Consider the following 115,343-nt stretch of genomic DNA (forward strand, 5'->3'; position numbering starts at 1 on the left):
CTTCCTTGCCCAAAACAGTACCGGGGCGAATATACTCAAGCGCCAACCGTAGCATCCAGCACCCCCGTCATTGCGTCCGGGGCCGACCCCCGTGAAACGCCCAGCATTACGGCCTACAGGGTGATCTTGTCCTTGATCTGGTTGAACTTGCTCTCGCCGATGCCGTTTACCTTCTTGATCTCCGCAATATCGCGGAAGGGGCCGTTAGCCTTGCGGTACTCCACGATGCGGTCGGCCAGCACCGCGCCGATGCCCGGCAGCTTCTCCAGCGCCGGCTTGTCGGCGGCGTTGATGCTCACCCGGCCGGAATCGGTCGCGGCCGCCGCCGACGATCCCGGCACCCCGCTGATCGGCACATGGACCTGCATGCCGTCCTTCACCGCCTGGGCCAGGTTGACCTTGTTCGCGTCCGCGCCGTGCGCCAGGCCGCCGGCGGCGTTGATTACATCGATTACCCGGCTTTCCGGCCCGACCTTATAAACGCCCGGCTTGCTCACCGCGCCCGTTACATACACAACCGGCCGGTTATCGCGGGCCACGGGGGACTGGCCCGCCGGCACAACGCTCGCCGTCTTCTCCGGCACGACGAATTTCCGCCACTGGTCATAGAAACTGCCGGCCACGATCACCGCCGCCAGCGCCAGAATAATCAGCCAGTGCCGCCTCAAAGCGCCCAAATTCGTCCCTCCCCCGGTTTTCTCGCTATATACTTCGCCAAATTATCCAATCTTCCTACAAGCCTCCCCAAAAACAAAACCGGCCCAGGGGGCCGGCTCTATACATTGCTAATCCTTAACCACGATATTCACAAGCTTCTGCGGCACGCAGATAACCTTAACCACCTGCTTGCCGGCCAGCAGCGCCTTGACCCTCTCTTGCTCGAAAGCCTTGGCCTCAAGCTCCTTCGCGTTCAGCCCCACCGGCACCACGATCTTGTCGCGGACCTTGCCGTTGATCTGCAGCACGACCTCGCTCTCCTCCACCTCGATCGCCGCGGCGTCGAACGTCGGCCAGACCTGCTGGTGAACGCTGCCTGTCCCGATCGTCTCGCTCCACAGTTCCTCGGTGATATGCGGCGCGAACGGGGCCAGCAGCTTCAAGAGTGCGGACACCGTCTCGCGAATCAGGCCGGGGTTGGGCTGAGCCACCTGCTCGCGGAACAGGTACAGCGCGTTGACAAGCTCCATAATCGCGCTGATAGCGGTGTTGAAATTGAACCGGCCGCCCACATCGTCGGTAACCTTCTTGATCGTCGCGTGCAGCGCCCGCCGCAGCTCGCGCTCCGCCTTGGTGAGAGTGGCGGGGTCGTAAGCCTTCTTGGCGCCCGCCTTCACCGTCGGCACATAATGGGCGACGATGCGCCATAGCCTCGCGAGGAAGCGGGACGCCCCCTCCACCCCCTGGTCGCTCCACTCCAGATCGCGCTCGGGCGGGGCGGCAAACAGGATGAACAGGCGGGCGGTATCGGCGCCGTACTTGGCGATGATCTCCTCCGGCGACACCACGTTGCCCTTCGACTTCGACATCTTGGCGCCATCCTTGATGACCATGCCCTGAGTGACCAGATTCTTGAACGGCTCGCTCACATTGAGCAAACCGGCGTCCTTCAGCACCTTGGTGAAAAACCGCGAATACAAGAGATGCAGGATGGCGTGCTCGATGCCGCCGATATAATGGTCGACAGGCGCCCAGTAATTCACCTTCGCCGTATCGAACGGCTCGTTGGCGTTCTTGGCGTCGGTGTAGCGGTAGTAATACCACGACGAGCAGATGAACGTATCCATCGTGTCCGTCTCCCGCCGGGCCTTGCCGCCGCACTTCGGGCACGTGCAATTGATGAACTCCTCCACCTCGGCCAGCGGCGAAACCGCGCCGCCGTCGAAGCGCACATTCTCGGGCAGCAGCACCGGCAGATCCTTCTTCGGCACCGGCACCGTACCGCACGTATCGCAATAAATTATCGGGATGGGCGCGCCCCAGTACCGCTGGCGGGAAATCAGCCAGTCGCGCAGCCGGTACGTCACGCGGCGCTTGCCCACCTTGTGCTTCTCCAGCCAGTCGGCCACCTTCTCCTTGCCTGCCTCGGCGTCCAGGCCGTTGAAATCGCCCGAATTCACCATCTTGCCGGGGCCGCTGTAGGCCGCCGTCCACTTCGCAATATCCTTCTCGCCGTCATACGGCTCAATAACCTGTATGATGGGCAGCTCGTACTTCTTGGCGAACTCCCAGTCGCGCTGGTCGTGGGATGGCACACCCATAACCGCGCCTGTGCCGTACTCCAGCAGCACATAGTTCGCCACCCAGATCGGCACCTGCTCGCCTGTGATGGGATGCACCGCGTACGCCCCGGTGAAAATACCCTCTTTCTCCGTATCCGTCGACGTGCGGTTGATCTCGCTCAGATTGCGCACCCGCTCCACAAAAGCGCTCACCGCCGCCTCCTGCGGTTTGCCGGCGATCAGCTTGGCCACGAAAGGATGCTCGGGAGCAAGCACCACGTAAGACACGCCGAAAATCGTATCATGGCGGGTCGTATACACCGCGATCTTCTCGCCGATCTCCGGCGCGTCGAAGCTGAACTCCGCACCCTCGCTGCGGCCGATCCAGTTCTCCTGCATCACCTTCACGCGCTCCGGCCAGCCCTTCAGCTCGCTCAGATCGGCCAGCAGCCTGTCCGCGTACTGGGTGATCTTCAGGAACCACTGCTCCAGCTCCTTCTTCACCACCGGCGAATCGCACCGCCAGCAGCGCCCGTCCTCCACCTGTTCGTTGGCGAGCACCGTATTGCACTCGGTGCACCAGTTAACGGCCGCCTTCTTTTTATAAGCCAGCCCCATATCGTAAAACAGCAGGAACAGCCACTCGGTCCACTTATAATAAGCGGGGCTGCAAGTCGTCACCTCGCGCTCCCAGTCGTAAGAAAGGCCCATCTCCTGCTGCTGACGCCGCATATTGGCGATATTCTCGGCCGTCCACTTCGCCGGGTGGATACCGTTCTTGATCGCCGCGTTCTCGGCCGGCATGCCGAAAGCGTCCCAGCCCATCGGGTGGAGAACATTGTAACCCTGCATCTTCTTGAACCTGGCGAACACATCGCCGATGGAATAATTACGGACATGGCCCATATGGAGTTTGCCGGACGGGTAAGGGAACATCTCCAACACATAGTATTCCGGCTTCTGGCGGTTGATCTCCGTGCCGAACGCGTTCTCCTCGGCCCAGACCTTCTGCCACTTGGCTTCGATTTCGCTTGCGATGTACCTTTCGTTCAATGCCAGTCCTCCCATATCGCCTAATAACCAAAAAGCCCCGGCCAGCAGCCAGGGACGAGCAACACCCGCGGTACCACCCTGATTGACGGCCCTGAGCCGTCCTCTCGCGACCCTTAACGCCGGTCAGGCGTCGGCTGCTACTCGGTTCGCAGCCGCTCCTCCGCAGCGAGTTCGGCCTGCCGGGATTGGCTCGCATCGTCCGCCAACTTTCTGGGGCCGCGGCAACGGCGTACTAGTCTGCTTCGCGGGATTTACAAATACCATTATATAGTACCCCCGCGCCAAAAGTCAACTTGGCCGCGCCCGCTTACCGCCCGGCCCCGCCGCCTTCCGGCGGGGAGGTTGTTCTACTTTTCGCCGCCGCGACATAAGATTCCCTGTAAGGAGGTGCAGCGATGTATAAACTTATCATCGGCAACGTCAGAGTCACGGTCGAAGACGACGCCATCGACCGGCTGGAGGCCGCCGCCCTCGCCCGCGAGGCCGTAGCCGCCGCCGCCCGGCGCGGCAAACTCGTCAGCCACATCGAAATCGCCGTCGGCGACGAAGGCCCCCGGGTCGAAGTAACCGAGCGGACGGTATCCGCCACCGTCCGCAAAACAGTAAAACAGAGCATGCTCGACGGCGTATGCGCCGCCGCCCACGAAAAACTCTTCCCCACCCACGCCTACGCCGCCAAAGACACCTGGATCGACGCCGACACCGGCCAGGAGTGGCACGGCAGCAGCGTCGAAGAAACCCGCGCGGAAATCATGGCCAAACTGGAGGAATGGGCAAAAACGGTATGATAGCTACCGTAAGGCCGGCCAGGAGCTGAGCGGCCCCATCAAACATGCAAACGAAGCCTCTTCCAAAACTAAATAACCCTGAGCGTCATCAGTACCCCTAAAACCAGAACCCCGACTAGTATAATCTTTTTAAACAGGTCATACGAGACCTTCGGCAGTATTCTGCTACCCGCGACAGTGCCCAAAATCGCCGCTGCGACGACAGTGGCCATAAGCACGATATTCTCTTGCAGGTACTGAAAGTTGGCATATGCGTAAACCGGTATGCGTGTCGAGTCAATGATTACGGCAATCAGCGCCGCTGAGACAATAAGCTCCTGCTTTTGCAGCCCGTAGCCTAATAAGTACAAAGACCGGATAGCCCCCTGATTGCCAATCAAGCCGCCGACGAGACCGGACAGAAAACCGCCGACGAAATCAATACTGCGGGGCAGCTTTATTGTAATTTTGCCGGGAATCAGCGTTAAAAGAGCATAGCTTGTCAAAAATACGCCGACTCCTGTTTTGAGCCAAGCGCCATCAAGGTAAATTTGCCCGAATGACCCGACAAAAGCGCCGATGATGCTGACGACGCCGAATCTCTTTATCACTCCCCAATTGACTTCCGACCTGTATAGGATCAACCGGGACACGTTGTTGAAAAAATGAACAATCGCCGCTAAGAAGATCGCCACTTTAACATCAAAAAACAGCGTCATGACCGGCATCATGATTGTGCCTACCCCAAACCCGGTGAAAAGAGTAATAACCGAGGTCGCCAAAGTAACAGGAATCAGGACTAAATACTTAGCAGACAGCAAATCCATTTATTGCACCTCATTTTTCATTATACCGCAAGGCGAACTACAATTAGTCTTCTTCGCCATGTTTTGCCAAAACTTCCTTCTCCATGACTATCCGGCGCAGATACAAAACCGGAAAAATGGGCAAAGACGCTATAGTCCACGCGAAAAAGGGATGCCCAGGGGCATCCCTTAAGTTTGTATTGTGATTGCCGGGAAGTCCCCGCGCTCCCTGGAGAACTCAGCTCCTTAAAACCTCCATAGCCCTTTCGCAATCTTCCTGCTGCAAATAAAGGACAACGCCGTAACCTCCCTTTATATTGGCTATCCCGCAAGATTCATAAACATTGATATCCGCCTGCGAAAGCTTCCCGTATATATCCGCCAATGCTCCCGACTCGTCATCATACCCTTTGAGCAACAAAGCGCAATAAGGACCCTCCATATCCAGTCCCGCCTTGTTCGCTCCATCCCTCATCTTCGAACCGTCGTCAGGAAAAAGCGAGAACCGGGTGCGCACACGTTCCGCGGGGACTGCCCTGAAGGCCAGCAAATTAACGCCAAAGCCGGCAACCGCCGCAAGCAGCTTAGAACCTTCCCCGGCATGGCCATCGACCGTTATATCGTAGTATTCGGCTTTTTTTAAATCCAACGCCATTTTACACGCCCCCCTCTTCTATCGGCAAATACACCGGTGAAACACCGTCTGGAAAATGCTTGCATATTTGCTGATTTCATTCTATCATGGTAACAAAACTTTTGTTAAGCCGATTATTCAGATCATAACAATCGGCATAACCGATGGATGTGGCAACATGTACATGAAGCACCTGCAAACCTTTCTCTCCGTAGCCCGCCTGCTAAATTTCAGCGGCGCCGCCCAGGCGCTCAACTATTCCCAGTCGACGGTATCCGAGCATATTCATATCCTTGAAGAAGATCTCGGCGCGATATTATTCGAGCGCCTCGGCAAAAAGGTCTTTCTCACCGAGAAGGGGAAAAAGCTCCTGCCACTCGCCGAACGCATGGTAAGAGACGCCGAGGAACTAAAAGGACTATTCAAAGAAGACGGCGTCGTTTCCGGCTGCCTGAATATCGGCGCCTCCGAATCGCTCTGCGTCTTCTGGCTCCCGCCGTTGCTGAAGGAATACCGGCAAAGCTACCCGCAAGTACAGCTCAATATCAAAGTAGGCAACTGCACGGACTTTCCGCTGTGGCTGCAGCAAAACACCATTGACGTGGCGTTTAGCCTCAATAATAATTCCGTGCAGCAGCAACTGCGGCAAATCGAACTGTTCCGCGGTGAAACCGCCTTTATTGCCTCGCCTGATCACGAACTGGCGGCAAACCCGCTACTGACCCCGCAAAATCTTGCCGGCCACCCCCTATTCCTGCCGGAAGGGCACAGCGGCTACCCGATGGACCTGAAAAACCTGCTGGAAAGAGAAGGCGTCACGGCCAACACCATCATGGAATTCGGCAGCCTAGAGGCAATAAAGCACTGCGTAAAAAGCGGTCTGGGTATATCGCTCCTGCCGAAAATCGTCGTTGAAGAAGACATCAAGCGCGGCGAACTGATAAAGCTCAATTGGACAAATACTCCCATCGGCATTCAGGCCCTAATGCTTATTCATCGCGAAAAATGGCTGTCGCCCGCATTGTCGGCATTGGAAAAAACCATCCTGGCATCATTAGCCCGCCAGCGATAGTCCTCCCGCCCTGACCGAGTACAATTGACGCAGAAGAGGGATACCGGTCACGGTATCCCTCTTAGCTTGTCGATAAAAACCTCTCTGCCGCGTCGCCGCGACCGGCGAAATCGTTGCGCCCGAAGCGCAGGAAAAACGTCGTCCCGGCCGACGAGGTGGTGACCTCTAGCTTCGCGCCGTGCCTGTCGGCTATCCGGCGGCAGACCGCCAGCCCCAGCCCCGTGCCGTGCTCCTTCGTCGTCATGAATGGCGTCCCCAGCTTGTCCAGCACCTCCTGCGGAATACCGCCGCCCGAGTCGCCTACGGCGAGCACCGCCCCGCCCCTGTCGCAAAAAGTGCTTATCGTCAGCCGCCCGCCCGGCTCCATAGCCTCCAGGCCGTTGCGGGCCAGGTTCAGCACAAGCTGCCTTATCTCGCGCTCGTCGAACCTGACGGCGGGGATATCGCCCGTCGACAGCTCCAGCGAATGCCCGGCGCGGGCGGCGTCCGCCTCAAGCAGCGGATAAAGCGCCTTCAGCACGCCGTTTAGGTCGCCCTGTCCCGGCTCCGCGGCCTTCGTCCGCGCCAGCGACAGGTACTCCGAGATAATCGCGTTGGCCCGATCCAGCTCCTCGATCATCGTCGCGAACTGCTCGCGGTGCTCGGCGTATTTCTCTTTATTCGCGAACAACTGCAGGTAGCCCCGCACCGTCGTCAACGGGTTCCTGATCTCATGGCCAATGCCGGCCGCCAGCTCGCCCACCGTGTTCAGCCTGTCCAGCCTCGCCAGCTCGGCCTCGAATATTCGCCGCTCGCCGATATCCCTGATATATACGGACAAGCCCTCGGGCGCCGGATACGCGTGCACCTCTACCCATCGGCCCGTATCGGGAGAAACGGCCTCGAAATATACGGCGGCGTTTTCCCGCTTGGCCTTGTGATACTGATCGTAAAACGGCTGCGCGTCGGGATAGATATCCCAGAGGCTTCTGCCCAGCTCTCCTTCAAACCCTTTGAAACCGTACCTCTCTATGGCCGCGGGGTTGGCGTACACCACCCGCCAGTCGTTGTCGAGAATAAAAAGGCCGTCCGATATGCTCGCCAGCGTCTCCGTCAGCCGCCGGTTGGCCGCGGCCAGCTCGCGCGCCTTCTCGTTCATCCTCTCGTACGGCTCCCGCAGGCTGGTCGCCACCACCGCCCGATAGAGGAAAAAGAACGCCGTCACCTTCAGCAGGTGGCCGATCACGTTCACCAGATCGCCGCCGAACTTGTACATGGTCAGCGACAGCTCGGTGGCCACGGAAACGGCGAAAAAAGCCAGCAGCGGCCGGTACACCCGCGGCCCGAAATGCTCCCGCTGCCCTATCAGCACGAGCACGCTGGCAGTCAGAACGGCGCTGACGACATACTCGCTGTATATCTTAAACAGTGTCAGCCCCTGCCCGTCCACGAACGCGACCGGGAAAACGCCCTTGTACAAGGCGAGCGCCGCCGCCGCCGCCGCCGCGGCATAACCGGCCAGCACGTATGAATGCCGCCAGCCCCGGCCGATGGCGATCCCCGCCAGCAGCATGCCCGTGCTGTCGAGGTACCTGGCGATAACCCACAGCTGGGCCGGCAAATCGTTGCCCGCCTCGGGAAACACCGCCATCCCCGTATATGTCAGCATATGGGCAACATCGAAACAGCCGGCGAACGCGTACGCGATGCCAATGAGCGGAATAAAATCGTCTTTCAAATTGTCGTATGTGTTGAGAACGATGAACACGATGGAAAAAGCGATGATAATAGTAATCCCTTCAGCGACGACATGAAACGCCAGGAAATTCGTCATCCCCGCATAGCCGGCCGTCGCCAGCGCCCCAACCGCTGCTAAGGCAAACACCCAAAACTGTCCCCCTTTCCCGCTCCGCGGGGCAAGAATCCCATGTGGCCCTCCTAAAACCGAAATTAAATATTGAATTATTATAAATATCCAAAAAATCCTTCTAAATAATGCAATTTTTCATTTAAAAAGGAGACGCTAACGCGTCTCCTTTTCCTTCCTCGCCCGGCCGGCAATAACCAGCTTAACGAACGCCTCGGCCACCTCCGGGTCGAACTGCCCGCCCTTCCCGGCCTCGATAACCGCCAGCGCGGCCGCCACCTCCCGCCGCCCTTGCGCCGACCGGCCCGACGTCATCGCGTCGAAAGCGTCGGCCACCGCGATTATCCTCGCCCCCAGCGGGATCTCCTTGCCCCGCAGGCCGCCCGGGTAGCCGCCGCCGTCGTAGCGCTCGTGATGGCGGCGGACGATATCCGCCTCCTCCCGGAAGACATCGAAGTTCGCGAGAATATCCGCTCCCACCGCGGCGTGGGCCTGCACCGGCCGGCGCTCGTCCGGCGTCAGCGGGCCGTCCTTGCTCAAAATCGCCGCCGGGATGACGATCTTGCCGATATCGTGCAGCAGTGCCGCCCGCGTCACCGTCTCCACCGCCGGCGGGGGCAGGCCCAGCGCCCTCGCCAAATCCTGGCCCAGGTTGCTCACCGCGTCCGAGTGGCCGTTGCTGTAAGGATCCTTCATCTCGAACATATTCACGAGGATTTTCAGCATCCTGACGTACTGGCCCTCCCGCGAAGCCGCCCGCCGCGCACAGTCGGTGATCTCGTACAAAAACTCGGCCGTATGGCAGTCGTCGCCACAGCCCGCCAGCGGCACCCGCCGGCGCTCGACCACCCTCGCCGCCCCGCCCCGTCCGGCATACTCCTCCGTCCGCACCGTTTCCCCCGCGGGGCGGTGCACCGCCCCGACAGCCAGCCCGGCAAGTCCAAGTAATTCCTTACTGCCGCACAGCTCCTCAATCACTCCCCCCCGGGCGATAACCAGCGCGCACGGCATCCCTCCGAAGGCGCGGCTGCACAGTTCCAGGCGGTGAGTCGCGGCTGCCAGCTTCTGCTGCAGGTATGCGACACAGGCGACAATGGCCGCAAATGCCGCAAGATGGGCGGCATACCCGGCCGGCCCGTATTCTCCCCCCCGCACGAGCGCGACGAACAAATCGTTCACCCCCACGGCGAGAAGCATGATGACGCCGAGAGCCAGCGGCTTTTTCCAGGCACTGTTGTTCATGGCCACATCCCCTTATAACCATACTTGCTTTATATATTATGTTTACTAGAAGCAGCAGGTGCGTGACCTTTTACAACTGACTATTGACAACGGTGCGGCCGCTGGCCTAGACTAGAAAAGAACAGCACGCACGCAGACTAACACGGGGTGAAATTATGCTCGATATTTTCGACAGCACCTGCGTCCTTCTGGCCAAAGCCGAACAAAAGCATTACCTTTTCACCAAAAAGCTACTCAATGAGAACAGCCTCGGCATAACGCCCGGCCAGATGATGCTCCTCTATACCCTCTTCAAAGGCGACGGCATCGCCATCACCGAACTCGGCAAAAAAATCTTCCTCGACAACTCCACCCTCACCGGCCTCATCGACCGCCTCGAAAAACTCGAGCTCGTCTACCGCGCCGCCACGCCGGAAGACCGCCGCTGCTACTGCATCTTCCTCACCGACAAAGCCCGCGGCCTGGAAAAAGACATCTGCAAAACCATGGCCCAGGTCGAAGAAACGATGACCGGCGGCTGCAGCCCCGAGGAAATCGCCGCCTTCCGCCTCGTCCTCAAGCGCATCTTCGCCACCCTGTAAATACTGCAAAGCAAAACCCCCGGAATTTTCCGGGGGTTTTCCATTGCCTGATACTATTACCGCAGGATATTGCCGGCGATGACCATCCGCTGCGCCTGATTGGTGCCCTCGTAGATCTGCGTGATCTTGGCGTCGCGCATCATCCGCTCCACCGGATACTCGCGGCTGAAGCCGTAGCCGCCGAACACCTGCACCGCGTCCGTCGTCACCGCCATCGCCGCATCCGACGCGAACATCTTCGCCATCGCCGCCTCCTTGGCGTACGGCATGCCGTTCGACCGCTTGAACGCCGCCTGATAGGTCAGCAGCCTCGCCGCCTCGACCTTGGTCGCCATATCGGCCAGCATGAAGTTGACCGCCTGGAAGGTCGAGATCGGCTTGCCGAACTGCACACGCTGCTTCGAGTACTTGATCGCCTCGTCCAGCGCCCCCTGGGCGATGCCCGTCGCCTGGGCGGCCACGCCGATGCGGCCGCTGTCCAGAGCCCCCATCGCGATCTTGAAGCCGTCGCCCTCCTTGCCCAGCAGATTGGCGGCCGGCACACGGCAGTTCTCGAAGATTAGCTCGCGCTGCACCGACGAGCGGATACCCATCTTAACCTCCTTCTTGCCGAAGGAAAAGCCGGGGGTGCCCTTCTCGACGATAAAGCAGCTCATCCCCTTAGGCCCGAGCGCCTTGTCGGTCGCGGCGAAGAACAGGTAAATCTCGGCCTCGCCGCCGTTCGTGTTGAACACCTTGGTGCCGTTCAGCACATAACTGTCGCCGTCCTTGACCGCCGTGCTCGAGCCGTTGGCCGCGTCCGTGCCGGCGTTGGGCTCGGTCAGGCCGAACGCCCCCAGCTTGCTGCCTTCGGCCAGCGGGCGCAGGAACTTCTGCTTCTGCTCCTCGGTCCCGTAGAGCATGATCGGCCCGGAGCACAGCGACACATGCACCGACAGGCCGATGCCTGTCGAGGCGCACACCCGCGAAATCTCCTCGACCGCGATCGCGTAGCTCACATAGTCGCTGCCCGCGCCGCCGTATTCTTCGGGGTACGGCAGACCGAGCAGGCCGAGCTGGCCCATCTGATCGAAAATATCCCGCGGGAAAAGCTCCTTCTCGTCGCGTTCGGCCGCCGTCGGCGCCACCGACTTGGCGGCGAACTCGCGCACCATCTTACGGATGTCTTCTTGTTCCGGGGTCAGGATGAAATTCATCGATTGTTCCTCCCGTGTGCTTGTTTTTTATATTAACCGGCTATTTTTTCGCCGGAGCGGGATCGGCCAACTCGGCGGTGATGCCGGCGATGCGTTTGGCGTCCTTGGCGAATTTCTCCCATGGCTCCATCGCGCGGACCACCATGCGGGCCCCGTCGGGCGAGCCGCCGCCGTGCATGCAGCCGGGGATGCCGCCGCCGACCGTCAGCCACTCCACCAGCCTCGCCGCCCTGGCCCGCGTCTCGCCGTCCGCCCCCGCCGTCAGCGCCTTCAGGATCTCCGCGCCATAAATAGGCGACTGGCAATCCTTATAGGAGGGGAAACAGCCGGTCTCGGCGACGCCGCCGCTGATATCCTGAGCGATTACCTTTGTTTCGTAGGGCAGTTTGGCGACCTGGGTCTTGTTGACATGGGCCAGCAGCATATCGGGAATCCATACGCCGGTGGCGTGGGCCTTGCCGGCGAGCATCGCCCCCAGGCCGACCGAGTAGGTAATCTCGTTGTTGATCGCCATCTGGTTGAGCTTATCCTGGAAAGGCTTCTGCGACAGGCCGTTGGCGCGGGCCATGTTGATCGCCGCTCCGCACATGATGTCGCCCTGGCCGGCCACGCAAGCGCCGATCGCCGCGCGGTAAATGGCGGTGAAGAAGCCGATGATCTTGCCGCTGTACTTGAACTCGCCGTTCATGAAAACGCGGTCGTTCGGCACAAAGACATCGTCGAAGAACAGGAACGCCTGGGTTATATTGCCCGACTTCGGCGCATCCCAGCCCTCCTCCTCGTCGCGGGCGTCGCTCGGCCGGCGCGTCTCGACGATCGTCAGCCCGGCCACATCGCGGGGCACCGCCACCGCCAGGCAGAAGTCTTTCTCGCTTTCGCCGTAGCCGCTGCCGGGAACGACGATGATTTCGTGGCAGGCAGCCACGCCGCAAATCTGGGCTTTGTAACCGCGGATGACGATCCCGTCTGGCCGGACTTCCTTGACGTGGAGGTTGGAATCCTTGTTCGGCTGCTCGGAAGGCTTGAGGGCCCGGTTGCCCTTGGCGTCGGTGATCGCGCCCGCCAGCGCCAGGCAGTTGTCCTCGACATGCTTGAAGTATTTCTTGATCCGCTCGTGGTAGTTCGTCCCGTACTCCTTATCCATGTCGTACGTGACAGCCCACAGCACGTTGATCCCCGTCCAACCGGCGCAGGTCGCCCCCTGGCAGGTCCCCGTCCAATGGTACTGGGCCCGCTTCATCTTCGAATTGCCCATCACCGCTTCCATGCTGTTCATCAGCGTATTCCAGCGGTGGGCGGTCTCGCCGGTCAGATGGGATTTGGCGGTAAACACAGGGGCCCTCTCCGGATCGAACGCCGCGTCGTACGAATCCGCCACCGACTGGACATGCAGCCGGGTCGCGGGATGGGTCGTCACGTCCGCGATGAGTTCCCCCCACTTATACATGTTCGGGCGCAGCTTCTGCAGAGACTCCCTGTACTGTTGACCGTTCATCAGTGCCATACCGTTCACTCTCCCTAATCGTATTATCCGTCAAGCGGGATACCCGCCGAAGAATCGCTGGTCAGCCGCCGTTCTTCGCCATGATCTCCGGCTTGAGATTCATGGGCTCGTCGATGAATATACGGGCGTCCATAAGCTTCAGATTGGGCGAAATATGAGGCTTAAAATCCATCTGGGCGAGGACATCGCGCTCCAGATCCACCCCCGGCGCTATCTCGGTCAGCATCACCCCGGTCGCCGTCAGCTCGAACACCGCCCGCTCGGTCACGTACAGCACCTTCTGGCCGGCCTTCTTGGCGTACTGGCCGCTGAAAGTGATGTGGCCGACCTTGGGAACGAACTTCTTGCTCTTGCCCTCCCGGATGATCTTCAGCTTGCCGCCCTCCACCGCCACCTCCAGCCCGCCCGCCGTCAGCGTGCCGGCGAAGATGACGTGCATCGTGTTCTGGGTGATGTTCACAAAACCGCCCGAACCGGCGATGCGCGGCCCGAACTTACTCACATTCACATTGCCGAACTGATCGCATTCCGCCAGCCCCAGCACCGCCAGGTCGAGGCCACCGCCGTCGTAGAAATCGAACTGGTTGGGATGATCGAGCAGCGCCTCCGGGTTAAGGGAGCAGCCGAACCGCAGCCCCGACATCGGCACCCCGCCCACCGGGCCGGGCTCGACCGTCATCGTCAGCTGGTCGATGAACCCTTCCTCGGCCGCAACCGCCGACACCCCTTCCGGCATGCCGATACCCAGATTAATAACCGCGTCGGGGCTAAGCTCCATCGCCGCCCGGCGGCAGATAATCTTGCGGTCGTCGAGCGGAATGGGCTTCCAGCCCGACAGCGGCGCCCTCACCTCGCCCGACAGCGCCGGGTTGTACTGCTCGCCCATCGACTGCTTGTGGTTCTCCGGCGAAGCCTGGACGATATAATCCACCATTATCCCCGGCACCTTCACCATCATCGGGTGGAGCGTGCCAGCCTCGACGATCCGCTCCACCTGGGCGATGACAATGCCGCCCGAATTGCGGGCCGCCATCGCCAGCGGCAGAAACTCCAGCGCGATGCCCTCTTTCTCGATGCTGATGTTGCCGCGCGTATCGGCGCTAGTGCCGCGGATGAGCGCGACATTGATCGGAAAAGACTTATATAGCAGGTACTCCTCGCCGTCGATCTCGAGCAGCTTGACGACCTCGCGCTTGGAAATCTCGTTCAGACGCCCCCCCGTCTCCCGCGGATCGGCGAACGTCCTCAGACCCACGTGGGTCAGGACGCCCGGCTTATGCCCGGCGATCGCCCGGAAAAGATGCATCATAACCCCTTGGGGGATATTATAAGCCTCGATCTTGTTCTCGACGATCAGCTTGTTCAGGTCGGGCTGCAGCCCGAAATGCCCGGCGATGACCTTTTTCACGAACCCCTCGCGGGCGAACCGGTTCAGGCCCCACCACGACTTGCCGTCATTCTGGCTGGCCCCGAACGTCAGCGTCAGATTCTTCGGCTCGCCTGTATCCACGAACCGCTTCTCCAGCGCCTCGGTCAGCTCGGCCGGGTGGCCCATGCCGATGAACCCCGATATGCCCACAGTGTCGCCCGATTTGATGTGCTTGACAGCTTCGGCGGCACTGACGATTTTGACTTTCATGCCCATGGCCTCCTCTCTTTTGGGAGAGAGGGCCCGCGCCTGCGGTCAGCGAGGGCGGACCCTCCTGACCGACTAAGCTTTATTACTGACAGCCTGGGAAACGGGAACCTCCTTCTTCACAAATGTCTCCACCGTGAAGCATAGCGACAGTGTACCTATCACCATGCCGCCGAAGCACAGCCAGAAGGTCGAAGTATACGCTTCCACCGGGAACTTGCCGGCCACCTTGCCGAAGCCGTCGAGAATGACGCCCATATACTGCTGGAAGAAGGCGCCGCCCACGAAATAGAAGAGGTTGAAAACACCGATTGCCGTGCCCACGACCTTGCGCGGCAGACGCTCGGTCAGATGGGCGTAGTTGGTGATATACGCGCCGCCGAAGCCGCCCATCAGGAAGCAGAACGCCGACATCGTCGCCGTACTCCAGCCCGTCGGGCTAAGGGCGATGTACAGCCAGCCCAGCGTATACACCACCGCGCCGGTGATAACCACCTTCTTGCGGCTGTGGACGACCCGGTCGGAAACCCAGCCATGGATCGGGCAGCCGCAGATCATGCCGATCGCCCACCACGACAGCACGTTCGAAGCAGCCTGCTTAGTCCAGCCGAACGTATCCATCATATACGGCACCGCCCACAGTCCCTGGAAGCCCATCATCGGCCCGTAGACCGCGAAAGCGTACACGGCCAGCCACGGGAAATTGCGGTTGGTCACGGCGATCTTGATCGCCTCACCCAGCTTGATGCTCTCGTCGCGGGCCACCTCGGCCGCGTCGACCTTGATGCCGTCCACCTCGTTCAGCGACGGCAGACCCATATCCTGCGGCCGGTTGCGGACCATCAGATACGTGGCCGCCGCCAGGATGACGGTGATCGCCCCGAGATAATAGAAAGCCTCCCGCCAGCCGGTCATCGACACGAACTTCGCCAGCGGAGCGGCGGCGCCCAGCGCGCCGATATTGCCCACCGTCAGCAGGATGCCGGTCAGCGTCGAAAACTCGTGCGCCCTAAACCACTGCGCCTGAATCTTCATTATCGGGATGTAGACCACGGCCACGCCGATACCCATCATCACCCGGCCGACGATCGCCCAGTCGTAGCTCTGCGCGATCCCGAACATTGCCGTGCCGATGCCGGCGATGATAAAGAAGATCGTCACCGCCAAACGTGGCCCGAGGAAGTCCGAGAAAATACCGGAGGGTATTTGCATGGCGGCGTACGGATAGAAATAGGCCGCAGACAGAAGTCCCAGGCTGGCGGCGCTGATGTTGAACGCCTTCATCAGCTCCGGCGCCACCACCGCCGGCGCCACCCGGTCGAAGTACACGAAGAAATACACGAACCACAGCGTTACCAGACAGACCCATCGATAACTGAGGACCTTAGCTCTTTGCTGCTCGGTTACCATTGACATCCCCCTTCGCATATTGATTGGCGCCATTGTTGTGAATAATCTGCAAATTCGGTGCCAACCAGGGGGCTGCCCGCGGATGTGCGAAAAATCACAAACCCGCCGCCGGGCTTCGTTGTGTTACCGCAACAAATTAGTTTGCATGCTAATTTTTCCCGTTGAAAATATACGGCGGCTGTTGCGAATATTCAACGCCCGCCCTGATCTTGTGCTTTTCCGCCTTGCGCAGCAGCGTCGAAGGATCGATCCCCAACGCCCTGGCGGCTTGCCGGAGACTCCTTGACATCCGCAGCGACTGCTCGATTACGTCTTTCTCCACCATATCCAAAACATCCTTCAGCGGCAAAACAACCGCCCCGCGGGCGAGCGCCGCCGACGACGCGGCCTGCCGCTGGAAATTGCCGGGCAGGTCCTCGAAAGAAATGATCTCCTGCCGGGAAGTAATGACAATGCGCTCAAGCACATTGATCAGCTCGCGGACATTTCCCGGCCACGCATAATTCGTGAACGCCTCGATAACCTCGGGCGAAAGCTTCTTATCGGTATGATACTTCTCATTCATCTTGGCCAGAAACTCCGCCGTCAGCACGGCGATATCCTGCGGCCGTTCGCGCAGCGGCGGAACATACAGGGGAACGATGTTTATCCGGTAGAACAGATCCTCGCGAAAATGGCCCGCTTTGACCGCCGCCTCCAGGTCGCGGTTGGTGGCGAACAGCAGCCGGGCGTCGAACTTCACCGGCCTGCTGCCGCCGACCTTGAAAAACTCCTGATCCTGCAGGGCGCGGAGCAGCTTGGCCTGGATGCTGCCCGGCAGCTCGCCGATCTCGTCCATAAAGAGCGTGCCGCTGCTGGCGATCTCGAAAACCCCCGGCTTGCCGCCGCGCCGCGCGCCGGTGAACGCACCGTCGCTGTAGCCGAACAGCTCCGACTCCAGCAGCGTCTCCGGGATCGCCGCGCAGTTGATCTTGATGAACGGCCCATTCCGGCGGGTGCTGTTCTCGTGGATAAAATTGGCCAGCACTTCCTTACCCACGCCCGACTCGCCCTGCACAAGCACCGGCGTATCGACCGCCGCCACCCGCAGCGCCAGGTCGTACACCCGCTGCATCGCCGCGCTGCGGAACGTACCGCTCGTCGTCGCCACCTCGGCCTTGAGGCGGGCCAGTTCGGAGAAATACATCTCCTTCAGGCGGTTGACCTCCTCAAGCTCCTGCTTGAGAGCCGACAGTTCGGACAGATCGCGGACATTGGTCACGATCCGCACCACCGAACCGTTCTCGTCGAACACGGGCGTGCCGGTCAGCGCCACCTGCTTGCCGTTCACCCGGCAGGAAATCGAGCACGGCTTGCGGTCATGGCGCACCTTCGTCGCCACCTTCGCGCCCAGATGGTGCTCCTGCCCCACCTCGCCCTTGCCGTTCGCCGCCGCCTGGGGCGGGTTGAGCCCCAGCAGCTTGACGGTCGCGGCGTTCACCTTGCGGATGACGCCGTCGGCGTCGGTGACCAGGATGCCGTCGTACGAGCAGCTGATGACCGCGTCCAGCTCCTTGTAAAGCTGTTTGACCACCCCCAGCTCGTCGGCCAGGCTCTCGATCTCGCTGAACGGCTGGAAAGACGCCACCGCGCCGATGATATCGCTGCCGTCCATGATCGGCGCGGCGTGGGCGATATAAGAGTTGCCGTTGATCGTATTCTTGAAATTGCGGATCACGCGGCCGGTCGCCAGCACCTCGGAAACGGCGCAGTTCGGGATAAAATCCGACACATCGCCGCCGATCACCTGCCTGGCCTTCAGGCGGAGGACATTCTCCGCCGCCGGATTAATGAACGTTATATAGCCGTGGGGATTGACAGCCACGATCCCGTGGGGCGTCGCCTCCAGCACCGCCTTCAGTTCCTGGCGGGCATGCACAAACGTCGTCTTGAAACCGCGGATAATATCGCTCTTCGTAAGCATGCCGACCAGGTTGCCGTCGCCGTCCACCACCGGCAGCCGCTTCTGGGGAAAGCCGCACGTCTCCTCCAGCAGCGTATCGTCCTTGATAACCGTCACCTCGCGCTGCATCAGCTCCCTGACCGGCAGCGCCAGCTTGCCCTCGTCCGCCACCACCTGAAAAAGATGCTTCACGGTGAACAAGCCGCACACCCGGCCGACGGCGTCCACCACCGGAATGCCCTTAACCTTATGTTTCCTCAGCAACTGGACGGCCTCGGTGACCGGCACCCACTCCGTCACAGTCAGCACCTCGCGGGTCATCACATCTTTCACGAACATTCGCATCACGTCCCTAAAAATTGCTAGACGTTCCACTATATTCTGTTAATTATCAGAATATTCCTGCGAATGGTGCGAGTTAGCGAAAATTAATCTTTCAACTTGGCGATAATCGCCGGAATTACCTCGTACAGATCGCCGACGATACCGTAATGGGCCACCTTGAAAATCGGCGCGTCCGGGTCCTTGTTGATCGCCACGATCATATCCGACGTCTGCATGCCCGCCAGATGCTGGATAGCGCCCGAAATGCCGCACGCGAAATAAATCTTCGGCCCCACCGTCTTGCCTGTCTGCCCCACCTGATGGGGATACGGCTTCCAGCCTGCGTCCACCGCCGCGCGCGACGCGCCCACCGTGCCGCCCAGCGCGTCGGCCAGGTCCTGGATGAGCTTGAACCCTTCCGGGTTGCCCAGGCCGCGGCCGCCGGACACGATGATCTCGGCATCCTCCAGATTGCAGTTCGTCGTGCACACCTGGATAACATCCTCCAGCTTCGTGCGCACATCGGCCGCCGCCAGCGTTATGCTCTCGCGCACCAGCGCGCCGCTCTTGCCGTAATCGGGCTGCGGCTTCTTGAACACCTTCGGCCTCACCGTGCCCATCTGCGGCCGGCGGTCAGGGCAGAAGATCGTCGCCATGATATTGCCGCCGAAGGCCGGACGCGTCCAGGCCACCAGCTTCGTCTCCGGGTCGATGCTCAGGCCGGTGCAGTCGGCCGTCAGGCCGGTCTTCACCCTGGCCGCCACGCGCGGGCCCAGGTCGCGGCCGTCGTTCGTCGCCCCCAGCAATATCACCGACGGATTGTACTTCCCGATCAGCGCCGTGAACGCCGCCGCGTAGCCGTCGGTATTGTAATCCTTCAGCAGCGCGTGCTCCACCAGATAAACCTTGTCGGCGCCGCTGGCGAAAACCTCCTTGGCCAGCCCGGCCACATCGTCGCCGATCACCACCCCGGCCAGCTCCTCGCCCAGCTCGTCGGCCAGCTTGCGGCCCTCGCCGATAAGCTCCAGCGACACATTGCGGATATGGCCGCCGCGCTGCTCGATGAACACCCACACGCCGCTCGCGGCGCTGTCGGCCTCCTTCTTCGTCTCGCCCGCCGGCGCATCCGATACAATCGCCCCTACCGGGCAGCTATCCACACACGCGCCGCACGAAGTGCAGGCGTCGGTAATCCGAGCCTTGCCGTTCTCCAGCACGATCGCCCCGAAGGGGCAGGTGCCGACGCACGCGCCGCAGCCGATACATTCTTCAGTCTTAATCATAATCGCCATTTGTCCCGCTCCTCCCTAAACGATCTTCAATTCCCGCAGTTTTTCCACCAGGGCGGCGGCCGCCTCGCGCGGTTCGCCTTCGATAATCTCCCCGTGCACCTGGCGCTGCGGGGTAAAGATGCGCTTCACCTTGGTCGGCGAGCCATTCAGGCCGAGGCAGTCGGGGTCGACATCCAGATCGGCGGCCGTCCACACCGGGATCTCCGTCCGGTTGGCCTTCATCGTGCCCTTCACCGTCGGATAGCGCGGCTCGATCGCCGTCTTGATAATCGTCACCACCGCCGGCAGCTGGGTCGAAATCACATCATAGCCCTCGTCGTGCTCGCGCTGGGCCTTCACCTTCGTGCCGTCGATCTCCACGCTCGCCGCGTAAGTCACCTGCGTCCAGCCAAGGTGCTCGGCCATCTCCGGGCCCACCTGGGCGGTATCGCCGTCGATCGCCTGCTTGCCGCACAGAATCAGGTCGGCGTTCCCCAGCTTGCGGACCGCCGCCGCCAGCGTATACGAAGTCGCCAGCGTATCCGCGCCGCCGAACGCCCGGTCGCTCACCAGCACCGCCGCGTCCGCGCCCATCGCCAGGCACTCCTTCAGCGCGTCCTTCGCCTGGGGCGGGCCCATGCTGATCACCGTCACCCGGCCGCCGTGCTTCTCCTTCAGCTGCAGGCCGATCTCCAGCGCGAACTTATCGAAGGGGTTGACGATGCTCGGCACCCCCTGCCTGATCAGCGTGTTCGTAACCGGGTCGATCTTGACCTCGGTCGTATCGGGAACCTGTTTCACGCAAACGACTATTTCCATGCTATATCCTCCTTCGGTTCGATGATTTCTTTAGTCGGTCAAGCCGTATTCTCTTAGCAACCCCTCCGCTCCCCACGGGCGTTTCGCCCACATTTCTAAAAAATATATTTTGCACGCAAAACATATTACGCAAAATTATTTCGCCCAATGCAAAAAAATTCCTCCTTTTCGAGGAAAATATATAGCAAATATCGTACCACTCGCAGCAAAAGCCGGTGTGTCAAGCTTTTACCAGCCCGCCAGGCGTTGCGCGCCGGCAACGGGCCGGAAAAAGGTATCCTTCCGTTGCGTCAGCGCAACACGCGTTGCGTCCGAGCAACAACCGGGTATATTACGCCCCGTTATGGCGATAATGAAAACAGGAGGGCGGAGCATGGCTTCTATCGGCAAATTCATCGGTCGGCTGCTGGGCGGGGGCGACAGGGCGCTGCACGACTGGGTGCTCGCCCTGCTGGAAATCCGGCCGGGCGACACCGTGCTCGAAATCGGCTGCGGCCCCGGCGCGGCGATGAAGAGAATCGTCACAACCCGCAAGGATGTTTTCGTCGTGGGCGTCGACGCTTCCGAGGAGGCGATCGGGGAGGCATGGCGGAAAAACGCGCGGGCTATCAAAGCGGGGCGGGCGATGCTGGTGCAGACCGATATCGCCCGCGGCCTGCCCGCCTTCGCCGCGCCGTTCGCCAGAGCTGTGGCCGTAAACGCGGCCCTCCCGGACGACAAGGCGGCTGATATCCTCAAAGTCGTCGGGAAAGCGCTTGCGCCTGGCGGCAGGCTAGCGGTGGCGGTGCGGCCGCCGGAAAAAGAGGCGAGCGAAGCCTACGTCCGCCTGCTCGGCAAAGAACTCCGCCGCCAGCTCGAAGCCGCCGGCTTCGCCACCGTCCGGCTGCACGAAAAAGTTTTGGGGCATTCCGCCGCCGTCTGCGTCACGGGGGTTAATCCGGCCCCGCCGGGGAATAAAAAATAGCCCCTTTACGGGGCGACTACTATCAACAAAGCCTTCGGGCGGAGGACACAGGCTACTGCGCCCAAGCTCCGGCTGAACGCGCCGTAAGGCTTGGGCCGACACCGCCGTACCGCCCGCAAAAGTCGCATCACGCTCCTTGCGACCTCGCCCGACCGTCCATGGTCGGGCGTACGTTGTGTTACCGGCCTGCTTCGCCAACGGCGCGTATCAGCCTCCGCAACGGCGCATACGCCTGCACCCTCCGCCGCCTCCGGCGTAACTTTTTGTCTTCATTTGCAGAGCAAATTTAATAGTAACTTGACCTTTCCAAACAATTCATCAAAAGTTATTACTTCAACATCCTTAAGTTCTCTCCTAAATATCTCAAACGAGCTTCTTTTAGCCTTGTCAGACATTTCGTTTTCTAATGAGCCTGCAATAACGACACATTTAGGATTTAACACACTTAGACTGCTTCCAGCCTTATAGCATAAACTATAATAATTCTTTTGAAATTCATCTTTATAGAATAAGACCTGATTTATTGTTCCCGAAAGAGATTGGCTAATTGAGTAAACATCGTCACGGTATTCAGAGCCTATAAGTTTTGTTTGCGGCGTCTTTATTTCAATGAGAACTATATTTTCAGTCACTTTATTTTGGTAAACAAAATCTACTGCTTTTCCACCTTCGTTGTCTATCCCTTTGCCGCCAACGTATACTTTCTCCTTCATTATGACAACAGGACAAGCAAACACTTGGGATATCACCCAAGAGTGATTCTTGAAAGTTTTTTGCCAAAAATCTTCATTACTGTTCGACTTATTTTGTTCCCATATATCTTCTACTCTTTTAAGGGTTGTTATCCCAATCACCGAATTAAGCTGTTCCAGGTTGGCTATTTCAAGGTCCTTCAATTTTTCTATGATTGCTGGAAGATTACCAATTTCAGCCAACTTCTTGACGCATTCAAATACAACTCTGTGGTTATTTTTTTGTAAGAGTTCCGTTATGAAGCTATCATTATCCATTATAGCTTCAATGATTTGAGCTGAATTTTTGTCTGTTAAGATAAATTTCTTCTGTCCATATGGTATTCCGTGAGTACCGTAAATCTTATATAACTGCTCTACTTGTTGAAATAATTCTAGTAGCTCCCTCGATTTAAGTTCTAACTTAAACCCCTCACCTGATTTAAGTTGGTTAAGATCGAACTCCTTAAGATCTTCCCAACTACTATTTTTATCTTTTCGTTGATATATAAAGACTCCTTTAATAGATGCGCTAGGGTTTTCTTGATTATTTACCATTTGTGGTCTAAAAACAAGCCTTGCCCTCTCCAATTCTCTTAATACAATATCATTAACGGTTGCTGTATTCTTTGAAGTAGATTTAATGGTTAAAATATTAGAGTGGTTATCCGTATTCATCTCATCGACCACCTTTAACTCATATGAGAAAGACCTTCGTCATCATATTATTTTCCCCTCCAGAATCTACAAATGTTTTACATTTGCTGCCATGATTTATAGAAATTTGTTCAAATGTGACATATTGTTATTAGTTATTGTCTATTCAAAAGAAACGGAGCACCCCTCACGGGGTGCTCCGCTTCTCCCTCACATACTCCACAACCTTCGCCAACGTCTCCCCTATCGGCCCCGCGATGCGCAATTCCGCCCGGTCGTCGAGGGCCGTTTCATCGCGGTTGACGATCGCGAACCGGCCGACGGTCAGCGGTATCTCCGCCGCCGGCCAGACGGTCAGGCTGGTGCCGACGACGAGCGCGAAGTCGCTGCGGAAAGCCTCCTGCTGGGCGGCGGCAAAATCGGCCGCCATGCGGTCACCGAACAGCACGACCGACGGCCTGAGCACCGCCTTGCAGCAGGGCGACAGCGGCGCCTCCGCCCCCGCGGCCAGCTGCTCTCGCAGCGCGGCCGCCGGGTGTTCGCTTTTGCAGGCCAGGCAGCGGCACCCTTCCAGGTTGCCGTGCACCTCGAACACCCGCTTCGAACCCGCCTGCTGGTGGAGCCCGTCGATGTTCTGGGTCACGACCGCCCGCAGCGTCCCCAGGCGGCTAAGCTCCGCCAGCGCCGCGTGCCCCTTGTTGGGCAGCTTGCCGGCCGTCAAGCTCTCCAGTTCCCGCCAGCAGCGGTAAAACAGCGCCGGGTCGGTGCGCAGCGTGCGGGCCGACAGCAGCTCGGGGTCGATCTTTTCCCACAGCCCCGCCCCGGGGCTGCGGAAATCCGGTATGCCGCTCTCGGTCGAAATGCCCGCACCTGTAAAAGCGATGGCATAATTCGCCCCCATCAGCAGCTCGCCTAACGCGGCGATTTTTTCATCCATGCCAAAATCCCGTCCTTAACTCATCCCTTATGCCAAAAAACAAACCTCGCCGCTGGCGACCGCCGGCAAACACTGTGCGCCGTTGGCGTTTTGGGCGAACCGCCGGTAGCGAGGACGGCGGCCGCTACTTAGCGAGAGAGCCGCTAACGACACCGTACGAGCGTCCATGGACGGACGCGAGAGCGACAAATGAACATGGATGTGAATTTGTCGATACTACGGTGGAGTCGGCGACGAGGTTAGTAAGACCGCCGCCCGCAGCGTGGTGGTTCACCCAAAACGCCAAAAGGCGCTCGGCAATACGCCCTTACGCCCGGCAGGAAAAATAACCCTTGCGTCAAAAGAGTAACCTTCAAGAACCATATCAAGCATCCGGGGAGGTTGCCTCAATGAGCGAAATCAAGACCATCTGCAGCGTCGGCACCGGGACGATGGGCCCTTATATGGCCGCCCTTTTTGCCCTGGCCGGCTACGACGTGCGCATGTACGGCCGCAGCGAGCCGAGCGTGGAGCGCGGCTTTCGCGGCGTCCGCGCCTGCCTCGATTCCTGCCGCGAGCACGGCCTCGTTTCCCCCGCGGATATTCCCGCCGCCGTCGCCCGGATTACGGGCACGGCCGACCTCGCCGCGGCGGCCGCCGGCGCCGATTTCGTCATGGAGTCGGTGTCCGAGGACCTGGCCGTCAAGCGCGAAGTTTTCGCCGCCCTCGAAAAACACTGCCCCGCCCACGCCATTTTCGCCTCAAACACCTCGGGGCTCAGCCCCACAGCCATCGCCGCCGGCCTCAGGCGCCCGGAGAGCTTCGTCGCCGCCCACTTCCTCAACCCGCCCCACCTGATGGCCATCGTCGAAGTCGTTCCCGGCGAAGCCACCGCTTCGGAAACGGTCGACGCCGCCTGCGATTTGCTGAAAAAGATCGGCAAAATCCCCGTCACCCTAAAGCGGGAAGCCCTCGGCTTCATCGCCAACCGCCTCCAGTTCGCCCTGCTCCGCGAAGCGCTCTACCTCGTCGAGCAAGGCATCGCCACAGCGGAAACTGTCGATACGACGATGAAACACCTCAGCCGCCGGATCTCGGCCACCGGCCCGCTGGAAACCGCCGACCTTGGTGGCGTGGACATCTTCCACAGCATCGCCGCCTACCTCCTGCCCGATCTTTGCGCCAGCCCCGCCCCGCCTGCGGCCCTCGCAGCCGCCAAGGAACGCGGCGACCTGGGAGCGAAAACCGGCCGCGGCATCTACGACTGGTCTGACGCCGCCAAACTCGCCGCCGTCAGAAAACACCGCGAAACCGTCCTCGCCGACTGGCTCCGCCGGGACAAAGCGTCCCTTTCATAAGCGGAATTGCAACCCCTAAGTCGTTCCCTAAAATATCTGCGAAAGGCTGGCTAGAAAGCCCCAGCTGCAAGGCGCCCCGGAGTCTGCGCCGCGACGCGTACTCGGAACGTACGCTAGCAAGCAGACGAGGAGCAACGCCGCAGATGGGGCTTTATCGCCAGCCTCTAAATTTTAAGGCACAAATTTAACCACAGGGAGCATATCCGGGGCGTGCGTCAGCACCGTCACCTTCGCCCCCGGCCCCTTCGCCGCCAGCGCCGCATCCAGCGCCTGCTGCACGGTGGCAAACGGCGTGAAGCCCAGCTTCACCGCCTCGGCGTCAGCTATGCCGCCCGACACGATATACACCGTCTCCCGCTCCTTCACCTGCGCCCAGGCGATCGCCAGCGCCGCCGCCACCTCGTCGCCGAGCTGCTTGCACGACACCAGGTCGCGGATAGCGCACGACCCCTTGGCCGTGTAATCCAGCATCTCGCTGTGGGTCACCGCCACCCCCTCGTAGCACGGCGTCACGAGGATGATAATCCCCCCGGCCTTCACGGCCAGGTCGGACGGGTAGAGCGTCTTGTGAGCCTGCCAGAACTCCAGGTCGCACGGGTGGGAGCTCGACACCACGATATCGGCCTCTTCGGGCACCTCCACCGCGTACACCGCCCGCGACAGCTCCACGCCCGCGTCGAACGCCGCCACCACGTCGCCGAAGAACGCCCCGACAACCTCGCCGTGGCGATTAAGCACCGTGTTGAAAATCGTGTTCAGGCCGATGGAGCGGGCGATCTCGTTCAGCTCGCGGCGCACCGGGTTGTCGGTCACGCCGAGGTACGAGCGCGGCGCCCGCACGCTCAGGAGGTGGGTCTCGGCCGTCGTCCGTTCGCCGGAGATGCCGGGCTGGACGATCTTCGCCCCGCCGGCGAAGCCCGGTATATGGTGGGGCACGATGCTGCCCACGCCAAGCTTGAAATCGGCCTCGTATGCTTCGCGGTTCACCGCCACGTACGTGCCGTTGGCCGTCGTCCCCAGCTCGACCAGCTCGGCCGGGTTCTTGTAATCGTGGTTGACCACCCTTACCCTGCGGACCACCTCGGGTCCGAACTTGGCAAGGATCTCCGCGTCGGTCATGAAGCGGTGCGTGCCGAGCGCGATCACGACCGCAATCTGCCCGTCCGCCACCCCGGCGGCGTTAAGCTCGTCGAGGAGAATGGGGATTATCTTATCGGTCGGCGTCAGGCGCGTATTGTCGTCGGCGACGATGACAACACTCTTCGCCCCCTTCGCCAGCTCGCGCAACGGCTTCGCGCCGATCGGCGCGTTCACCGCCCGCATCGCCTCGGCCTTCACATCGGCCACCGGCGGCACGTCCTTGGGAGAAAAAACGCCGAGCAGATTGGCGGCGGGGACGCTCACCGCCACCGTCTCCCTGCCATAAGGCAGCTTCACGCTGATCGCAGCCACTTCTGGCCCCCCTCTCCTATTTGCCCTGGCCGGCCATCTTGGCGGCCAGATAAATCGACTCGCTCATACTGCGGGAATCGGCCGTGCCTTTGCCCGCCTTGCCGAAAACGGTGCCATGGTCCACCGACGTGCGGATGAACGGCAGGCCGACGGTCACATTGACCCCCTCCTCGAACCCCAGCACCTTCAGCGGGATATGCCCCTGGTCGTGGTACATCACCACGACGATATCGAAATGGTTTTTGAGCGCCGCGCGGTAAAACACCGTATCGGGCGGCACCGGGCCGGTCACGTCGTAGCCCCGCCCCTTCGCCTCCTCGATCGCCGGGATGATCTCCTTGATCTCCTCGTCGCCGAACAGGCCGCCCTCGCCCGAGTGGGGGTTGAGTCCGGCCACCGCGATCCGCGGCTTGGCAAAGCCCAGCTGTTTCGCGGCCATATCCGCCAGCTCGATGACCCGCAGCACCCGCTCCTTCTTCACCAGGTCGCAGGCCTGGCGGAGCGACACGTGGGTTGTCACGTGGATGACCCTGAGCGGCCCGCCGGTCAGCATCATCGCGTACCCCTTCGTATTGGAAAGATCGCCGAGAATCTCGGTATGGCCGGGGTAATGGTACCCGCCGGCGTTCAGCGCCTCCTTGTGGAGCGGTGCGGTCGCGATGGCGGCTATATCGCCCTGCATCGCCAGTTCCACCCCTTTGGCCACATACTCGAACGCCGCCTTGCCGGCGCGGCCGTCCACCTTGGCGAACGGCAGATCGGCGGGCAGATTCTTCAGGTCGATGACATCGACCGTCCCGTAGGCGAAAGCGGCCTCAGCCACCTTCTCCACCGGGCGGAACTTCAGCGGGATATTCACGATCCCCGCCGCCCGCGCCATGATGCCCAGGTCGCCGATAACCAGCGGCCGGCAGACATCATACACTCCTTTGTCCTCCAGCGCCTTGACGATGATCTCCGGGCCGGCGCCGGTCGCGTCGCCCATGGTGATGCCGATGATCGGTTTCATAATTGCAGCAACTCCTCTTCGTATGCTCTTTTGTCGCCGGGCGGCCGTTTTTGCCATTGCCCGTCCTTATTTGCTATAATCAAAATAGGAAATAACGCCGAAGGGACCAACCATGAAGATATTCGCCATCGCCGACACCCACCTGTCCGGCAACCCGCCGAGCAAACCAATGTCGATCTTCGGCGACCGCTGGCTCGGCCACTGGGACAAAATCAAGGCCGACTGGCTGGAACGCGTCGCCCCCGAGGACACCGTCCTCATCGCCGGCGACATCTCCTGGGCCATGAAGCTGCCCGAGGCGCTGCCCGACCTCGAGGAGATCGCCGCCCTGCCGGGGCGCAAAATCCTCGTCCGCGGCAACCACGACTACTGGTGGCAGACGCTCGCCAAGATGAACGCCGCCACCGGCGGTCGCTTCACCTTCCTCCAAAACACCTTCGCCGCCGCCGGCGAATGGGCCGTGTGCGGCAGCCGCGGCTGGCTGCTGCCCGGCGACTCGGCCTTCGGCGAAGAAGACGAGGTCATCTACCGCCGCGAGCTCCTCCGCGTGCGGGCTTCCCTCGCCGCCGCCCGCGATGCCGGCTATACACGCCTCATCCTTATGCTCCACTACCCGCCCCGCACGAACGCCGACGCCACCGGCTTCACCGACCTCATGGCCGAGTTCGGCGTCGCCGTCTGCGTCTACGGCCACCTCCACAACGAAGCGGTCAACACCGCCCCCGTCGGCGACTTCGCCGGCACGGTGCACTATCTGGTGTCCTGCGACGCCCTCGACTTTAAGCTTCTCCAGATTATCTAGGGAGCCACCCTCTCACACTCCAATCTAGGCAGGCGAGGCAACGATGAAACCCATCGAACTGAGCAAAGAAACAAAACAGGATCTTATCAGCAGCATCAAAGAATACTTCGCCCGCGAGCGGGACGAGGAAATCAGCGACTTCCAGGCCGCCGCCGTGCTCGCCTTCATCCTCGAAACCGTCGGACCCCACATCTATAACCAAGCCGTTGCCGACGCCCACGCCCTAATGAGCGACAGGCTCGAAGACCTGTACGGCCTCGAAAAGCGGCCCCGGTAACGCTAGAATGTCATCACATCCGGGTTCTCCCAGCGGCGGGCGTTGGCGAGGATGATATCGACCAGCCCCCTGGCGCCCTCCTTGACAACATTGTAAACCGGCACCTTCACACTGTTCCGCACCGCCACCTGCAGGCGGACGAAATCGACGAACGCCGGCTTATACGCCTTGGTCTCCACCCGGTACTCCGGATAAAAGGGATTTATCGTCACCGCCAGCAGCGGCACCCTCTTCACCACCCCGGCCACCGCCCCGCCCCGCTCGGCCGCCATCAGCAGCTCGTGGTAGGTCACCGGGTTGCCGGTCACCAGCAGCTTCACCGGGTCGGCGAACGCCAGCAGAAATGGCCGCGGCTTCTCGGCCAGCCGGTCGCCGAGGGCTTTCAGGGCCCGTTCGCCGATGACCCCCGGCACATACAGATAAGCATACTTCGGAATATGCTCTTCAAGCACCTGGTCGACGTCCTTCTCCGTCAGCAGCGAGGACAGCGGCCAGGTTTTTATTTCGTCCAGGTCGGCGTCGAGCAGCGTCACCTGCGTCAGCTGCTTCTCGGCCAGCGCCTGGGCCCGCGGCACCGCCGGCAGCGTGGAGAGCCGCCAGATCACGCCCGTCTCCTGGGCGAGGCGGGGGATGTCGGGCGTCCTTGATGCGCCGGTCGCAAGGATGAACCCATCCGTCTCCACCATCGGCGCGATGCGGTTTAAAGCGCCGTCAAAAATCGTCGCCCCCGGCCCCAGGCGGCTCAATATCCCGGCCAGCTCCCGCACCTCGGTGCTCTTGTTCGGGCCGGCCGTCACCACCAGGCCGCTGGCCGTCACCCTGGCCACATGGATGCGGCCGAGAGGAGTCTGAATGGCGGTCGCCAGCAGCGGGCTCAGTCCCGCCGTGCTCACCTCCAGGCACTTCTCCGCCGTCGCCACCACGTCGCCCGGCTCCACCCGCAGCTTGGGCTTGGGCAGGCCGGTGACATTATCGATATTCTCGCCGTCATAGCCGATGCTCGTCAGGCAGAACCCGACCCCGCGCGCCCTCAGTTCCTGCATGATAGCGGCGGTGGCTGTCGTCTTGCCCGTATTCTTGGCGGTGCCGGCGATACCCAGCCTGATTTCCAGCAATACCATCACCTACAGATAATAATAGCATTAATTAATTCAGCAGCCGGCCCGTCAAGCCCTGCCGGCCGGTCAATTTTTATACGCAAAAGGGAGCATAATGCGTTGCTTATGCTCCCCGCAGATGGACTTCCTGCCCTATGCCCCGGTATCGCTACCCTAATTTCTTAGAGAAAAAGCCCGTCATCCCGGCATCCGCCACCCGCTTCTGAATAGCGGCCACGTCGGTCGTATACAGGTTCTTCTCCTTCATATGCTCGAAATACACCGAGCCGGAGAAAGTGTACTTCTTCGTCAGTCCCTCCTTGGTCTGCATGCTCGTCCGCACAAAAGCGATCGCGTCGCCGCAGGCCAGGCTCTCGGGAATTGTCGCCGGCTCCTGTCCGAACGCCGCCCGGGCCGCGTTATGGCCCGCCAGCGTACCGGTGATGATCGCCTCGGTGTGGCCCACCAGCAGCCCGGCCTTTTCGCCGCCGCAGAAAACGTTGTCCAGCCCCTCCACCTTGAGGGCGTTATCGCGCGGCAGCATCCCCAGATAGCGCATAGAATTGCCGATGCCGCCCGAATACGGGTCCTCGAAGCGGGCGTTCTCGAAACCGGGGATCTGGCGGAGGATATCGAGCGGATAATAGGCCGACATCAGCTTGGCGTGGCCGGTGTCGAGCAGAATGACATTCTCGGCGAACTCCTTCAGCGCATATTGCTGGCAGGCCTTCTGCCCCAGCGATTCCATGCTCTTGCGCAGGCTGGCCGGGATGGGCACGACCACCACCCCCGTGCGGTCGAGCTGTTCGTGAATCTCCCTGGACAGCGAATCCTTGTGCAGCTTGCACGACCCGCTCATCGCCCCCAGCGTGCCGTCGGCCTTCTGGCCCATGATCTCCGGTGCCCCCGCCTTGGCGGCGATCGAGAACCGCGGCCCGAAGGTCGGACAGCGGTAAATGCACATCGCGCAGCCGTTGCCGTACTTCATGCAGTTGCCCTGCGGCCCGGCCGTGCCGGCGGCATCGACGAACGTGTCGCCGGTCGCCGCGACATCCGGCTCGCCGTGATGGCCCTCGGCGGTAACCTTCGTGATCCTGTTGCCGTCCTTCTCGATCTCCTTGACGCGGCAGTGCATATGCACCTTGATGCCGGCGCCCTCCACCGCCTTCTTGACCGCCGGCTCGATCAGCGCCACATCGTACAGATTGGCGTGCTTATGGCCGGGAAACTCGATATTCTTGTGGCGCGCGTTGGCGTCGGCGATCTGGAAGAGATCGCCGCCGCCCATGGCCAGCATCTCCTCGGTGGCGGGGAAGCGGCCGTTATTGCGCATGATACCGCCCACCAGCCCGGTGCCCAGCAGCATATCGGCCCGCTCGAATAGCTCCACCTCGCAGCCCGCCTTGCGGGCCGCCAGCGCCGCCGCGCTGCCCGCCCAGCCGCCGCCGACCACGACAACCTTCTTAGACATAACTAATTCCCTCCTTTGCAGACTTTCTAAGGTTGTCTAAAAAGCTCCAGATGCAAGGCGTACCGGAAGAGCGCGCCGCGACGCGTACTCGGTGCGTACGCTAGCAAGCGCTCTGAGGAACAACGCCGCAGATGGACTTTTTAGGCAGCCGCTAAATCAAGCCCACGTGCTTGGCGACAATCTCCATCAGCCTCACCTGCGCCTTGATGCCGTAGCGGAACACATCCTTCAGCAGATTGCCCTTGCTGTCGGTCGTCGCCAGGTCGGGCGAAATGTAGATGTTGCCGTCGTAAGCCACCGTCGGGATGACGCCCATCTGCGCCATGCCGCTCTGGAAGATGTTCGTGCCCGAATACATATCCTCGATCGCGAAGATCGGCAACCCCATCTGGCCATCCTTCCAGGTGCCCTCGTAGTTGACCTCGACGGCCCGGGAATTGTAGGACTTGGTAATAATAAGCCCCGCCTTGATCGTCGGGTGAATCTTGTCGAACTCTTCCTTGACCACGTCGTAGAGGTCGTCGACCGACTTGGTGTAAACCTCCGGATTATCGCGCAGCACCTTGAGGGCCTGGATCTGGGTGGCCAGCGCCTCCTTGCCGGGGTCGAACGTGACATAGGCGGCCTTACCGTAGGATGCGGTAGTCCCCCAGCGGTCGCCGTGCATGCCCATCGCCCGGCGAATGGGAACCATCACGTCCTCCTTGCCGATAATCAGGCCGCTCGTCGCACAGCCGCTCGCCTTGTCCATCGAGTAGATGATCGCGTCCGCGCCCGATTTGCGGATATCGTGGCCGATGCCTGGCACGCCCCAGGCGTTGTCAAGTACATAAGGGATGTTGTACTCCTTGCACAGTTTGGCGTACAGCTTCTGCAGCTTCGGCGTGCCGTCCGCATCCTTCGCCCCGTAGCCGTAGCCCGGCGTCTCGTACGCCAGCGACGTCATGCCTGTCAGCATATTGCCGTGCCGCTCGGCCACCTTCTTCATCGCCTCATAAGTGGCCTCAGGGTCGACCTTCGTCAGCAGCGGCACCGGGTGATACTTGATGCCGTGGACCGGGTAGTTGGCCCCCTCCAGCGGCACGATCAGCGTGTCGAGATTATTCTGGCGCTTGCCATAGAAGCCCAGTTCGCCGGGCGTCGAGCCGCGGTCGGCGATAATATCCTTATACTTGCCGGGGAAAGGCCGCCCATAGCCGCCCTGGTGGTGGAAATGCTTCTCCAGCGGCGCGATATAGCGGGCCCGGTAGCAGTCGCCCCGCCCCAGGGCCGGCGGCGTAAACAGCGAATCGAAGCTGCACCAGAGGCCTGCCTCGCACGTGCTGACAGGTGCGGCGTCGTACCCGTCGCCGTAGAGATCCTTGACAAGCTCGCGGATCTGGTCCACCATTCCCGCCAACGGCGTTACCGTCTTGGCAGCCTCCTCGCTGGCCCTCATGATATCCTCGCGCAGCGGCGCCGGACAGCCGGATATGCCGCCCGTCATCCCGAACTTGCCCCTGATCTCGGCGGGAATGCCGATCTCGTCGGCCGCCGCCTTGGCCTCGGCGTAGATTGTCGGGATATTCATCTGGAGATACTTGTACATCTGAAACTTATACTTGAACTTGGCCATTGCCCAATCCCCCTTCTATTGTTTCACCTTCACGATCATTTCCACTTCGCAGGCGGCGTCCAGCGGCAGCTCGTTCACCCCCACCGCCGACCGGGCGTGCAGGCCCTTGTCGCCGAAAAGCTGTCCCAAAAGCTCCGACGCCCCGTTGATAACCTTCGGCTGGCCGTTAAACCCGGGGGCGCTGGACACGAACCCCGTCACCTTCACCACCTGCTCGACATTATCCAGACTGCCGACCTGCGCCTTGATCACGCTCAGGCAATTCAGCACACACACGCGGGCCGCCTCATACCCCTGGCTCTCGTCCAGGTCGCGGCCCACCTTGCCCTTGTACTTCAGCTCGCCGCCCACGAACGGAATCTGCCCGGCCGTATAAACATACCCGCCGGACGCCACCGCCGGCACATACGCCGCCACTGGCTTGGGCGCCTCCGGCAGCGTCAGCCCCATCTCCTTCAGTTTGCTCTCGATACTCATGCTACTCACCTCCTTCGCCCGGCAACCGGAAGCTCACCGCGGCGCCCAACGGCGTCCCCAGCTCCACCCCGGTCAGCAGCCGGTCGGTCCTGATAACGATATTCAGATGATTGGGCATATGCGTTTCGTCGAACCCGGCAAGCACCCCGACCGGCCGGCCGTCCAGCAGCACCTCGTCGCCGCTCACCAGCACCCCGCCCGCCGCCACGGCGAAAAAGCCGAGATAAGCGATGCGGTCAACCCGGCTGCCGGGTTTGGCCCCCGCCTCGTCGGTGAGGATGAGCTCATGCACGTCATGGCGGCGGAGGCAGCGGGAAATCGGCGTAATCAGCGCCAGCCCCCGGTCCTCCATCCTCCCCTGCAACAACACCACCAGCGCCCCCTCCACCGCGCTCTTCTTCGCATAGGGATTGGCGGCGAACTTGCCCGCCGCGTAGGGATCAGTACTCATATTAGCCCCCCTGTCGCCCGATTCACGACATTATCATCCCTCGACACGCGGAAAATATGTAGCTCTAAGCCTCATCCGACCGTCCGCACCGTATCCTTCCCGGCCCGGCCGGGGTAAGCCCCCTCCTCCCGGCTGCCCAAAGCCCCGTCGTGCAGCGCCGCCACGAAATCCCCTTCCTTGATAACCGCGTCCAGCACCCCTTCAATCCCTTCCACCAGCTTCGCGGCCGCCGCGTCCGCAGCCGCCGTCGGCGCGATGCCCGCCTGACCGAGAAAGCGGAACCCCTCCTGCACCGCCCTCAGTGTATCCACCTTGGCCGGTGCCGAGATCGGCCCCCCCGAATACGCCTCATCCGTCGAAGCGATCGAAATCGCGTCCACCTCCAGCGCCGCCGCCAGGCAGGCGTGCAGGGCGGTCGACATCGCCGACTGCACCCGGTCCTCGGTATGCGTCAGAAACCCGATCGGCGCCCCCGGCCAAATCGGGGCGTTCACGATCCCCCTGAGCGCCATCACCTTCGCCGCGTTGAAATCGATGTAATTATCCTCCATCAGCCCGTGGATCATCACCTCGGGCGAATAAGCGAACAACGGCTGGAGAATCGGCCGCGCCCCCAGGCGCACCGCCAGATCGGCCACAATCAGCATCCCGGCGAACGCCTTATAAGCCGGCACCCCGGCCAGCTCCTCATTCGTCACCACATCGAACGGCAAATTATATTTCTTCGCATACAAAATGGCGTTATAGCCATCCACCGTCAGCCGCGCGGGGTCGGTGCCCGCCCCTAAAGCCCCGTAGCAAATATTGATCTTCGTCAGATCAGCGCCCAGCTTCGCCGCCAGCACCACCGTCTCCGGCGTGTTCAGGCCGCGGTGCGCCCTCACCTGCCACAGCGTCGACTTCTCCAGTCCGGCGCCGATGCGGTTGAGATTGGCCGGCGTTATCACCGTCCCGTCCTCCTGGTGGGTAAGGAACCCGTCCAGAAACCCCTCCGTCCTAGCCCCCCACGACGGGTCGAAATGCACCACCCCGTCAGCCCCCCACGCCTCGCTCGCCAGAATATGGCCGATATCCATGAACGGGCAGCCGGTACCGTACTGGTTGAACACCAGCGGCTTGCGGCGGCTGTGCTGCAGCTTCAGCACCGACATGCGGGCCTTCGTCTCCGCCAGGTAGCTCTCCAGCCCGGCCACCTCTTCCTTCGTGAACCGCCGCGTCTTGGGATGAAGCTCGCCGGTCGCGTAATACCTCTGCGGCACCTCGCCGCACAGCGCCGGATAATGCTCGTACAGCGCCCCGTCGCCCTCGCGGGCCCGCCACCTTGCCGCATCCCACAGCTCGTCGCGCAGCCGGGCCCGTTCCACGCCGGGCGACGTCCTCACCCTCGCCCAGTCCTCGATCATCGCGCTGATCGTCGCCAGCTTTCCGGCGATGCCGGCATGGCGATAGCGGTAATCGTAGCCCGCCGTCATATCCGCCTTCTCCTTGTGAGTACGGGTCGGGTCGGGCACATACTCCCGCCGCTCGACGAAACACCGCACCTCCTCCACCGACGTACCGGGGCCGAACCCGGCGTCGAACCCCAGCTCGGCCGCCAGCTCCCTCCTTACAGCCATGCCGCCGATGCCGATGCGCGCCGTCGTGCGCAGGCCGGCCGCATCCGCCAGATCGATGAACCGGGCCAGCAATTCGGCCACGCCGTAGCCCAGCGTGCGCCCGACCAGCAGCGTCTCGGCGCCCTGCTTCAGCGCCTGGCTCACGATCTCCTCCGGCGTCAGATCGGGCGGCAGCAGCACCGTCTCGTGCCCCGCCTGCTCCAGCCCGCGGGCGATCATCTTCAAACCGATATCATGCACCGGATCGAGCGGCGCCAGCAGCACCCTGCTCACACCCTCGCCTCCCCGCCCGCCTCGCCGAGCAGCCAACGGTACCGGTCGGCGGGTCGGTAAACATACGCGCGGCCCCGCACCCGCACCCCCGGCCCCTCGTACTGGGCGAAAACCACATCCACATCCTTGAACCCGAACTCCTTCAGCAGGCCGAGCATATACTTGCGGCCCGCCTCCTCGCTGCCGCAGACGAAAAACGTCTCAACATCAAGCGCGTCCATCACCTGTTCCAGAGCCTTATCCATGGCAATCCTCCTTGCTTAGCCTCGTCGCTAGTATTGGACGCCCCGCCGAGCTTTATACCGCCGCGCCGCCACTCCCCCAAAACGCCGTCCGGCCTTCTTAGCCTTTTCCGCCATCCCCCATATGCAACAAAATGACCGGCAACCGCATCCCCGGTTGCCGGTCATTTTTATTGGGCGCCCCTGTCAATGGATCGCCCGCTTTTTCACCCTGCCGCCGATAACATCGTGAACATCCTGAATCGTCACAAAAGCGTTCGGATCGATATCGTCGATAATCGCCTTCAGCTTGGCGATCTCCAGCCTTGTCACCACCGAAAACAGCACCTGCTTCGGATCGCCGCTGAAGCCGCCCTCGCCGTGCAGGATAGTCACGCCCCTCCCCAGGCGGGCCAGCAGCGTCGTCTTTATCTCCTCGGCGCAATCGGAAACGATCATCACGCCCTTCGACTCGTCCAGGCCCTCGATCGTAATATCGATCACCTTGAAAGCCACAAAATAAGCCACCAGCGAATACATCGCCTTATCCCAGCCGAACACCAAGCCGGCGCTGCCGAGAATAAACACATTGAAAAACATGATAATCTCGCCCACGGAAAACCCGCTCTTCCTATCGAGGATGATCGCCACGATCTCCGTCCCGTCCAGCGAGCCGCCGTAACGGATAATCAGCCCCACCCCGATGCCTACCAGCACCCCGCCGAACGTCGCCGCCAGGAAAAAATCCTGGGTTAATTCCGGAATCGGATGGAAAACCGCCACCCAGCCGGACAGCGACACGACCGAAAACAGCGTTGCAAGGCAGAACGACTTGCCGATCTGCATATAACCTATATACAGGAACGGCAGGTTCAGCAGCACCAGCAGAATACTTATATTGAACCCGGCGATATGGCTCAGCAGAATCGAAATACCGACAATACCGCCGTCGATAATCTGATTCGGTATCAGGAAAAACTCCAGTCCCGCCGCCGCCACAATCGAGCCGAAAAACAGCAGCACATACTTCTTGACCAACCTCACTATCGGATTCCCTTTTGCGACCATATTTTAGCTCCCTTCCCGAAAAATAGTAAAAGGAGGCCTTTATCCAGCCTCCTCCGCATCTTAGCACTATAATGATACCTTCCACCGGCGGCCATGTCAAGTTTGCCGCCTTGACGACCTACCCGCCCGCGACCGCAAGCCACAGCACCCCAGCCGCCACCGTGACCAGCGTAAGGGGGACCCCCACCTTGGCGTAATCCCAGGCTGACACGGCCACATGCTCGCGTTTGGCGATCTCCACGACAATCAGATTGGCAATCGACCCGGAAATCGTCAGGTTCCCGGCCAGCGTCGAAAACATAGCCAGAGCCTTCCACCAATACTCCGGATTATCGGCGGGAATAAGGAACTTCATCAGCAAAACCGCCGGCACATTACTGACGATATTGGACAGGACAAGCGTCAGCGCCGCAAACATCCCCATACTGCCGGCGCCGGAAAAAGACAAATTCTCGAACAGCAGCGCCGTCAGCCCGCTGCGCTCCACCCCGGCGACAATGACGAACAGCCCCACGAAAATCACCAGCAGGTTGAAATCGACGCTCTCGTACACCTTGTTCGGCTTGACGCGCCGCGTTATCAGCAGTGCCGCCCCTCCCAGGCTCGACGCCAACGCCAGGTCATAGCCGAGCATATACGCCCCCAGCACCAGCGCCAGCACAAACAGCGTTTTGACGATCAAATACATATGGATATTCGCCGACCCGGCCGCGGGGACGGCAAAAGCCCCCGCAAGCTCGTCCCGGTAAAAATACGCTATCGCGCAATAAGCGGCAAGCAGTCCCGCCAGCGCGACCGGACTCGCGGCCAGAAAGTAGCTGCCGAACGACATCGCCGACAGACTGCCGACGAGAATATTCTGCGGATTGCCCAGCAGCGTGGCCGCGCTGCCAATATTCGACGCCATCGCCACCCCCAGCAGGTGCGGCAAAGGATTGCAGCGGGCCTTCCTGCACACCAGGAGAACCACCGGCGTAAACAGCAGGCAGACGATATCGTTGATCGCCACCGCCGACATAACGCCACTGGCCATAATAACGGCGAGCAGCAACTGCTTTCCGTCGGCCACCCGCCGGCAGACGGCGTTGCCCATCAGCTCGAAAAACCCGGCCAATTTCAGATTAGCGACCACGATCATCATCGAAAAGAGAATAATGATCGTCTTGAAATCGACCGCCAGCGTCGCGTCCTGAAAAGACAGCACCCCCGTACCGACCGTCGCCGCCGCGCCGATCACGGCCGCTCCCGCCCGGTCCACGCGGAACAGCGGGCTTTTCCCCAGCGTGAACACCACCAGCACCGCGGCCAGAATCAGCCCCGACAGCCACATATCCATCCCGTGTCCCACATCGATGCCACCTTGTCTAAAAACTCACCCTCCATTATACCATATCGGCGCCCTGCGGCCTTGCCGCGTCTGCGCCCGGCGAAAAAAATGCTCCCGATCCGCCCGAAGGCAAACCGGGAGCATTCAATTAACCGTTACACGATCCCCTGGGCCTTCATCGCCTCGGCGACCTTGGCAAACCCGGCGATATTCGCGCCGGCGACCAGATTGCCCTTCATGCCGTAATCCTCGGCGGCCTTGCTGGAATTCTTGAAAATGTTGACCATGATATTCTTCAGCTTGGCGTCCACCTCTTCGAACGTCCACGACAGCCGCATGCTGTTCTGGCTCATCTCCAGCGCCGAAGTTGCGACCCCGCCCGCGTTCGCGGCCTTCGCCGGCCCGAACATCACGCCGCTGTCCAGGAAAACCTTCGTCCCCTCGAGCGTCGTCGGCATGTTGGCGCCTTCGGCCACCGCGATGCAGCCGTTCTTGACGAGAATCTTGGCGTCGCTCTCGTTGATCTCGTTCTGCGTCGCGCACGGCAGCGCGATATCGCACTTGATCGTCCAGATGCCATTGCAGCCGGTGTGGTACTCGGCCTGCGGATGCGCCTTGACGTAATCCGAAATCCGGCCCCGCTCTACTTCCTTGATCCGCTTCACGGTCGCCAGGTTGATGCCCTCGGCGTCATACACATAGCCGTTCGAATCGCTCACCGCCACGACCTTGCCGCCCAGCTGCTGGACCTTCTCGGTAGCGTAGATCGAAACATTGCCCGACCCGGAGACGAGCACCGTTTTGCCGGCCATCGACATCCCCTTGTCCTTGAGCATCTCGTCGAGGAAATACACCAGGCCGTAGCCGGTGGCCTGCGTCCTGACCAGGCTGCCGCCGAACGTCAGGCCCTTGCCGGTCAGAACCCCGGCCTCGTAAGCGTTCTTAATCCGCTTGAACTGGCCGAACATGAAGCCGACCTCGCGGCCGCCCACGCCGATGTCGCCGGCGGGAACGTCGATGTCCTGGCCGATATGCCTATATAACTCAGTCATGAAGCTCTGGCAGAAACGCATAACTTCCGCGTCCGACTTGCCCTTGGGATCGAAATCGGAGCCGCCCTTGCCGCCGCCGATAGGCAGGCCGGTCAACGAATTCTTGAACGTCTGCTCAAAGCCCAGGAACTTTAGTATACCCACGTTAACGGACGGGTGGAACCTTATCCCGCCCTTATACGGCCCGATGGCGCTGTTGAACTGGATGCGGAAGCCCCTGTTGACCCGCACCTTGCCGGTGTCGTCCACCCAGGGCACCCGGAAGATGATCTGGCGCTCAGGCTCGACGATCCGCTCCATAAGGCCGGTGCTGATGTACTCGGGGTGCTTCTCCAGCACCGGGACCAGCGACTCGAGGACCTCCCTGACCGCCTGGTGAAACTCGGGCTCGTTCGCGTTGCGCTCCGTCACTCTCTGAAAGAGCTCTTCGCAGTACTGTTTCGCGTTTGCCATATCAATTCCCCCATTTTCTCTTTTTTCTCTAAGCTCTAATATACCCGTTTGACCGACTTCTTTATGGTTGTCTCATCCCCCCTGCCACAAAAAGCCGACTATCGGAATTAATTGACTATTCCAAATAAATTATAGCACCAATAAATGTATAATGTATACTTTATTTACGATTTTTCCTGTAGGATGGTGATAGTTGTCCCGGTAATCATATTAATCCGGCGGCTCATTTATACACGACACCCCGGAAGCTCCGCCCGTCGATCTTCACCAGATACGGTTCCTCCCGCCTTACCAGTCGCACGCGCTTCGTCCTGTCGAGCACCGGCTGGCGCAGCAGCCAGTCCCAGTCCAGACGGGCCTCGCCCCCGCCGCCGTAGCCGATATGGAAATAGCCCATCTTCGTCGCCGTCAGATTATGGAAGAAATGGCTGCCCAGCGAAGGCTCCGGGCGAAGATCCGCCCGGTCGACCTCCACGATGACCCGGGCCTGGGACATCTGCGACCAGGACAGCGGGATGCCCAGCCATCTGTCGGAGGTACCCATCCGGCCGAAGCCGATCAGCAGACAGCGGCGCCCTTCCCGGAAAAGCCGGCCGTTCAGCTCGCCGATCTCGGCCGCGATCTCGACACTGTCCTTCAGCTCGAACGCCTCAGGATCGACGAAGATAATATCGCGGATATCCTCGTAGAACCCGTTGCCGATCGTGTGGTCGCTGTAGCACAGCGCATCGCCCCCGTCGTCCAGCCTTACCTGGACCGCCTCGCTACCGACCACCATCGGGCGGATCTGCAGGAAATAAAAATCCTTGCTCCTATTTCGGTCCTGGGGGATATTAACGGCGAACTCGATCTCCACATCGGCGCCGAACGACTGCTTGCCAAGCCTGAGCAAATCCTTGACAATGCCGGTCAGCGGCAGCCGGTCGTGCTTGACGATTGGGGCGAAAGTCACCAGCTTGGGGCCCGGCCGGTTGACATCGTCGTGGATATAATCGTCCTCAGGTGAATAAGTGCTGCCTACGAAATCCAGCGTGCCGTCCTGCTCCGCCCGTGACACCGGCAGCTTCTCGTAGCTGTAATCGTCGTCGACGCGCAGCGAGATAGCGGCGGACGCCGTCAGATTCACAGCGTAAAACGAGCGCTGCGACTTCTTGAAGTAATCGCCCGGTCCGGCGTACGGCGGGTTCAGCCGGGGATGGGCCGGCGAAAAGCGGTACACCTGCTCGCCGTTCACCACCGCGTGTCCCAGTCCCAGCGCCAGATTCACCGTTCCCTCCTCCGGCTTCATCGGCTCGTAGGGATAAAAATTGTACGACTGGGCCACCCCGGAGATGACCGGGTAATAAAGCTCGCCGTATCTTTCCCCCACCAGCTCCTGGATGAGGACGGCCATCTTCTCCTCCTCGATGCGGATGCCGGCATTCTTCGCGTACTGCACCGGCGCCGCGTAGAAAACCGACGCATACACCAGCTTCACCGCGTCGCAGAGCTGCTTGCAGCGGACAGCCTGATCCTCGTGGCTGTTGGGCACGACATATGTCTTGTATATCCCCGCGAACGGCAGCACCCGCGAATCTTCGAGGATGCTCGACGAACGGACCGCCAGCGGGCACTGGAGGTACTGCGTCAGCACCTCCAGGTTCTTCCCGATGGCCGCCGGCAGCTCGGCCGCCAGGAAAACGCGGGCGATCTCCGCCTCGTCGCGCGTATTGGCCGTAAACCCGTACAGATCGTTCTCCTCCAGGAACTGTTCGTAAACGTCGCTGCAGATCACGAACGACCGCGGCACCTTGATCCTGATATCCTCGTACTTATCGGTCAGCTGGGCTTTCGTGATCAGCGAATTTATGAACGCGATCCCCCTGGCCTTGCCGCCCAGCGAACCGCTCCCCAGCCTGATAAAGGCATTCTCCATATCCTTCTTCGTCAGCCCCTCGAAATCGAGGATGACACCCGACTGATAGCGCTGGAAATACGCTTTCAGCACCTCGAGGATATACTCCCTGATATCGTCGACGCTGGCGAACTCCGCCGCGTCGATATAGCGCAGCTTATCCGCCACCTCCACCTCGGCGCGGGCCCTGAACCACCGCGAAAAATGATTGTTCGCCGCGTGGTAATACAGACTCTCCTCAGGCAGATCGCGGATGATCCGCTCAAAATTCGTTATATCGCTGGCCTCGTCGATAATCCTGCCGTCCGGGTAACGGAAAATAAACGACCCAAACCCGTAATTCTCCAGAATGAAGGCCCGCAGCTCGTGCAGCAGATTCGACGAATTCTTGTTAAGGAAATGAACGCCGATCTCCTTCGCCCGGTCGGCGTTCTCGACCTGCTCCGACTGAAGGACGAACGGGAAATCGCTGATAATCTCCCTCACCCTGTGAGCCAGTTCGATGCCCGCGGACGGGTCCATCGCCCCGTCCTTCGGGAAGCTCACGTCGGAAATTACCCCGAGGAGATTGTGCCGGTAGCGGTAAATGATCGCCATCGCCTCTTCAAAGGTCTCCGCCAGCAGAATCTTCGGCCTGAGGCGCACCCTGAGGAGACCGTGGCTGATATTCATCGCGTGCTTGACCAGGTAGCGCGTCTGGGTAAGAATCTCGGTGTAAATGATCGGCAGAATCTGCGAGTAGTATGCCGGCGAATCGTCGACCAGCAGGATAACCTGCACACCCTGCTTGATATCGGCCTCGACATTCAGCTTATCCTCCACATACTTGATAATCGCCAGCAAAATCTTGTTGTCGCCCGACCAGTAGAAAACCCGGTCGATGCACGAATTCTTCCTGATCTTGGCGATCATCTCCTCGGTCAGGCGGTCATACGACAGCATGACGATCGGGATGTTCGGGCAGGCCTCCTTCAGCGCCTTCTCGAACTCGAACTCGCTCAGGTCGCTTACGCGGGACATCGTGATAATCAGGTGGAACGTCCTCGTCCCCAGAGCCTCGAACGCCTCCTCCTGACTGGACACCTTCTCGATCCGGGGGATTATCGGCAGATTCAGATCGGCGAACTGATTATAAAGCTGCTCCGACAGCTGCCCGTCCTCCTCAAGGACGAAGCCGTCGTAAGGCGTCGAAATCAGCAAAATCTCCGTAACCCGGTACTTCATCAGATCATGGACGCTGGAAAATCGGGTCTTCAAATCCGTGAACCGTTTCATCGCTTTCCTCCCCGCCTGCATCTGCCGTTCCACCACTCATACAATAAGAATAACACCTACAGACATATTCTGAAAATAAAAAAAGAAGCAGACCACGCCTGCTTCAGACGGCAGGTAACCCCAGGTTGCCTAGAAGGCCCCAGGTGCAAGGCGCCCCGGAGGATGACACCGGAAGCGTACACGGGCGTACGCTGAGGATGGCAGCCGAGGAGCAACGCCGCAGATGGGGTCTTATCGGCAACCTGGGCCTGCTTTAGGGTAAACTCGACATAACCTCCGTAACCTCGACCGCGTTCTTCTCGCCCATATCCTGGTCAGGGCGGTGGGTTATCTTGTCCTGCTTCTTCTCGTCCATGCCGTCACCTCCTGTACGAGCCCTAATATAGGCTGTGATACTCGGCCCGCCGCTATACGCGCCGGAAAGAAAAAAATAGGAAAGCCCCCCCTTGACACGGTACGGAACCGGGTCGTATTATGATAACAACAAGCGTGTATATACACCTTTGTAGACAAATTACCGGAGGACCTCGAAGCTCGAAGCTCTTGTCCCCTGATTCAGCCCCGGGACATCCGGCCACCGGAAAATCCCCGCCTTTGCCGCGTAAATTAACGTGTATATACACTAAAAAGGAGGATAATAATCATGGTTAAAGAAAAGATCAGAAATTACATCCTGGGTTTAGGCGTCGACGATGTGGGGTTCGCAAAAGCTGCCGATTACCATAGTCCGAAATCGTACGCCATCGAAACATTCCTGCCGGGAGCCCAAACCATTATTTCCTTGGTTTTTCAGGAGCTGAGCGCCGAAAGCCCCAACCCCACCATCGCCATGAACAGCCGTCTCGACATGAATTCCTTTCAGCGGTCCTGCGGCTATCAAATCAGCCGCTTCCTCAAAAGGGAATTCAAGGCCAAGTCGGTGGCCATGCCCTATTCCTCCCCCATGGAACAAAGCAAAGACAGGGTTGCGTTAGGCGATTTTTCCCAGCGCCACGCCGCAGTAGCTGCCGGAGTGGGCGTATTCGGCAGGCACAACCTCGTCATTCATCCCCGTCTCGGGACGCGGATCGGTTTGACGGCTCTCATCACCGACCTTGCCATTGAGCCGGATGCCAAAATAGCGGAGGACCTCTGCAGCCACTGCGATCTCTGTGTCGCGAACTGTCCGGGGGGAGCCTTGGACGAGCCTGGCAAAACGGATGTCGGCAAGTGCATCAAACACTCGCAGCCCTACGGCCTGCGCGCCGACATCGGTTTCTGGCAAAAATTCGCCGACAGCTCGCCGGAAGAGCAAAAGCGGCTGTTTGTCGACGAGAACTATTGGCGCATCAGGCAGGCCCACTCCCTGGGAATGCAATACTATTGCTTCAATTGCCTGCGGTCATGCCCCGTCGGCCAAAACTGATCAATATTGTTCCTCCAAAAAGAAAGCCGCCCGTGAGGGCGGCCTTCGTCATTTCATCAGCAATTTCGGCAGGAAAGTACTCAGCGTCGGGATGTAGGTAATCAGCACAAGCACCGCGATGGCGATCCAGAACGGCGCCCAGATAGCCCGGCTCAGCTTCTCCAGCGACATGCCGGTTATCCCGCACACCGCGAACAGCACCGCCCCCACCGGTGGCGTAACCAACCCCAGCACCAGGTTGAAACACACGACAATACCCATATGCACGGGGTCGATGCCCATCTCCACAGCCATTGGGGCCAGCACAGGGGCAACGATGACCAGCGCCGGCGCAGTCTCGATCGGAATGCCGATAAGAATGAGCGCGAGGTTGATCAGCAGCAGCACCACATACGGCGAATCGCTTACCTGCCTGATCCCCTCGATCATCAGCTGGGGCAGCTGTTCCACCGCCACCACCCACGAAAAAGGTTCCGACAGGCCGAGCAGCAGCATGATCATCGCCGATTCCAGGCCGGCGTTGAGGAGCACGGTCGGCAGACGCTGCCACTTTATCCGCCGGTAAAAGAACACCCCGACCAGGAAGGCGTACACCGTCACAACGCCGGCCGCCTCGGTCGGCGTAAACGCGCCGCTCAGAATGCCGCCCATGATAATGATCGGCATCAGCAGCGCCGGCAATGCCTTCCATGCGCCGACGACAACCTCCTTGAAGCTTGCCTGCTTCTCGATCGGGTAATGGCGCTTGCGGGCGACATACCACATATAGAGCATCAGGCCGACACCCAGCAGGATGCCGGGAACGACGCCGCCCAAAAACAGCGCGCCGATGGAAACGTTGGCGATTACCCCGTAGACGATGAACGGGATGCTCGGCGGGATGATAGGGCCCATGCACGACGCAGTCGCCGTCACCGCGGCCGAAACATCCTCCTCGTAGCCGGCCTGTTTCATCGCCGGGATCATAACCATGCCGATAGCCACCGCCGTGGCCACCGCCGCCCCCGAAATGGCGGCGAAAATAGCGCTGGCCAGAATGGTCGCCAACCCCAGGCCGCCGCTGATATGGCCGAGCAGCAGGCGGGCAAAACGTACAAGGTCCTGGGTAAGGCCGCCCTCGTTCATCAGGTTGCCGGCTAGCATGAACAGCGGGATGGCCAGCAGCGGGAACGACGCCATCCCGGCGAATGTCGTCTGGGTAAGGATGGTCAGCGAGATATCCTCGCCGGACAGTAAAATATAAGCCAGAGCCGAGCCGCTCAGGCCGATGGCGATCGGGATGCCCAACGACAGCAGGATGACGAACGAGGCCAGAAACAGCCAGATCATGCTTCATCCCCCTTCCCGGCGCCCGGCCGCACGAACCGCAGGAAATCCTCCAGCGTAATCAGCAGCATCAGGAAAAAGCCGAGCGGCAGCGCCGCGTACGGGTAGCACATCGGAATCTGCATCGCCGGCGAGCGCTGGGCCGCGTTGGCGATCGTCTGATCTGCGCCGTAAAAAATCATGAGGCCGAGGAAAAAAAACATGAACAGATACCCTACACCCTGCAGAAGGCGGGCCACCAGCGGCGGCACGTGCTCAAGCACGGCCACCATGCCGACCTGGTAGCCTTTTCTAAGGCCGACCGCCGCCCCCAGCATGGTCGCCCACACCAGCGAATACGTCGCCACCTCGCCCGACCATGTTGACATCATCGCCAGCACGTACCGGCCGAAAACCTCGTAAGGGATGACGATAGCCATGACGGCCATAAAAAATATGGTGCCCCAACTGGCCACCTTGAGGAGAACAGCGTTGATCCGCTGAAGCAGCTGCATCGGTAATCACTCCCGGGTTAAACTGAGTGAGGCCGGCCGCCGGGCGCCCGGAAAAGGCGCCCGGCAGACTGGCCGTCAGTCACTATTTCGTGTTCATGATGGCATCGATCTTGTCTTTGCCGAACTGCTTGGAGAACTCGTCGAACGCGGGCTGCATGGCCTTCTGCCACGCCGGCTTGTTAACGTCGCGGACGACCGTCAGGCCTTTGCCTTCCATCTCCTTCAGCTTGGCTTCCTCGGCGTCGCGGTTGACCTTGCGCTGGAACTGGGCAACTTCCATAGCCGTCTTGCGGAAGATCTCCTGGTCGGCCTTGGGCATCTTATCCCAGGTCTTCTTGCTCACGATGAAGGGAGCCGGCGAATAAACGTGCTGGGTCAGCGAGAAGAACTTCTGGACCTCCCAGAACTTCGACGCATAGAACACAGCCACCGGATTCTCCTGGCCGTCGATTACCTTCTGCTGCAGAGCGGGATATACCTCGCCCCACGCCATCGGGGTGGGGTTCAGGCCGGCGGTCTTCCACGCCAGCAGGTGGACCTTGTTCTCCATAACGCGGATCTTGAGACCCTTGCCGTCCTCAGGCGCCTTCACGGCCGCCTTGGAGTTGGTCAGGTGCCGGAAGCCGTTCTCCCAGAAAGCCAGGCCGATAAGATTGGCTTTCTCCAGGTCTTTCAGCAGATTCTGGCCGATCTGGCCGTCGAGCACCTTGTCGACATGGGCGAAATCGCGGAACAGGAAGGGGATATCGAGAATATTCATCGACGGGCTGAAGTTGCCGACCGGGCCGGTAGACCCGACATAAATGTCGATAGTGCCCTGCTGCAGGCCCTCAAGCATCTCTCTTTCGCCCTTGCCGAGTTGACTGTCGGGATAGATGGTTATCTGGATGCGGCCGTTGGTCCGTTCCTTAATAAGATCGGCGAACTTCTGCGCGCCGACGTTATAAGGATGATCCTTGGTCTGGGTCGAGGTCAGCTTCATGGTGGCCTTGTATTCGCCGCCTTTATCGGCAGGCTGTTTGCTGCCACCGCCGCAGCCGGCGACCACCAAAACGAACACAAGCAGCATCAAAATGGCGACCAGTTTTTTCACAGGGTTCACTCCTTCAAAATAATGTGGCGGAAACCGCCCTGCGCCATGAAAACCGCAAAACTGTCCCTTCCCCCCTTTGTTTGCCGGCGGACATGGGCGCACGTCACCCCCGCCAAGCTTGTGAAACCGTGAACAATTCTGAATCTTTTCTCTGCTTAGTTGGTTTCAACATCATGGTGAAAATTCCTGCGCCATCCAGACAAATTCGCTGCGATACCGCCGGAAAGCGAGCCGGGATAAGAGCGGCAGCCCTTATCCCGGCAGTTTTGCCTAAAAAGCGCGAATTTATCCCCGCATCAGTACTTCTGCAGCGAAAGAATCGCCATGCAGAGGAAACCCAGCCCACCGAGGCCGACCAGGAACATCAGGCCGCCGACATAACTGCCGGTCACCGCGATGAAATAGCCGATAAGCACCGGGGAAAAAGCCGAGCCGCCGTTGGCCAGGCCGTTCATCATACCGGCGCCGGCGCCGATGGCCTTGCCGGGCACGATCTTCTGCAACAGCGACCAGGACGACGGCAGCGCAATGGCGATCGCGCCGATGCCGAACGAGATCAGCAGCGCAGCATAGAGATTGTTGGCGGCATGAGCGCCGAAATAGATGCCGGCCGCCGCCAGCAGGTGAGACACCGCCACGAAAGGCGCCCTGCGGCCGAGTTTGTCGGAAATATGGCCGAAATACAGGATGCTGACCGTTCCAAGGAAGTAAGGCAGCGAGGCAAGCGCTCCCATCTCCGCCCAGGAAAAGCCGCGAGCCGCCTTAAGGTAAGAAGGCAGCCAGGCCATCGTCCCCCACCAGATCGACGCGATGCAAAAATAGTTGACCGTCAGCAGCCAGAAGCGGTAGTTGCCGCAGAAAGAAGCAAGACGCTGGCCCAGGCTCTCCACCTGCATGGCAGCCTCGGCTTCGGCTTCTACCTTTAGCCCCGCCTGGATATGCTCCAGCTCGGCCTTGTTGACGCTCTTGTGCTGGTGCGGATGGTCGGTGGTGAAGAACCAGATCAGAATCAGGGGAATAGCGCCGAGGAAGGCAAGCACGAAGAAACTGGGCCGCCAGCCCCAGGTGCCGATTATCCACGTGAAAAACGGCATCGCCAGCATCGGTCCCGACATCAGGCCGATAAGCCAGACGGCGTTGGCCTTGCCGCGTTCTTGGGGCGGGAACCAGTTCTTGACGAACGAGCTCTGCATCGGCCAATGCATGCCCTCGCCGACGCCGAGGATGACGCGGGCGACCAGCATGGTCGTGAAGGTTGCGGCAAAACCGCCGATCATTACAGAAATAGTCCACAGGAAAATCGAGAGAGACATCGCCATGCGGGGGCCCCAGATGTCGCCAAGCGGGCTGAGAGCTACGTTGGCTACACCGTAGGCGATCAGGAAATAGGTCATAAGTTTGCCCATCTCGATCGGCTTGCCGGCGATGCCCATGTCGGTGAGAAACGTCTTATCGGCCAGCAGCACCGATACGTTTACCCGATCAAGGTAGGCAACCAGCAGGGTGAGAAGCAGAATGCCGACGAGGATTACCCGTTGGCGGGTCGGTTTCATCGTTGCGGTTGCCTGGGGAACAGCCTTCTCGGTTTCCAAAGGAAAAACCTCCCTCAAAATAAGATTAAGTGCATTAATAGTCTAATTTTACTCGCGCACCGGGCATTGGTCAAGCGATTGTGAGAAAATTTGGAAAGTAAATTCTGTAAATTATCATCTCCTCACCGGGAACACATTTGCATTACTGATGGCCATAACTGGTAAAGCTTATAGGTCATATACGGCAAAATACTTTATTTGCATCACAGAAGGAAATTGTCTATAATATGGGTATACCCTCCCCCCTCGGGGGCGAGTACTGGAAAGAGGTGCGTCTATGGTTCATCAGTCGGTGCGTCTGGAGGTTCTCAACCGTCTGCGCAATGTCAAGGGTCACATAGCGGGGATCGAGCGGATGGTGGAAGACGAACAGGAATGCAGCAACATCCTTGTGCAATTGGCCGCCGTCAGGGCGTCGATCGAAAAAACAGGCATTTTTATCCTTGAGCAAAATACGTTGGAATGCCTTCTAAAAGGCGTAGATACTAAGCCGGATGACAGGGAACGGGTCGAGCAGGTCGTCCGGCAGATGCTGGCTTTCCTGAAATAACGGCCCCGGTCGGGAACGTCTATGGTCTAACGTTATCTGACATTTGCCCTGGCATTTACCCTGACATTTGCCCTGACAAAATACTGACATTTCGTCTGGAAATACTCTGACAAAATGGAACGGACGGGGCGAATCCCCGTCCGTTTTTTTATTTCCAGGGCCAAACGCTATAGATGATGCCGATCCCCTTCTGGACGAGGTCGAAGTAAAGCAACGCCCCGGTGAGCACCAGGAAGGCGCCGGCGGCCTTCTGAATGGCCGGCAGCCAGTGATAACGGGCCCGGATGCGGGCAGAATAACGCTTGTAGAGGACGGTGAACAGCAGGAAGGGCAGAGCAAATCCGGCGGCGTAGGCGGCAAGGAGCAGGACGCCGCGGGTGAAGGTGGCGCCGATGCCGGCGTAGGCGAGAATGGCGGCCAGGATGGGGCCGACGCAGGGCGTCCAGCCGGCGGTAAGGGCAAGGCCGAGGACGAAGGAGCCCAGCGGCCCGCCGAGCCGGCCGCCGGGGGTGAGGCGCAGCTCGCGCTGCAGGCCGGGCAGGCGCAGGAGGCCGGTGAGTTGGAGGCCCATGAGGGCGATGAAGACCGCGCCGACCTTGCGGACGGCGTCCTGGTGCTCAAGGAAGAGCTGCCCCACCAGCGAGGCGGTGGCGCCCATGAGAATGAAGACGACGGTGAAGCCGGCGAAGAAGCAGGCGGTGTTGGCGACGAACCGCCGCCCGCCCGCGCCGTCGCCGGTGAGGACAGCCAGGTAGGCCGGGACGATGGGCAGAACGCAGGGGGACAGGAAGGATACGACGCCGGCGGCGAAGGCGGCCAGCAGGGAGATGTCGTTACCGTCCATGACGCGCTCCTACAGGCCGCGGATGACGCCCGCCAGTTCGGCGGCGGTCACGGGCCCGGCTTTGCGGTATTTGACGATGCCGTCGCGGTCGATGACGATGGTTGTGGGGATGGCCCTGACGCGGTAGGTCTGGGCGACGCCGCCGCCGGCGTCGAGAAGGACGGGTATTTTGTAGCCGTTATCGCTAAGGTAGCCGGCCACCTTGGGGGCAGGCTCGTCGAGGTTGACGGCGTAGAAGGCGACGGCGGGATTGGCGGCCGCAAATTTTTCGAGTTCGGGCATCTCTTCGCGGCAAGGCGGGCACCAGGTGGTCCAGAAGTTGAGGACGGTGACTTTGCCGGGCACCGGCGCGGCGACGGCGCCGCCGGCAAGGCCCGCGAGGGTGAAGCGGGGGGCGGTCTTGCCGGCCGTCACCCCGGATTCGGCCGCCGGGGCCGGGGAAGGAGCGGGGGCCTGGGGCGCGGGGGCCGGGGCGCAGCCGGCGGCGACGGCCGCCGCCAGCAGTAGGGCGAATGCGAGCAGTTTTATATTCATGTATTCCTCCAGGTTGGTTGTGCTAATACCTATTCGCCGGGCCGGCCGCGCATACCTCCGCTTTGGCGGATGTCCATTTCCATCCGGCGGCAAGTTTTGCTATAATAAATTGTAATCAAGCGATAAGCACGCGACCGTTCAAAACAGGAGGGCTCACATGCACCAGTATTTGTTTTTCATCGGCGACTTTCCCATCCGCGCTTACGGGCTGATCCTCAGCCTGGCGATCATTTTGGCGGTGGGGACGGCTTATTTTTTGGCCAAGCAGGACGGACGCTGGCATCACCATATCCTTGACATGGGCGTTTACTGCGGCCTGGCGGGGATAATCGGCGCCCGCCTGTGGGACGTGTTTTTCTTCGACTGGAGCTACTACCAGGATCACCTGCTGGAGATACCGTTCGTGTGGCAGGGCGGGATGGCCATCCAGGGCGGTGTGATCGCCGGGGCGCTGGTGGGCTACATATATACGAAGATCCACAAGATGGACACGTGGGCGTTCGCTGATATCGTGGCCGCGCCGGCGGTCATTATGGGCCAGGCGATCGGCCGGGCGGCCAACCTGATGAACGGCGACGCGTTCGGCCACCCGACGGGCGGCTCGTTCGGCCTCCTCTACCCTTCCACGACGCTGGCGCACGCCACTTATGGCAATAAACCGCTGTGGCCGGCCGAGGTGTGGGAGGGGCAGATCGACGTGGTTATCTTCTGCCTGCTGCTGCTGTTCCGCTGCACCGACCACCGCAAGGGCCAGGTTTTTATCCTGTACGCTGTGCTTTACTCGACAGCCCGCTTTTTCCTCGAATTCCTGCGGGGCGACTACGGCACGCTGATGCTGGGCCTGAAGTCGGCCCAGCTGACCAGCCTGGCGGTGATCGTCATCGGTCTGGCACTATTTGCGTGGGTGGGGCTAAAGGGCGAGAAGATCAGCGTACGGAGGAAATAGGTATAAACGGGAATACAACGAGGCTGCCAAGATGTCTTGGCAGCCTTTTTTTGTGGGGCGGCGGCTGGGAGGCTCTCCGCAATCGATAATTTACAGCGGGAAGTAATTATTTTCCGAGGCTGGTGTGGCAGGGTGCGGTTAAGGAGAGTTCACATTGGACGGGGAGACTGTGAGGGTGGATGAATGGGTTCGGGGGCGGGGCTCGGGTCGGTGGATTAGGGTTCGGGGTGGGTGTTTTTTTTGGAGGGGAATGGGAAACTGTAAAATGAAAAACCCGGCACGATCGGCTGGGCTCGTCAAGATTAGGTTACCGATTCGGTTATCTGGTTATTAATCGCCGTCGGGTAGGCACCTCCGGTTACTTTGTTCAAATCACGCTCCGGCATCTCGCCATTCTTGCCTGTCAACTCCTCTTTGCCCGCTTTTGTTTTCTCGGCGGAGCTTTCGACAGTTTTCGTACTCATATTTTCCTCCCCTTCTTTTTCGTAGCTGGCATAAGTCAACACAACCAGCGCGAGAGTCTATGTCTTTTTCTGTAAGAACAGTGAATAAATATCAGTCGGAATAGCCTTCCATTTATCGTCTGTTTTTTCCTTCAAAGAACTCCCCTTCTTGACCGGGAGGCTTGCGGTTATCGATAATTAAAGGCGGCAAATAATTGTTATCCGCGAATGGTTTGGCGGGATGGCGATAGGAGAGTTCACTTTGAGAGTGGGGAGAGTGACGGAGGGAGAAATAACGCGGAAGCTGGAAATAGATCATCAGCTACGGCCGGGGGGCAATGCAGAGGTATCACTGGGAAGAATTAAGCTGGTGTTGCGGGTGAGCGCGCTAGCCGCGATGGGTGTGTATGCCTCGCGGGGATGGCCGGGAATACGACGAGGCTGCCAAGGTGTTCTTGGCAGCCTTATTTTTGTGGGGCGGCGGTGGGGAGGTTGTTTGTAATCGATAATTTGCTGCGGCAAGTAATTATTTTCCGTGGGTGGTGTGGTAAAGTGGCGATAGGGAGAGTAATTCTTTGGAGGTAGGGAATGAGGTAGAGAATTGATGGGATAGACGAAGAAAACGGCGATGGGCGGGCGATGGGATGCTTGTAGGGGCGGTGAGTTGGCGTTGGGCAAAACCGGATTTTGGGGATTAGGGGGGCGGCCCTCCTCCCCTTCTGCGGCCGGCTGGCTTATTGCCTAGCCTTGCGGGTGAGCGCGCTATTCGCGATGGCCGTATGCCTCGCGGGGGTGGCCGGGAATACGACGAGGCTGCCAAGATGATCTTGGCAGCCTTTTTTGTGGGGCGGCGGGCCTGGGAGGCTTTGGTAATCGGTAATTAATTGTGGCAAGTAATTATTTCCCGCGGGTAGTGTGGCTGGATGGCGATAGGGAGAGGCTATTTCGAAGGGTAGGGCTACGAGGAGCGGGCGTGTGATATGATGACGGTGACGGGATGGCGGGTTGGATTGGCGGGGTATATGGCCGGCCATGGTGAGTTCTGGTGTTCGCCCGCTTCCCTCCCTTCTGCGGCCGGCAGGTTTATTGCTTAGGCTTGCGGGTGAGGCGCTAGCCGCGATGGTGTGTATACCCTGCGGGGTTGGCCGGGAATACAACGAGGCTGCCAGGATGATATTGGCAGCCTTTTTTGTGGGGCGGCGGGCTTGAGTCTCTCTGTAATCAATAATTTGCAGCGGCAAGTAATTATTTTCCGCGGGTGGTTTGGCAGGGGATGGGTAGGAAGAATAATTTTTCGAGGATGTGGAGACTGCGACGGTGGGGTTTTGGGGGGTGGGGCTGGGATGCGAGAAATGGGTTGACGGAGGTGGGCAAGACCGGAATTTTGTGTTTTTGGGGGTGGTCCTCCTCCCCTTCTTGGGTGACAGCGCCGTTAGCGATGGTGTACATGCCTCGCGGGGATGGCCGGGAATACAACGCTTTTGCCAAGATGGTTGTGGCAGCCTTTTTTTGTGGGGCGGCGGGCCTGGGAGGCTTTTGGTAATCGATAATTTACAGCGGCAAGTAATTATTTTCCGCGAGTGGTGTGGCGAGATGGCGATAGGGAGAGGCTATTTTGAAGGATGGGGCTGCAAGGAGCGGGCAGGTGCTGGTTCGGCGGGTTGGATTGGCAGGGTATATGGCCGGCCATGGTGAGGTCTGGTGTTCGCCCGCTCCCCTCCCCTTCTGCGGCCGGCTGGCTTATTGCCTAGCCTTGCGGGTGAGCGCGCTATTCGCGATGGCCGTATGCCTCGCGGGGGTGGCCGGGAATACGACGAGGCTGCCAAGATGATCTTGGCCGCCTTTTTTTGTGGGGCGGCGGCTGGGAGACTTTTGGCAATCGGTAATTAATAGTGGCAAGTAATTATTTCCCGCGGGTGGTGTGGTTGGGTGGCGATAGGGAGAGGCTATTTCGAAGGGTAGGGCTGCGGAGAGCGGGCGCGTGATGTGATGGCGGGTTGGATTGGCGGGGTATATGGCCGGCCATGGTGAGGTCTGGTGTTCGCCCGCTCCCCTCCCCTTCTGCGGCCGGCAGGTTTATTGCCTAGGCTTGCGGGTGAGGCGCTAGGCGCGATGGCCGTATGACTCGCGTGGATGGCCGGGAATACAGCGAGGCTGCCAAGTTGTCTTGACAGCCTTTTTTTTGTGGGGCGGTGGGGCTTGAGGATTTAGGTAATCGATAAGTTGCAGCGGCAAATAATTATTTTCCACAGGTGTTTTGGCAGGGTGTGGTTCGGGAGGGTCGTTTGATTCAGAGGGGAGGTTTCCCGCATAGCAGGGGGAGTTCGCTGACAGATAACAAGACCCGCGTTTACGCGGGTCTTGTGGCGTATCCTTGCAAAACCGCTGGCTCATTTTATATTATTTCACAAACGTCCCGGCTCCGGACATCGCTATGCCGCCGACAATTTTCCCTTGAATCTATGTCGTTTTACCTTGTTTTATTGAGTAATCATTACGTAAATCGTTGCGCAAATCAAGCTAATTTCTATCCTAGATATGTTATCCTATAAAAATATGAGAAATCTATTCCCCTCGACCAGTCAAAACATCTTTCCCGGTAAGTTCTCGAATAGCAATTTTCGTCTCCATACGGGTTTCGTATGATGAGTCGTTCAAAAATGGTTCCAGTTGTGAAACCAAGGAAACGTCTCCCGATTTACCCAAGTATTTTATTGAAGCTGACCGAATATGATGCCGTTTTCCCTTCAGACCAGCAAGCAAGGCTTCTTTTGCCTCATCCCCACCTATTGCAAACAACCTTTGCGCAATTATATTACATTTTGGCCAATGTGCATTAAGCAAATCATCTTTTAACTTATTAATCTCATTATTCACGTATATTACCCCCAAGACAATTATATTAGGCGCATATTATATGTCCCGCAGTTTCAATTATCACATGCGATTCCGCTCAAAGTGTCAGGCCGGTGTCCGTATCCTAGTCGCTTATCCATTGATTATCTTTTCCTGCATTATTTCTTTTGCCTATAGATCAAGGCACGTACTCTGAAACAGATCGTTATTTTGTTCCTTTTATACCCCAGTTTATATTTTATAGTGTCACAGCATAAGTAGTTTCATCGCCGCAAATATTTCGGATTTTGATGCGCAAAGGCTGCTTTTCGCAGCGAATTGTACCGTCCCAGAATTCTTTTGTTTTTTCGCCGTTGCGAATTACATAGCCAAGTTTATCGATTTTGATTTCACTGTCAGAGTGCCATTGTCCTGCGTTGGCGCTGCAATCAACACTGATGAACTCTATCAGCTCCAGCCCTTCTTCGCTGAGCTCAACAGGCTTGTATGGCTTATTGCCGGAATTCAGGAATGCCTTTTGATTGGATTCGTGGATTTTTTGCATGACGCGGTCACTGGCAAATTTATCAAGCACGACCGAATAACCACCAAACAGAGCATCCTGTGTTTCCTCTACGCGAAATTCAGCATAATCGGAAACAACAATATCATCGAGAACCGCTTTCAAATCGCGCAATTCTATTTCAACGGCTGTGCTATCATCTTCGTCAATGAATTTGTGGATTTCTTCCTCATTCGCGATATCGACGTAATATACAATTGCTTTTTTGATACTGGGGTCAAGGTCGGGAATTGCCTGATGGATGATTCTGTTCATCATAACTTCGTCCAACAGCTTCGTACTGCTGTCCATCAAGTTCGGTACATAAACCGGCACTATGCCGAGTTTACTGTCGGAAATCGCGCCTTCCCAGAAGGAGTCGAGCGAATCTTCGTTTTTCATACCGGGTATAAGCGATTTGATTATATTCATTGTTTGGACGGGATTGCGGTATAGAGATACACCGTCTTTGATTTCCAACAAATCAAACTCGGCACCATCAGCTTTCAATCGATCACGTGTCGTCTGAATGGAATTGATGCCGATATCGCAGTGGATAAACCGCCTCCCGAGCTTGTGTGCAACAGCAGCGGTCACGCCACTACCGCCAAAAAAATCGGCAATGAGCATATTGTCATCTGAAGAGGCTTTCATAATGCGTTCAAGGAGGGCTTCTGGCTTTTGAGTATCATAGTCGACCGGCTCCTCTTTATCCGCTGGTTGAAGCATTGAAATTCTCCATACATCATCAATGGTCTTTTCGTCTGTTTCAATATAAAGGATATGGCCATTTTCATCTTTTGCATTGACTAGCTTTTGAGTCTCTTTACTCCAAACTCGCTTTATCTGCTTGCTTTTTTTCTGGCGTTCTTCTTGTACCTTTTTATAAGTAAAATCATCGCTTTTTGTATATAAAAAAATAACATCATGATTTGACGCAAAACGCTTTATATTCCCTTGCATCTTATTATAATAATGCCATATTATCTCATTCTTGAAATTATCTTCGCCAAAAATTTCGTCCAGTAAAATTTTCACATAATGACCAATATGCCAATCCAAATGTACATAAATCGAAGCCGTTTCATTCATAACGCTTTTTATTGCCATGAGGTTTTCATACATCCAGTTAAGGTATTTCTCCTTATCCCAGACATCGCCGTACATTTTTTCCTCAAAGGCTTTCAGTTCCTCAACATCAAGCTCCTGCTCAGCTTGCGCGATGGCCTCAGACACTTTTGGGTTGCGGCGGATGTATATCTTTTTGGCATAGTCGGCGCCACTGGCAAAGGGAGGGTCGATATAAACGAGGTCAACTGTAATACCTTGTTCCTTCAAATAGGCACAGGCAGACACGCACTCGCCGCGGATAACCATATTGCCTGCTTTGTTTTCGCCGACTGTTTCCTGTTTTTCCATTTCATAAAGCGGCATACCTCGCTGCAAAGTCAAAGAGACGTCGTTCGAGCCTTTGTATTTCAATATCCGGTTGAAATTACCGAGCACAGCCTGACCTTCCACCGGTTCAGGTATGAACGGAATATACTTATTAGCCACTCTATTTATCCTCCTTAAAGAATTCACATATTTTCTTATGAGTTTGCATTATTCGTTCCTTCTCTGGTAAACCGTCTTCCAAATATAAATATTCAAACCGGTTGTAGCCATAAGCGGTATTGTTCTTCTTTATAAAAGAAGTGTCCATGAAGGTACGCTTGTCAACAAATGTCGGATCGTTAGCATAAATTTTGCCTTTGGTCTCGACAATGATAGCTTTATGAATAAGTCTGTCCTTACGCTTGATGACCAGGAAATCCGGAGTATACATTCCAATATATTTCCATTTTCCAGAATATGATTTGTAACAGCGAATTTTGAATTCGGTCAACGCCCGATCACCGTTATAATACACTTCAAGCCCCATTGAGTTAATTTCCGATAAACTTAACACCCCTTTAAGGAAGGTTTGCTCGAAGACGCTGTCGGTTTTGTAAGGCAGATAGTGAAATGAGCGGTCTTTTGCAGGGTGGGGTGAATGCTGCTTACGCAGAGTGTCCGCCATTGGAGAATTTCCCGTTTCCTCGAGCGTTTTAATGGCTTGCAAGATTTCAGGCTTAACTTTCAACTTTCCTTTATCATCTAACATGATATTTTCGACCGTTTTCTGATCAGGGTAAAAATCATCCGGATTTACCGCGTATATTTCCGGACTGAAATTCGCGATGTTCAGCAGACTGGCTTCATAAGGTACCAGTTCTTCTTTTGTGATAAAGGAGCGTTTCTCATAAAAAGCCTTGCGAATATTTGCTTCGATTAGCGTTCTGTCGTATTTAGAGCTGAATAATCTTGAACCGTTCTTCTCATATGTTATGGTATTATAAACTTCTTTCAGCAATTCCGAATGCCCATTTAGCTGCTGCATGGAAACAAAACCCAAACTGGCCTTAGAAATGCTATAAAGCCATGAGGTAAACGTAGCAGGCGTGTTTCCTTTTTCTTCAACAATAACTTCCGTGTTAATTACTTTCATTTCAAAGTCAGTGGATTTTATGATATTCACATACTCAGCTTTTTCGGCGGAAGATTTTATTCTGGCTGCCGTATTAGTAGCCGTATCAACGGTTAAGGTTTCATAGTTTATTCTTAGCTGACAATACTCAAGTTTAGGCAGTTTCAGGTATTCGGTACGGTCAAAACGTTTTAAGGGAATTTTTAAATTATCAGCCGAAGAAAATTCTTTCAGCGAAATGTGTTGCTGCTGTTGCAACTGCGCATTCAGCTTTTCCGCATTACTCTCATTCAGGTAAATCAAAGCCGTTTCAGTCCTGTCTTTTCGGACTTGACGAAGGCAACGGCAGGAGGTTTGTAATACCATGTTTTGGGGACAGTCGCCTTCCTGTGAGAGGATAATGCCCGTCAGGCTGCGACAATCCCAGCCTTCTTTGCCGATCTGAACGAGCAAGACGATGCGAATTTTTGAAATCGACTTGTCCAACACTTCGAACTGCATCTGGCTGTCGGCAGGTTGAGGATATCTTTTGTTACCCTTATGGTATTTCAAAATAATATCCGTTGACAGTCCGTATTCTGCGATAATACTGGAAACAAGCGGGAAGACTAATTCTTCGAGTTTTTCTATTGTTCCGCAGTAAATGCCGAGTTTTGCGACCAGTTCTCCGTCATATACCGTGTCTTTATAGTTTTCAAGAAATTCTCGGACGCCTTTTTCAATAATGAGAGAACTATCAGTTAGCTCGGCTATTTTGACTATCGGTTTCTTTAAAAAATTGCCGATGCCCTTTATTAACGGATAATAATAAACGATGTTGGATATTTCCGCAGTGGCAATAGCCAGTTTGTCCTTAACGGAGACTTTTTCGGCTTTTTCCAAATACGGGGTACCGGAGAAACCGATAACCGAATTGACCGTATGGTTAGCTAACCACTTGCTTACCACAGCACGCAGCTTGATTTCCTCGCTTACAGCATGATGAACTTCATCAATGAAAACCGACAATGACGGTAATTTTCCGATAAGATTTCGCAATTCATTTGCCTGACGGTCTTTATCGTCATCACTTTCTTCAAACATATTGATTTGACCGTGTCTTTCTTTAATACGGTCAAGAATTACCTTCTCGGCATTTGTCACCATAACAAGACCAAACAAGTCAGAGAAAGGCTGGTGGTTAGCAATTTTCTGCACGTTTGGATTCTTGGTTTTGTTGGATTTCTTAGCGGCCTTGCCCTGATCGAGAACCTCAAATGACATTTTACGCCTGATGTCTGTGGCAGACGGTTCTGGAATGATCCAGGCCGGATTAAAATTTTGTATGGTTTTTAGACTTGGCACAACAGATGATTTGAGCCCGGATGGGGCAAAGATAATAAAGTTATGGGCGAAGGCGGGATTATTCGGCTCATTCATTGCAAAATATAAATCTAAATAGATGAAAGCGGCCATAAGATAAGTTTTGCCTGCTCCCATTGGAAGACTAAACAGATAGTCTGTGTATGTTACGCCATAAAAAGCGTCTTGGAAAAATTTGTTGTAGTCAATGCTTTCGGGGGCCTTCCGAATCTGTCTTTCTAATATTACGGAAACCTGCTCGCCTTTATCATTTTTGGTGTAAGCATACTCAAATAAAGCAGCGGCGTTAGGATTATTTTCCAGGAATCGTCTTGTCGTGCCAGAAATTTCGAGATCATTCAGGTCCAAGTTATTGAAAGCACCATTTCTAAAAAGATATTCAAGCGGTTTATTATCACAGCCTATTTTAAGAAATAAGTAGGTCTTGATTGCTTCGATTTGCGCGTCGCGCATTTGCCCTGTATGTATTATATATTCAATGATGTTATTGACAGTGCACCTTCCTGAACTGTACCACCTGTCCCTTGCGGTGTTTAGCATGCTATGAAACATTGTACTTCCTCCGAATGTTTATAAGGTTCATCAAGGCTACACCGAGTCATGGGCGACTTTGCGGGGCCGCAAACGGACGGCGACTTTGCGGAGGGCGTTACGCGCCGTTGGCGAAGTGGTGAGCACGCCGCACGAGCGGCCATGGACGGCCGCGAGAGGAGTCATCTGTCACGGACGACAGTTGACGACGGTGCCCGCGGTGCGAAACCGCGAGCCGTACGGCGCGTCCGGCCGGAGCATCGGAGCCGGAGTTTGACGGCCATGCGGAGGGGCTATGACGCAGCGACCGGGTTATGCTTTCGCGTCCATGCGGCGGGGCTCGGGTTTGGCGGCGTAGGCGCGGGTGACTTGATCGGGCTGTTTGTCGATGACGAGTTCTTCGCGCTCGTGGCGGTCTTTGCCGCTTTGGGCCGCGGGGCTTTCCGGGGGAGGGGCGTGAAAGAAGCCGCGCGCCGCTTCGGGGGTGGCGAAGATGGTGAAGAGGCCGGTGAAGCCGGTCATGTCGAAGATTTCCAGTATGCCGGGTTTTAGGGAGGATAGAACGAGGCTGCCGCCGGCTTTGGCGGTTTTTTTGAGGGCGGAGAGGAATACTCTGAGGCCGAGGCTGGATATGTATTCGGTGGCGGCGAAGTCGCAGATGATGTTGGTTTGCCGGTTGTCGAGGAGGCTGTTGAGGAGGTTTTCGAGGGCGGGCGAGGTGGCGACGTCGATCCGGGCGGGTAGTTCGACGATTTGTATGCCGTGAAGTTCTTTTATTTGCATGTCGCGGTTTTTCCTCCTTGGGCCGCGCTTGGGGCGCTGGTGGCGGGGATGATGAGGATTTCGCCGTCTTTGATTTTGGCTTCGAGGTCGAGTTTGATTTTGTCGATGCTTTGCTGGACTTGGCTCATTTTCCGGTCGCCGTCGAATTCGAGGAAGAGTTCGACGGATAGTCGGTCTTTGCCCTGCCTGAGGCGGATGGCGTGGAGGTCGGCGTATTCGTCGAAGTGGGCGGATAGCTCGCGCAGGATTTCGACCCGCAAGGCTTCGTCGTGGTCGTAGTAGCGGTAGAGGCTGGTGAGGCCGGCGGCGTCGAAGGTTTCCCGCACTTCGGGGCGCATGAGGCAGAAAGCCATTTGCCCCTGTAGGCGGTGGAGGTCTTTGAGGACGGCGATGAACATGGCAAGACCGGCTGGGGGGAGGGCTGCGGTGCGGGAGAAGTTGCAGAGGATGTTGCGGTTTCCTTCGCCGATGAGCCCGCGAAGGGTGGTTTCGACGGCGGCAACGGCGACGCCGTCGACTTTGGCCGGTATTATTACGATTTTGGTGGCGCCGAGGGTGTTTACTTCGATTTCCAATACATAAGCCTCCCCGGATATGGTTTGCGGCGAGCGGCGGCCGCGGGTTTTGATATTTTCAGCCACGACAGTATAATTATACCATTTCGACATATTGTGGCTTTGTCCTGTCGGCGAGGTATGAGGTGCCGGGGATAGGCGCCGGCCCGGCGGGAAAATATGATGCAAGCGGATGGCGTTTGCGGGGAATGCTAGGGGAAACCTTTTTAGGAGGATTTTATGGAACGCGATGTGACGCCTAAGCTGACTTGTGCGGAGGTCGGTTTTCTGTGGAGCCATTATATGGGGAATTCGCTTAATTTGGGGATGCTGAAGGTTTTCCTGGCCAAGGTGGAGGATAAGGAGACGGAGATGGTGCTCCGCTACGGCTATGAGGCGGCGCTGCGGATCGACGCGGAGATCGCGGCGATTTTGACGGCGGAGGGCTTTCCCCGCCCGAAGGGGTTTACGGATGAGGATGTGGATACGGGTGCGCCGCGCCTTTTTGAGGATACGGGCTGCCTGTATTATGTGAAGCGGATGGTGAAGATGGCGATGCCGGCGGCGGCGGAGGGGCTGGGGAACGCGCAGCGCCAGGATGCGAGGGCTTTTTTCTCGCTGTCGATGCGGCTGGGCGAGGAGCTGGATAGCCGGGTTACGCATGTGCTGCTGGCGAAGGGGCTTTTTATCCGACCGCCTTATCTGCCTGTGACGAAGGAGACGAGGCTGGCGGGGGAGGATTTCGCGGGGAGTATTTTTGGCACTGACCGGCCGCTGCTGTCGATCGAGGTGGCGCATATTTTCGCGAATATGATGAATAATTTGTTCGGCAATCATGTGGCGGCGGCGTTTAGCCAGGTGGCGCGGGCGGAGGAGCTGCGGAGGTATTTTTACCGCGGTATGGAGATCGCCAATAAGCATATCAAGGTGTTTGCCGATACGCTCTATGATTCGGGCCTGAAGGCGCCGGCGACCTGGGACGCGATGCCGACGCTGTCGAAGACGCCGCCGTTTTCCGACCGGCTGATGCTGACGCTGGTGACGTCGGTGACGGTGCTGGGGATGGGCTACTATGGGCTGGGGATGGCGGCGAGTATGCGGCCCGATCTGGCGGCAATGTACGCGCGGCTGATGACGGAGGTGGGGATGTATCTGGCGGACGGGTCGGCGCTGCTGATCAAGAACGGCTGGCTGGAGGAGCCGCCGGGGGCGCCGGACCGCGCGGCGCTGGCGCTGGCGGGGCGGCAGGGATAGGCGGGGTGCGGTATTAAAGCAGGGTAAGGTCTGCGGGGTGCAGCCTTACCCTGTTTTTAGTCGACTCTTATGTCGTCGATTTTTTCGAAGAATTTGTCGACTTTGCCGGGCGGGCCGGTGATTTCGAAGTCGTTGAGCCATTTGCCTTTGCCGGCGAACCGCGTTTCGAGGTGGGCGAGGCTGACGCCGGCCGCGTCGGCGTGCAGCTTTACTTTGTCGACCGGCATGCCGGTGGTGAGCGCTTTGGTGGTCGTGAGTTTGTGCATGCGGCACCCCCTGCGATGATTGTACCGTCCTTATTTTATCATACCGCGGCGCAGGAAGTATACGCAGGCGGCCCGATGTCGGGCCGGTACCGAATGATGATTTTTTTGGAATATTCTGTAGGATTTGGCGGCGTTATGACGAAAGTTAGAGAAGAGATGATGCCGGTTGGGGGATAGGCATGAATTTAGACAGGTTTATCGGCGATGAGGCTACATTCCCTCTTGAGCACAGGATCCTGAATACGGTCCTGCTGATTGGGGTGCTTATATCGCTGTTTACCACTGTGTCGAATTATTTGCTTGGGCTCGAATTTTTGGCGGTCGTGAGCTATGTGAGCGGCCTTTTGGTGGGCGCGGCGTATTATTTGTCGGTCGTGAAGGGTGCTTACCGGGCGGCGCTTGCGATGGGGGTGGCGCTGGCTTTTATCGCCTTTCCCGTGATATGGTTCGCCAACGATGGGGTTTTCGGCTCCGCCCCGTTTTATGTTTTGATTATCGCGGCGATGATAACGGTGAGCATGAGGAGCAAAGGATGGATTTTTTCCCTGGTCGGCTGCCTGACGGCGATGACTGCCGTTCTTATGGCTGTCCAGTATTATTTCCCCCAGACGGTTACTGTTACAGCGTCGCGGAGCACTTTGTTCGCGGATAATTTTATCGGCCTGGCGGCGGCTTTTGTGGTTATCACGTCTTTGTATGTCGCGATCCTGAACTATTACCGCAAGGAACACGGCCGGGCTACGGATTATCTTGTGAGGCTGGAGAAGCAGGAGAACGCGCTGGAGCTGGCCCGCCTCGACCGGCTGAATCTGATCGGGGAGATGGCGGCGAGCATCGGCCATGAGGTGCGCAATCCGCTGACGACGATCCGCGGCTTTTTGCAGCTTTTTCGCACCAAGCAGGAGTATGCCCGGCACCGCGACCATTTCGATATGATGATTTGCGAGCTGGACCGGGCGAATTCGATTATCACGGAGTTTTTGAGCCTGGCGAAAAATAAGGCGGTGCAGCTTAGGCCGTGCGATCTCAACGAGGTGCTGGGGCGCATCGTGCCGCTCGTCCAGGCGGGCGCGCTGGAGGCGGGCAAGGAGGTTGTGATGGTACCGCGGAAGATACCGGTCGTCGAGGCTGACGAAGGCGAGATCAGGCAGCTGGTGCTCAACCTGGCAAGCAACGCGCTTGAGGCGATATCTCCGGGCGGCCGGGTGATGATCGGCACTTACCGGGATAAGGACGGGGCGGTGTTGTTCGTGAGCGATACGGGCAAGGGCATCCCGCCGGAGGTATTGGCGAGGCTGGGCACGCCGTTCGTGACGACGAAGGAGACCGGCACCGGTCTGGGTATCCCGATCTGTTACCGGATCGCGGAGCATCACAATACCAGGGTGGAGATCGATACCGGCGAGCAGGGGACGACGTTCCGCGTGCGGTTCGCGGCGGCGGCGCGGCATGACGTGGGCGCGGCGAGCGGCTGAAGGGACGGTCGGCTTTATTTCCGGGGGTCGGGTCGGTTGTTGTCGTCGTCCGGCAGGTGTTTGGCGGCCGGCTGCGGCAGGGGGGATAATCCGGGGGAGGGGGAAACGTCGCGCGGGTGGGTTTGAACGGTTCTGACGACCAGCTCGATGGTCAGCCGCGATGTGACGGCGACCGCCATCATAAGAACGACAAAATAGGCGAAATGCCAGTTGTAGTAGGCTTTTATGCCAAAGTACTGAAAGGCCGGCGATATGCCAAAGCTGAACAGGAGGGCGGCCAGAGCCGACCAGGTAAGGTATTGGGACCAGGTAAGGCCGTATTGGTGGGCAACCATGAGCAGGATGGGGACGACGGTGAAGTCGATGGGGAAGACGCCCGGCACGACGGGGAGCAGCCGGAGGTTGTGCTGCCATAGTCCCATGGAGAAGCCGGCGATGTCTACCATGACGGCCTGTACGGCGACAAAGGAGCCGAAGAGGACGATTTCCAGCGCCCGCGATTTATTCAGCAGCTTGAGCCATAGCGCGTATATGGCCAGCAGGAAGATTAATACCCCCCACCAGCGGGCGGAGAAGAGTTCTTCGGTGAGGTAGCGGTTCCAGGTTATGTCCCAGATTTGGAGTTGAAGCTGGTGAAACAGTTCGTTGGCGTTCATGGCAGACCTCCGGAGCGGGTTTGGCCAGCCGGACTGAAAGCCGGAATTGGCGCCTCCGGAAATAGTATGTGTAGTCGCTGTCGTAAAATCCCTGCCTTGATAAAACGCCTGAACCGGTCTTTTTTTTTCGTGGGGGAGCTTTCTTAGAAAATTTTGCGGGACAAGGCAAATACTGACTAGTCAGTCATTTTTTTGTCACACTTCCAGATTATACTGGTGCCAAGGTAAATAATCGCGGGAGGGATGACGGATGAACAGCCTGGTCAAGAAGGTTATCGTGTATTCGCTGATCGGCTGCCTGCAGCTGGGGACGGGCGCGGCGGTGGTGGAGGCGGCGACGCGGCGCGACGACAGCCGCCAGCGGCAGGAGCAGAGGGATGACAGGAGGTACCAGGAGCAGCGCGAGCGGGAGCGGCGGGTGCAGGAGGAGCGCCGGATGCACGAGCAGCGCGAGCGGGAGCGGCGGATGCAGGAGGAGCGGCGGCTGCACGAGCAGCGCGAGCGGGAGCAGCGCGAGCGCGAACGGCGGCACCGGGAGGAGATGGAACGGCGGCACCACCAGCATGATGATGGCGACGACGACAATACGCTGCGCGATATCGGCCTGGGGCTGATTCTGCTGACGATCCTGGCGAATAGCGGCGGCGGCGATGCGGGGGATTAGCGAGCGCCTCTCCCCTCTCCCCTAATTTCTTCTCTCCTATCCCCTCTCCCCTACGTTAATGCGAGCGGCCGTTCAGTAGCCCCCAGATGCTAGGCAGACCGAGGACGCGCAGCGACGCGTACTCGAACGTACGCTAGCAAGCGCCCGGAGGGCTAACAACGCAGATGGGGGCTAATCAACGGCCGCCAAAGTAGGAAAGGGACTTACCGAGAAACCTCGGTAAGTCCCTTTTCTTGCATTATTTAGGCCCGCGATACCGTTCCTGGTATGTCCATACCCGCTTCTCGCAGGTGGGTGTCCTGGCCGTGTTTTTGCCATCCGCTCTCAGGCGGCCCGACAGCCGCACCGGCACCGGACTCCCTTTTATTCAATGTAGGTTGGACATATTCAGGTGGCGCGTATCCCAGGCAGTTTTGCCGGTTGACGACATTAGTTATCTTAGCATACGGGCCGCCGGGAGGCAACGGCGCCTGCAGGCGGCCTGACGCGTTTGGACGGCGCCCGCTCGTTTTCTCTTCGCCTGGACGCGGTTATGCGCCGGTATGCGTGTTTTTATTTTACGCAGAGGTAGGTGACGATGAAGGGCGGAGCGGTTTCGGTTGTGACGATGGTGAAGCCGGCTTTTTCGAGCAGGCCGCGCATTATCCAGTCGAGGGTGGGGTGTTCTTCGCGGAGGGTGGTTTCGGTGTCGCGGGCGACTTTTTCGCCGCCGGCGGCGGCGATGGCGGCGACTATGCCTGCGAAATAGCTGTCGAAGTCGGGGGTGTCGGACGGGAGGACGGCGTCCTGAAGAAGAAAGCGGCCGCCGGGCTTGAGGAGGCGGTGGATGCGCCGGAGGGCGATGTGTTTCCAGAAGTCGGGTAGGTGGTGGAGGGCGACCTGGGAAATAACGGCGTCGAGGGAGGCGGCCGGGTAGTCGCAGGTGAGAAAGCCGGCCTGGCGGAAGGTGATGTTGGCGAGACCGCGCTTTTCGGCTTTGGCGGCGGCGCAGTGGATCATTTCCCGGGAAACGTCGACGGCGTGGACACGGGCGCAGTGGGGGGCGAGGCCGAGGGCGGTCTCGCCGGTGCCGCAGCCGATGTCGAGGATGACGTGGTCGGGAGAAAGGCCGAGGGCGGCTTTTATTTTGGCGACTTCGGCGCCGCTGTCGCGCATTTTCTGCATGTAGGCGTCGTAGGCTTCGACTTCGGCGAGGGAGGAGAAGTCGACGCCCGAGTGGCGCTGTTCGTCGTAGCGCCAGCGAGGGTCGGGGCTCATGGCTGTCACCTCCTGTAATGGGACAGGGAAAGGCTCCTGCGGCCGGATGGTCAGCAGGAGCCTCGGGAGGGGGTGGTTAGATGATGATTTTGAAGAAGAGCGGCAGGTAGACTACGGCCGCGTAAACGAGGAGCAAGGCTGTGAGGAAGGGTATGACCGAACGGCTGATCTTTTCGATCGAGACGCCGGAGACGGTGCTGGCGACGTAGAGGTTGATGGCCACCGGCGGTGTTACCATGCCGATCGCCAGGCCGAGTACGATCATCAGACCGAAGTGGATGAGGTCGACTCCGAGCTGGGTTATCAGCGGGAGGAATACCGGTGTGAGCAGGATGAGCGCCGAGGCTGTCTCCATGAAGAAGCCGGCGATGAAGATGACGATGTTGACGAGCAGCAGCAGGACGAATCTGTTGTCGGACATGGCGAGGATGTTTTCGGCGATGAGCTTGGGTATCTGCCAGTTGGCGAATATCCAGCTGAGCGATGCCGAGATGGCGATGATGAACATGACGACCGACATGGTGATGGCCGACCGGCAGAAGATGCGGTAGATGTCCTTCCAGCCCATGTCGCGGTAGATGAAGATGGCGACGATGAGCGCCCAGTCGACGGCGATGACGGCCGCCTCGGAGGGGGTGAAGTAGCCGGAGAAGATGCCGCCGAGGATTATGACCGGCGTGAGCAGTCCCCAGACGGCTTCGAAGAAGGTTTTGCCGACGTTCTTCCACGAGAAGGGCGAGCCTTTGGCGTAGTCTCTTTTGTTGGCGATGTAGAGGGCGACGGCGATTAGCGCCAGCCCCATGAGGACGCCGGGCGCGAAGCCGTTGAGGAAGAGTTTGGCGACCGACTGGTCGGCGATGACGCAGTAGAGGATCATGGGCACGGAGGGGGGGATGACGACGCCGATGCAGCCGCCGGCGGCGATGAGGGCCGCCGAGGAGGGCACGTCGTAGAGTTTTTTGCGCAGTTCGGGGATGAGCGGGGTGCCGACGGCGGCGGTGGTCGCGGCGCCTGAACCGGAGATGGCGGCGAAGAACATCGACGCGAGCACGGCCACGACCCACAGCCCGCCTTTGAGGAAGCCGAGGATGGAATCGGCGAACTGCACGAGTTTTTCCGATATCTTGCCCTGGGCGAGAAGGTCGCCGGCGAGGATGAAGAAGGGCACGGCGACAAGGGGGAAGGAGTCGGCGCCGGCGAACATCCGCTGCGGCAGGACGAGCAGGGATACGTCCTGGGTGACGAGGATGACGAGCGCGGTGAGGCCGATGGCGATGGCGATCGGCAGGCCGAGGAAGAGCAGGAGGAAGAAGGTGCCGAATAGCATTGTGATCATGCCGCTTCCTCCTTGGCGGCGATTTGCCGGATGCGGCCGGCGATGCCGGCCAGGGCGTGGAGCATCATGATTATCATGCTGATCGGGATGCTGTAATAGATGTATTTCATGGGGATGGACATGGCAGGGGATATCTGGAAGACCTGCATCTGGATCATTTCTACTCCGAAGTAGGCGGCGGTCGCGAAGAAGACGAGCGACAGCAGATAGGAGATGGTTACGAACAAGGCGTGGATCTTTTGGGGGAAGGCTTCGATTACGAAGGTTATGGCGATGTGGTTGCCCCGCTTGTAGGCCAGGGTGGCGGCGAAGAAGGTGCCCCATACGAGGAGGTAGCGGGACAGTTCCTCGCTCCAGGTGAGCGCGGCGAAGAAGACCCGGCAAATGACCTGGAGCGTCGTAACCGCCACCATGGCGCAGATGATGAGGAATACGAGGAAGACGGTCGCTTTGTCGATGTAGTCGCTGGCGGCTTTTAGGAGAGTTTCAAGTTTGGCCATCGTAGCGCCTTACTTCTTCGCTTTCTCGATGTCTTGCAGCAGGGTGCCGAATTTCTGGCCATACTTGTCGTAGACCGGTTTTACCGCCGCCTGGAATGCCTTGCTGTCGGGCTCGACTATTTCCATGCCTTTTTCTTTGAGGGCTTTGAGTTGTCCGTCCATCTGCTCGGCGTTCCATTTGCGCTCATGCTGGGCGGCTTCCTGGGCGGCCTTGACGAGGATGGCCTGGGTGTCTTTGTCGAAGGTCGCGAAGATTTTTTTGCTCATGAGGAATAACGCCGGCGCGTAGGTGTGTTTGGTCAGGGAGAGGTATTTCTGGGTTTCGTTGAGTTTGAAGGCGTAGATTACGTTGACGGGGTTTTCCTGGCCGTCGATGGTGCCCTGCTGGAGGGCGGTGAGGGCTTCGGTCCAGGCCATGGGGACGGCGTTGGCGCCGAGGGTTTTGAAGGTGTCTATGTAGACGGGGTTTTCCATGACCCTGATTTTGAGGCCGGCCATGTCGGCAGGCGATTTGACGGCTTTTTTGGAGTTGGTGAGGTTGCGGAAGCCGCGTTCGGCGTAGGCCAGACCTTTGAGGTTCATGGCGTCGAGTTTGGCGAGTACTTTTTGGCCGACTTCGCCGTCGAGGACTTTGTAGGCTTCCTGGGGAGAGGCGAACAGGAAGGGCATTTCGAAGGCCGCGAGTTCGGGCAGGAAGTTGGCCACCGGCCCGTTGGTGATTACGCCCATGTGGACGGTGCCGAGCTGCATGCCTTCGATGAGGGTGCGCTCGTCGCCGAGGGAGGCGTTGGGGTGGATTTCGACTTTGACCATGCCTTTGGTGCGCTGTTCGACGAGTTCTTTGAATTTGACGGCGGCGATGTGGAAGCCGTCTTTCTCGTTTACGACGTGGGCCAGTTTGATGGTTTTCGGCTCGTTTTTGGCCGGTTCTGGTTTGGCGCCGCCGCCACAGGCGGATACGAGGAAGGTGACGGTGAGCAGCAGGGCGACGACGAAGAAAAGCTTACTTTTTGACATGAGGGGAGCCTCCTTTTTAAATATGAATTTATTGGTTCGGCGCCTTGAGGACGGCGCCGGTGCTGGCGGACGTGACCATGGCGGCGTATCTTGCCAGGTAGCCGGTGGTGACTTTGGGGGCCGGCTTTTTCCAGGCGGCTTTGCGTTTGGCGAGTTCGGCGGCGCTGAGTTCGACGTTGAGGGTGCGGCCGGGGATGTCGAGTTTGATGACGTCGCCGTCGCGGACGAGGGCGATGGGGCCGCCGCTCATGGCTTCGGGGGAGACGTGGCCGACGCAGGCGCCGCGGGTGGCGCCGCTGAAGCGGCCGTCGGTGAGGAGGGCGACTTTGAGGCCCATGCCGGCGATGACGGCGGTGGGGTTGAGCATTTCTTTCATGCCGGGGCCGCCCTGGGGTCCTTCGTAGCGGATGACGACGACGTCGCCATCTTTGATTTTTTTGGCGAGGATGGCGGCGATGGCGGCGTCTTCGGAGTCGAAGACGCGGGCGATGCCTTTGAAGACGAGCATGTCGTCGGCAACGGCGCTTTCTTTGACGACGGCGCCTTCGGGGGCGAGGTTGCCTTTGAGGATGGCTATGCCGCCGGTTTTGCGGTAGGGGTCGTCGACGTTGTGGATGACTTCGGGCCGGGCAATGGCGGCATTTTTGATCCGTTGGGCGACGGCGCCGTCGACGGTGAGGGCGTCGGTGTGGATGAGGCCCAGTTTGGCGAGTTCTTTCATGACGGCGCTGATGCCGCCGGCTTCGTTGAGGTCCTGGAGGTGGTGGCTGCCGCCGGGGCTGAGCTTGGTGATGTAGGGGGTTTTGGCGCTGATGGCGTCAAAGAGGCTGAGGGGGAGCTCGAGGCCGGCGTCGTAGGCGATGGCGGGCAGGTGAAGGACGGTGTTGGAGGAGCCGCCGATGCCCATGTCGACGGCGACGGCGTTTTCGAAGGCTTTCATGGTCATGATGTCGCGCGGTTTGATGTCTTTGGCGATGAGGGCCATGACGGCTTCGCCGGCTTTTTTGGCAAGGGCGCGGCGGGCGCCGAAGTAGGCGGCGGGGATGGTGCCGTTGCCGGGCAGGCCCATGCCGAGGGCTTCGGTGAGGCAGTTCATTGTGTTGGCGGTGAAGAGGCCGGCGCAGGAGCCGCAGCCGGGGCAGGCGTCCTTTTCGAGGCTGTCGAGTTCGGCGGCGGTGATTTTGCCGGCTTCGAAGAGGCCGGCGGCTTCGAAGGCCTGGCTGACGCTGATGTCTTTGCCCTGGTGGCGGCCGGCGAGCATGGGGCCGCCGCTGACGACGACGGCGGGGATGTTGAGGCGGGCCGCGGCCATGAGCATGCCGGGGACGATTTTGTCGCAGTTGGGAATGAGGACGAGGCCGTCGAAACCGTGGGCTACGGCCATGGCTTCGATGGAGTCGGCGATGAGTTCGCGGCTGGCGAGAGGGAATTTCATGCCGTCGTGGCCCATGGCGATGCCGTCGCAGATGCCGATGGCGGGGAATTCGGCCGGGGTGCCGCCGGCGGCGGAGACGCCGAGTTTGACGGCGTCGGCGATGTCGCGGAGGTGGAAGTGGCCGGGGATGATTTCGTTGAAGGAGTTGCAGATGCCGATGAGGGGTTTTTTGAGGTCTTCGGCTGTGTATCCCATGGCGTAGAAAAGCGAGCGGTGGGCGGCCCGGGTGGAGCCTTTTTTGACGATGTCACTGCGCATGTTATCCTCTCCCTTGTTTAGGTTTTGGTTCAATCTTACCGGAATTCGCCCGAAATTTATTTCAATTATTTGTGGAAAATTTGGAAAATCCTGCTGCAAGTTTACGGGAGTTGTTGGCAGAGCAGATGGGGCCTTATCGGCGGCCTGAATTTTTGCGGTACTGGAGCGGGGATATCCCATGCCGGTTTTTGAAGCAGGTGGTGAAGTAGGCGGCGTCTTTGAAGCCGACGCGGCCGGCGATTTCGGTGACGGTCAGGTCGGTGGCGGCAAGCATTTCCTCTGCTTTGGCGAGGCGCAGGTCCTGGACGAAGTCGACGACGGACCGGCCGGTGAGTTGTTTGAAGGTGCGGCTGAGGTGGAACTGGCTGATGTAGACGGTTTTGGCGATGTCCTGGAGTTTGATGGAGCCGTCGAGGTTGTCGCGGATGTATTGTTCGACTTTGGCGACGAGCGGCGGTTTGCGGTCGGGGATGTCGGGAGCGGGGGCCGCCGCTGTTTTGGCGATGAGGGCGGCGACTTCGGCGGGACGCACCGGTTTCAATAGGTAGTCGGCGACGCCGGCGCGGAGGGCGGTGCGGGCGTAGTCGAATTCGTTGTAGGCGGAGACGATGACGATGTTGGCGCCGGGGCTGTCGGCGAGGATGCGTTCGGCGGCCTTGAGGCCGTCGCAGCCTGGCATGCGGATGTCGAGGAATGTGAGGTCGGGGCGGTGCTCTTGAGCGAGGCGGACGGCGTCGAGGCCGTTGTCGGCCTCCAGGCAGAGGGCGACGGGGAGCCGTTCTTTGGCTATGACTTTTTTTATGAAGGTGCGGACGGTGATTTCGTCGTCGGCGACGAGGATTTTAATGTCCCGCATTTTTGTTACCGCCTATCGCCGGGAAGGTGAGTTCGACGGTGGTTCCCCGGCCTTTTGCGCTGTCGATGGCAAAGCTGAACTGGTCTTTGAAGTAGTATTGCAGCCGGTTTTTGACGCTGCCGAGGCCGATGCCGCCGCCTTTGCCGGCGGGAGGTACGGCCTGAGGGTCGAAGCCCAGCCCGTTGTCGGTGACGCGGCAGAGGAGGCTGTCGCTTCTGCGGCGGACGGTGATTGTTATGGCGCCTTCGCCGCCGCTGAGTTCGAAGCCGTGGACGATGGCGTTTTCGATGAGAGGCTGCAGGAGCATGCAGGGGATGAGGGTTTCGTCGAGGCCGGGCTGGAGGTCGAAGGCGACCTTGAGTCGGCTGCCGAAGCGGGATTGCTGGATGTGGAGGTAGTTGTCGAGCATTTTGAGTTCTTCGCGCAGGGGGATGAGTTCTTCGGTTTTCCGCAAGGTGAAGCGCAGGAGGTCGGAGAGGCTCCAGACGAGGTTGGCGACTTTTTCGGCGCCGTCGATGTAGGCCATCTGGGCGATGGTGTTGAGGGTGTTGAAGAGGAAGTGGGGGTTTATCTGCGACTGGAGGAGTTTGAAGTCGGCTTCGCGCAAGGCCTGTTCCAGCCTGGCGGAGGCGATCTGCTCCTTGACGAGGGAGAGGCGGCTGTTGTCGAGCTCTTTTTGGCGCAGGGCGGCGGCGGACATTTCGGTGACGAGGCTGGCGATGGCGAAGGTGGCTTCGGCGGCGGCGTAGAGGCGGCTTTTGGGCTCGATGCGGATGGCGGTGGAGCCTGCGAGGAGGTCGCCGACGAGGATGCGGTAGCGCGCGGCCAAGTCTTCGATGGTGCGCTGTAGCTCGTCAGGGTCGGGTTTACTGAGGTAGACCTGGCCGCAGCGGATGTAGCCGATGACGGTGGCGCTGTCGAAGATGGGGATGATGATGCTGGCGACGTCGTTGCAGCATTGGAAGAGGTGCGGACGGTGGGTGCGGCCGATGTCGCCGATGACTTTTTCGACGTAGCCGCCGCAGTGGCGCCCGCCGCTGGCGGTGTCGAGGAGGGCGCAGAAGCGGGGGTAGTTGTCGGCTTTGACGACGGTTTCGCCGGCGGTGTCGATGATGGTGAGGCTGAGGCCGATGGCTTCGGAGAGTTTGTTGAGCAGGCCGCGGATGACGTCGAGGTCGAGGAGGGCGCGGATGTCGGCTTCGCCGGCCGCCCGGTCTGGTGACGGGGGCTGGGCGAGGAGGCGCTGGAATTTGGAGGGGGTGTAGACGATGATGAGTTTGAGTTCTGTGTCGGCGTCGTTGATGACTTTGTGGCGGGTGTAGGGGTGGATGTGCCTGATGTCGCCCGGCCGGAGGCGGTAGGCCTGGCCGTCGATGATCTGGGTGCCTGTGCCGGAAACGACATATATGACCTGTTCGTCGCCGGAGTGGAGGTGCTCGTCCTGGGTGGTGCGGGGGTAGAAGGTGATGAGGCCTACGCTCATTCTTTCGATGTCGAGGTTGCTCGGCTCGACGAACCAGAGGATGCTGCCCCATTCGAAGTATTGGCTTTGGCCAAGCTGGCTGATTTCCGCCATCGGGTTGGCCTCCCTCCTGCCGCCTTTGTCGGGCGGGTTTTGTTTTCCGGCTTAACGGGAAAAGACCGGATGCGCGATCCGGTCTTGGAATGCCGTGCGGATTGCGTAGGTTATTTGATCATTAATTTTGGCATGTAGAGGACGATTTCGGGGTAGATGGTGATGAGGGCGGTCATGATGAGCATGATGAGGAAGGACGGCATGGCGTAGCGGGCGATTTTGAAGAGGTCGTCGCCGACGAGGCCGTTGATGACGAAGAGGTTGAAGCCGACGGGCGGGGTGATCTGGGCGAGCTCGATCATGATGACGAGGTAGATGCCGAACCAGACGGGGTCGAAGCCGGCGGCCTTGATGAGCGGGGCGGTGATGGGCAGGCTCATGACGATCATGGAGAAGCCGTCGAGGAGGCAGCCCATGATGAGGTACATGACGGAGAGGATGGAGATGAGCACGTAGGGGGAGACGCCGAGGGCGGCGATGTATTTGGTGATGGCGGCGGGGATGCCGAGGTAGCCGACGGCGACGGATAGGAAGGAGGCGCCGGCGACGATCCACATGATCATGCAGGAGGTTTTGACCGAGCCCATGAGGGCGGATGTGAAGATTTCCCGGTTCATGCTGCGGGAGACGAAGGCGAAGAAGATGGCGCCGATGACGCCGACGGCGGCCGCTTCGGTGGGGGTGGCCCAGCCGAGGTAGATGCTGCCGAGGACCATGACGATGAGGAAGATGACGGGCAGCAGCAGGGGGAGGGATTTGAGGCGGTCATTCCAGGTGTAGGCGAGGTCGCTGCGGGGCGCGAGCTCGGGGTTTATGAGGCAGCGGATGACGACATAGCCGCTGAAGCCGGCGGCGAGGATGACGCCGGGGATGACGCCGGCGATGAAGAGTTTGCCGATGCTGACGTCGGCGACGATGCCGTAGACGAGCATGACCATGCTGGGGGGAATGAGGAAGCCGAGGGTGCCGGCGCCGGCCAGCGAGCCGAGGCAGAGGCCGCGGTCGTAGTTGCGCTTTAATAGTTCGGGGAGGGTGATTTTGCCGACGGTGGCGGTGGTGGCGGCCGAGGAGCCGCTGACGGCGGCGAAGAGGGTGCAGGCGCAGATGTTTACGTGGAGCAGGCGTCCGGGTAGACTGTCCATCCACGGGGAAAGTCCCTTGAAGAGGTTTTCGGAGATTTTGCTTTTGAAGAGTAGTTCGCCCATGAAGATGAACAGCGGCAGGGCGATCATGGTGGAGCCGCTGGTGCCGTTCCAGACGATGTTGGCCATGACGGCCATGGGGTCGACGCCGGTGAAGAAGAAGAAGCCGATGGCGCCTACGAGGAAGAGGGATATGCCGATCCAGACGGTGGTGCCGAGAAAAAAGGCCAGACAGGCCAGGAGGATGAAGGATATTGTCAATACGTCCATATGGGTTCGCCTCCCCTAATGATTGTTGTGTGCCGCATGATGTTCACCGGCCCAGGGTGCTGGACTCGGCTTCGCCTGTTTCGCCGGTGCGCAGCCTGATGAGCGACCGGCAGAATTCGGCGGCGAACTGCAGCGTGAGGACGGCGGAACCCAGGGGCATGAAGAAATGGGGGTATGCCAGGGGGGTGGCGGATATCTGCATCGAGCGGGTGCCCGTTCTTATCGAGTCGAGGAAGAAGTCCAGACAGTTGTAGGTGAGAACTGCGCAGAAGAGGAAGCCGACGGCGAAGGCGTAGATGTCGAGCAGGGTGCGGGCGCGGCCTTTGAGGATTTCGTGGAGGAAGACCATGCGGATGTGGCTTTTGTCTCTGAGGGTGTAGGCGAGGGCGAGGAAGGTGAGGGCGGCCATGAGGTAGCCGGTGTATTCTTCGGTGATGTAGAGGGTTTTGGAGAACATGCCGCGGACGAGCATTTCGGCGCAGACGAGGAGGAGGGCGACGATCGTCAGGACGCCGGCCAGCACGCCGCCGTAAAGGGAGAGACGATCACAGAAGCGGATAAATGATTCCATGGTCAACTTCCTTTCGCTTAGGGGAAAGAACCGGCGGCCTTAGCCGCCGGTTCTTCGCTGCCTGTTACTGACGACCGACTTTTTTGTTGAACTCATCGACGATTTGCTTGGCTTCGGCGGGAGCCGTTTTCAGCCAGTCTTCGCGGATGGGTTTGGTGACTTTGGAGAGTTCGTTGAGGAATTCTTTGCTGGGTTTGACGGTGGTTATGCCGTTTTTGTTGGAGATGGCTTCCTGGTCTTTGTCAAGCTTGGCGACTTTTTCCCACATCTCTTTTTCCATGTCTTTGCCGAGTTTGACGAGGGCAGCTTGGGTGTCTTTATCGAGTTTGTTGAATTCTTTGAGGTTGACGGTTACCATGTCGGTTGCCATTGTGACGTTCTGGGGGGAGTAGAATTTGAGAACTTCCCAGAATTTGGCGTCGACGGCGGTGGGGGTGGAGGTGAGGACGGAGTCGATTACGCCGGTGGCGAGGGAGGAGTAGACTTCGCTGAAGGGCAGCGGGTAGGGGGTGCCGCCGACGGCTTGGATGACGAGGCCGCCGTTTTTGTCGTAGGTGCGGGTTTTGAGGCCTTTCATGTCGGCGACGGATTTGACTTCTTTCTTGGACCAGATGCCGGCCGCGGGCCAGGGGGCTATGTAGAGGATTTTCTGGCCCCATTTGGCTTCAGCCACTTTGTCGAAGTGCGGGCGGGCGATGTCGTTGAGGATTTTGCCTTCTTCGAAGCTCTGGATGAGGAACGGCAGGGTGACGACGTTGAAGAGCGGCTCGTCGCCGGCAACGCCGCTTACGAGCATGTCGGAGACGGGTACGAGGCCGTCGCGGACGATTTTGAGGAGCTCGGGGCCTTTGTAGCCGAGGGCGCCGCCGGCCTGGACGGTGATTTCGATTTTGCCTTTGGTGGCGTCTTTGGCTTTTTTGGCGAATTCTTCGAGACCCTGGGTCTGATGGTTGTTCGGCGGCCAGACGGAGTTGGCGACCCATTTTACGGGGCCGGCCGCTTTTTGGGGTTCGGATTTACCGCCGCCGCAGCCTGCCAGCACGAGGGAGAGGATGACGACGCCGGAGAGGATGAGGGTGAGGATACCGGATTTACGGAACGAACGCATGAACAAACCCCCTTCTAAAATTGGTGATAACTGGTGCGCGCATTGTCCTGCGGGGGAGGCCGCCCGTCGCGCGTCTTCTCTCATGCCTCCCGGAACGCGGTGGAAATGGGGAACACATCACTATACATTATTTTAGGCTATCTGCGGCGGTCTGTCCACAGAACTGTAACAAAAAAAACCGCCGCACACGGATAAAAAGCATAGGTCTCCCGATGGCGCACCGGCACGTGTGCCGTCCTGCCCCGGAGAACGGGCGCATTTGAGCAGGGCTTCCTTATTTATATGGCGGTCGCCGAAAGGGCATTTTGCTGCCGGGGATGCAACCGGGGACCGGTCGTTTATGCTTGAGCCCCGCTTGTTTTTGCCGCATGTTCGGACGGCTCAGCCGGTTATTTTGCCGCCGCCGGCCGTTCTGGCGGAGCTGGTGTTGGCGTAGTAGGCGCCCAGCAAGACCAGCAGGGTTCCGAGCCCCTGGAGGAAGGTAATGGTTTCTTTGAGGATGACGACGCCTGCTAATACGGTTACGATTGTGGTGATCCCCGAAAGGGATGCCATTTTGTTGGGCCCGAGGTACCGGATGCCAACGGCGTAAAGGGTAAAGCCGGTGACCGAGGAAACAAGCCCGAGGTAGAGGACGGCGGTGAGGAAGCCACTGTCGGTAAGCGGTAAGAGGAGGTATTCCCGTAGTGTGCCGGCGGCGATATGTTCGTAGAGCGCCAGCGGCGTGAACACGGCCGCTCCCATGACAGCCATGCCGTAGACGCGTTCTAGAGGCGAGTAGATAAGGTGTTTCCGGGTGAGGATGACGCACATTGCGTCAGCCAGAATGGCCAGAAACATGAACAGGTATCCGGCGGGGATGAATTCGGCGCTCAGCCCTTTGGCGACGATGATGACGATGACCCCGGCCACGGCGACGACGACTGACGCCGCTTGCCTGGGGGTGGGGGTTTCTTTCAGTATCAGTCCGGAAAGCACCATGATGACGATCGGCCCGGTGGCCAGGATGGCCGCGCCCTCAGAGGCGGTGGTCAGTTGGAGGCCGCGTCCCTCGGCGAGGAAATAAATCACCGGCCCGAAGATGGCGATTTCCAGCAGGCCCCTGAGGGGCTTGCCGCAGAAGTTGACTTTGAATATGCCTGTAAATATTAATATGGTCATCGCCGTGCAGGCGATCAGAAACCGCCAGCTTATGAGTGTCGGCACGGAGACGCCGCTGACGCCGGTCTTGGTGAAGATGAGGCTCAGGCCGAACAGGCAGCAGGCGGTGAGCGCACAGGTCAACCCTATTTTATGTTTGTTCTTTCCGCTGTACCATTGTTCGACATGCTCGGTTACGGCAAACCTCTTTCCCAATAACATCGCCTTCCGTTTTGTGAAAGTTATTAGTGATAAGCTGCGTTAAATGAAATACTTTACCCCTTTTCGCTGCTACGGGGGTTATTCCTTTATATTTATGTGCTCCTGTATTCATGCTCAGACAGGGCTTTATCGCCGGCCGTAGCAGTAGAGACAGTTGAAACCGCACGATTGCCCATACCCGCCGATGTCGACGCTTTTGGTGCAGCCGCAGGCGGCGCGTTGGCCGCTGTCGCTGGCGAGGGAGGCTTTTTCGCCGGCGAGGGCGGCGAGGAGGACGCCGTCGATGCAGCGGCCGGGGGCGAGGCCGGGGACGGCGGCGAGGAGGGGCGAGGCGCAGGAGTGGAGGGTGAGGCCGTGGGCGGCGGCGGTTTCGGCGAGGCGGGCGAAGAAGAGGGCAAGGGTGTCGCCGGCGAGGGGGACGAGGCCGAGGCCGCCGGCGGCGGCGAGGTGCTTTTTGACGTGGGGGTAGAGGGCTATGTAGGAGGTGGTGAGGCGGCAGCCGCGCATGCCGAGGGCGGCGAGGTCGCGGCAGAGGGTTTCGAAGGCGGCGAGGCGCGCGCGGCCGGGTTTGCCGGGAGTGGGCTGAAGCTCGCCGCCGGTGGAGATTATGACGGGGTCGAAGCGGATGGTGAACTGTTCGGGGCGGTGGCGGGCGAGGAGGCCTTCGAGGGTCCTGAGGGAGGCGGCGTAGGGCGGCACGCCGGGCTCGAGACGGGGCGAGTAGTTGTTGATGGTGTAGTGGAAGTAGAGGTTGTGGCCGGTAAGCAGGCCGGGGTCGGCGAGAACGTTGGCGAAGTCTTTGCTCCAGAGGACGATGGTGTGGATATTGTGCGGGCGAAGGTCGACGCGGTAGGCGGTCTCGGGAAAGCGCGGGTTGGCGACGACGGCTTCGCCGGCGCGGAGAGCATCCTGGAGCCAGCGGTAGTGGAAGCGCGGCAGGTCGGTGCGGCGGGAGGCGGATATGACGGTTTTGAGTTTGGCGGCCATGGTTGTGTCCTCTCCGTAGGGTGTTTTGTCAGTTGAGGTAGGCGGCGAGCCGCCGCCCGTTGCGGAATACGGGGAGGCGGTTCATGGCCAGGGGGTCGCCGGCGGTGTCGGTCCAGCCGCGCCTGACGGTGAAGCCCGCCCAGTAGCCGGCCTCCCGGGCGGCGGCGAGGGTGTCGCTGTTGTAGCTGCCGTAGGGGTAGGCGATGACGCCGACTTCTTTGCCGAGCAGGTCTTCGAGACAGGCTTTGGATTGCTGCATTTCGAGGGTGTTTTCCCATTTGGCGAGGGTGGCGAGCGGCCGGTGGCTGACGGTATGGGAGCCGATGTACATGCCGGCGGCGGACATTTCCATGATTTGCGAGGCGGTCATGCGGCCGGGCTGGCCCAGCCGGCCGGTGATGACGAAGAAGCTGGCGGTCATGCCGTAGGAGACGAGGAGCGGGAAGGCGGCGGCGTAGTTGTCGAGGTAGCCGTCGTCGAATGTGAGGAAGACGGCGTTTTCGGGGAGCGGCCGGCCGGTGAGGAGGTGTGCTTTGAGCTGCCCGACGGTGAGGGTGAGGTAGCCGTTGTCGGCGAGGAAGCGGAGGTCGTCGGCGAAGCGTCCGCCGGCGATGGTGAGGTCGTCGCTCCCCTCCCCCACCCGGTGGTAGACGGGGACGGGGACGGCGGCGCCGGCGGCGGCCCGCGCCGGCAGGAGGCAGGCGGCGCCATACGAGGCGGCGAGGGCAAAGGCGCATTTTTTGAGGAACTGGCGGCGGGTGAGCATCGGTCGGCGGAGCCTCCCTTATTATTAGGAAGTGAGCGTTTCCGGAGATTATGGCTGTATTTACAGATAATGTTATTTTGATTTTACACCTTGGGAGGGAGGCTAGCAAGCGTTTACTATCGGGAGGAGTTGTGGTAAATTGAAAGAGTAATTTTGTCCGACCACAAGGAGGACGCTGATGGAAAAGATCCGTATTGTGATCGCCGACGACCATGCGGTGCTGCGCTCGGGCCTGAAGGCGATGCTGAATTATTCGCCGCAGTTCGAGGTGGTGGGCGAGGCGGCCAACGGCCTGGAGGCGCTGAAGCTGCTGGAGGATCTGCGCCCCGATGTGCTGATTCTCGATTTGTCGATGCCGGGGATGAGCGGCGCGGAGTGCATCAAGGAGATCCGCTACCGCGGCTTGCCCTGCCGCGTGCTGGTGCTGACGATGTACGACGACGAGGCGTATATCAAGGAGGTAATGCGCGCGGGCGCGGACGGCTATATGCTGAAGAAGTCGGCCGATACCGAGTTGATGGAAGGGATCGTGAAGGTTCACGCCGGCAAGAAGTATCTTAACGAGTCGCTATCGGAGAAGTTGCTCGACAGTCTGTTGCGCACCCCCGAGGAGGGGCCCGACCGCCGCGACCCGTATGTGCTGCTCTCAAGCCGCGAACGCGAGGTGCTGCGTTTTCTGGCCCAGGGGTATACGAACAGCGAGATCGGCGCCGCGCTGTCGCTGAGCACCAAGACGATCGACACGTACCGCTCGCGGATCATGCATAAGCTTAATGTGCACCGGAAGTCGGAGCTGGTGAATTATGCGGTGCAGTATAAGCTGATTAATATGTGATTAGTTTCTCAAGGTGTAGGATTTTCGCTTATCGATATTTGCAGGTTATCCCTACGGAATTTTACTGGATATGCCTGATTTACATCTGGTCTGACAACCAGGACAATTAATATGAAAAGGTGTCTTATTTTTCTCATAAATTTGCGTAAAGGAGCAGGGAGAAAATGCAGAGTGGCTTGATGGATTCTCTTAAGCGGATCGTCGGGACGGAGCATGTCCTGACAAACCAGGAAGACCTGTTGTGTTATTCTTATGACGCCACACCGGGTTTCTCGCATATGCCGGACGCAGTGGTTATGCCGGGAACGGCCGACGAGGTGGCGAAGGTTCTGGCGGCGGCCAACGACGCCAAGGTTCCCGTGTATCCCCGCGGCTCCGGAACGAATCTGAGCGCCGGCACCGTCCCTCTGAAGGGCGGCATCGTGCTGCTGATGACTCGCATGAACAAGATCGTGGAGATCGATACCGCGAACCTGATCGCCGTGACCGAGCCGGGCGTGGTGGTGGCCGACCTGAATAAGGCGGTGGAGGAGTTCGGCCTGATTTATCCTCCCGATCCCGGTACGGTGGCGACGGCAACGATGGGCGGGACGGTGTCGGAGAACGCCGGGGGCCTGCGCGGCCTGAAGTACGGTGTTTCGAAGCATTATATCATGGGCCTGGAAGTGGTGCTGGCCGACGGCCGGATCCTGAACACCGGCGGCAAGACGGTCAAGGATGTGGCCGGCTACGATATGACGAAGCTGTTCACCGGTTCGGAGGGGACGCTGGGGGTCATCACGAAGATAACGGTCAAGCTGATGCCGGCGCCCGAGGCGCGCAAGGCGATGCTGGCGACGTTCGGCAATCTGGACGACGCCGGCCAGGCTATCTCGGCGATTATCGCGGCGAAGATCATCCCGGCGACGCTGGAGATTATGGATAACGCCACCATCCGCACGGTGGAGGATTTCTCGAAGGTCGGCCTGCCGACAACGGCCGAGGCGGTGCTGCTGATCGAGGTGGACGGCATCCCCGAGGTTGTGGAGAAGGAAGCCGCGAAGGTGGTCGAGGTGCTGAAGGCTAATAACGCGGCCGAGATCCGCGTGGCCAAGGACGCGGGCGAACGCGACAAGATCTGGGCGGCCCGCCGCGCGGCGCTGCCGGCGCTGGCAAAGCTGCGGCCGACGACGTTCGTCGAGGACGCGACGGTGCCCCGCAGTAAGGTGCCGGATATGATCCGCGCCGTAAATGAGATCGCCGCCCGTTACAATGTGACGATCGGCACGTTCGGCCACGCCGGCGACGGCAACCTCCACCCGACGATTGTGTGCGATATCCGCGACGATGCCGAGATGGACCGGGTGTATAAGGCGATGGACGAGATTTTCGCCGTTTCCCTCAAGCTGGGCGGCACGCTTTCCGGCGAACACGGTATCGGCGTGGGCAAGCTGCGGTATATGGAGAGCCAGTTCGGTCCCGCCGGGATGGCGGCGATGCGGTCGATCAAGAAAGCCCTCGACCCCAACTGTATCCTGAATCCGGGAAAACTTGTCGGGGAGTGTGGATAAGATGAGCGACGATAAAAAATTGCTGACCGAAGTGGAAGATGCGATCGCCAATTGCATGAAGTGCGGCAATTGCATGGAGGTCTGTCCGATTTATAAGGAGTTCAAGACGGAGTCGACGGTGGCCCGCGGCAAGATCGCCCTGATGGAGTCGGTGATTAACGGCCAGAGCGATATCACCGCCGGCTTCGACCAGCGGATGGCGATGTGCGTGAGCTGCAAGGCTTGTACGGCAAAGTGCCCGTGCGGCGTGAAGGCCGACGAGCTGATCATCAAGGGCCGGGAGGCGGTCGTGAAGGCGCGCGGTCTGCACCCGATCAAGAAGGCGGCGTTCGCGCTGCTGAAGGCCCGCCCGCTGTTCGATCTGGGCCTGCGGATGGCCGGTATGTTCGGGTCGCTGGCGTTTAAGAAGCTGCCCGGCCGCATGGCGACGGTGGCCCGGTTCCCGATGCCCGGCCTGGACCGCAAGCGGGTTATGGCGCCGTTCGCCTCCACCCCGCTCCGCAGCCAGTACCCGGAGGTGGTGAAGGTCGATAACCCGAAATTCAGGGTGGCTTTCTTCACCGGCTGCACGATCAATTATATTTATACCGACGTCGGCCAGGCGGTGATGAACGTTCTGAAGGAGAACGACGTGGAGGTTACGCTGCCGCCTATGCAGCACTGCTGCGCGGTGCCGGTGCATATCTCGGGCGACATCGAGCTGGCGAAGGTGTTCGCGAAGCACAATATCGAGACGTTCGAGCGCTACAACCCCGATTATATCGTGGCGGCCTGCGGTTCGTGCACGATGGCGTGGAAGAAGGATTATCCCGATATGTTCGCCGACGACCCGGATATGAAGGCGCGGGCGGAGAAGCTGGCCGCCAAGACGTACGAGATCAGCCAGTTCCTGGTGGATGTGGTGAAGTTCCGCCGCGACAATCTCGGCGAGGTGAACGCGACGGTGACGATGCACGACCCGTGCCACATGGCGCGCGGCATCGCGGTGACGGCCCAGCCGCGCGAGGTGTTGAAGGCCATCCCGGGCGTGAAGTTCGTGGAGATGAAGGAACCGGCCCGCTGCTGCGGCGCGGGGGGGTCGTTCAGCCTGGCGCACTATGATGTGGCCCGGACGATCAACGACCGCAAGGTGGCCGATATCGCGTCGACAGGCGCCGATACGGTGGCCACCGGCTGCGGGATGTGCCGGATGCATATCACCGACGGCCTGGTGCAGAGCGGCCGCAATGAGCAGGTTTTCCACACGGTGCAACTGCTCGACAAGGCTTATAAGGCCGGCAAAAAGGATGAGCCGAAAAAGCCGAAGGACGAGTTCCACTTCCATTAAGAATAAGATGCCGCAAGCCCCCGGACTTAGGTCCGGGGGCTTGTTGTTTGCAATTCGCGCAGCATCGTTTAAGGCTTAGGCCGCTCAGAAGTCCCCAGATGCAAGGCGCACCGGAAGAGCGCGCCGCGACGCGTACTCGCACGTACGCTAGCAAGCGCTCTGAGGAGCAACGCCGCAGATGGGGGCTTATGGGCGGCCGTGGTTATGCTTGGCTTTGAGGGGAACTTCGGCGGTGATCGTCGTCCCCGCGCCGGGGGCTGACTGGACGGAGAAGGCGCCGTCGAGGATGGCGACGCGCTCGCGCATACCGTGGATGCCGAGGCAGGTGCCGGCAGCGGCGGTCTGCAGGGCGGCGATTTCGAAGCCGATGCCGTTGTCGGTAACGCTGAGGCGGAGCCGGCTGCGCACTTTTTTGAGCGAGACCCGCACCTGGCTGGCGAGGGCGTGTTTGACGATGTTGGTGAGCGCTTCCTGGAGGATGCGGTAGAGGGCGATTTCGACTTCGGGCCGGAAGCGTTCGCGCGAGAGGCCGGCGAAGTCGATGTCGACGGGCAGGCCGTACTGATGGGAATAGCTTTCGATGTATTTGTGGGCCGCGGCGACGAGGCCGAGGTCGTCGAGGAGGACGGGACGGAGTTCGACCGCGAGGCGGTGGACGTCTTCGAGGGTTTTGGCGGCGAGGTCGCGCATGGCGAGGACCCTGGAGCGCTCCTCCTCCCCGCCCATCTGCTCGGAGAGGACGCGCAGGCCGACGATGATGGAGGTTAGGGCCTGGCTGGTTTCGTCGTGGAGCTCGCGGGATATTTTGCGGCGTTCTTCTTCCTGGACGGCGATTATTTTGTTGAGGAAGATGGTCTGCAGTTCTTCTTTTTCCTGGAGGGCACGGACGAGTTTTTCCTGCCGGGCGCTGGATTCGAGAGCGGCCTGGACAAACCGGGCGGCCAGCCGGGCATATGGGGCGGCGGCCTCGGGCTCGCCGGTGACGCCGATGACGCCGGCGCAGCGGCCGTCGAAGATGATGGGGACGTTGAAGCCTTTGCGGACGCCTTTGAAGCGGGAGCAGTCCTCGTCGGTGACGGAGAATTCGTATACGCTGCCGGAGGCGAGCATGTTGGCCGCGCATTCGTGGACCTGGGAGATCCGCTCTTTGCTGAAGGAGGCGATGATTACGCCTTTGTGGTCGCAGATGTTGACGTTTTTGTTGAGCTCGGCGGCGACGATGTCGACGAGCGTCTGGGAGAAGTGGGGGTCGAGGCTGCGGTAGAGTTCTTTCACGGGTTTTGTTCTCCCCTCCTGTCAAAGCCTTGTTCCCGGATAAAGGACGAAGACCTTACTATAATATAAGGTCTTCTACTTAGTTCTTATCATATTACAACCGTCCGCCAGCGTCAACCGGACGGCGGTCAGGGGCCGCCCGACAGGCGCATGAGGGTTTCGTCGATTTCGGGATCGACGCCGCCGAGACTGTCGCTGACGCCGCCGACGTGCCTGGCTTCTTCCTTGTCCCGCCGATCGTCGCGCTGCTTTTCCGTCGCCATCTCCCTCGCCTCCTTTCCAGTATTATGCCATAGACCTGAGGGGAAAGCCGTGTTATACTTTTTAGCTGTGATACAAAGAGGAGGAGGTGCCGCAAATGGACTCATTATCGCACGCGCTCGTCGGCGTGGCGGTAGCCGGACTGTCCGGACACCAGCCAGCGCTCGGCGACCCGATATATATCGCCGCCGTACTCGGCGCCCAGGCTCCCGATTTCGATATCGTGACCCAGGTAAGGGGCAATATTTCCTACTTGAGACAGCACCGGGCGTTTTCCCATTCGATCCCGGGTGTCGCCCTGTGGGCGGCGGCGATCGCCGTCGCGTTGAAGCTGTTCATGCCGCAGGCCGATATCGGGCAGATTTTGCTGTGGGCTTTCGCCGGCGGCCTGTCGCATACTGTCTTAGATTATTTTAACTCCCACGGGACGGCAATATTATGGCCTTTTCGCCGGGAGCGGAAAAGTTATCCCCTGCTGAATGTGTTCGACCCCATTCTGACGGTGCTGCTGCTGGCGGTGTACGCAACCCGTCTGCCGGTCGAGCAGGTGTCGTACCTGAGTTTCGCGACGCTGGGCTTGTATATTTTCGCCAGGTACTGTCTGCGCAAACGGGCTTACGCCTGGCTGGCGAACAGGTTCGCCGGCGAGCTGCCGACCCGCATCTGGGTGATGCCGTGCCTCAGCCGGCTGTTTTACTGGGACTTCGTGGTGGAGACCGACCGCCGCCACATTAACGGCCGCCTGGGAGCGCTTTTCCCGCTGCTGAGCATCAAGGCCGATCTGCCGCGTCAGGAGCTGTCGCCGCTGGCCGAGCAGGCGAGCAAGACGTCGCTGGGCGAGTTTTTCACGACCTTCACGCCTTTTATTTACTTTGAAGAATCGGCCGAGGACGAGGGCAAGGTGAATATCTACGATCTGCGTTACCACCGGGGCGGCGAATTCGTGCACAGCGCCACCATCACCTTTACGCCGGATATGACGCTGCGGGACGCGTATATCCATTCGCTGGGCCAAACGGTGAAGGTAACGGAGTAGCGGCCTAGCATCCGGGGGTCTGAACGGCCTGTGGTACGCGTTGACAGCCTTTCACACCCGGTCTTTTTGCGCTTGCAAAACCGGCCGGGTGTGTTATAATGTTCTTAGACCCCCTCCCCCAGGGGGTAGGGTAAGGAGGTTGGGATAGAATGCGCAACAAACTGCAGCCGTATCTTTTCTGGATTTTGCTCGCCTTTCTGGCGATCGGTTTCGTTTATCCGGCGATCGGCGTGATCGCGCTGGTTTGCATGCTGGCGCCGGTGGTTATCGCCCCCTTCAGGGGCCGCTTCTGGTGCGGCAATTGGTGCCCGCGCGGCAGTTTTTACGACAACGTGCTGGCCCGCTTCTCGCCTAAGCGGCCCATCCCTCCCTTCTTCCGCAGCAAGGGTCTGCGGATTTTCATGCTGGCGTTCATCATGACGGTGTTTTCCGTGCAGACTTATTTCGCCTGGGGCGATTTGGCGGCGATGGGGATGGTGTTCATCAACCTGATCTTCGTGACGACGGTGGTGGGCGTTATTCTCGGTGTAATTTATCACCAGCGGACGTGGTGCGCGTTCTGCCCGATGGGGACGCTGGCGTCGTGGCTTAGCCGCGGGGCGATGCCGCTGAAGGTGGCGCCGAGCTGCGTAAGCTGCGGATTATGCACGAAGGCTTGTCCGCTGCAGCTTCAGCCGCAGAGTGGCAAGGAGACGGGGGCGTTCACGGACGGCGACTGCCTGAAGTGCGACCGCTGCACGGCGGTGTGCCCGAAGAAGGCGCTGAGGTTCGAGGGCTAGGCAGGGAAACGGCACCGGCGATGAAGAAGCCCGCGTGAATTGCACGCGGGCTTCTTTCCGCTAGTTCCCTTTGTACTAATGCTTTATTGTTTGTTATACTGGATGCAGACCGTTTATGAAGCCAATAAAGCTGCGAGGTAAATGCGATGCCTTTCTTTGCGTATGGTCAAAAAGAAATCGATTATCTGCGTAAGAAAGACAAGAAGCTGGGGGCGGCGATCGAGCGCATCGGTTTTATCGAGCGCGCAACCAAGCCGGATGTTTTTACGGCGATGGTGGACAGCATCATCAGCCAGCAGATTTCCAGCAAGGCGGCCGATACCGTGCTGGAACGCCTGGGCAATCTGCTCGGCGACATCACCGCCGAGCAGATTGCCGTGTGCGATGAGGAACAGATCCAGAGATGCGGGATGACGACGAAAAAGGCTTGTTATATCAAGAGCATGGCCGCGAAGGTTCTGTCGGGCGAGCTCGATCTGGACGAACTTGCGTCTCTGCCCGACGACGCGGTAATAAAAAAACTGGTCGCTCTCGACGGAATCGGCGTCTGGACGGCGGAGATGCTGCTGCTGTTTTCCCTCGGACGGCCGGATGTGGTGAGCTACGGCGATCTGGCAATCCGCAGGGGTATGATGAACCTGTATGGTTTGAAAGCGCTGCCGAAGAAGAAGTTCGATTATTATCGCCGGCGGTATTCCCCGTACGGGTCGGTCGCTTCGCTCTATCTTTGGGAGCTGTCCGTGATGAAGCCATGATCCGGCTGTTATGGTGCTGCGCAAGGGTGTATTATTGCTCTAAAGATAAAAAAAAGTTGCCTTAAAGCGCCATCGGGTGCAAAATATAAGGAGAGTTGCGCCTTTAAGGCAAGCTCCCCCACGTTTTGACCGGGAGTTGAAATATTTTGGACCACCCCAAGGGCCTGATGAGGGGCCTGTATGACAAGTACAAAGACCGTGACGTCGTGTGGCTCGTTCCCCTCGTAGTCGCGGCGACCGCCAGAATCCTCGACTATATTTTCTGGCTGCTCTCCTCCGGCCGCGGCATCCCCAAATGCGACGACACCACCTGGTACCTGAATTACGCCAATAACCTGCTCGCTAATCTGCAGAACGGCCTCGATATCGACGACACGCTCTACTTCGGCTACAACATCCTCTTAAGCTTCCTGCTCGCCGTATTCCGCGACCCGGCCACCATCATTGTCATCCAGGGGGTGGTCGCCGGTCTGGGCGTCGTCCTTGTCTATAAGATCGCCCGGCTGCTGTTCACCAAGACTACCGCCATCATCGCTTCCATTTTTTATATCGGCGCCTGGGACGTCACGATGTGGGCCTCGTACCTGCTGTCCGACAGCTTTTTCCTCAGCCTGTTGCTGCTGACCGTTTACAGCATGCTGCTGGCGCTGGAGACCGGCCGGCGCAGCCACCGACTCCTCTTCCTTGCCGCCGCCGGCTATCTGTTCATCTTCCGGCCCACCGGCATCCCGATCGTCGCCGTCCTTATCCCGTACATCATTTTCCGGCTGCCCCGCCCGGCGGCGGCCGCCTTCCTGGCCCGGTACCGGCTGCCCCTGGGCGGCGCGGCCGCGGTCCTCGTCGCCGGCGGCGCGTACCTCTACTGGAGCGGCGCCCTCGACCCCTTTTTTGCTTCCTTCCGGTATAATGTCCTTAAAGTCCTCTATACCGTATACGCCAGAGGCTTTATCTACGACTACGCCCATCCCCGCGACCTCAAGTTTCTCCCCGATCTGACCGTGACTGTGGCCAACAGCCCGGTGCTTAGTTTCATCGTCAACAACTGGGACTATGTCTCCACCCTTTACCTCAAGCGAGCGGTCGCCTTCCTCGGCCACTGGGTGTGGAAAACCGATTTCGGTTCCCTCAGCGGCGCTTATATGTTCGTTGTCAATATCTTGCCGGCGGCCCTCTTCGCCGTGGGTACGGTAGCTGCCGTCGCCGACCGCCGGTTTGCGAAGGCCGCGCCCCTGTGGCTTATCACGCTGGCTGTGTTTATCTTCTGTACGCTGCTGTTCATGGACTGGATGTACCGCTACCGTCTGCCGGCCATCCCCTTCATCGCCATCGTCGCCGCCTACGGCGCCGAACGGCTCATTCTTCTGGCAAAAAACACGAGGTTGATAACGTATGGAAAACGGCAAAACGCTGATTGTCATCCCGGCGTTTAACGAACAGGATAATATCCTCGGGGTCATCGGCGATATCCGCACCCACCTGCCTGACGCCGATATCCTCGTCGTCAACGACTGCTCGGTCGACGCGACCGCCAAGAGGGCGCGGCAGGCCGCCGGCGTGCAGGTCGTCGATCTGCCCTGCAATCTCGGCATCGGCGGCGCCGTCCAGACCGGCTTCAAGTACGCCCGCGACCGCGGCTACGATTATATGGTGCAGATCGACGGCGACGGCCAGCACCTGCCGCGCGAAGTGAGCAAGCTGGCAGCCGCCATGGCCGCCACCGGCAGCGATATGGTCATCGGCTCGCGCTTTTTGGATGTCCGCTCCTTCCGCACGTCGTGGCAGCGGCGGATCGGCATAAATATTTTCCGCCACCTTTTCCGCCTGCTCCTGGGGCTCACCATCACGGACGGCACCTCGGGCTTCCGCCTCTACAACAGGAGAAGCATCGAGGTTCTCGCCCGCTTTTACCCCAGCGATTATCCCGAGCCCGACGCCATCGTCCTCCTCTACAAGCACGGCCTGGCCATCACCGAGGTCGGCGTCGCCATGCGGGCCCGCGAAAGCGGCCATTCCTCCATCACCGCCCTCAGGAGCCCCTACTACATGGCCAAGGTCACCCTCTCGATCATCTTATCCTGTTCGCGGACGAGGTGGTGAGCGTTATGGTCGTGCATATCGACAAGATCCACTTCCTGGGCGCCATTTTCAGCTTCATCATCCTCGCCGCCGTCTTCGTGCTTGTCCGCGAGCGCCATCTCAAGGAGAAATACTCCCTCGCCTGGTTTCTCATCGGCCTCTTCATCCTCGTGATGTCGATCTTCGAAGGGCTGATGGACTGGTTCGGCGACCTCATCGGCGTCTATTACGCCCCCTCGGCTTTTTTCGGCCTGCTGATCGCCTGCGCCTACCTCCTGCTCCTCAATATGAGTGTCAGCATATCCCACCTTAAAATGCACAACAAGGCCCTGACCCAGGAACTGGGCCTGACCAAACTGCGCTTCGAGGAACTCGAACAGAAAGTGAACAGGTCCGGCCATGATTAAATATTTCGTGCTCCTGGCCAGCGTCGCTATGACGGTCGCGGCCAGCACCCTCCTCAAGCTGGGCAGCGCCGCGGTCGATTTCGACGGCGGCCTTAGCGCGATTTTCAAGGGCTATGTCACTTCGCCCCTTATCGTCGCCGGTTTCGCCTCCTACGCCCTGGCCGCGCTGCTGTGGGTGTACTGCCTCGCCAATTTCGACCTGGGCTACGCCACGTTCGTCGCCAGCATCCAGTATATAATGCTGCTCGCCGTGGCCATCCTCGTTTTCCACGAGCACATCAGCGTCCTCAAATGGGCCGGCAGCTTTCTGATAATGATCGGCGTATTCTGCTGGCTGAAAGGATAACGGCAAGATGTTGACGTGCGTCCCCTATACCGAGGCTCTTAAGAGCGGCTGGGACGAGCTCGCTCTCGCCCGCGGCACGATATATCACACCACCGCTTTCCGGCGCATCCTCGCCGACTCCTTCGGCTATACCCCGGCCGACCACGCCATCCTGGACGCCGACGGCAACATTGCCGCCCTCATCCCCCTCGTGATCGGCCGCAATCTCCGCCTCCGGCGGGCGGGCGTTTCCCTGCCCTTCGCCAACCACGCCGACCTGTGCGCGACTTCGGAGGACGCCCGAAACGCCGCCTTCGCCGCTCTCCCGGATATCGCCGCCGCCCACCGCCTCGCTTATCTGGAGGTCCGCCTGACGGAAGAAGACGGCCGCCCCGCGCCGGCTGCTCCCGGCTGGACGGCGAACCGCGCGAACTATACATTCCGCCTGCCCTTGGCCGGCGGCGAGGCGCAGGTGCTCGCCCTCTCGACCTCCGGCAACCGCAACCACATCCGCAAGGCGGTCAAGCACGACCTCTTTGCTGTCTCGTTCGATCCCGGCAACCTGGAAGGCTTTTACCGCGTCTACTGCAAACGGATGAAAGAGCTGGGTTCTCCCGCTCCCGCTATCCGTTTTTTTGAATCTTTCTTCCGCCTCCTTCCCGGCCACGCCACCCTGCTCACCGTCCTCGACCGCGCCGGCGGCGCGGTGGTCGGCGGCATGCTGCTGCTCGCCAGCCCCGGCGACAATACCCTCTACTATCCTTACGGCGCCACCCTCGTGGAATACAACAGCCGCTACCTGGGCAATTTCATGTACTGGGAAGCGGTGAAATTCGCCATCGCGAGTGGCTTCGGCCACCTCGACCTCGGCCGCTCGCCGGCGGGGTCCGGCACCTACCGCTACAAGGAGCAATGGGGCGCCCGCTCCGTGCGCCTCGCCTACCTCACGTACAGCCCTTCGGGCGTTCCGGCCGGCCCGCCCGACCGCGGCCGCCTCGGCCCGCTCGTCGAGCTGTGGCGGGCCGCTCCGGCTTTCGTGACCGATGTTGCCGGCCCACGCCTGATAGGCTACCTGCTGCCCTGAGCAAATCCGCCCACCCGGAGGACGATATGACCAACAAATGGCAGAATTATTTCGACGAAAAAGCCGCCACCCACGGCGCCTCTGTCAAGGCGTCCGATTATTACGACGAGGCCAGCTTTTTCATGCAGCGGGACAATATTCTCCGCTGGCTCGGCGACCTGAAAGGCGCTTGCATTCTCGACGCCGGCTGCGGCGTCGGCGCTTTCAGCGAGCCGCTCGTCGCCGCCAACACCGTGCATGGCGTCGATTTCTCGGCCAAGAGCCTCGAACACGCCGCCGCCCGCGGCCTCAAGACCCAGGTCGGCGACCTCGCCGCCCTGCCGTTCACCGACGGCTTGTTCGACCTGGTACTATGCATCGGCGTCATCCAGCTTATCGACGACCATCTGCCTGTGCTGCGCGAGCTGGCCCGCGTCACCAAGCCCGGCGGCGCGCTGCTCGTCCAGACGCTCCACCGCGGCTCGCTCCAGCGCAAGCTGCTGGCGCTGTTCGAAAAGAGCCACAAATTTGATAAGATGTACGCCATGGATGCCCTGGCCGCCGACTTTGCGGCCTGCGGCCTGGAGGACCCGGAGTTTCTCAAGCTCTACCACCCTTTCACCTTTGTCACCACCGGCGGGGCCGGGGAGTTGGGCGATTTCCTCTGCACCTCGTTCGCGCTGAAAGGACGGAAAAAGCGTGGCTGAGCGGCCGTTCGCCAACCTGCTGACCTTCGACACCGAAGAATGGTACCACGCCAATTATGACGATATCGACCCCGCCGCCCTGCGCGGCCGAGGCTCGAACTTCCCCGCCCAGGTGGACGCCCTGCTGGCGATGTGCGCCGAAGCCGGCGCAAAAGCCACCTTTTTCGTGCTGGGCGCTGTCGCCGAGGACCACCCGGCGGTCGTCCGCGCCATCGCCGCCGCCGGCCACGAGATCGCTTCGCACGGCTACGGCCACGCCCTGGCTTACCGCCAGACGGTGGCCGAGTTCGCCGCCGATGTCAGGAAGTCGGTCGCTATCCTCGAAGACGTGACAGGCGCGGCCATCCGCGGCTACCGTGCCCCGTCGTGGTCGATCGTCGCTGCGAACCACCACTACCTCGCCGCCCTGGAGGAACTCGGCCTGATTTACGACGCCAGCATCTTCCCGGTCCGTACCTTCCTGTACGGCATCCCCGACGCCCCGACCCATATCCACCACCCGGTCGTCGCCGGGCGGAGCCTAAAGCTCTGGGAGGTCCCAACCTCGGTCGTCCGTTTGGCCGGGCGCAATATCGGCTACTCGGGCGGCTTCTACTTCCGCCTCTTCCCCGGATTTTTCGTCGAATACGCCATCCGCCGCGCCAACCGCCGCGGCCAGCCGGCGATCGTATACCTCCACCCCCGCGAGCTCGACCCCGGCGAACGCCGCCTCGCCCTGCCCGCCAAGGAGGCCTTCATCCACTACCACGGCATCGGCGGCACACAGGGCAAACTTGCGGTGCTGCTGGACAGGTTCAGGTTTACGTCGGTGATTGACCACCTGAAAACGATAGACCCGTCGATAAAAGAAGCCCGCCTGCCGGGCACTAAGAAATCCATATAAAGAGTGGAACGTTAAAACAGGCTGCCATATGGCAGCCTGTTCGGTATATTAAATGGCATATTCTTCCGATGAGCCGCGGATGTATTGTCAACCGGTCCCGGTCAAGCCTGCATCCCCTGTAGGCATGGGGTTTTGCGCAACGACCAATGCCTGATAAATAAGAGCAGCATCGACACGGTATAGCCGTATTGAGCTATTAGTTGTACCCATTCCGGCCTTGAGTACCATCCCAACAGCACATTGAGCGGCAACCCAACAGCGCCGGCTTTATGATCGAGTATTGTCTTCGACAGATCGAATACCCTTGTAAGCAAGATGCTATCTTTGGCAATATAGCCAGAATCTTTCATCGCGGAGAGCCCCTCGTGAATCCCATATCCTAACAGATAGCCGGCTTGGATGATCAGATATACCAGCGTCAAACCGAAGAGTACCTTCAGATTAACCTTCACAAGGGCCAGAGATATAAGTACCGTAAGCACAAGGGCCGCAGCAATTCCACCCAGGACCGGAATCACAGGATATTGGCCGGCAAAAGCAAATATGCTTATCTCCACACCTTCGCGAGCTACCATAACCAGAGCGATTACCAGTATTCCCAGTGGGGAGAGGTTCTCATCAACCGACGTCCTTATATGCTCCGCCATGTCACGCCCGTTCTTTATCATCCAAAGGATGAAAGTCGTCACGAGCCCGAGGGCGACTAAGCTTGCTCCACTCTCCCAAATCTTTGCCATGATTCCGGCTGTACCGACCAAACCTTCGAGCGCGTTCAGGATGGCCCCAAAGAGCAAGGATACAGCGACTCCGCCGAACACTCCGTAAAAGACATACTTTCGCAGCGACTGCTGACCCAGCTTATCGAGGCAACGAAAAATTATCGCGACAACGAGGAACGCTTCCAGCCCCTCTCTGAAACCCATTATAAGCCCGGGAAACAATTGTGACATTTCTTTTCCTCCTATTTGAGAATGATTTTCAATATCATTATATAACTGGATTGTATATTCTGTCAAGACTCCTTACAGTTTCTGAAAATCCGCTGCGCCATAAAGACTCGCATTGAGGCAGCCGTTCCGATATACGCCGATTACAAAGCCAAAACCGGCGACATAATCGCCGGTTTTCGAAATTACCCTCTTTAACTTAGCCTCTTCGTCGAATACGCGGGCTTCAATCATTTAATCTCAGGTTGCCTAGAAAGGTCCAGATGCAAGGCGCACCGGAGGCTGACACCACCGTTTCCTCCGCGACAACGTTTGTAGCGTTGTTTGCACGGGATGGGTTCAACGGCATCGCGCGTACACGGAACGTACGCTGAGGATGGCAACTGAGGAGCAAGTGCGGAGTTCTTGGTGCTTTAGCACCTAGAACGACGGCCTGCCCCTTGCGGGTACGCCGCAGATGGGCCTTTATCGGCAACCGTTAGTGCACCGGCCCGGCGGAGAGGCCGAGCTCCTTACGCTTTTGTTCGATATGGTTGACGTAGATGTCGACGGTTTTGTCGGCCGACAGTTCGACCATGAGTTTGCCGAGGCCGAGGGTTTCGGTGGTTTCGGTGAGGGTTTTGACGACAAGGTCGCTGCCGGTGACGGAGGGCACGGGAGCGACGTGGACAAGCCAGCCGAAGGCGATGGCGGTGCAGGCGTCGGCGACGGCTTTCTGCTCTAGGTATTCGGGGGCGCCGATGACGAGCGGCAGTTTGTTTGTGTCGACGCCTAGGGCGTCGGCGAGTTCCATGGCGGTGTGGGTCATTTTGCCGATGTCGACGCAGGCGCCGTAGGAGAGGACGGGCGGGATGGCGAGGGCCTGGCAGACGGCTTTGAGGCCGGGGCCGCATTCCTCGGCCGCCTGGGGCCGGGTGAGGCCGGTGTATTCCATGACCGCCGAGGTGCAGCCGCCGGCGAGGACGAGGATGTCTTTGGCGATGAGCCCTTTGGCGATGCGGAAGATGTTGCTGCCGCCCTGGCCGTAGCGGGCGGTGGTGCAGCCGACGACGGTGGCGATGCCGCGGATGCTGCCGTTGACGATGGCGTCGAGCAGGGGCTGCCAGGTGCCGCCGAGGGCGGCTTTGATGGGCTCGGTGCTGAAGCCGACGGTGCATTCGGTGGTGTATTGCGGGACGTAGATTTCGCGGTTTTCGGCCTTGCGGCGGCTATAGGCCTCGATGGACATGTCGAGGATCTTGCCGGCCTGCTCGGCCATCCGCTCGGGGATGAATTCAACGGTTTCGGTGCCGGGCAGTTTGATGACTTCGTGGGTGCTGACCATGGTGGCGCCGAACCGCTTGGCGTAAAGCGGCAGAGTGGGCACGGTGCAGTTGTAGTCGAACATGAAGACGTCGACGCAGCCGGTGGCGAGGAGGTATTCCTCGGACAGCCATTCGCCTTCCTGGCCGCCGTAGGCGGACATGTCCTGGGTGCCGGAATAGTTCATGAGCTGCTGGCCTTCGCAGACATGTCCGAGGACCTGGATGCCGGATGCGCCGGCGGCGCGGGCCTTGTCCTGCCACTCGGACCGCGAGGCGAGCTCGATGACGGTGTGGGCGACGAGGGGCATGTGGCCGTTGGCGATGATGTTGATTTTGGCCGGGTCGAGGAGGCCCATGTTCTGGCGGGTGGTGTGGATTTTCTGGGTGCCCATGAGGATTTCCTGGAGGATGTCGAGGGCGAAGAGTCCCTGGTATTCGTTGATGATGCCGAGCCGCACGGAGGTGAGGAGGAAGTCGACCGGATCGGCATTGAGGTTGGTCATGCATTTGGTCTGAGCGAAGGCGACCTCGCTGTTGCCGCCGCCGGGGAAGAGTTTGAGTTTGCGCCACAGCTCTTTGCGCTTGGCAGGGGCGAAGGCTTGGACCATGGCGGCTTCTTCGTAGTAGGGCCGCCCCATGTCGGTGAGTACCCAGTCGGCGAAGGTGCGGGCGACTTTGTTGACGTCCTGTTTGCTGTTGAGGCCGGCCATTTCGGCGTATTTGAGGAGCTTGTCGGGGTCGCGGATAGTGAGGCCGCTTTCCGGGGATTCGGCGGCGGCTTTGAGGGTGCGGGCCGCCTGCTGGGCGTGGAAGATGTTGGCGGCGGCGCCGATGGTGACGTGGCGGTAGACGAAGTTGCGGGCGACCATGACGTGGGCGTCGACGCCGCAGGCGCCGCGCGGCACTTTGGGGTTGATGCGGCAGGGTCCCTGGGCGCAGAGCTGGCAGCTGAGGCCCGCGGTGCAGAAGGAGCAGCGGATCTTTTCCTGCTGCTGCCAGCGGTCGAAGACGTTTGTCAGTCCCTGGGCGTGGACGTGCTGGTACATTTCGCGCATCGCCGGATCGATGATGATGTTGAGGGGATAGCCGGCCTCGCTCTGGTCGTGGGTGCGGATATGTTCGCGCTGCCAGGCGAATACCCCCGTCGCCGGCGGCGATTTTGTTATGTCGTAGTATTTGCGCGCGTTGGCATGGACGTCGAAATGGGCGTCGGGGTCGTTGCTGCCGCTGGCGTCGCCCCGCCCGAGCACCGATTCGACGTCACCCTTACTGACGTCGTCGGTGCTGGTGATAAGCTGCTGTCGGTCGGACACATCGATTCCTCCTCGCATTGTACTGGCTTTAGTCTGCGACGGGAGGCTTTTTTTATGCTTCACTTTACATAAATTACCGGCTTGGCGGCGACAGGGTTGTGGCGGCAAATGGCGAATATGTCAATAAATTATGTAAGGTGGGGAGTAATTTTGGCAATTACGCTGCAGGCCTGGCTGCTGACCCTGGTGTTCTTCGTTTCGTTGACAGGCACGGCGGCGGCGGGCGATTTGTCGCTCGGCGTGTGGCCGGCGACCGGTTCGCAAATGTGGCGCATCTCTTTTCCGGCGAACGGGGCGTCGGAGCTTTACTACCCCCACGCCAGTACATATCTGACCGCCAGCTATGAGAGCAAGGCGCCGCACCTGAGCAGGCTGCGGGTGGAGGGCGGGCTGGCGAACGGCGTCAAAGCGGCGACCGGCAGCGATTCGGACTGGGATTATACGAAAAGTTCGAGTCTGTGGTACTACGGCGAGTTCAAGACGACGGGCAAGAGCGCCTTTATCAATGTGGACTGGGTGAAACCGGGGGGCGCGAATCACGAGTATTTCATCGGCTACGGTTATCGGCAGAACGCTTTTCGCATGACGGACGGCGTGTACTATGTGGAGAACTATGCCGCTCAGAGTCCCCCTCACACGCTGGCCGGCCTGGACTCGACGTATACCGCCACATACCAGGGGCCGCATATCGGGGTAAAGGGCCGGTCGCCTATATCGCCGCGGGTGAGCGTGGTCGGGTCGGTGGCCTATTCCCCCCTCTCGCTCGCCCAGGGACACGGCTGGTGGAATCTCCGCAGCCTGGATTTCGACCACACCGGCGCGGCGCAGATGGTCGACGCGTACATAGGTCTCCGTTACGCCCTCGGCAGCAAGCAGGCCGCGGCGGTGACCGCCGGCTACCGCTACCAGTACATGAGCCTCTACCACGGGACGGAGAATACGAGCGCCGATATTTCCTGGGATAAGGCGACGAGTGTGCAGAAGGGGTTCTATTTCTCAAGTGAGTTCAAGTTTTAAACAAAAAGAACGCCAGACGGCGTTCTTTTCGTTTTTGCTAACTGGAGACAAGCCGGCGACCGTTCAGAAGTGCCCAGATGCAAGGCGCACCGGAGGAGCGAGCCGCGCCGCGTACTCGGATGTACGCAAGCAATCGCTCCGAGGAGCAACGAAGCAGATGGGTGCTTATGGACGGTCGCCGCGCACCGTGGGACGGTCTTTGAGGAAATTGAACGCTACGACTGCGGCGGCGAAGACGCCGGGGACGGCCCAGTGGAGGAAGGGGTAGGCCGTGGCGAAGTTTTGGGCGGCCGGGTCGGCGAGGAGCATGTCGCCGGCCGTCCAGCCGAGGAAGGCGGCGCCGACAACGACGATGGCCGGCCAGCGCTGCATGAGCATGGTGATGAGGGCGCTGCCCCAGATGATGATCGGGATGCTGATGGTAAGGCCGATGACGAGGAGGCTGATGTTGCCGCGCGAGACGCCGGCGATGGCGATGACGTTGTCGAGGCTCATGACGAGGTCGGCGACGAGGATGGTTTTGACGGCGTCCCAGAGGTTGCCGGCCGCCTCGACATCCTCTTCGGCATTATGGTCGTCGGCAACGAGCTTGATGGCGACCCACTGGAGGAGAAAACCGCCGGCGATCTGGAGGTAGGGCACTTTGAGGAGCAGCACGGCGACGAGGGTGAGGATGATGCGCATGCCGACGGCGCCGGCGCCGCCCCACAGGATGGCCTGGCGCTGCTGCTGGGGAGGCAGTTTCCTGCTGGCGAGGGCGATGACGAGGGCGTTGTCGCCGCTGAGGAGGAGGTTGATCATGATGATGCTGAAGAGGGCGGTCAGATACTCCATATGATCACCTGCCTTCTACGGCCGTTGATAAGCGCCCATCTGCGTCGTTGCGACTCGTTTGCTTGCTAGCGTACATCCGAGTACGCGGCCGGACGCCTGCGCCATCCATGGCGCGTCCGGCACTAGGCCCGTCCGGGGCCGTCGTCGCGGCGCAAGCCTCGTCGCGCCTTGCATCTGGGCACTTCTGAACGGCCTAAGTCTTTTTGAATGTCCTTTGTTGTAAAACGAAAGAACCATCACTGCGCGGCGACGGTTCTTTTCTGTTGGTCCGTTATTATTGTTCCCGGCATAAAGACGGGCATGAACGGGATATAATGCCTTAGCGGGGCAAGTCTGCATCAGCAAGCATTTTTCCCCGCCATCCGGAAAATATTCGGCAGGAAGCGACTCAAAACGGGACGAACGAATTAAATAATACCTGTAGTGCCGATAATTGCTAAGGAGGCGATAATGTGAAGGTTTTGATCGTTTATTATTCTCTGTACGGCCATATCCACCGGATGGCCGAGGCGGTGGCCGAAGGGGTGCGGGAGGCGCCGGGAGCGGAGGCTGTGCTGCGCCGCGTCCCGGAGACGCTGAGCGCCGAGGTGCTGGCGAAAATGGGCGCTACCGAGGCGCAGAAGGGTATGGCCCATGTCCCGGTCTGCACGGTGGAGGAGCTGGCGGCGGCCGATGCCATCATTTTCGGCTCGCCGACCAGGTTCGGCAATATGTGCGGCCAGATGCGTCAGTTCCTCGACGCCACCGGCGGGCTGTGGGCGCAGGGCAAGCTGGTGGGCAAGGCGGGGAGCGTGTTCACGAGCAGCGGCACGCAGCACGGTGGCCAGGAGTCGACGCTGCTGAGTTTCCATATCACGCTGCTGCACCACGGGATGGTGATCGTGGGCCTGCCGTACAGCTATCAGGGGCAGACGACGGTCGCGGAGATTGCCGGCTGCTCGCCGTACGGAGCGTCGACGATCGCCGGCGGCGATGGCGGCCGGCAGCCGAGCGAGATCGAGCTGGCCGGCGCGCGTTACCAGGGCAGGCATGTGGCGACGATCGCCGCGAAGTTGATAAAGTAAGAGAAAAAAGCAGCGGCCCGCCGGTTATGCCGGCGGGCCGGTTTTTTGATTTGTCTGTTCGTTACTGGTGTTGTGTGAGGGACCGTCAGACTATGGCTCCTAAGCTACAGCTTTACGCGCCGTAAGCGTAATGCGTTGGTGACGACCGAGACCGAGCTGAAGGCCATGGCGGCGCCGGCGAGGACCGGGGAGAGGTAGCCGGCGGCGGCGACGGGGATGCCGACGATGTTGTAGGCAAGGGCCCAGAAGAGGTTTTGTTTGATGTTGGTCATGGTGGCCCGGCTGAGGCCGATGGCGGCGGCGATGCCGCGCAGGTCGCCGCGCATGAGGGTGACGTCGCCGGCTTCGATGGCGACGTCGGCGCCGGTGCCCATGGCGATGCCGACGTCGGCGGCGGCGAGGGCGGGAGCGTCGTTGATGCCGTCGCCGACCATGGCGACGATTTTGCCCTGGGAACGCAGGCGCTCGACCTGTTCGGCCTTGTTGGCGGGCAGGACTTCGGCCATGACGTGTCCGATGCCGACCTGGCGGGCGATGGCTTCGGCGGTGCGGCGGTTGTCGCCGGTTATCATCCACACTTCGAGGCCCATGGCGGTTAGAGCGGCGATGGCTTCACGCGAGGATTCCTTGACGGTGTCGGCGACGGCGACGAGGGCGGCGAGCCGGCCGTCGACGGCGGCGAACATGACGGTTTTGCCGGCGGCTTCGAGGTCTTCGACATTTTTCAGGCTGGCGGCGATATCGACGCCTTGTTCGTTCATGAGCCGGCGGGTGCCGACGGCGAGGTCTTTGCCGGCGACGGTGGCGGTGACGCCCGCGCCGGGGACGGCTGCGAAGGCGGTCGGCTCTGGCGCCGGCAGGGCGACCCGCTCGGCGGCGCCGCGGACGATGGCGGCGGCCAGGGGGTGCTCGGAGGCTTTTTCCGCAGAGGCGATGAGGGCGAGGAGCTCGCTTTCGTCGCCGGCGAGGGCGACGAGGTCGGTGAGCTCGGGCTGGCCTTTGGTTACGGTGCCGGTTTTGTCGAGGATGACGGCGGTGAGCTGGTAGGTTTTTTCGAGGTGTTCGCCGCCTTTGAAGAGGATGCCGTTCTCGGCGCCGCGGCCGGTGCCGACCATGATCGAGGTGGGGGTGGCAAGGCCGAGGGCGCAGGGGCAGGCGATGACGAGGACGGCGGTGGCGTTGAGGAGGGCGCGGGTGATGTCGCCGGGGGCAAGGAAGAGGTACCAGGCGGCGAAGGTGAGGACGGCGACGGCGATGACGGCGGGGACGAAGTAGCCGGAGATGACGTCGGCGATGCGCTGGATGGGGGCCTTGGAACCCTGGGCTTCTTCGACGACTTTGACGATCTGGGCGAGGGCGGTGTCTTTGCCGACTTTGTGGGCTTCGAAGCGGAAGGCGCCGTATTTGTTGATGGTGGCGCCGTAGACTTTGTCGCCGGGTTTTTTGTCGACCGGCAGGCTTTCGCCGGTGAGCATGGCTTCGTCGACGGCTGAGTCGCCGGCGGTGACGACGCCGTCGACAGGGATTTTTTCGCCGGGGCGGACGACGATGGTGTCGCCGACCCGCACTTCTTCGATGGGGATGTCCTCCTCCGCCCCGTCCCGCACGACGCGGGCGGTCTTGGCGGCAAGGCCCATCAGTTTGCGGATGGCTTCGGAGGTGCGGCCCTTGGCGTTGGCCTCCAATAGGCGGCCGAGGATGATGAGGGTGATGAGGATGGCGGAGGTCTCGTAGTAGACAGCTTTGACGCCGGCAACGGTGTTGTAGAGGCTGAGGAGGAAGGCGGCGCTGGTGCCGAGGGCGACGAGGACGGACATGTTGGCGCTGCCGTGGCGGAGGGCGCTGACGGAGTCGCGGTAGAACTGCCAGCCGGCGCCGAACTGGACGGGGGTGGCGAGGACAAGCTGGAAGTAGGGGTTGGCGAGCAGGGCGCTGTGGATTTTGAAGATGTCTAGCGCCATATGAAGGGCAAGGGGCAACGACAGGAGGGCGGAGATGATAAACAGCTTCTTCTGGCGGCCGATCTCGGCCTCGCGGGCGGCCCGCTCCCGGTCCTGGCCGGCCTGGCCTTCGGCGGCGGCGGCCTGGTAGCCGGCGTCACTGACGGCGGCGGCGACGGTGGCGGCGGATAGGTCGGGGCCGGCTTCGACGGTGAGCTTGCCGAGGGCGAAGTTGACGTTGGCGGCGACGACGCCGGGAAGCTTGCGGACGGCTTTTTCGACCCTGGCGGCGCAGGCGGCGCAGCTCATGCCGCCGACGGAAAACTCCAGCCGGCTTAAGGCGACGTCGTAGCCGAGGTCGCGGATTTTGGCTATTATATCGTCCGGCGTGACCGCCGCCCGGTCGTATTCGACGGTGAGGCGGCCGAGGGCGAAGTTGACATTGGCGGCGGCCACGCCGGGCATCGCCGCCACGCCTTTTTCGACGCGGGCGGCGCAGGCGGAGCAGGTCATGCCTGTGACGCTGTAGGTATCGCGGATCAATGTGATCACCTCACAAATTTTTTCACGGCGTCGACGAGTTCGTCGACCGACTTGTCGTCGCCGCGCTGAACGGCGTCGACGACGCACCCTTTGGCGTGGTCTTCGAGGATGAGCAGGCCGACCCTGGTGAGGGCGGCGCGGGCCGCCTGAACCTGGATGAGGACGTCGATGCAGTAGCGGTCGGCGGCGATCATCTTGCCGATACCCCTTACCTGTCCCTCGATGCGGCTGATCTGGGCCAGGAGCTTGTCCTGTTCGCTTTGTGTTCTCCGCATTGCTGCCTCCTATACCATACCCTGGTAGGGTATTATGACTTTATCATAGCTCTTTCCCGCCCCTGCGTCAATACCGCAATATCTTGTGCCTTATATAACACCTTGAATAAAAAAAATACAAATTAAGGCAATATTTGGCATTGAACTGGGAGGTATTTGTCGTCGTCTGTCTAATATAAATTACCGGAGAATTACCCTTCCATTTCCGGAGGTAAGCATGGAGAAAGCTAAAAAACACGCCCCAGCCGAGCTGGCGGTGCCGAGGCCTTTTTTTACCCCTTCCGATTTCGTGGTCTTCAACCAGGCCAACGAAGCCATCCTGCTCCATCACATCGGCACCGGCGCGATTGTCACCATGAACGACAAAGCGCGCGAGATGTTCGGCTACGCGCCCGACGATGTCCGCAACCTCGGCATTGTGACGATGCCGCCGGGGGAATACCCATATACTGCCGAGGAGGCGCAGCGCCGTTTCCGGGAGGCGGCGGCGGGAACCCCCCAGCTGGTGGAGTGGAAAGCTAAGAATAAGTCGGGCCGCGATTTCTGGGTCGAGGGCTTTCTTAAGAAGATCAACATCGGCGAGCACGAGTTCGTGATGGCGATCTTCCGCGATATCACCCGCCGCAAGCTGTCGGAGCAGCGCCTGCTTCTCGAGCACGGCAACCTGACGCTGCTTAAGGATTCTTTTCTGGAGGTGCTGGACAAGCTCGACGAGAGCGATTTGCTCGTCGCCCTCGCCCACCGCGCCGGCGCCCTGGTGGACGCGCCTTACGGTTTTATCTATCTATACAATGAGGCGGCCGGAGCGCTGGAACTGAAGGTGCCGGAGGTCGGCGGACCGCTGAGCCCGACGGTGACGCCGGGCGAAGGCCTGGTGGGCAGGGTTTGGCAGACGGGCGAGCCGGCGGTCGAACAGAAACTGCGGCTGCTGGCCGTCGACCCCGAGGAGGGCCGGGAGGCCGAACCGGCGACGGTGGCGGTGCCGCTGAAGCGGGGCTCGCAGGTTATGGGCGTGTTGGGCCTCTATTCGCCGGATGAGGATTTTCATTTCCGCGAGGATGAGATTTCCCTGCTGGCGAGATTCGCCGACCTGGCGGCGGTGGCGTTCGCCAATGCCGCCGAGCACGGTACGCTGCGCCGGGGACTGGCGGCGAGCAAGGCCGCGGAGAATGCCCTGCGCCAGAGCGAGGAACGCTACCGGATGCTGTTCAACAGTATCCACGACATAATTTTCATTGCCGAGATAAGTCCGGACTGCCAGCCGGGCCTGATTATCGACGCCAACGAGACGGCCTGCGAGCGCCTGGGCTACAGCCGCGAGGAGCTGCTGCAGCGGACGCCGGCCGATATCGTGCCCCTGGAGTATCGCGGCGATGTCCGCGAGAAAATCGAGCTGCTTTACGCCCAGAAGCACACGCTAAGCGAGAGCGCGTATATAACGAGCGAAGATCAGACCATCCCGGTGGAGGTCAATTCCCACCTCATCCAGCTCGACGACCGGCCCTGCATGGTGTGCATCTCACATGATATCAGCGAGCGCAAACGGGTGGAGAAGGAGATCGCCCGCCTCGACCGCCTCAACCTGATCGGGTCGATGGCGGCCGGGATCGGCCACGAGATCCGCAACCCGCTGACGACTGTCCGCGGTTTTCTCCAGATGCTGAGCATCAAGCCGGACTTCGCCAACCACAGCAGCCATTTCAACTTGATGATCCAGGAGCTCGACCGGGCCAATGCGATCATTACCGAGTTTCTCTCCCTGGCCAAGAATAAAGCCGTGGACCTTCGGGCGGGCAACCTCAACGATATTATCGCGATGCTGCTGCCCCTGCTTGAAGCCGGCGCCATCCTCTATAACAAGACGGTCAAGACCGAGCTGGCGGACATTCCCGAAATTGCCCTGGACGAGAAGGAGATCCGCCAGCTGATCATCAATCTGGTGCGCAACGGCCTCGATGCCATGCCGCCCGGCGGGGTGCTGACCATCAGGACGTCCTGCGCCGACGACCGGATCACTTTGGCGGTGCAGGATCAGGGCAAAGGTATCCCGGCCGATCTGGCCGACAAGATCGGCACGCCGTTCTTCACCACCAAGGATTTCGGGGTGGGGCTAGGGCTGGCGGTGTGTTACAGTATCGCCGCCCGTCACAACGCCGCCATTTCGTTCGACAGCGGGGCGTGCGGGACGACGTTCACGGTGGCTTTCCCCATGCTGCGGGAGTAGGGAACCAAAAAGAGCACGGATAATAATCCGTGCTCTTTTTTTGTTACAGATCGTCGCCGCTGACTGTTTCGGTGCCTTCCACGCACCGGAAGGCGCAGGAATCGCAGTCGGGTTCGTTGCCGACGTCGAGGAATTCCTGCCGGCCGGCTAAGTTTTTGCCGTTCCAAAATGTATAGGTGTCCGCCATGATGCCACCTCCGACGATTATTATGATGTTAGTTTTCGTCGGGGGCGGTTGTTATTATTCGGCATCGCTGCGCGGGGCGTTTGTGGTTTTCTTTTTTGTCAGGCGGCAGTACAGGGAGCGGCGCGATATGCCGAGGTAGCGGGCGGCGGCGGTCTTGTTGCCGCGGCAGAGGGTCATGGCCTGCCGGACGATGCGGTCGACGTAGTCTTCGAGGCTGAAGCCGGCGGCCGGCAGGACGAATTCGGCGGGGTTGAGCGCCGGGCCCGTCGCGGCGGCTTCGCGGCTTAGGCTCAGGGGAGGGAGGCCGGTGGCGAGGCCGCCGAGGTGGGCGGGTTTGACGACGGCGTCGTCGTGCATGAAGGCCACCCATTCCATGGTGTTGCGCAGTTCGCGGACATTGCCCGGCCAGTCGTAGGCGAGCAGCAGTTCGGCGGCGGCCGGGTCGATTTTTTTGAAGCGGCGTCCTTTGAGGACGGCGAATTGGTGGAGGAAGAGTTCGGCGAGGGGCAGTATCTCTTCGCGGCGCTGCCTGAGGGGCGGGATGGCGATGTGACCGACTTTGAGACGGTAGAAGAGGTCTTTGCGGAAGGTTCCCCGCTCGACCCGCTGTCCGAGGTCGGCGTTGGTGGCGCAGATTATGCGCACGTCGGCGGGCACTTTTTTAAGGCCGCCCACGCGGTAGAATTCTTTTTCCTGGATGACTCTGAGCAGCTTGCCCTGCAGGTCGAGGGGGATTTCGCCGACTTCGTCGAGGAGGACGGTGCCGCCTCGGGCGAGGTCGAGTTTGCCTTTTTGGCCCCGGGTGAGACCGCCGGTGAAGGCGCCGGGCTCGTAGCCGAACAGTTCGCTTTCGAAGAGGCTGCCGGTGAGGGCGGCGCAGTTGATGTCGACGAGCGGGGCGGGGTCTTTGCAGTCGCCGTAGTGGATGATGCGGGCGATGATTTCTTTGCCGGTGCCTGTTTCGCCTTCGATGAGCACCGGCATCGACCGATCCTGGTGGTATCTGGCGGCTTGGGCGGCGATACGCTGCATTGCGGGGGCGAAGAAGGCGATGTTGTCGAGGCCGGCCGCCTGGCTGGCGAGTTTTTTCAGCCGCGTGAGTTCCCGTTGCGCCTCTGCGGTGGCGGCCCGCACTTCGTCGCTGAAGCGGCGGGTGAGCGCCCGGTTTTCGCGGAGGAGGGACTGGTGTTCGGCGATGCGCTCGGTGATGGCGGCAAGCTCGGCGACGCTGATGGGTTTGAGGAGGTAGTCGTAGGCGCCGGCCCGCAGGGCTTCGATGGCGGTGACCATGTCGCCGTGGCCGGTGAAGAGGACGATGTCGCACGCTTTTTCGCCGCCAGAGGCTTTGATGCGTTTGAGGAGTTCGATTCCCGACATGCGCGGCATTTTGATGTCGGACAGCACCATGGGGAAGTCGCCGGCGGCGAACAGGGCGAGGGCTTGGTCGCCGTCGCCGCATTCGGTGATCTGGTGGCCGAGCTCGCGCAGGAAGTCGGCCACTCCGGCCCGGCTGTCGCGGTCGTCTTCGACGAGGAGGATGTTCATGCCTGTTCTTCCCCTTTCCCCTGCCCTTCTTCGGCCGGGAAGGTAATGCGGAGGGCGGCTCCCCGGTTTTGGCGCGCGCTTTTGATGGTTATCCGCCCGCCACTGGCGGCGACGATGGAGTGAACAATCGAGAGACCGAGCCCCATGCCTTCGCCGGCGGGTTTGGTGGTGAAGAACGGTTCGAAGACTTTTCCTTTGATTTTGCTGCTGATCCCCGGCCCGTTGTCGCTGATTTCCAGGAATACCTCGCCTTTCTGCCAGCCGGAGACGATGGCGATGGTTTTATCCGGCTTGTCGACGGTGTCGAGGGATTGCATGGCGTTGACGAGGAGGTTGATGATGACTTCTTCGAGTTGGGTGTTGTTGACGGTTACGGGGGGCAGGTCGGCGGCGAGCCGCTTTCTTATGTCGATGGCGTGGGCGGCCAGCTGGGAGCCGATCAGGGACAGCGCTTCTTCGACGGCGGTGTTGATGTCGCAGGATTCGGGGTCGCCGCGCTGGCTGCTGCGGACGAAGAAGCGCATGTGTTTGATGATGTTGTCGATGCGGTCGGCCTGCTTGGATATTTTGCCGATGTTTTCCATGATTTTGGCGAGAGCGGGGGTTTTGCCCTGGTTGTGCCAGTAGAGCATGCCGTCGGCGGTGACTTTGAGCGAGTTGAGTGGTTGGTTGATTTCGTGGGCAATGCCGGCCGCCATTATACCGAGCGAGCTTAGGCGCTCTGCTCTGGCGACCGCCTCCCTGGCTGCGAGCATTTCCTGCTCGGCCTGGCGGCGCCGGGTGACGTCGTGGAGGATGGTGAGGAAGTTGGCGAGTTCGCCGTTCTCGTCGCGCACCGGTGTGACCGACATTTCGGCGGTGTAGAAGCTGCCGCCCCGGTGGCGGCTGGTTATCTCTCCCTGCCAGGCCCGCCCGGCGAGGATGTGCTGCCAGAGGTTGAGGTAGAAGGTCTTGGCGTCGGCGACGGCGAAGATGCTGCGGACGTTTTTGCCGAGAACGCCGGCGGCGGCCAGCCCGGTGAGGCTGAGGAAGGCCGGGTTGACCCACTGGATGGCGCCGGTCCGGTCGGTTATGATGACGGCGTTGACCGCGGATTCGAGCCCGGTGGTGAGCAGTTTGAGCCGTTGGCGGCTGGTGGTGGCGTGGATGGCGAGGGCGATTTGCTCGGCGAAGTTGGTGAGGTGGACGATGGTCCGCTTTGTCCAGAATTCCCGGTCGGCGGTGTAGATGGTCAGCGCTCCGAGGATGAGGCCGCTGACTCTGAGGGGGAAGGCGGCGCCGGAGAGGGCGCCGCGCTGCGCCAGCCGGTCCCGCCAGGGGAGCATGCAGGGGTCGTCGACGCCGGCGAGCTGGAATTTGCCGGTGCGGATGGCGGCGCCGGTGGGACCGTGGCCTGCGGGGCAGTCGTCCCAGCGCACGTCCCCGTGCCTGATACATTCCAAGGCTTCTTCGCCGGCGGCGGACATCCGGACAGAACCGTCGGGGTCCTTGCGCCCGACCCACAGCAGGCTGACGCCGAAGATGGCCATTATCTGTTCGCAGGCGAGGGTGAGGATGTCTTCGAGCGGCTGCTCTTCGAGCACTTTTACGGCGATGTCGAGGAGGAGCAGGTCGCAGGCTTCCGAGCGCCGGCGCTCGGTGATGTCGCGGACGATGAGGAGAACGTCGCGTTCGCCGGCTTTGGTGACGCGGGCTTCGTAGTAGGTCGTGGCGGCGCCTGTTTTGCGGTAGTATTCGAATATCCGCACCGGGTCGCCGGCGATGACTTGTCCGATGGCATCCATGGCCGGTTTGACGAGGTGGGCGGGCAGAAAGCGGGCAATGCTGCAGCCGACCGATGCGGGCGCGGGCAGGCCGGGCTGGCGGCCTGACGGCTTGGTGTCGAGGATGAGGCCGTCGGCGCCGACATGGTAGAGGATGTCGGGAACGGAGGCGAGGATGGCCTTGTTTTCGGCTTCGCTGGCTGCCTGGGCCGTTTGGGCCTGGCAGCGGAGGATGGCGCCGAGGATGACTTCGCCGACGAGTTTGGGGAGCAGGATGTCTTCTTCGCGCCAGGCCTTCTCTTTCCTGAGGGAGTGGAGGCCAAGGATGCCGAGGATGTTGTCCCCGCTGACGAGCGGCACGGCAACGAGCGATTTTATTCCCGCCGCCGCCAGCATTTCCCGCTCTTGTCCTGCAGGCACGGCGTTGAGGCGGGTGATGTGCAGCCGGCCCTTTTCCCGTATTTCCCGAAAAAGCCAGGATTGGGCGGCGATGGCTATGACCGGTTTCCCGTCGCCATGGGGCCGCACGCCGTCGCTGTTCCAGCTGTATGCGAGGCGGGCCTCGCTGCCGTCTTCGGAGTTGAAGTATATATAGGCGCGGTCGGCGCCTGTGAAGCGGCCGATCTCTTCGAGCGCCGAGCCGACGGCGGTGTCGAGGCCGGGCGGGCTGACGCCGACGAATCTGGCGGAGATGGCGGCCAGCAGTTTTTCGTAATCGACCTGGTGGCGGAGGGCTTGTTCGAGCTGACGGTGGGCGGTGACGTCGGCGCAGGAGCCGATGTAGCCGGCGAAGCCTTCTCGCTGCCAGCGGGGCGTGAATACGGCCATTATCCAGCGGTAGCCGCCGCCGGCGTGGCGCAGCCTGAATTCGTGCCGGAAGGCGACATGGCGCGCGTAGGCCGCCTTTTGCCGGGCGTCGAAGGCCGGGCGATCTTCGGGATGGACGAGTTCGAGCCAGCCCTGGCCGCTGAGGGCGGCGAGCGGCCGGCCGGTAAATCCGGACCAGGTCTGGTTGAAGAATACGGGGTCGCCGTCGCTGCCGGTGACGATGAGGAGCACGGGGGCATGGTCGGCGAGGTTGCGGAACCGCTGTTCGCTTTCCTGCAGCCGGACGGTCGGCCCCTGCCCGAGGATGGCGTCGATGGTGCGGCTGAATACCCGCCCGTAGAAACAGTCGAGGATGAGGACGAACAGCAGGGCGGCGCCAAGGGCGATTTCCCGGTAAGCGGCGTACAGCCAGCCGGCGGCGAGTATGCCGGCGACGGCCGCGACGGCGATTATCGCCGGGAGCCGTGCGGGACTGTGCTCAGCGCTGCCCGGGTAATCAGCCGCCCTGCGCAGGAGTTCGTGTCTGGCGTTTTCCCGCCGCCAGCAGGCTAGCAGTATTAATGTCGCGAAGAGAGGATAGTACCAAACCACGCTCTGCCCCACCGTGTTCTTTAGAATATTAACCGTATTTCGACGATTTTCGCAGCATTACCTTCCATTTTTTACTATGTAGGGGTGAAAATAATAACAGAAGGAACTCGGTGAGTTCCTTCTGCAGCGTCTGTCGAGTGTCGCAGCGCAGTCCGGTCTATCCTTCCCGGTAGTAGGGCTTGAGCTGGAAGAGCAGGTAGGCGAAGACGAAGTCCCAGATGAGTCCGGCGGGGTTGAACCAGACGAGGTTCATGAGTATGCCGAGCAGCAGGGCGTAGAAAGCGAGCACCCAGCCCAGGCGGCGCCGCTTGAGCATGAAGCAGCCGCCGGCGATGGCCAGCGCCTGGAGGATGGGGACGAGGATGTGGAAGACGGCGGCGGCGAAGGAGGGGAAGGCGCGGCTGAAGCCCGCTGTTTTGAGGGTGGCGGCGCCGAACAGGCCGATGACGCTCAGCCAGGCGAGAAGTCCGAGTACGCCGAGGACGATGACCACCCACGGGAGAATTTTCGCCGCCCAATCCCTGACGCCGGCGGGCAGCCCCGGCAGCCAATCGGCGAAGAAACGGCCGAATAATCTTTCCAGGCTGTTCATTTCCATACTCCTCCCAGTTTTATTTCCTAATAATGATATGAGCTTCCGGCGGGAAAAAGTACGCCGTCCCGTTGTATTTGGACGGAAGGTATGTTATACTTAACTCAAGCACCATCCTTACAGAGACTCAGGGTTCGTAATTTGCAAGCGCGTCGAAAGTCAGTCTTTCCGAGCCTAGCAAGTAGCAACCGGTCCAAAGGGTAGTGTTTTTCGTTTCCCTGCAAGATGCAACTCGCCGATTCGTGTATCAGTTGTCAGCCAATCCAAGGTACCAATCGAGTATAATGGGGGTTTCCAGTCTGTCAGTATCGGTTATACTGTAAGGATGGTGCTTAACGGGGGGAGGCGCAAGCCTCCCCCTAAGTTTTATTATTTTGGGCATGCTATTTTCGGAGGTGATGCCCGGTGAAGAACCGCGGTGCCGATATGCAGCCCGAGTTTGGCGTCCATTCGTCGGAAGCGCCGGCGGTCAATTATGCTTCGCCCCGTACGGGCGGACAGGTCCAGGACGAGCTGCGGGCGGGCGGCGATCGGCCGAGCGCCAGGCAGACGGCGGGCGACCCGGAGGATTACGGCAATGCCGCGAGTGACGCTACGGCGAATACGCCGGTGAAGCCCCGCTCCGAGTAGCCCCTGTTATAAGCAGGTTCCCAAACAAAAAAACCCGCCAAGCGGGTTTTTTTGTTGTTAGCGGCCTGGGATGCGGTCTTCGCAAGGTACGCCGGTCTGGCATTTTCCGCAGCCATAGCGGGGCTGGAAGCGCGCCTTCATGGCGTCGAGGTAGTCGGAGCAGGGTTGGTGGCGTTTGCCGCGCTCGTCGATGGCTGCGGGCGGGCAGCGGCGGATGCAGGCGCCGCAGTTGGTACAGTATTCGTGGGTGCCGGTGTAGGGACGGGGCGTGGGTGCGAGCGCGAGGCCGGTGACGAGGCTGCCGAGGCGGCCGGCGGCGCCGCGGGCGGTGATGAGCGAGCAGTTGAGGCTGAAGGTTCCCAGGCCGGCGATGTGGGCGACGTGCCGCTCCGACCAGTTGCTGCGCCGCTCCACGACGGCGTAGCGCGGGTCGAACGCGGGCACGAGGGTCTGGTGGCCGTCCGCCGCCAGGAGGTCGGCGAGGAAACGGCGCAGGGCGTCGTTGACCATATCGCCCTCGATCCTGCCATATAGCCATTCGGTGGCAGGCAGGCCGGGCTGCCGGTTGGCGTGGCGCACCGCTTTAGTGAACGGCAGGAAGTAGGATACGACGGCGCCCGCCGCCGGCAGCCATTCACGGGGCGACAGGTGATTAGGGCCAACCGCTCCGGGGTCTTTGAGGCGGGCGAACAGCGGGTCGTCAGCCGCCGCGACGCCTAGCAGCGGCGGGTCGAAGATTTGCAGGCCGCCCAGCGAGGGCACGCGGTTGAGCGGGTTTTCGCCGACGAGGTTCGCCGCCGCTGCCGCCAATTCGTCTATCCGCACTTCGATCATCTCCTTTGCTGTGTTATGGGAATAGTTTGCGGCTGCCAGGCCCGAATCCTGCCTGCCGACGGGCCTGGTTCGAAAAAACGTCCGTCGCCGCCGTCTTACAAATGCCCGGTTGATTATTACTTTTCCCGCGAATGTGGCGCCGATCGACCCGGATTTGTATTTTGTTCTGTTGAAAGCCGGCCGTAATGATAGTAAAATATTGGTGATGACGCAAAGGTGGGAGAGCGATTATGGCGACAACGAACGAGAAGGCGACGATCAGCGCCCGGGTTAACGCGACGGCGGTGAAGGCTCTTAAGAATCTTAAGGTTCCCTTGTCCGACGTTATCGAGGCGGGCGTTTTCCACTTCCTGCTGTTGGACGATTTCGCCAAGGTGAAGTTTCTCATTCAGAACAACGAAGACGTGATTAACCTTAAGCGGCTGGAGGCGGCTTACGGCGAGGACGACGGCCATTCGTGGCCGGATATCCTCCGCGACGTCCTCCGCCCCGGCCCGGACGGCGATGTGAAGAGCACGGTGCGGGAGCTGAAGTCGGTGGCGAAGAATCTCGACGACCGCGGCGACGAGGTGTTTTTCCGCAAGCGGATCGCCGGGCTGGACACGGCGGCGCTGCTGCAGGAGGCCCATCTGCACATGGTGAGGAGTTCGTTCGCGGCGGCGCTGGTGCTGTACGAGAGCGCCCTCAGGCTTTTCGAGGCGGCGGGCAACGCCGCGGAGGCCGGGAAGACGATCGCTCTGGCCGGCCGCTGCCAGCAGAGCCTCGGACGGTACTCCGACGCGCTCGACGCTTATGAGCGGGCCAGGCGCGTCCTGGAACAGCAGGACATGCCGCATGAGTTGGCCCGTATTCTCTATGACCGCGGGACGTGTTACCAGCTGACCGGCCGCTATGACGAGGCTTGCGCTTCTTTCGAGGAAGCCCGCGTCATTTTCGAAAGCCTCGGCAATTACGAGGAGGTGCGCAGGTCGTTCGCAAGCATCGGCGCCTGCCTGAATTTTATGGGCGACAAGAAGCGGGTGCTTGAGTTCCTGGATCTTTTCATCGCCAGGATTATCCGCCAGAAAAGCATCATCCTCGCCGGTATGGCCGCGGAAAGCCGGCAGATAACGCCGGCCAAGGAAGGAAATTGACTGTCCGGGCCGAATGTTATTTTAAGAATACAAAATAAGCCAAAGAATAACGAGGTGCATTTGCAATGTTCAAACCTGCCAGAATCTTCTCCGTTCTCCTTCTCCTCCTCGTCGCGCTGACGCTGCCGGCGCTTGCCGCCGCTGAGGAAGAGGACAGGTACTTCCCCCTGAGCAACGCCACGAAGGATACTTTCAGCACATACTTCCTGGATTTCAAAACTCTCCAGCATGTGCCGGCCGACGCGAATTTCGATTTTATCAAGAACCCTGAGCAGGTGTATAAGGACAAGGGTTATCTCCAGGCCTGGGTCAAGGTCGAATATGAAAAGAACGGCGCCAAGGAAGTGGTAGAGTCTCTGAAGATGCAGGAGCGGAACATCGCCGGCTACGACAGGCTGGCTTTCTCTCTCCAGTTGCTGCGGGTGAGGCCGGCCACCAAGGAAGTGGCGCTGCTGGAGCAGGCCGATTACGATAAGAACGGCAAGGTTCTCGGCCGCATCGTCCACCCCACCGACCGGTGGGTGCCCTACGATGTCGAGGCGAGGATCAAGGAAATCTGCGAGAAACTGGTGGTAGCCCAGCGGGCGTTTTACGCCAACGGGGGCCGTTAAGCATTGCGGAGCGGCAGCTCTACCGACGTAAATGAGGGGAGCGATGGGCGTGAATAAGATGAGACTGGCGATCGGTCTGATGCTGCTGGGAGTGCTGCTGGCGGTATCGGCGCCGGCGGCGGCGGCCCCTTTCGACCCTGCGGTCGTGAAGGTCTCCGTGGACGACTCTCTGTGGAATAGTTATCATATCGCACCGGAGCCGGCGAGCGGCGACACCATCACCCTTCACCGCATTACGAAAGCCGAGGTGACCATCCTCACTACCGGCAACCGGGAATTCGCCACCCATGTTTTTACCTCCAAGGAGAATAAACCGCACAGATTCACTATCCCCCACGGCATACCGAATTTGAAGGTCCGCCTGAAAACCTGGACCGCCGACGATGTCGTGTGGACGACCTCGGTCGATCTCAAGGAGATCGGCGACAGTATACTCGTCAAGGCGGTGCGGTCCGATCAGGCCGTCTATACTCCGGGGTTCTGACAGCCGGAACAAGAACTGAAAGCCAAGGCGTCCGCCTTGGCTTTTTTGTTATGTTTTTGGCGGTTTGAGAAAATTTTCACTTTTTTTTGATCCAGTATATGGACTTTTACGGGGGGGAGCGTTATAATTTAAGTGTGTGAATGTTATAACTTTCACTTATGGGAGGTCATGTACATGCTCCCCAAATCTTTGATCATGCTCCTCGGGCTGCCGTTTGCGTTTATCTGCTGTTTGCTGGTACCGGTGGTCTTTCTAATGGTCTTCGCCTGTTCGCCGTTCGTTTATATTTACCGGTGCGTTACCGGGCCTGTCCAGGCCGGAGGCAGCACTGTTCCGCACATCGCGCATCCCCCCTCCGCTTAACTACACCCCGCCTTGTCTTTATTTCCGCGTCGGCTCCGCTGCCAATCGGAGCCTATTTTTTTTAGCCGCCAGCTTGTTGAAACTCTTCTCCGGCCGAAAATATGGTACAATAGTGGTAAAGTTCTTTGAGGGGGTACCCACTGTATGATTAACCGGAGAACGGTCTCCACCCTTGTGCTCGCACTGTTCGTAGTCATGCTGCTTGCGGCTCCGGTATGCTCCGCCGCTGCCCAAAGCCTGGACAAGCCGACCAAGATGCTGATGAAGGTTGACATCGTCGACCCGAATCTCTTCTGGTCGTATCCTTATATCGGCAGGGACGGCAAGTCGAGGCTGCCTGCCGCCGTCCAGATTGTCTGGAGTACCACGAACGGCCTGTCTTCGGAGACGGGGACCGTTGTCGTGGCGAAGAAAGACCGCGGCCAGCTGGAAATAACGACCGAGAAGAATGCGTATATTGATGTCGAGGTGCAGGTGGTTGATGCCAAAAAGATAATTATTGGCAAGGCCAGCCTGCAGGTCCGCAATGTCGGCAAGGAAGTCGCCTTCGCCGTCTATCCCCCCGAATACACCAGCCCTTCGATCGAGATGCAGTAAGCCCCCTCTCCCCTGCCGAACAAAAAGGTCTGCAGCAAACGCTGCAGACCTTTTTTGTTGGCAGAGCGAATTAACGCGGCCAGAATTCCCGCCCGCCGGCGGCTTTCGTGAGCAGCCGCTCGGTGAGCGCCCCGGCGAGGTTTGCGGCCTCCCCGCGGGCCGACCAGTCGTCGAAGTAGTCTTCCCGGTCTTTGATGTCGATGAAGCTGCCGCGGTCCGCCCGGTAGCCGACGAGGCGCATGGCGAGGTCGGTTTTAAGCTGTAGGCCGCTCCAGGGGTTGTTGACGGTATATTCGCCGAGGTCGGTGACGATCACTCCAAGGATAAGGTCGGCGTCGAGTTTGAGCGCCAGCTGCCGCAGTCGGGGCAGGTCGGGCTTCCGCGGGTCGAGGATGCCGTCCGGCGGCGAGGCGGCCTTGATTTCGGCGGCGGGGATGATTTCGTATACTTTTACGAATGACGGCAGCGGCGTACGGAACCACGCGGCCAGCGTAGCGGCGACTTTGGCCTCCACCGCGGGGAGTTCGCGGTTTTCCACGGTGGCGGCG

The 115,343-nt window shown here is 59.8% G+C and carries 105 protein-coding genes, 1 other RNA gene and 1 other annotated feature (2 of these 107 cut by a window edge); of the genes, 34 read left to right on the forward strand and 72 right to left on the reverse strand.

The features are described 5' to 3' along the window. The 3 genes from RIN56_10740 to leuS all read right to left on the reverse strand — a co-directional run. A protein-coding gene (locus tag RIN56_10740) for an HD domain-containing phosphohydrolase (GenBank protein MDR7867284.1) crosses the window boundary here: on the reverse strand, positions 1-55 show its beginning. It extends 1,091 nt beyond the left edge of the window; the window shows 55 of its 1,146 coding nt (coding positions 1-55); its start codon is at positions 53-55; its stop codon lies off the left edge, out of view. Positions 56-113: 58 nt separating this feature from the next. Next, positions 114-677 carry a ComEA family DNA-binding protein gene (locus tag RIN56_10745; protein ID MDR7867285.1) on the reverse strand — a complete coding sequence of 188 codons (564 nt, stop codon included), beginning with the start codon at positions 675-677 and terminating at the stop codon, positions 114-116. A gap of 108 nt (positions 678-785) precedes the next feature. After that, complete coding sequence (gene leuS, locus RIN56_10750) at positions 786-3,272, reverse strand: leucine--tRNA ligase (protein ID MDR7867286.1); 2,487 nt, start codon at positions 3,270-3,272, stop codon at positions 786-788. Positions 3,273-3,319: 47 nt separating this feature from the next. Then, positions 3,320-3,527 (reverse strand) — a binding site (T-box leader). 140 nt (positions 3,528-3,667) lie between these two features. Here leuS and RIN56_10755 point away from each other — a divergent pair. After that, positions 3,668-4,060, forward strand: a complete 393-nt coding sequence (locus RIN56_10755; GenBank protein MDR7867287.1) for a hypothetical protein — start codon at positions 3,668-3,670, stop codon at positions 4,058-4,060. Positions 4,061-4,128: 68 nt separating this feature from the next. On the opposite strand, the gene RIN56_10760 is transcribed toward RIN56_10755, so the two are convergent. Together RIN56_10760 and RIN56_10765 are read right to left on the reverse strand one after the other, a co-directional pair. Then, positions 4,129-4,866 carry a sulfite exporter TauE/SafE family protein gene (locus tag RIN56_10760; protein ID MDR7867288.1) on the reverse strand — a complete coding sequence of 246 codons (738 nt, stop codon included), beginning with the start codon at positions 4,864-4,866 and terminating at the stop codon, positions 4,129-4,131. A 217-nt stretch (positions 4,867-5,083) separates the two neighbouring features. After that, complete coding sequence (locus RIN56_10765; GenBank protein MDR7867289.1) at positions 5,084-5,500, reverse strand: hypothetical protein; 417 nt, start codon at positions 5,498-5,500, stop codon at positions 5,084-5,086. A 157-nt stretch (positions 5,501-5,657) separates the two neighbouring features. On the opposite strand from RIN56_10765, the gene RIN56_10770 reads away from it, so the two are divergent. Further along, positions 5,658-6,551, forward strand: coding sequence for a LysR family transcriptional regulator (locus RIN56_10770; GenBank protein ID MDR7867290.1), 894 nt, complete (start codon positions 5,658-5,660; stop codon positions 6,549-6,551). A 61-nt stretch (positions 6,552-6,612) separates the two neighbouring features. On the opposite strand, the gene RIN56_10775 is transcribed toward RIN56_10770, so the two are convergent. Both RIN56_10775 and RIN56_10780 read right to left on the reverse strand, forming a co-directional pair. Continuing rightward, entirely contained in the window at positions 6,613-8,415 is a 1,803-nt protein-coding gene (locus RIN56_10775) for an MASE3 domain-containing protein (protein MDR7867291.1), read from the reverse strand. Positions 8,416-8,553: 138 nt separating this feature from the next. Continuing rightward, on the reverse strand, positions 8,554-9,639 hold the full coding sequence (locus tag RIN56_10780; GenBank protein ID MDR7867292.1) for an HD domain-containing protein: 1,086 nt from the start codon (positions 9,637-9,639) through the stop codon (positions 8,554-8,556). A 155-nt stretch (positions 9,640-9,794) separates the two neighbouring features. On the opposite strand from RIN56_10780, the gene RIN56_10785 reads away from it, so the two are divergent. Further along, complete coding sequence (locus RIN56_10785) at positions 9,795-10,220, forward strand: MarR family transcriptional regulator (GenBank protein ID MDR7867293.1); 426 nt, start codon at positions 9,795-9,797, stop codon at positions 10,218-10,220. A 56-nt stretch (positions 10,221-10,276) separates the two neighbouring features. Here RIN56_10785 and RIN56_10790 read toward each other — a convergent pair whose 3' ends face one another. The 7 genes from RIN56_10790 to RIN56_10820 form a co-directional block, all read right to left on the reverse strand. Continuing rightward, a complete protein-coding gene (locus tag RIN56_10790; protein MDR7867294.1) occupies positions 10,277-11,416 on the reverse strand; it encodes an acyl-CoA dehydrogenase in 1,140 nt (379 codons plus the stop codon). A gap of 40 nt (positions 11,417-11,456) precedes the next feature. Continuing rightward, positions 11,457-12,920 carry a 4-hydroxyphenylacetate 3-hydroxylase N-terminal domain-containing protein gene (locus RIN56_10795; protein ID MDR7867295.1) on the reverse strand — a complete coding sequence of 488 codons (1,464 nt, stop codon included), beginning with the start codon at positions 12,918-12,920 and terminating at the stop codon, positions 11,457-11,459. A gap of 61 nt (positions 12,921-12,981) precedes the next feature. After that, positions 12,982-14,559: an acyl CoA:acetate/3-ketoacid CoA transferase gene (locus RIN56_10800; protein MDR7867296.1), complete on the reverse strand. Its 1,578-nt coding sequence runs from the start codon at positions 14,557-14,559 to the stop codon at positions 12,982-12,984. Positions 14,560-14,631: 72 nt separating this feature from the next. Continuing rightward, positions 14,632-15,972, reverse strand: coding sequence for an MFS transporter (locus tag RIN56_10805; protein MDR7867297.1), 1,341 nt, complete (start codon positions 15,970-15,972; stop codon positions 14,632-14,634). Positions 15,973-16,114: 142 nt separating this feature from the next. Then, positions 16,115-18,247: a sigma 54-interacting transcriptional regulator gene (locus tag RIN56_10810; GenBank protein ID MDR7867298.1), complete on the reverse strand. Its 2,133-nt coding sequence runs from the start codon at positions 18,245-18,247 to the stop codon at positions 16,115-16,117. An 89-nt stretch (positions 18,248-18,336) separates the two neighbouring features. Further along, positions 18,337-19,524 (reverse strand): FAD-binding protein, encoded by a 1,188-nt coding sequence (locus RIN56_10815; GenBank protein ID MDR7867299.1) that lies wholly within the window; start codon positions 19,522-19,524, stop codon positions 18,337-18,339. Positions 19,525-19,539: 15 nt separating this feature from the next. Beyond that, a complete protein-coding gene (locus RIN56_10820; protein MDR7867300.1) occupies positions 19,540-20,322 on the reverse strand; it encodes an electron transfer flavoprotein subunit beta/FixA family protein in 783 nt (260 codons plus the stop codon). Positions 20,323-20,695: 373 nt separating this feature from the next. Here RIN56_10820 and RIN56_10825 point away from each other — a divergent pair, with 373 nt between their 5' ends. Further along, entirely contained in the window at positions 20,696-21,286 is a 591-nt protein-coding gene (locus tag RIN56_10825) for a methyltransferase domain-containing protein (protein ID MDR7867301.1), read from the forward strand. Between the two features lie 269 nt (positions 21,287-21,555). On the opposite strand, the gene RIN56_10830 is transcribed toward RIN56_10825, so the two are convergent. Together RIN56_10830 and RIN56_10835 are read right to left on the reverse strand one after the other, a co-directional pair. Next, positions 21,556-22,695, reverse strand: coding sequence for a DUF4263 domain-containing protein (locus RIN56_10830; protein ID MDR7867302.1), 1,140 nt, complete (start codon positions 22,693-22,695; stop codon positions 21,556-21,558). Between the two features lie 166 nt (positions 22,696-22,861). Further along, on the reverse strand, positions 22,862-23,611 hold the full coding sequence (locus tag RIN56_10835; GenBank protein MDR7867303.1) for a Sir2 family NAD-dependent protein deacetylase: 750 nt from the start codon (positions 23,609-23,611) through the stop codon (positions 22,862-22,864). Between the two features lie 389 nt (positions 23,612-24,000). Here RIN56_10835 and RIN56_10840 point away from each other — a divergent pair, with 389 nt between their 5' ends. Further along, positions 24,001-24,948 carry a 3-hydroxyacyl-CoA dehydrogenase family protein gene (locus RIN56_10840; GenBank protein ID MDR7867304.1) on the forward strand — a complete coding sequence of 316 codons (948 nt, stop codon included), beginning with the start codon at positions 24,001-24,003 and terminating at the stop codon, positions 24,946-24,948. 171 nt (positions 24,949-25,119) lie between these two features. Here RIN56_10840 and larA read toward each other — a convergent pair whose 3' ends face one another. Together larA and pdxA are read right to left on the reverse strand one after the other, a co-directional pair. After that, positions 25,120-26,400, reverse strand: a complete 1,281-nt coding sequence (gene larA / locus RIN56_10845) for a nickel-dependent lactate racemase (protein ID MDR7867305.1) — start codon at positions 26,398-26,400, stop codon at positions 25,120-25,122. A gap of 16 nt (positions 26,401-26,416) precedes the next feature. Continuing rightward, positions 26,417-27,409 carry a 4-hydroxythreonine-4-phosphate dehydrogenase PdxA gene (gene pdxA / locus RIN56_10850; protein ID MDR7867306.1) on the reverse strand — a complete coding sequence of 331 codons (993 nt, stop codon included), beginning with the start codon at positions 27,407-27,409 and terminating at the stop codon, positions 26,417-26,419. Positions 27,410-27,521: 112 nt separating this feature from the next. Between pdxA and RIN56_10855 the strand changes: the two genes are divergently transcribed. After that, entirely contained in the window at positions 27,522-28,211 is a 690-nt protein-coding gene (locus RIN56_10855; protein ID MDR7867307.1) for a metallophosphoesterase, read from the forward strand. Positions 28,212-28,254: 43 nt separating this feature from the next. Beyond that, positions 28,255-28,488: a DUF2164 domain-containing protein gene (locus tag RIN56_10860; protein ID MDR7867308.1), complete on the forward strand. Its 234-nt coding sequence runs from the start codon at positions 28,255-28,257 to the stop codon at positions 28,486-28,488. Between the two features lie 2 nt (positions 28,489-28,490). Here the strand turns inward: RIN56_10860 and RIN56_10865 are convergent, their stop codons facing one another. From RIN56_10865 to RIN56_10915, 11 genes are all read right to left on the reverse strand, one after another. Continuing rightward, positions 28,491-29,612 carry a hypothetical protein gene (locus tag RIN56_10865; protein ID MDR7867309.1) on the reverse strand — a complete coding sequence of 374 codons (1,122 nt, stop codon included), beginning with the start codon at positions 29,610-29,612 and terminating at the stop codon, positions 28,491-28,493. A gap of 142 nt (positions 29,613-29,754) precedes the next feature. After that, the gene (locus RIN56_10870; protein MDR7867310.1) at positions 29,755-31,056 is read right to left on the reverse strand and encodes an FAD-dependent oxidoreductase; all 1,302 of its coding nucleotides are present in this window, start codon (positions 31,054-31,056) and stop codon (positions 29,755-29,757) included. Positions 31,057-31,207: 151 nt separating this feature from the next. Then, positions 31,208-32,671, reverse strand: a complete 1,464-nt coding sequence (locus tag RIN56_10875) for a hypothetical protein (GenBank protein MDR7867311.1) — start codon at positions 32,669-32,671, stop codon at positions 31,208-31,210. A 15-nt stretch (positions 32,672-32,686) separates the two neighbouring features. Next, positions 32,687-33,148: a RidA family protein gene (locus tag RIN56_10880; protein MDR7867312.1), complete on the reverse strand. Its 462-nt coding sequence runs from the start codon at positions 33,146-33,148 to the stop codon at positions 32,687-32,689. Position 33,149: 1 nt separating this feature from the next. After that, positions 33,150-33,599, reverse strand: a complete 450-nt coding sequence (locus RIN56_10885; protein MDR7867313.1) for a hypothetical protein — start codon at positions 33,597-33,599, stop codon at positions 33,150-33,152. 71 nt (positions 33,600-33,670) lie between these two features. Beyond that, complete coding sequence (locus RIN56_10890; GenBank protein MDR7867314.1) at positions 33,671-35,488, reverse strand: cobalamin-dependent protein; 1,818 nt, start codon at positions 35,486-35,488, stop codon at positions 33,671-33,673. Beyond that, positions 35,485-35,733, reverse strand: a complete 249-nt coding sequence (locus RIN56_10895) for a hypothetical protein (protein ID MDR7867315.1) — start codon at positions 35,731-35,733, stop codon at positions 35,485-35,487. The genes RIN56_10890 and RIN56_10895 overlap by 4 nt, the downstream gene beginning before the upstream one ends. Before the next feature lie 183 nt (positions 35,734-35,916). Next, entirely contained in the window at positions 35,917-36,777 is an 861-nt protein-coding gene (locus tag RIN56_10900) for a YitT family protein (protein ID MDR7867316.1), read from the reverse strand. Positions 36,778-36,895: 118 nt separating this feature from the next. Further along, positions 36,896-38,125, reverse strand: coding sequence for an SLC13 family permease (locus tag RIN56_10905; GenBank protein ID MDR7867317.1), 1,230 nt, complete (start codon positions 38,123-38,125; stop codon positions 36,896-36,898). A gap of 134 nt (positions 38,126-38,259) precedes the next feature. Then, positions 38,260-39,609, reverse strand: coding sequence for an NADP-specific glutamate dehydrogenase (gdhA, locus tag RIN56_10910; protein MDR7867318.1), 1,350 nt, complete (start codon positions 39,607-39,609; stop codon positions 38,260-38,262). 223 nt (positions 39,610-39,832) lie between these two features. Further along, the gene (locus RIN56_10915) at positions 39,833-42,778 is read right to left on the reverse strand and encodes a DUF5752 family protein (GenBank protein MDR7867319.1); all 2,946 of its coding nucleotides are present in this window, start codon (positions 42,776-42,778) and stop codon (positions 39,833-39,835) included. 643 nt (positions 42,779-43,421) lie between these two features. Between RIN56_10915 and RIN56_10920 the strand changes: the two genes are divergently transcribed. Next, on the forward strand, positions 43,422-44,183 hold the full coding sequence (locus tag RIN56_10920; protein MDR7867320.1) for an epoxyqueuosine reductase: 762 nt from the start codon (positions 43,422-43,424) through the stop codon (positions 44,181-44,183). Between the two features lie 48 nt (positions 44,184-44,231). Here the strand turns inward: RIN56_10920 and RIN56_10925 are convergent, their stop codons facing one another. The 4 genes from RIN56_10925 to RIN56_10940 all read right to left on the reverse strand — a co-directional run bounded on the left by RIN56_10925 (position 44,232) and on the right by RIN56_10940 (position 48,688). Further along, positions 44,232-45,512 carry a TRAP transporter large permease gene (locus RIN56_10925; GenBank protein ID MDR7867321.1) on the reverse strand — a complete coding sequence of 427 codons (1,281 nt, stop codon included), beginning with the start codon at positions 45,510-45,512 and terminating at the stop codon, positions 44,232-44,234. Next, a complete protein-coding gene (locus RIN56_10930; protein ID MDR7867322.1) occupies positions 45,509-46,003 on the reverse strand; it encodes a TRAP transporter small permease in 495 nt (164 codons plus the stop codon). Before RIN56_10930 ends, RIN56_10925 begins: the two co-directional genes overlap by 4 nt. A gap of 82 nt (positions 46,004-46,085) precedes the next feature. Further along, positions 46,086-47,096, reverse strand: a complete 1,011-nt coding sequence (locus RIN56_10935; GenBank protein ID MDR7867323.1) for a TRAP transporter substrate-binding protein — start codon at positions 47,094-47,096, stop codon at positions 46,086-46,088. 296 nt (positions 47,097-47,392) lie between these two features. Continuing rightward, positions 47,393-48,688 (reverse strand): MFS transporter, encoded by a 1,296-nt coding sequence (locus RIN56_10940; protein ID MDR7867324.1) that lies wholly within the window; start codon positions 48,686-48,688, stop codon positions 47,393-47,395. 277 nt (positions 48,689-48,965) lie between these two features. Between RIN56_10940 and RIN56_10945 the strand changes: the two genes are divergently transcribed. After that, positions 48,966-49,238 (forward strand): metal-sensitive transcriptional regulator, encoded by a 273-nt coding sequence (locus RIN56_10945; GenBank protein MDR7867325.1) that lies wholly within the window; start codon positions 48,966-48,968, stop codon positions 49,236-49,238. Between the two features lie 148 nt (positions 49,239-49,386). On the opposite strand, the gene RIN56_10950 is transcribed toward RIN56_10945, so the two are convergent. Further along, a complete protein-coding gene (locus RIN56_10950) occupies positions 49,387-50,082 on the reverse strand; it encodes a cytochrome c biogenesis CcdA family protein (GenBank protein MDR7867326.1) in 696 nt (231 codons plus the stop codon). A 9-nt stretch (positions 50,083-50,091) separates the two neighbouring features. Continuing rightward, the gene (locus RIN56_10955; protein MDR7867327.1) at positions 50,092-50,616 is read right to left on the reverse strand and encodes a TlpA disulfide reductase family protein; all 525 of its coding nucleotides are present in this window, start codon (positions 50,614-50,616) and stop codon (positions 50,092-50,094) included. 157 nt (positions 50,617-50,773) lie between these two features. Here RIN56_10955 and lgt point away from each other — a divergent pair, with 157 nt between their 5' ends. Then, positions 50,774-51,562: a prolipoprotein diacylglyceryl transferase gene (gene lgt, locus RIN56_10960; protein MDR7867328.1), complete on the forward strand. Its 789-nt coding sequence runs from the start codon at positions 50,774-50,776 to the stop codon at positions 51,560-51,562. A 302-nt stretch (positions 51,563-51,864) separates the two neighbouring features. Here the strand turns inward: lgt and RIN56_10965 are convergent, their stop codons facing one another. From RIN56_10965 to RIN56_10995, 7 genes are all read right to left on the reverse strand, one after another. After that, positions 51,865-52,026, reverse strand: a complete 162-nt coding sequence (locus RIN56_10965) for a hypothetical protein (protein MDR7867329.1) — start codon at positions 52,024-52,026, stop codon at positions 51,865-51,867. A 2,544-nt stretch (positions 52,027-54,570) separates the two neighbouring features. After that, the gene (locus tag RIN56_10970; protein MDR7867330.1) at positions 54,571-54,882 is read right to left on the reverse strand and encodes a HEAT repeat domain-containing protein; all 312 of its coding nucleotides are present in this window, start codon (positions 54,880-54,882) and stop codon (positions 54,571-54,573) included. Positions 54,883-55,099: 217 nt separating this feature from the next. Then, on the reverse strand, positions 55,100-56,959 hold the full coding sequence (locus tag RIN56_10975) for a site-specific DNA-methyltransferase (protein MDR7867331.1): 1,860 nt from the start codon (positions 56,957-56,959) through the stop codon (positions 55,100-55,102). 1 nt (position 56,960) lies between these two features. Next, the gene (locus RIN56_10980; protein MDR7867332.1) at positions 56,961-59,813 is read right to left on the reverse strand and encodes a DEAD/DEAH box helicase family protein; all 2,853 of its coding nucleotides are present in this window, start codon (positions 59,811-59,813) and stop codon (positions 56,961-56,963) included. A gap of 48 nt (positions 59,814-59,861) precedes the next feature. Beyond that, positions 59,862-59,990 carry a hypothetical protein gene (locus RIN56_10985; GenBank protein MDR7867333.1) on the reverse strand — a complete coding sequence of 43 codons (129 nt, stop codon included), beginning with the start codon at positions 59,988-59,990 and terminating at the stop codon, positions 59,862-59,864. A gap of 126 nt (positions 59,991-60,116) precedes the next feature. Next, complete coding sequence (locus RIN56_10990; GenBank protein MDR7867334.1) at positions 60,117-60,587, reverse strand: STAS domain-containing protein; 471 nt, start codon at positions 60,585-60,587, stop codon at positions 60,117-60,119. Beyond that, positions 60,578-61,162, reverse strand: a complete 585-nt coding sequence (locus tag RIN56_10995; GenBank protein MDR7867335.1) for an STAS domain-containing protein — start codon at positions 61,160-61,162, stop codon at positions 60,578-60,580. Before RIN56_10995 ends, RIN56_10990 begins: the two co-directional genes overlap by 10 nt. 219 nt (positions 61,163-61,381) lie before the next feature. On the opposite strand from RIN56_10995, the gene RIN56_11000 reads away from it, so the two are divergent. Continuing rightward, the gene (locus RIN56_11000; protein MDR7867336.1) at positions 61,382-62,395 is read left to right on the forward strand and encodes a DUF3231 family protein; all 1,014 of its coding nucleotides are present in this window, start codon (positions 61,382-61,384) and stop codon (positions 62,393-62,395) included. Positions 62,396-62,451: 56 nt separating this feature from the next. Here RIN56_11000 and RIN56_11005 read toward each other — a convergent pair whose 3' ends face one another. After that, complete coding sequence (locus RIN56_11005; GenBank protein ID MDR7867337.1) at positions 62,452-62,661, reverse strand: hypothetical protein; 210 nt, start codon at positions 62,659-62,661, stop codon at positions 62,452-62,454. Between the two features lie 179 nt (positions 62,662-62,840). Between RIN56_11005 and RIN56_11010 the strand changes: the two genes are divergently transcribed. After that, positions 62,841-64,136 carry an ATP-binding protein gene (locus RIN56_11010; GenBank protein ID MDR7867338.1) on the forward strand — a complete coding sequence of 432 codons (1,296 nt, stop codon included), beginning with the start codon at positions 62,841-62,843 and terminating at the stop codon, positions 64,134-64,136. Positions 64,137-64,150: 14 nt separating this feature from the next. On the opposite strand, the gene RIN56_11015 is transcribed toward RIN56_11010, so the two are convergent. Next, on the reverse strand, positions 64,151-64,792 hold the full coding sequence (locus RIN56_11015) for a CBO0543 family protein (GenBank protein MDR7867339.1): 642 nt from the start codon (positions 64,790-64,792) through the stop codon (positions 64,151-64,153). A gap of 250 nt (positions 64,793-65,042) precedes the next feature. Here RIN56_11015 and RIN56_11020 point away from each other — a divergent pair, with 250 nt between their 5' ends. Then, entirely contained in the window at positions 65,043-65,456 is a 414-nt protein-coding gene (locus tag RIN56_11020) for a hypothetical protein (GenBank protein MDR7867340.1), read from the forward strand. A 241-nt stretch (positions 65,457-65,697) separates the two neighbouring features. Here the strand turns inward: RIN56_11020 and ssrS are convergent. From ssrS to RIN56_11090, 14 genes are all read right to left on the reverse strand, one after another. After that, positions 65,698-65,869: non-coding RNA, 6S RNA (gene ssrS, locus RIN56_11025), on the reverse strand. A 139-nt stretch (positions 65,870-66,008) separates the two neighbouring features. Then, a complete protein-coding gene (locus tag RIN56_11030) occupies positions 66,009-66,713 on the reverse strand; it encodes a class I SAM-dependent methyltransferase (protein ID MDR7867341.1) in 705 nt (234 codons plus the stop codon). A 76-nt stretch (positions 66,714-66,789) separates the two neighbouring features. Further along, positions 66,790-68,049, reverse strand: a complete 1,260-nt coding sequence (locus tag RIN56_11035) for a TRAP transporter large permease (GenBank protein MDR7867342.1) — start codon at positions 68,047-68,049, stop codon at positions 66,790-66,792. Then, positions 68,046-68,549, reverse strand: a complete 504-nt coding sequence (locus RIN56_11040) for a TRAP transporter small permease (GenBank protein MDR7867343.1) — start codon at positions 68,547-68,549, stop codon at positions 68,046-68,048. The genes RIN56_11035 and RIN56_11040 overlap by 4 nt, the downstream gene beginning before the upstream one ends. A 9-nt stretch (positions 68,550-68,558) precedes the next feature. Further along, positions 68,559-69,566 carry a TRAP transporter substrate-binding protein gene (locus RIN56_11045; protein MDR7867344.1) on the reverse strand — a complete coding sequence of 336 codons (1,008 nt, stop codon included), beginning with the start codon at positions 69,564-69,566 and terminating at the stop codon, positions 68,559-68,561. A gap of 28 nt (positions 69,567-69,594) precedes the next feature. Then, on the reverse strand, positions 69,595-71,259 hold the full coding sequence (gene ilvD / locus RIN56_11050) for a dihydroxy-acid dehydratase (protein ID MDR7867345.1): 1,665 nt from the start codon (positions 71,257-71,259) through the stop codon (positions 69,595-69,597). 133 nt (positions 71,260-71,392) lie between these two features. Then, complete coding sequence (locus tag RIN56_11055; protein ID MDR7867346.1) at positions 71,393-72,115, reverse strand: response regulator; 723 nt, start codon at positions 72,113-72,115, stop codon at positions 71,393-71,395. Further along, a complete protein-coding gene (locus tag RIN56_11060; protein MDR7867347.1) occupies positions 72,102-73,691 on the reverse strand; it encodes a histidine kinase in 1,590 nt (529 codons plus the stop codon). Before RIN56_11060 ends, RIN56_11055 begins: the two co-directional genes overlap by 14 nt. 110 nt (positions 73,692-73,801) lie before the next feature. Beyond that, entirely contained in the window at positions 73,802-75,103 is a 1,302-nt protein-coding gene (locus RIN56_11065; protein MDR7867348.1) for a TRAP transporter large permease subunit, read from the reverse strand. 43 nt (positions 75,104-75,146) lie between these two features. Beyond that, positions 75,147-75,674, reverse strand: a complete 528-nt coding sequence (locus tag RIN56_11070; GenBank protein ID MDR7867349.1) for a TRAP transporter small permease — start codon at positions 75,672-75,674, stop codon at positions 75,147-75,149. Between the two features lie 64 nt (positions 75,675-75,738). Continuing rightward, entirely contained in the window at positions 75,739-76,782 is a 1,044-nt protein-coding gene (locus RIN56_11075) for a TRAP transporter substrate-binding protein (protein MDR7867350.1), read from the reverse strand. Positions 76,783-77,163: 381 nt separating this feature from the next. Then, positions 77,164-78,138, reverse strand: a complete 975-nt coding sequence (locus RIN56_11080; protein MDR7867351.1) for a DMT family transporter — start codon at positions 78,136-78,138, stop codon at positions 77,164-77,166. 132 nt (positions 78,139-78,270) lie between these two features. Then, on the reverse strand, positions 78,271-79,131 hold the full coding sequence (locus tag RIN56_11085; protein ID MDR7867352.1) for a DUF1848 family protein: 861 nt from the start codon (positions 79,129-79,131) through the stop codon (positions 78,271-78,273). Between the two features lie 28 nt (positions 79,132-79,159). Then, positions 79,160-79,897 carry a polysaccharide deacetylase family protein gene (locus tag RIN56_11090; protein ID MDR7867353.1) on the reverse strand — a complete coding sequence of 246 codons (738 nt, stop codon included), beginning with the start codon at positions 79,895-79,897 and terminating at the stop codon, positions 79,160-79,162. 178 nt (positions 79,898-80,075) lie between these two features. On the opposite strand from RIN56_11090, the gene RIN56_11095 reads away from it, so the two are divergent. The 3 genes from RIN56_11095 to RIN56_11105 all read left to right on the forward strand — a co-directional run bounded on the left by RIN56_11095 (position 80,076) and on the right by RIN56_11105 (position 83,609). Beyond that, a complete protein-coding gene (locus RIN56_11095) occupies positions 80,076-80,732 on the forward strand; it encodes a response regulator transcription factor (protein MDR7867354.1) in 657 nt (218 codons plus the stop codon). Between the two features lie 164 nt (positions 80,733-80,896). Next, a complete protein-coding gene (locus RIN56_11100) occupies positions 80,897-82,282 on the forward strand; it encodes an FAD-linked oxidase C-terminal domain-containing protein (protein MDR7867355.1) in 1,386 nt (461 codons plus the stop codon). Between the two features lies 1 nt (position 82,283). Beyond that, the gene (locus RIN56_11105; GenBank protein MDR7867356.1) at positions 82,284-83,609 is read left to right on the forward strand and encodes a (Fe-S)-binding protein; all 1,326 of its coding nucleotides are present in this window, start codon (positions 82,284-82,286) and stop codon (positions 83,607-83,609) included. A gap of 186 nt (positions 83,610-83,795) precedes the next feature. On the opposite strand, the gene RIN56_11110 is transcribed toward RIN56_11105, so the two are convergent. Both RIN56_11110 and RIN56_11115 read right to left on the reverse strand, forming a co-directional pair. Next, the gene (locus tag RIN56_11110; GenBank protein ID MDR7867357.1) at positions 83,796-84,884 is read right to left on the reverse strand and encodes a sugar diacid recognition domain-containing protein; all 1,089 of its coding nucleotides are present in this window, start codon (positions 84,882-84,884) and stop codon (positions 83,796-83,798) included. 128 nt (positions 84,885-85,012) lie between these two features. Beyond that, the gene (locus RIN56_11115; GenBank protein ID MDR7867358.1) at positions 85,013-85,147 is read right to left on the reverse strand and encodes a hypothetical protein; all 135 of its coding nucleotides are present in this window, start codon (positions 85,145-85,147) and stop codon (positions 85,013-85,015) included. A 95-nt stretch (positions 85,148-85,242) separates the two neighbouring features. Here RIN56_11115 and RIN56_11120 point away from each other — a divergent pair, with 95 nt between their 5' ends. From RIN56_11120 to RIN56_11165, 10 genes are all read left to right on the forward strand, one after another. Next, complete coding sequence (locus tag RIN56_11120; GenBank protein ID MDR7867359.1) at positions 85,243-86,181, forward strand: metal-dependent hydrolase; 939 nt, start codon at positions 85,243-85,245, stop codon at positions 86,179-86,181. Between the two features lie 149 nt (positions 86,182-86,330). Next, the gene (locus tag RIN56_11125; GenBank protein ID MDR7867360.1) at positions 86,331-86,960 is read left to right on the forward strand and encodes a 4Fe-4S binding protein; all 630 of its coding nucleotides are present in this window, start codon (positions 86,331-86,333) and stop codon (positions 86,958-86,960) included. Positions 86,961-87,106: 146 nt separating this feature from the next. Beyond that, positions 87,107-87,715 carry a DNA-3-methyladenine glycosylase gene (locus RIN56_11130; protein ID MDR7867361.1) on the forward strand — a complete coding sequence of 203 codons (609 nt, stop codon included), beginning with the start codon at positions 87,107-87,109 and terminating at the stop codon, positions 87,713-87,715. 146 nt (positions 87,716-87,861) lie between these two features. Further along, positions 87,862-89,145 (forward strand): glycosyltransferase family 39 protein, encoded by a 1,284-nt coding sequence (locus tag RIN56_11135; GenBank protein MDR7867362.1) that lies wholly within the window; start codon positions 87,862-87,864, stop codon positions 89,143-89,145. Further along, positions 89,105-89,812, forward strand: coding sequence for a glycosyltransferase family 2 protein (locus tag RIN56_11140; protein MDR7867363.1), 708 nt, complete (start codon positions 89,105-89,107; stop codon positions 89,810-89,812). The genes RIN56_11135 and RIN56_11140 overlap by 41 nt, the downstream gene beginning before the upstream one ends. A 5-nt stretch (positions 89,813-89,817) precedes the next feature. After that, on the forward strand, positions 89,818-90,198 hold the full coding sequence (locus tag RIN56_11145; GenBank protein ID MDR7867364.1) for a DUF2304 domain-containing protein: 381 nt from the start codon (positions 89,818-89,820) through the stop codon (positions 90,196-90,198). Further along, positions 90,191-90,544, forward strand: a complete 354-nt coding sequence (locus tag RIN56_11150; GenBank protein ID MDR7867365.1) for a hypothetical protein — start codon at positions 90,191-90,193, stop codon at positions 90,542-90,544. The genes RIN56_11145 and RIN56_11150 overlap by 8 nt, the downstream gene beginning before the upstream one ends. Positions 90,545-90,551: 7 nt before the next feature. Next, positions 90,552-91,607, forward strand: coding sequence for a GNAT family N-acetyltransferase (locus tag RIN56_11155; protein ID MDR7867366.1), 1,056 nt, complete (start codon positions 90,552-90,554; stop codon positions 91,605-91,607). A gap of 26 nt (positions 91,608-91,633) precedes the next feature. Beyond that, complete coding sequence (locus RIN56_11160; GenBank protein MDR7867367.1) at positions 91,634-92,293, forward strand: methyltransferase domain-containing protein; 660 nt, start codon at positions 91,634-91,636, stop codon at positions 92,291-92,293. Further along, a complete protein-coding gene (locus tag RIN56_11165; protein ID MDR7867368.1) occupies positions 92,286-93,176 on the forward strand; it encodes a DUF3473 domain-containing protein in 891 nt (296 codons plus the stop codon). The genes RIN56_11160 and RIN56_11165 overlap by 8 nt, the downstream gene beginning before the upstream one ends. A gap of 101 nt (positions 93,177-93,277) precedes the next feature. Here RIN56_11165 and RIN56_11170 read toward each other — a convergent pair whose 3' ends face one another. The 3 genes from RIN56_11170 to cooS form a co-directional block, all read right to left on the reverse strand. Then, a complete protein-coding gene (locus RIN56_11170; protein ID MDR7867369.1) occupies positions 93,278-94,126 on the reverse strand; it encodes an FTR1 family protein in 849 nt (282 codons plus the stop codon). Between the two features lie 72 nt (positions 94,127-94,198). Continuing rightward, the gene (locus RIN56_11175) at positions 94,199-94,357 is read right to left on the reverse strand and encodes a hypothetical protein (GenBank protein ID MDR7867370.1); all 159 of its coding nucleotides are present in this window, start codon (positions 94,355-94,357) and stop codon (positions 94,199-94,201) included. 244 nt (positions 94,358-94,601) lie between these two features. Beyond that, entirely contained in the window at positions 94,602-96,740 is a 2,139-nt protein-coding gene (gene cooS, locus RIN56_11180; GenBank protein ID MDR7867371.1) for an anaerobic carbon-monoxide dehydrogenase catalytic subunit, read from the reverse strand. A 150-nt stretch (positions 96,741-96,890) separates the two neighbouring features. On the opposite strand from cooS, the gene RIN56_11185 reads away from it, so the two are divergent. Beyond that, on the forward strand, positions 96,891-97,757 hold the full coding sequence (locus tag RIN56_11185) for a hypothetical protein (protein MDR7867372.1): 867 nt from the start codon (positions 96,891-96,893) through the stop codon (positions 97,755-97,757). A gap of 165 nt (positions 97,758-97,922) precedes the next feature. Here RIN56_11185 and RIN56_11190 read toward each other — a convergent pair whose 3' ends face one another. Further along, positions 97,923-98,591 (reverse strand): TerC family protein, encoded by a 669-nt coding sequence (locus RIN56_11190; GenBank protein ID MDR7867373.1) that lies wholly within the window; start codon positions 98,589-98,591, stop codon positions 97,923-97,925. Between the two features lie 452 nt (positions 98,592-99,043). On the opposite strand from RIN56_11190, the gene wrbA reads away from it, so the two are divergent. Beyond that, entirely contained in the window at positions 99,044-99,655 is a 612-nt protein-coding gene (gene wrbA, locus RIN56_11195) for an NAD(P)H:quinone oxidoreductase (protein MDR7867374.1), read from the forward strand. Between the two features lie 104 nt (positions 99,656-99,759). On the opposite strand, the gene RIN56_11200 is transcribed toward wrbA, so the two are convergent. Together RIN56_11200 and RIN56_11205 are read right to left on the reverse strand one after the other, a co-directional pair. Then, positions 99,760-102,138: a heavy metal translocating P-type ATPase gene (locus tag RIN56_11200; GenBank protein ID MDR7867375.1), complete on the reverse strand. Its 2,379-nt coding sequence runs from the start codon at positions 102,136-102,138 to the stop codon at positions 99,760-99,762. Positions 102,139-102,143: 5 nt separating this feature from the next. After that, positions 102,144-102,413: a metal-sensitive transcriptional regulator gene (locus RIN56_11205; GenBank protein ID MDR7867376.1), complete on the reverse strand. Its 270-nt coding sequence runs from the start codon at positions 102,411-102,413 to the stop codon at positions 102,144-102,146. A gap of 217 nt (positions 102,414-102,630) precedes the next feature. On the opposite strand from RIN56_11205, the gene RIN56_11210 reads away from it, so the two are divergent. Continuing rightward, on the forward strand, positions 102,631-104,637 hold the full coding sequence (locus RIN56_11210; GenBank protein MDR7867377.1) for a PAS domain S-box protein: 2,007 nt from the start codon (positions 102,631-102,633) through the stop codon (positions 104,635-104,637). Between the two features lie 43 nt (positions 104,638-104,680). Here the strand turns inward: RIN56_11210 and RIN56_11215 are convergent, their stop codons facing one another. The 4 genes from RIN56_11215 to RIN56_11230 all read right to left on the reverse strand — a co-directional run bounded on the left by RIN56_11215 (position 104,681) and on the right by RIN56_11230 (position 110,143). Further along, entirely contained in the window at positions 104,681-104,824 is a 144-nt protein-coding gene (locus RIN56_11215) for a hypothetical protein (protein ID MDR7867378.1), read from the reverse strand. Positions 104,825-104,878: 54 nt separating this feature from the next. After that, positions 104,879-106,369 carry a sigma-54 dependent transcriptional regulator gene (locus tag RIN56_11220; protein MDR7867379.1) on the reverse strand — a complete coding sequence of 497 codons (1,491 nt, stop codon included), beginning with the start codon at positions 106,367-106,369 and terminating at the stop codon, positions 104,879-104,881. Then, complete coding sequence (locus RIN56_11225) at positions 106,366-109,551, reverse strand: PAS domain S-box protein (protein ID MDR7867380.1); 3,186 nt, start codon at positions 109,549-109,551, stop codon at positions 106,366-106,368. Before RIN56_11225 ends, RIN56_11220 begins: the two co-directional genes overlap by 4 nt. Positions 109,552-109,708: 157 nt before the next feature. Continuing rightward, the gene (locus RIN56_11230) at positions 109,709-110,143 is read right to left on the reverse strand and encodes a hypothetical protein (protein ID MDR7867381.1); all 435 of its coding nucleotides are present in this window, start codon (positions 110,141-110,143) and stop codon (positions 109,709-109,711) included. Positions 110,144-110,548: 405 nt separating this feature from the next. Here RIN56_11230 and RIN56_11235 point away from each other — a divergent pair, with 405 nt between their 5' ends. Next, entirely contained in the window at positions 110,549-110,773 is a 225-nt protein-coding gene (locus tag RIN56_11235; GenBank protein ID MDR7867382.1) for a hypothetical protein, read from the forward strand. A 57-nt stretch (positions 110,774-110,830) separates the two neighbouring features. Here the strand turns inward: RIN56_11235 and RIN56_11240 are convergent, their stop codons facing one another. Continuing rightward, entirely contained in the window at positions 110,831-111,607 is a 777-nt protein-coding gene (locus RIN56_11240; protein ID MDR7867383.1) for an epoxyqueuosine reductase, read from the reverse strand. A 230-nt stretch (positions 111,608-111,837) separates the two neighbouring features. Here RIN56_11240 and RIN56_11245 point away from each other — a divergent pair, with 230 nt between their 5' ends. The 4 genes from RIN56_11245 to RIN56_11260 all read left to right on the forward strand — a co-directional run bounded on the left by RIN56_11245 (position 111,838) and on the right by RIN56_11260 (position 114,795). Continuing rightward, a complete protein-coding gene (locus tag RIN56_11245; GenBank protein ID MDR7867384.1) occupies positions 111,838-112,740 on the forward strand; it encodes a tetratricopeptide repeat protein in 903 nt (300 codons plus the stop codon). Between the two features lie 65 nt (positions 112,741-112,805). Continuing rightward, positions 112,806-113,351 carry a hypothetical protein gene (locus RIN56_11250; GenBank protein ID MDR7867385.1) on the forward strand — a complete coding sequence of 182 codons (546 nt, stop codon included), beginning with the start codon at positions 112,806-112,808 and terminating at the stop codon, positions 113,349-113,351. Positions 113,352-113,400: 49 nt separating this feature from the next. Then, positions 113,401-113,835: a hypothetical protein gene (locus RIN56_11255; protein MDR7867386.1), complete on the forward strand. Its 435-nt coding sequence runs from the start codon at positions 113,401-113,403 to the stop codon at positions 113,833-113,835. 507 nt (positions 113,836-114,342) lie between these two features. Beyond that, the gene (locus tag RIN56_11260; protein MDR7867387.1) at positions 114,343-114,795 is read left to right on the forward strand and encodes a hypothetical protein; all 453 of its coding nucleotides are present in this window, start codon (positions 114,343-114,345) and stop codon (positions 114,793-114,795) included. Positions 114,796-114,865: 70 nt separating this feature from the next. On the opposite strand, the gene RIN56_11265 is transcribed toward RIN56_11260, so the two are convergent. Further along, on the reverse strand, positions 114,866-115,343 hold the 3' portion of the coding sequence (locus RIN56_11265; GenBank protein MDR7867388.1) for a hypothetical protein. It continues 110 nt past the right edge of the window; the window shows 478 of its 588 coding nt (coding positions 111-588); its start codon lies beyond the right edge, outside the window; the stop codon is at positions 114,866-114,868.

This window comes from Sporomusaceae bacterium (assembly GCA_031460455.1).
Lineage (GTDB): Bacteria > Bacillota > Negativicutes > Sporomusales > UBA7701 > Anaeroselena.

Bases quoted from the DNA above. Each gene is read 5' to 3' on its own strand.
- RIN56_10755 (MDR7867287.1), top strand. From the start codon at position 3,668: ATGTATAAACTTATCATCGGCAACGTCAGAGTCACGGTCGAAGACGAC.
- RIN56_10760 (MDR7867288.1), bottom strand. From the start codon at position 4,866: ATGGATTTGCTGTCTGCTAAGTATTTAGTCCTGATTCCTGTTACTTTG.
- RIN56_10765 (MDR7867289.1), bottom strand. From the start codon at position 5,500: ATGGCGTTGGATTTAAAAAAAGCCGAATACTACGATATAACGGTCGAT.
- RIN56_10770 (MDR7867290.1), top strand. From the start codon at position 5,658: ATGTACATGAAGCACCTGCAAACCTTTCTCTCCGTAGCCCGCCTGCTA.
- RIN56_10780 (MDR7867292.1), bottom strand. From the start codon at position 9,639: ATGAACAACAGTGCCTGGAAAAAGCCGCTGGCTCTCGGCGTCATCATG.
- RIN56_10785 (MDR7867293.1), top strand. From the start codon at position 9,795: ATGCTCGATATTTTCGACAGCACCTGCGTCCTTCTGGCCAAAGCCGAA.
- RIN56_10790 (MDR7867294.1), bottom strand. From the start codon at position 11,416: ATGAATTTCATCCTGACCCCGGAACAAGAAGACATCCGTAAGATGGTG.
- RIN56_10795 (MDR7867295.1), bottom strand. From the start codon at position 12,920: ATGGCACTGATGAACGGTCAACAGTACAGGGAGTCTCTGCAGAAGCTG.
- RIN56_10800 (MDR7867296.1), bottom strand. From the start codon at position 14,559: ATGAAAGTCAAAATCGTCAGTGCCGCCGAAGCTGTCAAGCACATCAAA.
- RIN56_10805 (MDR7867297.1), bottom strand. From the start codon at position 15,972: ATGTCAATGGTAACCGAGCAGCAAAGAGCTAAGGTCCTCAGTTATCGA.
- RIN56_10810 (MDR7867298.1), bottom strand. From the start codon at position 18,247: ATGTTCGTGAAAGATGTGATGACCCGCGAGGTGCTGACTGTGACGGAG.
- RIN56_10815 (MDR7867299.1), bottom strand. From the start codon at position 19,524: ATGGCGATTATGATTAAGACTGAAGAATGTATCGGCTGCGGCGCGTGC.
- RIN56_10820 (MDR7867300.1), bottom strand. From the start codon at position 20,322: ATGGAAATAGTCGTTTGCGTGAAACAGGTTCCCGATACGACCGAGGTC.
- RIN56_10825 (MDR7867301.1), top strand. From the start codon at position 20,696: ATGGCTTCTATCGGCAAATTCATCGGTCGGCTGCTGGGCGGGGGCGAC.
- RIN56_10830 (MDR7867302.1), bottom strand. From the start codon at position 22,695: ATGAATACGGATAACCACTCTAATATTTTAACCATTAAATCTACTTCA.
- RIN56_10835 (MDR7867303.1), bottom strand. From the start codon at position 23,611: ATGGATGAAAAAATCGCCGCGTTAGGCGAGCTGCTGATGGGGGCGAAT.
- RIN56_10840 (MDR7867304.1), top strand. From the start codon at position 24,001: ATGAGCGAAATCAAGACCATCTGCAGCGTCGGCACCGGGACGATGGGC.
- pdxA (MDR7867306.1), bottom strand. From the start codon at position 27,409: ATGAAACCGATCATCGGCATCACCATGGGCGACGCGACCGGCGCCGGC.
- RIN56_10855 (MDR7867307.1), top strand. From the start codon at position 27,522: ATGAAGATATTCGCCATCGCCGACACCCACCTGTCCGGCAACCCGCCG.
- RIN56_10860 (MDR7867308.1), top strand. From the start codon at position 28,255: ATGAAACCCATCGAACTGAGCAAAGAAACAAAACAGGATCTTATCAGC.
- RIN56_10870 (MDR7867310.1), bottom strand. From the start codon at position 31,056: ATGTCTAAGAAGGTTGTCGTGGTCGGCGGCGGCTGGGCGGGCAGCGCG.
- RIN56_10875 (MDR7867311.1), bottom strand. From the start codon at position 32,671: ATGGCCAAGTTCAAGTATAAGTTTCAGATGTACAAGTATCTCCAGATG.
- RIN56_10880 (MDR7867312.1), bottom strand. From the start codon at position 33,148: ATGAGTATCGAGAGCAAACTGAAGGAGATGGGGCTGACGCTGCCGGAG.
- RIN56_10885 (MDR7867313.1), bottom strand. From the start codon at position 33,599: ATGAGTACTGATCCCTACGCGGCGGGCAAGTTCGCCGCCAATCCCTAT.
- RIN56_10895 (MDR7867315.1), bottom strand. From the start codon at position 35,733: ATGGATAAGGCTCTGGAACAGGTGATGGACGCGCTTGATGTTGAGACG.
- RIN56_10900 (MDR7867316.1), bottom strand. From the start codon at position 36,777: ATGGTCGCAAAAGGGAATCCGATAGTGAGGTTGGTCAAGAAGTATGTG.
- gdhA (MDR7867318.1), bottom strand. From the start codon at position 39,609: ATGGCAAACGCGAAACAGTACTGCGAAGAGCTCTTTCAGAGAGTGACG.
- RIN56_10915 (MDR7867319.1), bottom strand. From the start codon at position 42,778: ATGAAACGGTTCACGGATTTGAAGACCCGATTTTCCAGCGTCCATGAT.
- RIN56_10920 (MDR7867320.1), top strand. From the start codon at position 43,422: ATGGTTAAAGAAAAGATCAGAAATTACATCCTGGGTTTAGGCGTCGAC.
- RIN56_10925 (MDR7867321.1), bottom strand. From the start codon at position 45,512: ATGATCTGGCTGTTTCTGGCCTCGTTCGTCATCCTGCTGTCGTTGGGC.
- RIN56_10930 (MDR7867322.1), bottom strand. From the start codon at position 46,003: ATGCAGCTGCTTCAGCGGATCAACGCTGTTCTCCTCAAGGTGGCCAGT.
- RIN56_10945 (MDR7867325.1), top strand. From the start codon at position 48,966: ATGGTTCATCAGTCGGTGCGTCTGGAGGTTCTCAACCGTCTGCGCAAT.
- RIN56_10950 (MDR7867326.1), bottom strand. From the start codon at position 50,082: ATGGACGGTAACGACATCTCCCTGCTGGCCGCCTTCGCCGCCGGCGTC.
- RIN56_10955 (MDR7867327.1), bottom strand. From the start codon at position 50,616: ATGAATATAAAACTGCTCGCATTCGCCCTACTGCTGGCGGCGGCCGTC.
- lgt (MDR7867328.1), top strand. From the start codon at position 50,774: ATGCACCAGTATTTGTTTTTCATCGGCGACTTTCCCATCCGCGCTTAC.
- RIN56_10965 (MDR7867329.1), bottom strand. From the start codon at position 52,026: ATGAGTACGAAAACTGTCGAAAGCTCCGCCGAGAAAACAAAAGCGGGC.
- RIN56_10980 (MDR7867332.1), bottom strand. From the start codon at position 59,813: ATGCTAAACACCGCAAGGGACAGGTGGTACAGTTCAGGAAGGTGCACT.
- RIN56_10985 (MDR7867333.1), bottom strand. From the start codon at position 59,990: ATGACTCCTCTCGCGGCCGTCCATGGCCGCTCGTGCGGCGTGCTCACC.
- RIN56_10990 (MDR7867334.1), bottom strand. From the start codon at position 60,587: ATGCAAATAAAAGAACTTCACGGCATACAAATCGTCGAACTACCCGCC.
- RIN56_11000 (MDR7867336.1), top strand. From the start codon at position 61,382: ATGGAACGCGATGTGACGCCTAAGCTGACTTGTGCGGAGGTCGGTTTT.
- RIN56_11005 (MDR7867337.1), bottom strand. From the start codon at position 62,661: ATGCACAAACTCACGACCACCAAAGCGCTCACCACCGGCATGCCGGTC.
- RIN56_11010 (MDR7867338.1), top strand. From the start codon at position 62,841: ATGAATTTAGACAGGTTTATCGGCGATGAGGCTACATTCCCTCTTGAG.
- RIN56_11015 (MDR7867339.1), bottom strand. From the start codon at position 64,792: ATGAACGCCAACGAACTGTTTCACCAGCTTCAACTCCAAATCTGGGAC.
- RIN56_11020 (MDR7867340.1), top strand. From the start codon at position 65,043: ATGAACAGCCTGGTCAAGAAGGTTATCGTGTATTCGCTGATCGGCTGC.
- RIN56_11030 (MDR7867341.1), bottom strand. From the start codon at position 66,713: ATGAGCCCCGACCCTCGCTGGCGCTACGACGAACAGCGCCACTCGGGC.
- RIN56_11035 (MDR7867342.1), bottom strand. From the start codon at position 68,049: ATGATCACAATGCTATTCGGCACCTTCTTCCTCCTGCTCTTCCTCGGC.
- RIN56_11040 (MDR7867343.1), bottom strand. From the start codon at position 68,549: ATGGCCAAACTTGAAACTCTCCTAAAAGCCGCCAGCGACTACATCGAC.
- RIN56_11045 (MDR7867344.1), bottom strand. From the start codon at position 69,566: ATGTCAAAAAGTAAGCTTTTCTTCGTCGTCGCCCTGCTGCTCACCGTC.
- ilvD (MDR7867345.1), bottom strand. From the start codon at position 71,259: ATGCGCAGTGACATCGTCAAAAAAGGCTCCACCCGGGCCGCCCACCGC.
- RIN56_11055 (MDR7867346.1), bottom strand. From the start codon at position 72,115: ATGCGGGACATTAAAATCCTCGTCGCCGACGACGAAATCACCGTCCGC.
- RIN56_11060 (MDR7867347.1), bottom strand. From the start codon at position 73,691: ATGGCGGAAATCAGCCAGCTTGGCCAAAGCCAATACTTCGAATGGGGC.
- RIN56_11065 (MDR7867348.1), bottom strand. From the start codon at position 75,103: ATGGACGTATTGACAATATCCTTCATCCTCCTGGCCTGTCTGGCCTTT.
- RIN56_11070 (MDR7867349.1), bottom strand. From the start codon at position 75,674: ATGGAATCATTTATCCGCTTCTGTGATCGTCTCTCCCTTTACGGCGGC.
- RIN56_11075 (MDR7867350.1), bottom strand. From the start codon at position 76,782: ATGCGTTCGTTCCGTAAATCCGGTATCCTCACCCTCATCCTCTCCGGC.
- RIN56_11085 (MDR7867352.1), bottom strand. From the start codon at position 79,131: ATGGCCGCCAAACTCAAAACCGTCATATCCGCCTCCCGCCGCACCGAC.
- RIN56_11090 (MDR7867353.1), bottom strand. From the start codon at position 79,897: ATGCTCACCCGCCGCCAGTTCCTCAAAAAATGCGCCTTTGCCCTCGCC.
- RIN56_11095 (MDR7867354.1), top strand. From the start codon at position 80,076: ATGGAAAAGATCCGTATTGTGATCGCCGACGACCATGCGGTGCTGCGC.
- RIN56_11100 (MDR7867355.1), top strand. From the start codon at position 80,897: ATGCAGAGTGGCTTGATGGATTCTCTTAAGCGGATCGTCGGGACGGAG.
- RIN56_11105 (MDR7867356.1), top strand. From the start codon at position 82,284: ATGAGCGACGATAAAAAATTGCTGACCGAAGTGGAAGATGCGATCGCC.
- RIN56_11115 (MDR7867358.1), bottom strand. From the start codon at position 85,147: ATGGCGACGGAAAAGCAGCGCGACGATCGGCGGGACAAGGAAGAAGCC.
- RIN56_11120 (MDR7867359.1), top strand. From the start codon at position 85,243: ATGGACTCATTATCGCACGCGCTCGTCGGCGTGGCGGTAGCCGGACTG.
- RIN56_11125 (MDR7867360.1), top strand. From the start codon at position 86,331: ATGCGCAACAAACTGCAGCCGTATCTTTTCTGGATTTTGCTCGCCTTT.
- RIN56_11130 (MDR7867361.1), top strand. From the start codon at position 87,107: ATGCCTTTCTTTGCGTATGGTCAAAAAGAAATCGATTATCTGCGTAAG.
- RIN56_11140 (MDR7867363.1), top strand. From the start codon at position 89,105: ATGGAAAACGGCAAAACGCTGATTGTCATCCCGGCGTTTAACGAACAG.
- RIN56_11145 (MDR7867364.1), top strand. From the start codon at position 89,818: ATGGTCGTGCATATCGACAAGATCCACTTCCTGGGCGCCATTTTCAGC.
- RIN56_11150 (MDR7867365.1), top strand. From the start codon at position 90,191: ATGATTAAATATTTCGTGCTCCTGGCCAGCGTCGCTATGACGGTCGCG.
- RIN56_11155 (MDR7867366.1), top strand. From the start codon at position 90,552: ATGTTGACGTGCGTCCCCTATACCGAGGCTCTTAAGAGCGGCTGGGAC.
- RIN56_11160 (MDR7867367.1), top strand. From the start codon at position 91,634: ATGACCAACAAATGGCAGAATTATTTCGACGAAAAAGCCGCCACCCAC.
- RIN56_11170 (MDR7867369.1), bottom strand. From the start codon at position 94,126: ATGTCACAATTGTTTCCCGGGCTTATAATGGGTTTCAGAGAGGGGCTG.
- RIN56_11175 (MDR7867370.1), bottom strand. From the start codon at position 94,357: ATGATTGAAGCCCGCGTATTCGACGAAGAGGCTAAGTTAAAGAGGGTA.
- RIN56_11190 (MDR7867373.1), bottom strand. From the start codon at position 98,591: ATGGAGTATCTGACCGCCCTCTTCAGCATCATCATGATCAACCTCCTC.
- RIN56_11205 (MDR7867376.1), bottom strand. From the start codon at position 102,413: ATGCGGAGAACACAAAGCGAACAGGACAAGCTCCTGGCCCAGATCAGC.
- RIN56_11210 (MDR7867377.1), top strand. From the start codon at position 102,631: ATGGAGAAAGCTAAAAAACACGCCCCAGCCGAGCTGGCGGTGCCGAGG.
- RIN56_11215 (MDR7867378.1), bottom strand. From the start codon at position 104,824: ATGGCGGACACCTATACATTTTGGAACGGCAAAAACTTAGCCGGCCGG.
- RIN56_11220 (MDR7867379.1), bottom strand. From the start codon at position 106,369: ATGAACATCCTCCTCGTCGAAGACGACCGCGACAGCCGGGCCGGAGTG.
- RIN56_11230 (MDR7867381.1), bottom strand. From the start codon at position 110,143: ATGAACAGCCTGGAAAGATTATTCGGCCGTTTCTTCGCCGATTGGCTG.
- RIN56_11240 (MDR7867383.1), bottom strand. From the start codon at position 111,607: ATGATCGAAGTGCGGATAGACGAATTGGCGGCAGCGGCGGCGAACCTC.
- RIN56_11245 (MDR7867384.1), top strand. From the start codon at position 111,838: ATGGCGACAACGAACGAGAAGGCGACGATCAGCGCCCGGGTTAACGCG.
- RIN56_11250 (MDR7867385.1), top strand. From the start codon at position 112,806: ATGTTCAAACCTGCCAGAATCTTCTCCGTTCTCCTTCTCCTCCTCGTC.
- RIN56_11260 (MDR7867387.1), top strand. From the start codon at position 114,343: ATGATTAACCGGAGAACGGTCTCCACCCTTGTGCTCGCACTGTTCGTA.